General features: G+C 42.6%; 108 protein-coding genes, 1 tRNA gene and 1 pseudogene (2 of these 110 cut by a window edge). 45 read left to right on the top strand and 65 right to left on the bottom strand.

The window, feature by feature from the left end; genetic code table 11:
• The 3 genes from BLW16_RS11365 to BLW16_RS11355 all read right to left on the bottom strand — a co-directional run.
• On the bottom strand, window positions 1-606 hold the beginning of the coding sequence (locus BLW16_RS11365; protein ID WP_175470556.1) for a TonB-dependent receptor. The gene continues 1,794 nt to the left of window position 1, outside the view; the window shows 606 of its 2,400 coding nt (coding positions 1-606); it begins with the start codon at window positions 604-606; its stop codon lies beyond the left edge, outside the window.
• A 135-nt stretch (window positions 607-741) separates the two neighbouring features.
• A complete protein-coding gene (locus tag BLW16_RS11360) occupies window positions 742-2,004 on the bottom strand; it encodes a sensor histidine kinase (protein ID WP_090556701.1) in 1,263 nt (420 codons plus the stop codon).
• The gene (locus tag BLW16_RS11355) at window positions 2,004-2,687 is read right to left on the bottom strand and encodes a response regulator transcription factor (protein WP_090556700.1); all 684 of its coding nucleotides are present in this window, start codon (window positions 2,685-2,687) and stop codon (window positions 2,004-2,006) included. The genes BLW16_RS11360 and BLW16_RS11355 overlap by 1 nt, the downstream gene beginning before the upstream one ends.
• A gap of 189 nt (window positions 2,688-2,876) precedes the next feature.
• Here BLW16_RS11355 and BLW16_RS11350 point away from each other — a divergent pair, with 189 nt between their 5' ends.
• Together BLW16_RS11350 and BLW16_RS11345 are read left to right on the top strand one after the other, a co-directional pair.
• Window positions 2,877-4,883: a glycoside hydrolase family 97 protein gene (locus BLW16_RS11350; protein WP_090556865.1), complete on the top strand. Its 2,007-nt coding sequence runs from the start codon at window positions 2,877-2,879 to the stop codon at window positions 4,881-4,883.
• Window positions 4,884-5,077: 194 nt separating this feature from the next.
• Window positions 5,078-5,809, top strand: coding sequence for a DUF4397 domain-containing protein (locus tag BLW16_RS11345; RefSeq protein WP_175470555.1), 732 nt, complete (start codon window positions 5,078-5,080; stop codon window positions 5,807-5,809).
• A 34-nt stretch (window positions 5,810-5,843) separates the two neighbouring features.
• Here BLW16_RS11345 and BLW16_RS11340 read toward each other — a convergent pair whose 3' ends face one another.
• Window positions 5,844-6,221 (bottom strand): response regulator, encoded by a 378-nt coding sequence (locus BLW16_RS11340; protein WP_090556698.1) that lies wholly within the window; start codon window positions 6,219-6,221, stop codon window positions 5,844-5,846.
• A gap of 36 nt (window positions 6,222-6,257) precedes the next feature.
• The gene (locus tag BLW16_RS11335) at window positions 6,258-9,332 is read right to left on the bottom strand and encodes a ligand-binding sensor domain-containing protein (protein ID WP_090556697.1); all 3,075 of its coding nucleotides are present in this window, start codon (window positions 9,330-9,332) and stop codon (window positions 6,258-6,260) included.
• Window positions 9,333-9,670: 338 nt separating this feature from the next.
• Between BLW16_RS11335 and BLW16_RS11330 the strand changes: the two genes are divergently transcribed.
• Window positions 9,671-10,051 (top strand): MerC domain-containing protein, encoded by a 381-nt coding sequence (locus BLW16_RS11330; RefSeq protein WP_090556696.1) that lies wholly within the window; start codon window positions 9,671-9,673, stop codon window positions 10,049-10,051.
• Window positions 10,052-10,074: 23 nt separating this feature from the next.
• Here the strand turns inward: BLW16_RS11330 and BLW16_RS11325 are convergent, their stop codons facing one another.
• Window positions 10,075-10,902, bottom strand: coding sequence for a class I SAM-dependent methyltransferase (locus tag BLW16_RS11325; RefSeq protein WP_090556695.1), 828 nt, complete (start codon window positions 10,900-10,902; stop codon window positions 10,075-10,077).
• Window positions 10,903-11,212: 310 nt separating this feature from the next.
• Window positions 11,213-11,629 (bottom strand): hypothetical protein, encoded by a 417-nt coding sequence (locus BLW16_RS11320; RefSeq protein ID WP_139298310.1) that lies wholly within the window; start codon window positions 11,627-11,629, stop codon window positions 11,213-11,215.
• 169 nt (window positions 11,630-11,798) lie between these two features.
• Here BLW16_RS11320 and BLW16_RS11315 point away from each other — a divergent pair, with 169 nt between their 5' ends.
• The gene (locus tag BLW16_RS11315) at window positions 11,799-12,242 is read left to right on the top strand and encodes a GNAT family N-acetyltransferase (protein WP_090556693.1); all 444 of its coding nucleotides are present in this window, start codon (window positions 11,799-11,801) and stop codon (window positions 12,240-12,242) included.
• Between the two features lie 120 nt (window positions 12,243-12,362).
• Complete coding sequence (locus BLW16_RS11310) at window positions 12,363-13,208, top strand: glycoside hydrolase family 16 protein (protein WP_090556692.1); 846 nt, start codon at window positions 12,363-12,365, stop codon at window positions 13,206-13,208.
• Between the two features lie 45 nt (window positions 13,209-13,253).
• Here BLW16_RS11310 and BLW16_RS11305 read toward each other — a convergent pair whose 3' ends face one another.
• The 3 genes from BLW16_RS11305 to BLW16_RS11295 all read right to left on the bottom strand — a co-directional run bounded on the left by BLW16_RS11305 (window position 13,254) and on the right by BLW16_RS11295 (window position 15,985).
• Window positions 13,254-14,081 carry a glutaminyl-peptide cyclotransferase gene (locus BLW16_RS11305; protein WP_090556691.1) on the bottom strand — a complete coding sequence of 276 codons (828 nt, stop codon included), beginning with the start codon at window positions 14,079-14,081 and terminating at the stop codon, window positions 13,254-13,256.
• Window positions 14,082-14,128: 47 nt separating this feature from the next.
• Window positions 14,129-15,628 (bottom strand): sensor histidine kinase, encoded by a 1,500-nt coding sequence (locus BLW16_RS11300; protein ID WP_090556690.1) that lies wholly within the window; start codon window positions 15,626-15,628, stop codon window positions 14,129-14,131.
• 84 nt (window positions 15,629-15,712) lie between these two features.
• Window positions 15,713-15,985 (bottom strand): hypothetical protein, encoded by a 273-nt coding sequence (locus tag BLW16_RS11295; RefSeq protein WP_090556689.1) that lies wholly within the window; start codon window positions 15,983-15,985, stop codon window positions 15,713-15,715.
• Window positions 15,986-16,137: 152 nt separating this feature from the next.
• On the opposite strand from BLW16_RS11295, the gene BLW16_RS11290 reads away from it, so the two are divergent.
• Window positions 16,138-16,563 carry a VOC family protein gene (locus BLW16_RS11290; RefSeq protein WP_245735229.1) on the top strand — a complete coding sequence of 142 codons (426 nt, stop codon included), beginning with the start codon at window positions 16,138-16,140 and terminating at the stop codon, window positions 16,561-16,563.
• Between the two features lie 47 nt (window positions 16,564-16,610).
• On the opposite strand, the gene BLW16_RS11285 is transcribed toward BLW16_RS11290, so the two are convergent.
• From BLW16_RS11285 to BLW16_RS11275, 3 genes are all read right to left on the bottom strand, one after another.
• A complete protein-coding gene (locus tag BLW16_RS11285; RefSeq protein WP_090556687.1) occupies window positions 16,611-17,672 on the bottom strand; it encodes a phosphatidylinositol-specific phospholipase C1-like protein in 1,062 nt (353 codons plus the stop codon).
• Window positions 17,673-17,728: 56 nt separating this feature from the next.
• Entirely contained in the window at window positions 17,729-19,327 is a 1,599-nt protein-coding gene (locus BLW16_RS11280; protein ID WP_090556686.1) for a RagB/SusD family nutrient uptake outer membrane protein, read from the bottom strand.
• Between the two features lie 100 nt (window positions 19,328-19,427).
• A complete protein-coding gene (locus tag BLW16_RS11275) occupies window positions 19,428-22,430 on the bottom strand; it encodes a SusC/RagA family TonB-linked outer membrane protein (RefSeq protein ID WP_090556685.1) in 3,003 nt (1,000 codons plus the stop codon).
• A 194-nt stretch (window positions 22,431-22,624) separates the two neighbouring features.
• Between BLW16_RS11275 and BLW16_RS11270 the strand changes: the two genes are divergently transcribed.
• Window positions 22,625-24,895 (top strand): hypothetical protein, encoded by a 2,271-nt coding sequence (locus BLW16_RS11270; protein WP_090556684.1) that lies wholly within the window; start codon window positions 22,625-22,627, stop codon window positions 24,893-24,895.
• Window positions 24,896-24,971: 76 nt separating this feature from the next.
• On the opposite strand, the gene BLW16_RS11265 is transcribed toward BLW16_RS11270, so the two are convergent.
• The 3 genes from BLW16_RS11265 to BLW16_RS11255 all read right to left on the bottom strand — a co-directional run bounded on the left by BLW16_RS11265 (window position 24,972) and on the right by BLW16_RS11255 (window position 27,369).
• The gene (locus tag BLW16_RS11265) at window positions 24,972-25,751 is read right to left on the bottom strand and encodes a TerC family protein (protein WP_090556683.1); all 780 of its coding nucleotides are present in this window, start codon (window positions 25,749-25,751) and stop codon (window positions 24,972-24,974) included.
• A 90-nt stretch (window positions 25,752-25,841) separates the two neighbouring features.
• Entirely contained in the window at window positions 25,842-27,092 is a 1,251-nt protein-coding gene (locus tag BLW16_RS11260) for a cation:proton antiporter (RefSeq protein ID WP_175470554.1), read from the bottom strand.
• Between the two features lie 67 nt (window positions 27,093-27,159).
• A complete protein-coding gene (locus tag BLW16_RS11255) occupies window positions 27,160-27,369 on the bottom strand; it encodes a hypothetical protein (RefSeq protein ID WP_090556681.1) in 210 nt (69 codons plus the stop codon).
• Window positions 27,370-27,475: 106 nt separating this feature from the next.
• On the opposite strand from BLW16_RS11255, the gene BLW16_RS11250 reads away from it, so the two are divergent.
• The 3 genes from BLW16_RS11250 to BLW16_RS11240 all read left to right on the top strand — a co-directional run bounded on the left by BLW16_RS11250 (window position 27,476) and on the right by BLW16_RS11240 (window position 29,214).
• On the top strand, window positions 27,476-28,135 hold the full coding sequence (locus BLW16_RS11250) for a metal-dependent transcriptional regulator (RefSeq protein ID WP_090556680.1): 660 nt from the start codon (window positions 27,476-27,478) through the stop codon (window positions 28,133-28,135).
• A gap of 69 nt (window positions 28,136-28,204) precedes the next feature.
• Window positions 28,205-28,993: a hypothetical protein gene (locus BLW16_RS11245; protein ID WP_090556679.1), complete on the top strand. Its 789-nt coding sequence runs from the start codon at window positions 28,205-28,207 to the stop codon at window positions 28,991-28,993.
• Window positions 28,994-29,010: 17 nt separating this feature from the next.
• The gene (locus BLW16_RS11240) at window positions 29,011-29,214 is read left to right on the top strand and encodes a hypothetical protein (RefSeq protein ID WP_139298309.1); all 204 of its coding nucleotides are present in this window, start codon (window positions 29,011-29,013) and stop codon (window positions 29,212-29,214) included.
• A gap of 133 nt (window positions 29,215-29,347) precedes the next feature.
• Here BLW16_RS11240 and BLW16_RS11235 read toward each other — a convergent pair whose 3' ends face one another.
• From BLW16_RS11235 to BLW16_RS11195, 8 genes are all read right to left on the bottom strand, one after another.
• Complete coding sequence (locus BLW16_RS11235; protein WP_090556677.1) at window positions 29,348-31,006, bottom strand: M28 family metallopeptidase; 1,659 nt, start codon at window positions 31,004-31,006, stop codon at window positions 29,348-29,350.
• 35 nt (window positions 31,007-31,041) lie between these two features.
• A complete protein-coding gene (locus BLW16_RS11230) occupies window positions 31,042-32,052 on the bottom strand; it encodes a zinc-binding alcohol dehydrogenase family protein (RefSeq protein WP_090556676.1) in 1,011 nt (336 codons plus the stop codon).
• A 113-nt stretch (window positions 32,053-32,165) separates the two neighbouring features.
• Window positions 32,166-32,354: a hypothetical protein gene (locus BLW16_RS11225; protein WP_090556675.1), complete on the bottom strand. Its 189-nt coding sequence runs from the start codon at window positions 32,352-32,354 to the stop codon at window positions 32,166-32,168.
• An 8-nt stretch (window positions 32,355-32,362) separates the two neighbouring features.
• Window positions 32,363-33,193 (bottom strand): amidohydrolase family protein, encoded by an 831-nt coding sequence (locus tag BLW16_RS11220; RefSeq protein WP_090556674.1) that lies wholly within the window; start codon window positions 33,191-33,193, stop codon window positions 32,363-32,365.
• A 14-nt stretch (window positions 33,194-33,207) separates the two neighbouring features.
• Window positions 33,208-34,452: an L-fucose:H+ symporter permease gene (fucP, locus tag BLW16_RS11215; RefSeq protein WP_090556673.1), complete on the bottom strand. Its 1,245-nt coding sequence runs from the start codon at window positions 34,450-34,452 to the stop codon at window positions 33,208-33,210.
• Window positions 34,453-34,655: 203 nt separating this feature from the next.
• Complete coding sequence (locus tag BLW16_RS11205) at window positions 34,656-35,252, bottom strand: GNAT family N-acetyltransferase (RefSeq protein ID WP_245735227.1); 597 nt, start codon at window positions 35,250-35,252, stop codon at window positions 34,656-34,658.
• A gap of 205 nt (window positions 35,253-35,457) precedes the next feature.
• Complete coding sequence (locus BLW16_RS11200; protein ID WP_090556670.1) at window positions 35,458-36,828, bottom strand: hypothetical protein; 1,371 nt, start codon at window positions 36,826-36,828, stop codon at window positions 35,458-35,460.
• A 148-nt stretch (window positions 36,829-36,976) separates the two neighbouring features.
• Window positions 36,977-37,456, bottom strand: a complete 480-nt coding sequence (locus BLW16_RS11195; RefSeq protein WP_090556669.1) for an RNA polymerase sigma factor — start codon at window positions 37,454-37,456, stop codon at window positions 36,977-36,979.
• A 348-nt stretch (window positions 37,457-37,804) separates the two neighbouring features.
• Here BLW16_RS11195 and BLW16_RS11190 point away from each other — a divergent pair, with 348 nt between their 5' ends.
• The 3 genes from BLW16_RS11190 to BLW16_RS11180 are packed head-to-tail and all read left to right on the top strand — an operon-like array spanning window position 37,805 to window position 39,703.
• Window positions 37,805-38,161, top strand: coding sequence for a hypothetical protein (locus BLW16_RS11190; RefSeq protein WP_090556668.1), 357 nt, complete (start codon window positions 37,805-37,807; stop codon window positions 38,159-38,161).
• 19 nt (window positions 38,162-38,180) lie between these two features.
• Complete coding sequence (locus tag BLW16_RS11185) at window positions 38,181-38,723, top strand: YceI family protein (protein ID WP_090556863.1); 543 nt, start codon at window positions 38,181-38,183, stop codon at window positions 38,721-38,723.
• 2 nt (window positions 38,724-38,725) lie between these two features.
• Entirely contained in the window at window positions 38,726-39,703 is a 978-nt protein-coding gene (locus BLW16_RS11180; protein ID WP_090556667.1) for a DUF5777 family beta-barrel protein, read from the top strand.
• A gap of 8 nt (window positions 39,704-39,711) precedes the next feature.
• Here BLW16_RS11180 and BLW16_RS11175 read toward each other — a convergent pair whose 3' ends face one another.
• The 5 genes from BLW16_RS11175 to BLW16_RS23955 all read right to left on the bottom strand — a co-directional run bounded on the left by BLW16_RS11175 (window position 39,712) and on the right by BLW16_RS23955 (window position 44,437).
• Window positions 39,712-40,902 carry a DUF1015 family protein gene (locus BLW16_RS11175; RefSeq protein WP_090556666.1) on the bottom strand — a complete coding sequence of 397 codons (1,191 nt, stop codon included), beginning with the start codon at window positions 40,900-40,902 and terminating at the stop codon, window positions 39,712-39,714.
• Window positions 40,903-41,233: 331 nt separating this feature from the next.
• Window positions 41,234-41,821 (bottom strand): GNAT family N-acetyltransferase, encoded by a 588-nt coding sequence (locus BLW16_RS11170; RefSeq protein ID WP_090556665.1) that lies wholly within the window; start codon window positions 41,819-41,821, stop codon window positions 41,234-41,236.
• A 93-nt stretch (window positions 41,822-41,914) separates the two neighbouring features.
• A complete protein-coding gene (locus BLW16_RS11165; RefSeq protein ID WP_217631557.1) occupies window positions 41,915-43,015 on the bottom strand; it encodes a PepSY-associated TM helix domain-containing protein in 1,101 nt (366 codons plus the stop codon).
• A gap of 391 nt (window positions 43,016-43,406) precedes the next feature.
• A complete protein-coding gene (locus tag BLW16_RS11160; protein WP_090556664.1) occupies window positions 43,407-44,072 on the bottom strand; it encodes a GIY-YIG nuclease family protein in 666 nt (221 codons plus the stop codon).
• A gap of 239 nt (window positions 44,073-44,311) precedes the next feature.
• Complete coding sequence (locus BLW16_RS23955; protein WP_394332020.1) at window positions 44,312-44,437, bottom strand: DUF6717 family protein; 126 nt, start codon at window positions 44,435-44,437, stop codon at window positions 44,312-44,314.
• Window positions 44,438-44,702: 265 nt separating this feature from the next.
• On the opposite strand from BLW16_RS23955, the gene BLW16_RS11155 reads away from it, so the two are divergent.
• Window positions 44,703-45,200 (top strand): hypothetical protein, encoded by a 498-nt coding sequence (locus BLW16_RS11155; protein WP_090556663.1) that lies wholly within the window; start codon window positions 44,703-44,705, stop codon window positions 45,198-45,200.
• 12 nt (window positions 45,201-45,212) lie between these two features.
• Here the strand turns inward: BLW16_RS11155 and lepB are convergent, their stop codons facing one another.
• The gene (gene lepB, locus BLW16_RS11150) at window positions 45,213-46,322 is read right to left on the bottom strand and encodes a signal peptidase I (RefSeq protein WP_090556662.1); all 1,110 of its coding nucleotides are present in this window, start codon (window positions 46,320-46,322) and stop codon (window positions 45,213-45,215) included.
• Window positions 46,323-46,534: 212 nt separating this feature from the next.
• On the opposite strand from lepB, the gene BLW16_RS11145 reads away from it, so the two are divergent.
• The 3 genes from BLW16_RS11145 to BLW16_RS11135 all read left to right on the top strand — a co-directional run bounded on the left by BLW16_RS11145 (window position 46,535) and on the right by BLW16_RS11135 (window position 51,582).
• A complete protein-coding gene (locus BLW16_RS11145; RefSeq protein ID WP_090556661.1) occupies window positions 46,535-47,863 on the top strand; it encodes a glycosyltransferase in 1,329 nt (442 codons plus the stop codon).
• Window positions 47,864-47,926: 63 nt separating this feature from the next.
• Window positions 47,927-50,569 carry a TonB-dependent receptor gene (locus BLW16_RS11140; protein WP_090556660.1) on the top strand — a complete coding sequence of 881 codons (2,643 nt, stop codon included), beginning with the start codon at window positions 47,927-47,929 and terminating at the stop codon, window positions 50,567-50,569.
• A gap of 11 nt (window positions 50,570-50,580) precedes the next feature.
• Window positions 50,581-51,582, top strand: a complete 1,002-nt coding sequence (locus tag BLW16_RS11135) for an alpha/beta hydrolase (protein ID WP_090556659.1) — start codon at window positions 50,581-50,583, stop codon at window positions 51,580-51,582.
• A gap of 73 nt (window positions 51,583-51,655) precedes the next feature.
• Here the strand turns inward: BLW16_RS11135 and BLW16_RS11130 are convergent, their stop codons facing one another.
• The 18 genes and pseudogenes from BLW16_RS11130 to BLW16_RS11040 all read right to left on the bottom strand — a co-directional run bounded on the left by BLW16_RS11130 (window position 51,656) and on the right by BLW16_RS11040 (window position 73,843).
• The gene (locus BLW16_RS11130) at window positions 51,656-52,822 is read right to left on the bottom strand and encodes an ABC transporter permease (protein WP_090556658.1); all 1,167 of its coding nucleotides are present in this window, start codon (window positions 52,820-52,822) and stop codon (window positions 51,656-51,658) included.
• A 248-nt stretch (window positions 52,823-53,070) separates the two neighbouring features.
• Window positions 53,071-53,259: a hypothetical protein gene (locus BLW16_RS11125; RefSeq protein ID WP_090556657.1), complete on the bottom strand. Its 189-nt coding sequence runs from the start codon at window positions 53,257-53,259 to the stop codon at window positions 53,071-53,073.
• A 143-nt stretch (window positions 53,260-53,402) separates the two neighbouring features.
• Window positions 53,403-54,545, bottom strand: coding sequence for a glycerate kinase (locus tag BLW16_RS11120; RefSeq protein WP_090556656.1), 1,143 nt, complete (start codon window positions 54,543-54,545; stop codon window positions 53,403-53,405).
• Window positions 54,546-54,548: 3 nt separating this feature from the next.
• Window positions 54,549-55,436: an NAD(P)-dependent oxidoreductase gene (locus BLW16_RS11115; RefSeq protein WP_090556655.1), complete on the bottom strand. Its 888-nt coding sequence runs from the start codon at window positions 55,434-55,436 to the stop codon at window positions 54,549-54,551.
• Window positions 55,433-57,562 carry an alpha-amylase family protein gene (locus BLW16_RS11110; protein ID WP_175470553.1) on the bottom strand — a complete coding sequence of 710 codons (2,130 nt, stop codon included), beginning with the start codon at window positions 57,560-57,562 and terminating at the stop codon, window positions 55,433-55,435. The genes BLW16_RS11115 and BLW16_RS11110 overlap by 4 nt, the downstream gene beginning before the upstream one ends.
• Before the next feature lie 25 nt (window positions 57,563-57,587).
• Complete coding sequence (locus BLW16_RS11105) at window positions 57,588-58,622, bottom strand: TolB-like translocation protein (RefSeq protein ID WP_217631556.1); 1,035 nt, start codon at window positions 58,620-58,622, stop codon at window positions 57,588-57,590.
• 33 nt (window positions 58,623-58,655) lie between these two features.
• Window positions 58,656-59,615: a D-2-hydroxyacid dehydrogenase gene (locus BLW16_RS11100; protein WP_090556653.1), complete on the bottom strand. Its 960-nt coding sequence runs from the start codon at window positions 59,613-59,615 to the stop codon at window positions 58,656-58,658.
• 25 nt (window positions 59,616-59,640) lie between these two features.
• Window positions 59,641-60,552, bottom strand: a complete 912-nt coding sequence (locus BLW16_RS11095) for a sugar phosphate isomerase/epimerase family protein (RefSeq protein ID WP_090556652.1) — start codon at window positions 60,550-60,552, stop codon at window positions 59,641-59,643.
• 8 nt (window positions 60,553-60,560) lie between these two features.
• The gene (locus tag BLW16_RS11090) at window positions 60,561-62,345 is read right to left on the bottom strand and encodes an L-lactate permease (RefSeq protein WP_090556651.1); all 1,785 of its coding nucleotides are present in this window, start codon (window positions 62,343-62,345) and stop codon (window positions 60,561-60,563) included.
• A 28-nt stretch (window positions 62,346-62,373) separates the two neighbouring features.
• A complete protein-coding gene (locus tag BLW16_RS11085) occupies window positions 62,374-64,542 on the bottom strand; it encodes an alpha-amylase family protein (protein WP_090556650.1) in 2,169 nt (722 codons plus the stop codon).
• A gap of 37 nt (window positions 64,543-64,579) precedes the next feature.
• Window positions 64,580-66,037: a RagB/SusD family nutrient uptake outer membrane protein gene (locus BLW16_RS11080; protein ID WP_090556649.1), complete on the bottom strand. Its 1,458-nt coding sequence runs from the start codon at window positions 66,035-66,037 to the stop codon at window positions 64,580-64,582.
• A 38-nt stretch (window positions 66,038-66,075) separates the two neighbouring features.
• Complete coding sequence (locus BLW16_RS11075; RefSeq protein WP_090556648.1) at window positions 66,076-69,483, bottom strand: TonB-dependent receptor; 3,408 nt, start codon at window positions 69,481-69,483, stop codon at window positions 66,076-66,078.
• A 90-nt stretch (window positions 69,484-69,573) separates the two neighbouring features.
• Window positions 69,574-70,716, bottom strand: coding sequence for a FecR family protein (locus BLW16_RS11070; protein WP_090556647.1), 1,143 nt, complete (start codon window positions 70,714-70,716; stop codon window positions 69,574-69,576).
• Complete coding sequence (locus tag BLW16_RS11065) at window positions 70,716-71,255, bottom strand: sigma-70 family RNA polymerase sigma factor (protein ID WP_090556646.1); 540 nt, start codon at window positions 71,253-71,255, stop codon at window positions 70,716-70,718. The genes BLW16_RS11070 and BLW16_RS11065 overlap by 1 nt, the downstream gene beginning before the upstream one ends.
• A gap of 310 nt (window positions 71,256-71,565) precedes the next feature.
• Window positions 71,566-71,787: pseudogene (locus BLW16_RS24030) on the bottom strand (GNAT family N-acetyltransferase); the annotation flags it as partial.
• Between the two features lie 129 nt (window positions 71,788-71,916).
• Window positions 71,917-72,324 carry a hypothetical protein gene (locus tag BLW16_RS11055; RefSeq protein ID WP_090556644.1) on the bottom strand — a complete coding sequence of 136 codons (408 nt, stop codon included), beginning with the start codon at window positions 72,322-72,324 and terminating at the stop codon, window positions 71,917-71,919.
• A 479-nt stretch (window positions 72,325-72,803) separates the two neighbouring features.
• The gene (locus BLW16_RS11045) at window positions 72,804-73,343 is read right to left on the bottom strand and encodes a hypothetical protein (protein ID WP_090556642.1); all 540 of its coding nucleotides are present in this window, start codon (window positions 73,341-73,343) and stop codon (window positions 72,804-72,806) included.
• Window positions 73,344-73,489: 146 nt separating this feature from the next.
• On the bottom strand, window positions 73,490-73,843 hold the full coding sequence (locus BLW16_RS11040; RefSeq protein WP_090556641.1) for a winged helix-turn-helix transcriptional regulator: 354 nt from the start codon (window positions 73,841-73,843) through the stop codon (window positions 73,490-73,492).
• Between the two features lie 106 nt (window positions 73,844-73,949).
• Here BLW16_RS11040 and BLW16_RS11035 point away from each other — a divergent pair, with 106 nt between their 5' ends.
• Together BLW16_RS11035 and BLW16_RS11030 are read left to right on the top strand one after the other, a co-directional pair.
• Complete coding sequence (locus BLW16_RS11035; RefSeq protein WP_090556640.1) at window positions 73,950-74,924, top strand: aldo/keto reductase; 975 nt, start codon at window positions 73,950-73,952, stop codon at window positions 74,922-74,924.
• A gap of 76 nt (window positions 74,925-75,000) precedes the next feature.
• Window positions 75,001-75,588 (top strand): GNAT family N-acetyltransferase, encoded by a 588-nt coding sequence (locus tag BLW16_RS11030; protein WP_090556639.1) that lies wholly within the window; start codon window positions 75,001-75,003, stop codon window positions 75,586-75,588.
• 9 nt (window positions 75,589-75,597) lie between these two features.
• Here BLW16_RS11030 and BLW16_RS11025 read toward each other — a convergent pair whose 3' ends face one another.
• The 4 genes from BLW16_RS11025 to BLW16_RS11010 form a co-directional block, all read right to left on the bottom strand.
• Complete coding sequence (locus BLW16_RS11025) at window positions 75,598-76,446, bottom strand: alpha/beta fold hydrolase (protein WP_090556638.1); 849 nt, start codon at window positions 76,444-76,446, stop codon at window positions 75,598-75,600.
• Window positions 76,439-76,888 (bottom strand): EthD family reductase, encoded by a 450-nt coding sequence (locus BLW16_RS11020; protein ID WP_090556637.1) that lies wholly within the window; start codon window positions 76,886-76,888, stop codon window positions 76,439-76,441. The genes BLW16_RS11025 and BLW16_RS11020 overlap by 8 nt, the downstream gene beginning before the upstream one ends.
• 128 nt (window positions 76,889-77,016) lie before the next feature.
• On the bottom strand, window positions 77,017-77,178 hold the full coding sequence (locus tag BLW16_RS23250) for a hypothetical protein (RefSeq protein WP_175470552.1): 162 nt from the start codon (window positions 77,176-77,178) through the stop codon (window positions 77,017-77,019).
• Window positions 77,179-77,243: 65 nt separating this feature from the next.
• Window positions 77,244-77,317, bottom strand: a tRNA-Ala gene (locus BLW16_RS11010).
• 245 nt (window positions 77,318-77,562) lie between these two features.
• Here BLW16_RS11010 and BLW16_RS11005 point away from each other — a divergent pair.
• The 14 genes from BLW16_RS11005 (at window position 77,563) to BLW16_RS10935 (ending at window position 90,929) form a co-directional block, all read left to right on the top strand.
• Entirely contained in the window at window positions 77,563-78,774 is a 1,212-nt protein-coding gene (locus BLW16_RS11005; protein WP_090556635.1) for a site-specific integrase, read from the top strand.
• A 100-nt stretch (window positions 78,775-78,874) separates the two neighbouring features.
• The gene (locus BLW16_RS11000; RefSeq protein ID WP_175470551.1) at window positions 78,875-79,744 is read left to right on the top strand and encodes a hypothetical protein; all 870 of its coding nucleotides are present in this window, start codon (window positions 78,875-78,877) and stop codon (window positions 79,742-79,744) included.
• A 59-nt stretch (window positions 79,745-79,803) separates the two neighbouring features.
• Complete coding sequence (locus tag BLW16_RS10995; protein ID WP_090556633.1) at window positions 79,804-80,214, top strand: hypothetical protein; 411 nt, start codon at window positions 79,804-79,806, stop codon at window positions 80,212-80,214.
• Window positions 80,215-80,262: 48 nt separating this feature from the next.
• The gene (locus BLW16_RS10990; RefSeq protein WP_090556632.1) at window positions 80,263-82,134 is read left to right on the top strand and encodes a DEAD/DEAH box helicase family protein; all 1,872 of its coding nucleotides are present in this window, start codon (window positions 80,263-80,265) and stop codon (window positions 82,132-82,134) included.
• Window positions 82,135-82,585: 451 nt separating this feature from the next.
• On the top strand, window positions 82,586-83,074 hold the full coding sequence (locus BLW16_RS10985; protein WP_090556631.1) for a hypothetical protein: 489 nt from the start codon (window positions 82,586-82,588) through the stop codon (window positions 83,072-83,074).
• A gap of 322 nt (window positions 83,075-83,396) precedes the next feature.
• Window positions 83,397-83,783 (top strand): hypothetical protein, encoded by a 387-nt coding sequence (locus tag BLW16_RS10980; RefSeq protein ID WP_090556630.1) that lies wholly within the window; start codon window positions 83,397-83,399, stop codon window positions 83,781-83,783.
• Window positions 83,784-84,530: 747 nt separating this feature from the next.
• Entirely contained in the window at window positions 84,531-85,544 is a 1,014-nt protein-coding gene (locus BLW16_RS10970) for a hypothetical protein (RefSeq protein WP_139298308.1), read from the top strand.
• Window positions 85,545-85,704: 160 nt separating this feature from the next.
• Window positions 85,705-86,181 carry a P-loop NTPase family protein gene (locus tag BLW16_RS10965; protein ID WP_090556627.1) on the top strand — a complete coding sequence of 159 codons (477 nt, stop codon included), beginning with the start codon at window positions 85,705-85,707 and terminating at the stop codon, window positions 86,179-86,181.
• A 124-nt stretch (window positions 86,182-86,305) separates the two neighbouring features.
• The gene (locus BLW16_RS10960) at window positions 86,306-87,175 is read left to right on the top strand and encodes a hypothetical protein (protein ID WP_090556626.1); all 870 of its coding nucleotides are present in this window, start codon (window positions 86,306-86,308) and stop codon (window positions 87,173-87,175) included.
• A 1-nt stretch (window position 87,176) separates the two neighbouring features.
• Window positions 87,177-87,695 (top strand): hypothetical protein, encoded by a 519-nt coding sequence (locus tag BLW16_RS10955; protein ID WP_090556625.1) that lies wholly within the window; start codon window positions 87,177-87,179, stop codon window positions 87,693-87,695.
• A 61-nt stretch (window positions 87,696-87,756) separates the two neighbouring features.
• Window positions 87,757-88,245: a hypothetical protein gene (locus tag BLW16_RS10950; RefSeq protein WP_090556624.1), complete on the top strand. Its 489-nt coding sequence runs from the start codon at window positions 87,757-87,759 to the stop codon at window positions 88,243-88,245.
• Between the two features lie 75 nt (window positions 88,246-88,320).
• Window positions 88,321-89,346 carry a hypothetical protein gene (locus BLW16_RS10945; RefSeq protein WP_090556623.1) on the top strand — a complete coding sequence of 342 codons (1,026 nt, stop codon included), beginning with the start codon at window positions 88,321-88,323 and terminating at the stop codon, window positions 89,344-89,346.
• A 1-nt stretch (window position 89,347) separates the two neighbouring features.
• Window positions 89,348-90,259 (top strand): hypothetical protein, encoded by a 912-nt coding sequence (locus BLW16_RS10940; RefSeq protein ID WP_090556622.1) that lies wholly within the window; start codon window positions 89,348-89,350, stop codon window positions 90,257-90,259.
• A 214-nt stretch (window positions 90,260-90,473) separates the two neighbouring features.
• A complete protein-coding gene (locus tag BLW16_RS10935; protein WP_090556621.1) occupies window positions 90,474-90,929 on the top strand; it encodes a JAB domain-containing protein in 456 nt (151 codons plus the stop codon).
• Window positions 90,930-91,382: 453 nt separating this feature from the next.
• Here BLW16_RS10935 and BLW16_RS10930 read toward each other — a convergent pair whose 3' ends face one another.
• From BLW16_RS10930 to BLW16_RS10915, 4 genes are all read right to left on the bottom strand, one after another.
• Entirely contained in the window at window positions 91,383-91,574 is a 192-nt protein-coding gene (locus BLW16_RS10930; RefSeq protein WP_449415903.1) for a helix-turn-helix domain-containing protein, read from the bottom strand.
• Between the two features lie 29 nt (window positions 91,575-91,603).
• Window positions 91,604-92,221 (bottom strand): DUF2975 domain-containing protein, encoded by a 618-nt coding sequence (locus tag BLW16_RS10925; RefSeq protein ID WP_090556619.1) that lies wholly within the window; start codon window positions 92,219-92,221, stop codon window positions 91,604-91,606.
• A gap of 310 nt (window positions 92,222-92,531) precedes the next feature.
• The gene (locus BLW16_RS10920; protein ID WP_090556618.1) at window positions 92,532-93,404 is read right to left on the bottom strand and encodes a hypothetical protein; all 873 of its coding nucleotides are present in this window, start codon (window positions 93,402-93,404) and stop codon (window positions 92,532-92,534) included.
• Window positions 93,405-93,494: 90 nt separating this feature from the next.
• On the bottom strand, window positions 93,495-93,836 hold the full coding sequence (locus BLW16_RS10915) for a cupin domain-containing protein (RefSeq protein ID WP_090556617.1): 342 nt from the start codon (window positions 93,834-93,836) through the stop codon (window positions 93,495-93,497).
• Between the two features lie 169 nt (window positions 93,837-94,005).
• Between BLW16_RS10915 and BLW16_RS10910 the strand changes: the two genes are divergently transcribed.
• The 9 genes from BLW16_RS10910 to BLW16_RS10870 all read left to right on the top strand — a co-directional run bounded on the left by BLW16_RS10910 (window position 94,006) and on the right by BLW16_RS10870 (window position 103,160).
• Window positions 94,006-94,854, top strand: a complete 849-nt coding sequence (locus BLW16_RS10910) for a glycoside hydrolase family 16 protein (protein ID WP_090556616.1) — start codon at window positions 94,006-94,008, stop codon at window positions 94,852-94,854.
• A gap of 373 nt (window positions 94,855-95,227) precedes the next feature.
• A complete protein-coding gene (locus tag BLW16_RS10905; RefSeq protein WP_245735223.1) occupies window positions 95,228-95,815 on the top strand; it encodes a hypothetical protein in 588 nt (195 codons plus the stop codon).
• Complete coding sequence (locus BLW16_RS10900) at window positions 95,816-96,667, top strand: ABC transporter ATP-binding protein (RefSeq protein WP_090556615.1); 852 nt, start codon at window positions 95,816-95,818, stop codon at window positions 96,665-96,667.
• On the top strand, window positions 96,667-97,497 hold the full coding sequence (locus tag BLW16_RS10895; protein ID WP_090556614.1) for an ABC transporter permease: 831 nt from the start codon (window positions 96,667-96,669) through the stop codon (window positions 97,495-97,497). Before BLW16_RS10900 ends, BLW16_RS10895 begins: the two co-directional genes overlap by 1 nt.
• Complete coding sequence (locus BLW16_RS10890) at window positions 97,494-98,144, top strand: hypothetical protein (protein ID WP_090556613.1); 651 nt, start codon at window positions 97,494-97,496, stop codon at window positions 98,142-98,144. Before BLW16_RS10895 ends, BLW16_RS10890 begins: the two co-directional genes overlap by 4 nt.
• A gap of 142 nt (window positions 98,145-98,286) precedes the next feature.
• Complete coding sequence (locus BLW16_RS10885) at window positions 98,287-100,758, top strand: YfhO family protein (protein WP_090556612.1); 2,472 nt, start codon at window positions 98,287-98,289, stop codon at window positions 100,756-100,758.
• Between the two features lie 132 nt (window positions 100,759-100,890).
• Window positions 100,891-101,325, top strand: a complete 435-nt coding sequence (locus BLW16_RS10880; protein ID WP_090556611.1) for a hypothetical protein — start codon at window positions 100,891-100,893, stop codon at window positions 101,323-101,325.
• 88 nt (window positions 101,326-101,413) lie between these two features.
• Window positions 101,414-101,938: a DUF2911 domain-containing protein gene (locus BLW16_RS10875; RefSeq protein ID WP_090556610.1), complete on the top strand. Its 525-nt coding sequence runs from the start codon at window positions 101,414-101,416 to the stop codon at window positions 101,936-101,938.
• A 70-nt stretch (window positions 101,939-102,008) separates the two neighbouring features.
• Window positions 102,009-103,160 (top strand): DUF3095 domain-containing protein, encoded by a 1,152-nt coding sequence (locus BLW16_RS10870; RefSeq protein ID WP_090556609.1) that lies wholly within the window; start codon window positions 102,009-102,011, stop codon window positions 103,158-103,160.
• A gap of 3 nt (window positions 103,161-103,163) precedes the next feature.
• Here the strand turns inward: BLW16_RS10870 and BLW16_RS10865 are convergent, their stop codons facing one another.
• Together BLW16_RS10865 and BLW16_RS10860 are read right to left on the bottom strand one after the other, a co-directional pair.
• The gene (locus BLW16_RS10865; RefSeq protein ID WP_090556608.1) at window positions 103,164-103,844 is read right to left on the bottom strand and encodes a DUF6266 family protein; all 681 of its coding nucleotides are present in this window, start codon (window positions 103,842-103,844) and stop codon (window positions 103,164-103,166) included.
• A 5-nt stretch (window positions 103,845-103,849) separates the two neighbouring features.
• Window positions 103,850-104,497 (bottom strand): DUF6266 family protein, encoded by a 648-nt coding sequence (locus BLW16_RS10860; RefSeq protein WP_139298307.1) that lies wholly within the window; start codon window positions 104,495-104,497, stop codon window positions 103,850-103,852.
• A gap of 416 nt (window positions 104,498-104,913) precedes the next feature.
• Between BLW16_RS10860 and BLW16_RS10855 the strand changes: the two genes are divergently transcribed.
• Window positions 104,914-105,411, top strand: coding sequence for a GNAT family N-acetyltransferase (locus BLW16_RS10855; RefSeq protein WP_090556606.1), 498 nt, complete (start codon window positions 104,914-104,916; stop codon window positions 105,409-105,411).
• Between the two features lie 269 nt (window positions 105,412-105,680).
• On the opposite strand, the gene BLW16_RS10850 is transcribed toward BLW16_RS10855, so the two are convergent.
• The 5 genes from BLW16_RS10850 to BLW16_RS10830 form a co-directional block, all read right to left on the bottom strand.
• On the bottom strand, window positions 105,681-105,935 hold the full coding sequence (locus BLW16_RS10850; protein ID WP_090556605.1) for a Txe/YoeB family addiction module toxin: 255 nt from the start codon (window positions 105,933-105,935) through the stop codon (window positions 105,681-105,683).
• Window positions 105,932-106,204: a type II toxin-antitoxin system Phd/YefM family antitoxin gene (locus tag BLW16_RS10845; RefSeq protein WP_245735222.1), complete on the bottom strand. Its 273-nt coding sequence runs from the start codon at window positions 106,202-106,204 to the stop codon at window positions 105,932-105,934. The genes BLW16_RS10850 and BLW16_RS10845 overlap by 4 nt, the downstream gene beginning before the upstream one ends.
• Window positions 106,205-106,693: 489 nt before the next feature.
• Window positions 106,694-108,220, bottom strand: coding sequence for a RagB/SusD family nutrient uptake outer membrane protein (locus tag BLW16_RS10840; RefSeq protein ID WP_090556852.1), 1,527 nt, complete (start codon window positions 108,218-108,220; stop codon window positions 106,694-106,696).
• Between the two features lie 31 nt (window positions 108,221-108,251).
• Complete coding sequence (locus BLW16_RS10835) at window positions 108,252-111,803, bottom strand: SusC/RagA family TonB-linked outer membrane protein (RefSeq protein WP_217631555.1); 3,552 nt, start codon at window positions 111,801-111,803, stop codon at window positions 108,252-108,254.
• A 26-nt stretch (window positions 111,804-111,829) separates the two neighbouring features.
• The gene (locus BLW16_RS10830) at window positions 111,830-112,813 is read right to left on the bottom strand and encodes a FecR family protein (protein WP_090556604.1); all 984 of its coding nucleotides are present in this window, start codon (window positions 112,811-112,813) and stop codon (window positions 111,830-111,832) included.
• A gap of 190 nt (window positions 112,814-113,003) precedes the next feature.
• Between BLW16_RS10830 and BLW16_RS10825 the strand changes: the two genes are divergently transcribed.
• Both BLW16_RS10825 and BLW16_RS10820 read left to right on the top strand, forming a co-directional pair.
• Window positions 113,004-113,552 carry a DUF6934 family protein gene (locus BLW16_RS10825; RefSeq protein ID WP_394332016.1) on the top strand — a complete coding sequence of 183 codons (549 nt, stop codon included), beginning with the start codon at window positions 113,004-113,006 and terminating at the stop codon, window positions 113,550-113,552.
• A 40-nt stretch (window positions 113,553-113,592) separates the two neighbouring features.
• Window positions 113,593-113,784: a hypothetical protein gene (locus BLW16_RS10820; protein ID WP_090556602.1), complete on the top strand. Its 192-nt coding sequence runs from the start codon at window positions 113,593-113,595 to the stop codon at window positions 113,782-113,784.
• A 5-nt stretch (window positions 113,785-113,789) separates the two neighbouring features.
• On the opposite strand, the gene BLW16_RS10815 is transcribed toward BLW16_RS10820, so the two are convergent.
• Window positions 113,790-115,112 (bottom strand): DUF2264 domain-containing protein, encoded by a 1,323-nt coding sequence (locus BLW16_RS10815; protein ID WP_090556601.1) that lies wholly within the window; start codon window positions 115,110-115,112, stop codon window positions 113,790-113,792.
• Between the two features lie 68 nt (window positions 115,113-115,180).
• On the bottom strand, window positions 115,181-115,343 hold the end of the coding sequence (locus BLW16_RS10810) for a glycoside hydrolase family 28 protein (protein WP_090556600.1). Its footprint extends 1,361 nt past the window's final position; 163 of the gene's 1,524 nt are visible here — the last part of the coding sequence; its start codon lies beyond the right edge, outside the window; it ends in the stop codon at window positions 115,181-115,183.

Raw genomic sequence — 115,343 nt, 5'->3', positions numbered from 1 at the left:
ATACCTGGCTCCCGGATTAGAGATCACCTCTATGTTTTTGATCTGGCTCGCCGGAATAGAGGCCAGCGCATCGTTCAGGCTCGCACCAAAAATACTGGATGGTTTGCCGTTGATCAGGAAATTAATCCCCGGACTGCCCAGTAGCTCAATATTACCATCAATATCTACGGTGAGCGTGGGCACCTTCTTTAATACATCGATCGCCGTTCCTCCCTGGACACTCAGGTCATTTGCGGGATCATAAACCAGTTTATCCATCTTATTCTGAACAGCGGGTGTCTGGGCCGTAATGTTTACCATATTTAATACCTTCTCTGAGGACCTCAATAGCAGACCCTGCAGCGCCACCACCGGTTTTTGCCGGCTGATCATAATATGATCTGCACTATAGGCCCGGTATCCCATAAATCCAATGCTGATCCTGTACTCCCCATAGGGCAGCTTACCGATAGAAAAAGAACCTTTGGCATCAGAAGTTCCTGTCTTCATAATGGTCTGGCTCCCCTGCGGATAGACATATATAGTGGCATAATCTACAGGAAGCTTAGTATCAGCATCTATAACTTTCAAAAATATAGTTCCGGTAAGGGTTTGCTTTTGGGCCATAGCCCCGAAATAAAAACAGGTAATGAACAGGCAGGTAAATAAGTATCTCATTATGTAGGTCGTCTGCAGGCAAAAAAACCATATAAATCTGTAGAGTTTCTGTAGAGGCCAGTTATGGCTGGTAAACCCGTCGCTTTAAACAGCCCATTCAAATGTAAATACGTGCTTTTGATCTGCGAAGGCGTACCTTATGTTTAATCCGGAATGTTCACAGATTTGTTTAACGATGGACAGGCCAAGCCCGTTAGATTTACTGTATTGCGATTCTTTATAAAAACGGTCAAATAGTCTTTTTGTATCCAGGCTGTGCTGTTTTGCGGTATTTGCAATTTCAAGTTTTCCCGGTATCAGCGTAATCAATATCTTTCCATTTTCAGCATTATGCCTGCCGGAATTGCTCAAAAGGTTATTTAATAAAATATCGATCAGTTCAGGATTGGCCGTAATGCCGGCGTCCTGAAGATCGGTGATCACCGTAATGTGGTTACCATCCCAAAATTCGTTGAACTGCTGCAGTTTTTCATCAAGTTTGTCTTTCAGATTGATCTGTTCAACATAAGTAAATTGCTGGTTTTCTATTTTTGCAAGCAGGAGCAACGACTGGTTAAGCCTTGATAGCCGGCTAACTGCTGCGAAAGCACTTTTCAGGCTATCACTTTGCCCTTCTGACAAACCTTCATCCTGAATGACCAGGTCCAGCTTGGAGCGGATGATAGCCAGCGGAGTCTGGATTTCATGTGAAGCATTCTCCGTAAATTCTTTCAATATCCGGTAATCATTTTTCGCCCCGCTGATCGTGCCGGAAAGAATAGCGTTCATCATGGAAAACTCTTCAATATCAGTTTCAGGCAATACAGGCTCCTGCTGGCTGCCCAGTTTAAACCCCTTCATTTCATTCATCGACTTGTAAAAAGGCTGCCATAATTTTTTCAGAATTGAGCGGTTCAGCAAAACAGAAATACTGATCATTAATAAAAGGATCACCAATGTGCTGTACACTAAAGTTCTGGTCAGCAGTTTGGTGCCTTCCAGGGGTTTTGCCACCGTTATTTCATACCAGACACCATTCACCCGCTGTGAAAATACAATCAGGCGAAAAGTTTCAGATTTACGGTCGTCACGGTTGTAAATAAATGCCTGTCTGATTTTTTTTTCACGGTAACGGTCTGTCAACCGGTATTCTACCTGTACTTCCTCAAAATTCTTAAATATAGGTAGCGAATCATTTTTACTTACGTATTTATGTACCTGATTTTCGTATTTGCCCAGCGCTTCGTCTACCTCATGGACAAGCACTTGGCTCAACAACACATCATAAACCACACCCACTATCAAAAACAGGACTGCCATTGCGCCCATGCTAATGCGGTTATATTTCGTAAATAATTTCACTCCCATTACTCTGATGGTATCATAAATTTATAACCCATGCCATAAACCACTTTAATATAGTCAGGAGCACCGGCATTCATCATCTTTTTTCTCAGATTCTTGATATGGGAATAAATAAAATCATAATTATCAGCCATATCAACCTCTTCGCCCCAGAGATGCTCAACGATCGCTTCCTTGGTAACCACCCTGTTTTTGTTACTGATCAGGTACAAGAGCAATTCATATTCTTTGCGCGTAAGCGGAACTACATCCTGGCGGTGTTTTAGTGATTTATCCAAAATATCAAGAACAAGGTCACCAATTTTAATCTGGTTACGACCTCCAAATGATTTACGGCGGATGATGGCAGAAACACGGGCGCCCAGTTCCGGCAGATGGAAAGGCTTGGCCAGGTAATCATCAGCACCGGTATTTAACCCGATAATTTTATCATCCATGGAATTCTTTGCGCTGACGATCAGCACCCCGTCTGCCTTATCCATCTTCTTTAATTCAGTTAAAATATCAAGGCCACTTCCATTTGGCAGCGTGATATCCAGGATAATGCAGGAATATTCGTTCATATGGATTTTTTCAATCGCACTATGATATTCATACGCTGCCTCGCAGGTGAATTGTTCAGTAGTCAGGTATTTACTGATACTATCTGAAAGTTCTGCTTCATCCTCAATGATTAATATTTTCATCCTTATCTGTTTCTATGATCCACCGTCCGGCAGGCAGCGCCTAATTTTTTTTTGATGATACAAATAAAGAATGAAATACTGTATTAATTCTGAATTTCAACAGGCCAATATCCTGCAACAAGTAAAATACATACCGGAACCTATTGCCAATTTATAGTATTTTTGATTCAAATGACCAAAAATAAACTGATGAAGAAACTGTTAATCATACTGACAATTTGTTTTTCCACTACGGTAAAGGCAGAGACCAAAGCAAAACTGCGCAATACAGAAAATGTAACCAGGCATGCAAAAGCTGAAAAGTTAGCACTAAAGTCTCCAAACGGCCAGATCAGCATTTCATTCAAATTAACGGACAAATTCTATTATACGGTTGCTGCCGGGCATGAAACCCTGCTTGCCAATAATTACATCGCCTTAAAGCTGCGGAACGGGATACTGGCACAAAACCCGAAACTGATCAGCGCCAAAAGACGCACAGGCGATGAGCTGATCAGGCCCTATGTTTCACTGAAGTTTTCTACAGTAAGAAACAATTACAATTCACTGCTCCTTACGTTTAAAGGGAATTACGCTATTGAGTTCCGTGCGTTTGATGATGGTGTAGCCTACCGTTTCATCACTACAAAAAAGGGCGAAATTGAAGTGTTGAATGAAGATCTTGCACTTAATTTCCCTTCAGATTATTTACTCCGCGTGCAGCAGCCGGGCAGTTTTAAAACAGCCTATGAGGAAAAATATACTGCGGTGAGTTCTGCAGGCTGGAAACCGGAAGATAAAATGTCTACCCTCCCCTTGCTCATCGATACGCGGAAACAATACAAAATACTGGTCAGCGAGTCAGACCTGTCAGATTATCCCGGACTGTTTCTCCGCGGAACAGGCCAAAATGGGATGCATGCTGTTTTCCCAAAAACCCCTCTGGAATTTGGTGACGACGGAGACCGCAGCTTAAAGATCACCAAAGAGGCCGACTATATTGCCAAAACCAATGGTACGCGCAGCTTTCCATGGAGATATTTCGTGATCACCCACGATGACAAACAGCTGATCGAGAATACAATGACCCTGAAGCTGGCCTCGCAAAGCCTGATTAAAGATTCGTCCTGGATTAAACCCGGACAGGCAAGCTGGGAATGGTGGAACGATGCTGCCCCCTATGGGCCGGATGTGAACTTTGTTGCAGGTTACAACCTGGAAACATACAAGTATTATATTGACTTCGCCGCCAGATTCGGTATCAAATATATCATCATGGATGAAGGCTGGGCAAAGACCACCCGCGATCCTTATACCCCAAACCCAAAGGTTGACGTACATGAACTGATCCGCTATGGAAAAGAAAAAGGAGTTGGTGTGGTATTATGGCTCACCTGGTTAACTGTACATCAGCATATGGACCTGTTTAAAACCTTCCAGGAATGGGGAGTAAAAGGGCTTAAGATTGACTTTATGGACCGCAGCGATCAGTGGATGGTAAATTATTACGAAGACATTGCCAAAGAAGCAGCAAAACACCAGTTGCTGGTTGATTTTCACGGTGCATTTAAACCATCAGGCCTCGAATACAAATACCCGAATGTGATTTCCTATGAAGGCGTCAGGGGAATGGAGCAGATGGGCGGAACCCAACCCGACAACAGCCTGTTCCTGCCTTTTATGCGTAATGCCGTTGGCCCTATGGACTATACTCCGGGAGCCATGATCAGCATGCAGCCTGAAGTGTATAGCGCAGAAAGGCCCAATGCGGCAAGTGTTGGTACCCGCGCCTATCAGCTGGCACTATTTGTTGTATTTGAAAGCGGAATTCAAATGCTGGCCGATAACCCGACGCTTTATTACCGCAATCCGGATTGTACGGAGTTCATCACCAGTGTACCCACTACCTGGGATGAAACGAAAGCTTTGGAAGCCCGGGCAGGTGAAGTTGCAATAGTAGCCAAAAGGAAAAAAGACAAATGGTTCATCGGCGGAATTACCAATGGAAAGGAGACCGAAAGAATCGTTCAGATTAGCTTCGGCTTCCTGGAAAAAGGAAAATCTTATACCATGACATATTTTGAAGACGGCATCAACGCCGGACGCCAGGCAATGGACTACAGGAAGAAAACCGTGAAGGTAACCGCGGCTGACAAGTTCGAGATCAAAATGGTACGCAATGGAGGTTTTGCCGCAGTAATCTCTGCGGGTATATAAAAGCCTTTTTCAGCCTTACGGAAATTAAAAGTTTTTAAGAAAAGCCAATTTTAGGATGAAAATCCCTTTTTTTGGGGATTTTAAGTGCCGGTCAAAAATATCTTCTTTGTGTAAACAATATAAAATAGTGGTGCTGATCGCAGCACCACCAGATGTTTTATGTCCACATTTTAAAATCTAAATCAATCAAGCTTATGAAAATCTTAAAAAACAAATTTTCTATCTTTAATCTGGCAGGTATCGCTGCTTTATCTGCTGTTCTTTTTTTTAGTTCATGCAGCGATGATGATGACAATCCAACTACCCCGGATCAGCAGACTAACGTTAAAGTGATCAACGGTGTATACGATTCTCCTGACCTTGTAGTAAAGCTGAATGGTACCCAGGTAGGCCCAAAAGCATTGGCATTCAAGAACTCCACCGATTATACTGCAGTCGGCGCAGTAAAATCAGAAGTAACACTAACGGTAACAGATCAATCCGCAAATAAAGAGATACTTGCAAGCACACTGAGTGTAGCCCCAAAAACAAACTCTTCAGTGTACATTGTTCCGCAAACAGCAACATCGGCTGTCAGCACACTGCTGATTGCTGATGATTTTACGGCTCCTGCTGCCGGAAAGGCCAAGGTTCGTCTTGTTAACCTGAGTCCTGACGCAGGCAGTGTGGATTTATTTCTGAATGGAAAGGCAGTGCCTTCAGCTACAGGAATAGCATTTAAAACTGCTTCCCCTTTTGTTGAAGTTGATCCAACAGCAACAGCTAATTTTGAACTCAGACAAACCGGTACAGATAACGTATTGGTAGCGCTTCCGAATGCAGCTGTTCAGGATGGTGAATTCACCACCCTATGGGCCCAGGGACAACGTACTATAGCAAGTGCTACTCCACTGGGACTTGGCAAGATTGTCAATAAGACCAAGTAATAAATCGTATTATTATCAACAGGCCATCCATAAATTATGGATGGCCTGTTGCGTTTAGCCCGAGAATAGTATTGCGCAGGCTTTGGTTCAGGCCACTTTTCAGGATATATCCGGCAGCTCCTGCCCGTATCAATTCCAGTATCCGCTCTTCATCCTCAAATACTGTTTGTATCAGAACCTTGATGTGTGGTACTTCCTTTTTCAATTGTCTTACCGTATCAATTTCATTTATTCCCGGCATTTCAATGTCCATCAGGATCACGTCCGGTTTAGAGAGCAGAACTTTCTCCACGCAGTTTTGCGCACTGCCATAACTGCCCACCACCTCAAAGGCCGGATCTGTTCTCAGCAGCAAAATGATACTGTTGCGGATGTTTTTATTGTCATCAAAAATGGCTATTCGAGTGCTCATAATCTTGTCATTTTATTATACTACAGATTGAAAAATTTATTTTATCCTTACAGATAGCTGAATTACTGTTCCAGAGCCGGGGTTGCTATCAATAACCAGCTTCGCTTTTAATTCCTCAGCACGCAACCTGATATTGGTCATTCCATTTCCTCCCAGCGAGCCCGTTGCATCATAGCTGAAATCCGCATTGGAGACAAAGCCGATGCCATCGTCTTTTATCCGGGCATACAACATATCGTCCACCACCCTCACTTCCACATCCAGATTTGCACAATCTGCATGTTTGATAGCGTTGTTGATCGTCTCTTTCAGAATCAGATAGAGGTTTTTACGGATCCAGGTTGCAGCAATATTGGCCTGGCTTTTCGCCACATGCCTGAAGGTAAAATTGATATTTTTAACCTTACACAAGGGTCTGGCAAAGTTTTCAATTCTAACCATGATACTGTTCAGATTATCATTTTTAGGGTTGATTGCCCATACAATATCAGCCATATCGTTAATCATCTCATTGGCCGTATGACTGATCGTTTCCAGGATGTTGTTCAGCTGAGTTGCTTTATCCTGCCCCTGATAGATTTTGGCTACTTCGCTATAGACAGAAATACTGCTCAGCGTAGAACCGATCTGATCGTGCAAATCCTGCGCAATGCCGTTTCTGATGGCCTGCTGTTCCAGTAAAGTATTCACCCTGTAGCGGTAAAAGAAATAAGCAATGGTAGAAATAATGATAACAATTATCGAAGAAAACCACCAGCGCAGCCAGAAAGGAGGTGTAATAATGATAATAATAGATTTATAATTTGACACCTCAGTGTCATTCCAGTTGGTAGCCTTCACCTTAAAACGATATTTTCCCCCGGCCAGATTGGTGTAGTTTGCGGAATTGTGCTTTCCGGCCTGGATCCAGGACTTGTCAACACCTTCAAGCATATAGGAATAAGATACATTGTCCCCCGTATATTCAGGAGCAGAAAATTCTATGGAAAAAAAATTCTGGAAATAGTTCAGTACAATGGTTTTATGATCCAGCCAGTGACTGAAAGATTTATTAAAGATTTTAAAATCTGTAAGGAAAACTTCAGGGTTCGGCGGTATCTTGGCAATCTTTCCGGGGTTAAATGTGATGTAATAATTCACGCCAGCAGCATACAGGTTATTTTCATTGTCCTTATAAATATACCCCATCAAGCCTTCAGAACTCTGGAGAAAGGGCAGTTCATAACTTGAATAGAGTTTTGATTTTATCTCGTATTTATTTACATGTCCATTGCATAGCATCCATAAATCGTCTTCATCATCTGACGCTATCCCCTCGGTAAGATTACTGGAAGACCTGATGTGTGTAAACTTATCCGTGCCTTTATCAAAGTAGTTGAGTCCTCCGCCATAAGTACTTATCCAAAAATTCCCTTCTCTGTTCTGATAGATATCAAATATATTATCGCTGCTGATCGAATTTTTATCCATAATACCGCTGGAATAATATTTTATGGGAGAGATACCTCCCCGCTGCCAATCGCCAAGACCAAACTTATTTGTAGCGATCAGGATGTTGCCATTACGGTCAGCATAGAATTTGCGTATCAGGTTGTCCTTGATATCGTACCTTTTCAGGATCTGCTGAACTGAATCTGTCCTTGATACCCACTTGCTTTCCCTGAGGTCATAATAGGCCAGATAATGCCCGTAGGGCGAAACAAGCAATACGGGATGATTATTGATGGTATCCCGGACGATAGAAACAATCCTTGAACTGAACAGTTTCTTCATCACCGGATCCTCATCCGTATGGGGAAGCGGGATAACGGTATTTGTTGCAGGATCATACTTGAAAAGTGTATAATCCGTCCCGATATAAAAAGTCTTATCCTGGTCAATAAAAAATTTGGTAACCGCCAGTTTCTGGCCTTTATACATAACATTGCGGTAATCTAATACCTGGCTGTTGTTCTCTTTGGTAACGATCCCGTCAGACGTTCCGATCCATAATTTCTGTTGTTCATCTTTATAAAAATCATAAACGATCACATTATTATCATCCCTCTTCTTCAGTGGATACTGAACAAAGGGAGAGAAGAGCGGGTTGTATTTGTTTAAACCATTGTCGGTACCCACCCATACGATCCCGCTCCGGTCTATGTAAACCACATTGGCATGGTCATTTGTCAGCGTTCCCTCAACATACGGATTGTGCCTGAAGTGATAAACCTGTCGTGTAAGGCGGTTATATACAGTAATCCCTGTGTTTTTACCTGCCATCCATATCCTGTTGCTATTGTCTTCTGCAAAAGAAGCCATTTCATCGGCAGGGACACCTGCGGGGGCCTCCTCAGGACTAACACCAATATCCAGCCTGTCCGGTGAGTAACGATAGACTTTATTGTCCCATGAGCCGAGCCAGAAAGCGTTGGTCTTGTCCTTAAATATGGAAGTAACAGTGTTATGCGGTAAGTTGGCATATAAATTATGGTAACGTCTATCCTCCTTATAGGCCAGAGTCCTTGTGTTGATCTTCAGCAATCCACCTCCTATCCTTCCCACCCAGAGGATATCATTGCGGTCGCTTTCAAAGGAGAGGATACCTCTGGTGCCCATATCTTTCTCATTCAGTGCAGGGCCAAATTTCTCCGTTTTTTTATTGAAGCGGACTGCATAACTGCCGCTGGTAGCCAGCCACAGATTTCCCTGATTATCTTCAGTAATTTTGTTGATGCCATTTTCGGGAATGCCTTCAGGATTTTTCCGGTCGTGTTTAAATTGTCTGAATTGTTTTGAAGGAGGCTGACGGTAGTCATATTTTGTCATTCCGCCATCTGCAGTTGCTATCCAGAGCAGCCCCTGTTTGTCCTCATAGATATCTGAAACGATATTGCCTGAAAGGCAGGAAGTAACATTAGGTTCGCTCCTGAAGACGGTGAAATATCTGCCATCATACCGGTTCAGGCCATCCTCGGTACCAAACCACATGAACCCGCGCTTATCCTGTATAATACAGTTTATCTTTTTATGTGACAGTCCTTTCTCCGTCCCTATCTTTGTAAAATAGGGATTAAACCCTTGTGCCATAGCTGTGTTGCACAACAGAATGAAGATCAGAAATAATCTCATATGTTTGATGAATTGAGCTGTTTTTTCACAGGATGAATTGATTAACCCGTACCTGACCGTTGTATATACGACAGCAGCAGAATTATTTAGCGTAATAAAAGTTAACTATTTTAAGAATTTAAAAACCCTATACCTTTTACTGAGTACTAAGCATGGATTTTATAATTCCGAACGTTGCAAAGTAAATAATATTTCAGCCACAAAATATCCCCTTTAAGGGGGGTATTTAATAAAAGCCATGAATCACATTAATAATTTCCTGGTCATAAAAACCACTTTTTGCTCAAATATTTCTGCCCAGACTACAAAAGCAATCTAATTGCATTTAACTTTGCGGCATGAAATCGTTCCCAAAACATGAAAGATTAGATCACCTCGGTATGGCTGCTTCTATTGCATGTGCCATACACTGTGCCGCATTGCCTTTGGTGATCACTGCCTTGCCCCTGCTGGGACTGGAGTTCCTGGCCAACACCGGAGTGGAGATCTCCATGATCTGCCTTTCCCTGATAGTTGGTATTTACTCGCTGAGAATTTCGTATCCGAAACACAGGAAGGTATTGCCGGTCCTGGTGCTGGTCACAGGGTTCCTGCTGATCGCTGCGGGCCATTTTATCTTTGAATCCCTGGAAGCCCTCATTGTCCCGTTGGGAGGCTTTACAATTGCGGCCGCCCATTTGATCAACTGGAAATACGGCCGCCGCTGTAAGCATCAATAAGTTAAATCAGGATATGGTGTTCCTCAAGGCGCCATATGATCCACTTCTGCGGCCAGCATCATATGAGGGCTCAGACAAAGCAACTCCTGGTTGGCCTCCGTCAGTTTAAGCAGTTCCAGTAAACGTCTTTTTTTTGCCGGAGATGACCAGCTTTCAAAATACTGCTGATCCATCCAGGCCATACCCTCAACAGCTAAAACAGCCGTTGGATTAAAACCCGCAGCCTTGAATTCACTGATCAGTGCAGAAGGACTATGAAAAAAAGCCTGTGCAAGAATTCCCGGAAAGTCTGCCGGGGGATAATGCTCTCCACTTAGCAGTTCCTGCTTACACATGGCAAATACCTGATCATGATGAATCAACCCATTTTGAAGCGCCGCTAGCGTGGACGCTGCATGATTAATGCCAAATCCAAGTACTACTCCCCCGATTTTCAGGATGCGCCGTGCCTCTTTGAGCACGGCCAAACGCTCTTCCAGATCCTGAAGGTGGTACAGCGGTCCGTGCAGGATCACCACATCAGCTGAATTATTCTCCATCGGCAGCGCACGGGCTTCGCCAAGAACAGCCCGGAAACCATATTTTGATCTTTTCGACCGCCTTTCGGCCTGCTGAATGTGTTTGGGAACAGGATCTACCAGCAGTATGTTGTGCCCAAGCGCAGCAAGCCATTGTGCATAATGGCCCGGCCCCCCGCCAATGTCTGCAATCAGACCTTTCCGGTCGGGCAGGTAACGGGATATAAGGTCTTTATTTCTTTCAAATTCCAGCGGGCCGAGACCAAGCGTAAGCCTGGATTCTTCGGAACTGCGGGTATAAAAATTGGATATTTCTGAATCAATAAGGTTCATGATGTTCTATAAATAATACACGTAAGGATTACTTTGCCCAACCAGAGCGGCCAGACAGGAGGCGGATGCCCGTTAAAGGCATACGCAGAGGGGTGTAATATTTATAAATCGATTCTAATACCCCTAAAATAAATAATTATATCAACAAACACGAAACCGGCTCAGGCAATTTCAGGGATATTGTTATAGAACGTATAAAACATCGTCTAGCCTGCATCCTCGCGTCTTCATGCCCAGCCACCATGCTACAGGATATTTGGTGATGATACCGTCCACCCCCAGTTCTCCGAGGGCAACCATATCTTTTACCTCACCAACCGTCCAGGGTAAGATCAGCATTTTCATTGCATGAACCTGCCCACCATTTCCTTGACAACAGAGATAAAATAGGGGCTATAGATATCAGGAGTAAAACTAATTTCTTCAGGCCTTCCACTACACCACCTTTCCCATAAGCCAGTATTGCCTGTTTCACTTTTCTCCGCCCTGCAGAGTCAAGCCCCTGTTTGCTGAGTTTCGAGCTTAAATCCATATTGCCAAAAGTCAGCAGTGAAAGTTTGATCTTAGCTTCGGTCTTGTGCAGGATCTGTAGCGTCCTCACATCGAAAGACTGGATGGTTAACCTCTTGCTAATATTTTTGTATGCAGCAAATGAACTCCAGGCCGTCCTGTGCAATAGAAAGTACACTGCTCTGTGAAAGCCCGTTTTCAACAGTGTGGTGCACAAAATTTATCTTATGTGTTTGCGCGCCGGCCATTCCTGTGAAACAGAGCAGTATAAGTAATATAGCAGCTTTAATATACAGGAAGAACAAACTTCTGCTATTATATCCGGGGCTTTCTATTTGGTTAGGCATAGCAATTGAATATACTCTAAAGTTACCAGATTTTAGCCGATGTTCAAGAACTATACAATAGATAAACTGAGTACCCGACACCACCCCGAAATCCTAAACGTATGGGAATCTTCAGTAAGGGCAACCCATCATTTCCTGAATGAGGCCGACATACAAGCCTATAAATCAATGATCAGTGGAACTTACCTGGGGACACTCCGGTTGTTCGGTATAAAAAAGGGCGATAACCTGCTCGGCTTTATCGGGGTGGGCGACAAAGCCATCCGCCTCTTATTCGTTTCACCTGCCAGCAGGGCCATGGGGATAGGCCTTGCACTGGTTAATTTTGTTTATCAGCATTTCCATATCAGGGAAGTGGATGTGAATGAACAGAATACGCAGGCATATGATTTCTACAGACACCTTGGTTTTGTGGTAACGGAGCGGTCTGCTACTGATGCCATAGGGAAACCTTTTCCTGTCTTGTCTATGAAACTGGTGTAACGCATTTTTCGCCCGGCCGTCCCCAAATGTGGGGGTATTCATGTGACCACTTTAAATTGATAAAATAATTTCTATATTTTTATACTAACCAAGTATTAACCAAATAATAACAATTTACCTATGAACAAAATTTCCACATTTGCCCTACCATTAATAATAATTGCAGCGGCACTGGTTTCCTGTACCAAAAATGACGCGGGTTCTCAGAAAAAAAACACAGAAACAGATAATATTCCAAAGCTGAATGAAACCATTAAAACAGCATCAGGCTTCGTAGGCCCCTTAGTCTGGTCGGATGAATTTAATGGTAGTGCGGTAAATCTGACCAAGTGGACCTTTGAATCCGGAAAAGGACAAAACAATGAAAAACAATTCTACCAGGCTTCAAATACAACTGTGAGTAATGGCAACCTGGTTATTACTGCTAAAAAACAAAGTGTGGGCGGGATGTCCTATACTTCGTCAAGATTAAATACCAGTGGCAAATTCAGCATTCTGTACGGCAGATTAGAAGCACGTATAAAAGGTCCTCTGGGACAGGGCCTATGGCCGGCTTTCTGGGCGCTCGGACAAAATTTCAGTACCGTAGGATGGCCTAAATGCGGAGAAATTGACATTATGGAGCATGTAAATGCCAACAATACCTTTTACGGAACCATACACTGGGACAATAACGGGCATGCCCAGTATGGTAACCAGACAACAGCAACCGGAGGAGATTACCATGTATTTGCCATAGAATGGGATAGTGCAAGCATCAGATGGTATCTTGACGGTAACCTGTTCAATACCGCAAATATTAAAGATAATATTAACGGCACAGATGAATTTCATAAGCCATTCTTTATCATCCTGGATATGGCTGTAGGCGGCGATTTCCCCGGATCAACAATTGATGAAACCAAGCTACCTGCAAATATGCTTGTGGACTATGTAAGAGTTTATCAGGCAGCTGCTGCAAAATAACTGCAACTAATTGATACATAATCCCGGACAACTGGCTGCCTGATCTTAACCTAGCTTTAGCTTAAAGATCAGCGGCCAGTTTTTCCCTGTCACATATAATAACTGGTTGGTCTTATCCCAGGCAATCCCATTTAGCACACTGTCTTCTGATTTTGGCGTATAACCCGGGGCATACTGGGAAAGCAGCCCGAAACAGTCAATGGTACCTACTACATGGCCCGTTGCAGGATCTATCTTCAGAATTTTTGTGGTTTGCCATTTGTTCACGTAGATGAAACCGTTTACATATTCAAGCTCATTGAGATTGTCAACAGTGCCCAGATCATCAGTCACCTGGATCTGCCCCACTACGGCAAAGGATTTGGGGTCAAGTTTATAGAGGATGGAACTGCCTACACTGACATAGAGGTTTTTGCCGTCATTTGTCATTCCCCATCCTTCATAGGGCCATTTAAACGTGCCGATGATTTTACCCAGGTCGTTTAAATTGTATACATAGGCAATGTGGTTCTGGTAGGTCAGCTGAAAAAGCTGGCTATTCAGGATGGATATCCCCTCTCCGTAAATGGCTTTATCTTTGATGGGGAATTTCTTTTGAACCTGCCCGGTGGCTGGGTCTGCAACCGAAACGAATGAGTTTTCCAGGGTTCCTGTTCCCTCATAGAGCTTGTCACCGCTGAGTTCAAAACCCTCGGTATATGCGGCCGTATCATGAGGCAATGTACCTGCTACCTTATAGCTTAGTACTTTTGCTGCGGGAACAGCTGTACTGTCAGCCGCGGCACCTGCAGCTTGTGTTTTTACTTCTTTATTCCGGCAGGAGGCAAGGATGACCGCCGCTGCCCATAATAATACGCTATATTTTTTACACATTTCCGTCTTCTTTCAACAGGTTATAATACGCCGGAAATATATTAATATTATCTGATATTGTTAACCAGTGGTAAGGAGAAACAAAATGTAGATCCGGCATTCTCTTCACTTTCAGCCCATATTCTTCCACCTTCCTGCCTGATGATCTCTGCAGAGATGAACAATCCCAATCCCATACCCTGGTAGGAATATGATTCGGCTGTGCTTACGCGATAAAACTGGTCAAAAACCCGGCCTATGTTCTCTTTGCTGATCCCTATTCCAAAATCCTGCACACTAAACACTACATCTGTGCCCCGCTGGGCTGTGGTGATCAGGATGTTATCCCGTTCAGGCGAATATTTGACCGCATTCGAGATCAGGTTGCTGATCACCTGGCTGATCCGCATGCGGTCACAATAGATATTGCCCATAAAGCTCAGGTGCATTTCAAGGTGGTGCCCGCTTTCCTGGCAATCGGCATCCCTGATGTTATCGGTCACGATGTCGTTAAAGGAATGGTAATCGCGTTTAAAACTCAGCTTGTCATTACTGATCTTACTCACGTCCAGCAGGTCTTCAAGCAAAATGGTGAGCCTGTTTACCTGCCCGGTAAGCCGCGCCAGCATATCTGCTTTTTGTGTGTCGCCTTCCTTCTTAAACATCCTTTCCAGTAATTGCGCATAGGCTTTGATACTGGTAACGGGTGTTTTTAGCTCATGACTGGCGATACTCAAAAAATTATCTTTCTGATGCTGCAGCTTTTGCTGTTCTTCTATCCCGGCGATCTCTTTGGTGATATCCCTTACGATACCGGCAAACTGCTGAACCGTTTTAACGGGATGATACAAAGATTTGCCCGTGCAGTGCAGCCATCTGGCATTTTCATCCGGACAAACCACACGAAAGCGGATATCACAGGAGCTTTCACTTTCGCTCAGCAACGTATTCAGAAAGGCATTGTAAACCTCCCTCAGATCATCCGGATGGACGTTTCTCAGGGTATACTCAAATACCGGCGTTTCTTCTTCCTCCACACCAAAAAATTTTTTGCCCAATCCGTCTAAAACCATGTAGCTATTCTGCAGATCAAAATTCCAGGTTCCTATACTGGCCGACTGCAGAGAGAAATTCAACCTGTCATCAGCTTCTCCCAAACGCTGTTTGGCAAGCGCGAGTTCGGTCACATCTGTAGCTGAATGGATTACCCCTTCAATATTCCCATCAAGGTCCTTTAGGGCACGGTAGGTAAAATCGTAGTAAAATGTCCGCAATTCTCCGTTGACAAAGATTTTGGCTGCGGCCTCTTTGGCAGAATAGGTTTCGCCGCTATAAAAAACATTTTTCAGCAGGTCTATAAAAGGCTGCCCCTCCAGTTCGGGCACTGCTTCAGCCAATGTTTTACCAATTACAGAAGCGTCCTTTGCCCAAAAACCGATCATGGCTTCATTAGCCATAAAAATTTCCATATCAGCACCTCTGTAAATGGCCGTTGCCCCGGGAATATTATCGAATAGAACCTTATACCTCTCTTCTGCAATCTTAAGCTCCGTCCGTATCTTTTCCATACCGTTATAATCAATTCATCAGGAAATCATCTGATTTTTTCAAAACTCTTTAAAATGGCCTTTCACCAGCAGAAAGAACAATAGCTAGATATTTTTAGGGTTATAAGCACCATTCTCCCTGTCATTATCATAATTCAAGGCGTCATTTCCTTTGGCATTATCCTCGGTAGGTTTTTCTTCTTTTTTTTCAGGAAACTCTGTTTCTTCAGGAGATTCATAGGTTGTATCAAAACCCGGATCTATACTCGGATTTTCAAATTCTACCTCTTCTTCGTCTTTTTCACCTTCTTCAGCACCAGACTGATCATGATGTCCTTTCAATTCCTCATCTTTCGGATATTCTTTGTTATTTTCCATAGTTATCGTTATTGTCTTTACGGAATCAGCATTCCTGATCGTTATTGGGTAGATAACAATATTTTTTTACATTGGTTTGCGCGAAAATTTCTATAAATTACACTATGAAACAACTGGCTGCCTTAGTTACATTCGCTGTAATTTTTATGTCTATGAACAAGTCTATTGCACAAACGGCTTCAAAAACGGAAAGTGCCACACTCAATCATATTGCTGTGTACGTGTCTGACCTTGAAAAGAGCTCCTATTTTTATGAGAAACTTTTAAACCTGCAAAAAATAGAGGAACCGTTTAAGGACGGCAGACATGTTTGGTTTTCTCTGGGGGCTGCCGGGCAAATGCATCTGATCCAGGGTGCAAAGACCAATATTCCGCATGATAAGAACGAGCATCTTTGCTTCAGCGTTTCCTCCATTACAGATTTTATGGCTAAGCTGGACGAACAGAAGATCAGTTATATCAACTGGGAGGGCACAGCTAAAGCGCCGACCATTAGGGTTGATGGCGTGAAACAGATCTACTTCCAGGATCCGGACGGGCATTGGCTGGAAGTGAACGACCAGCGGAAATTTCAATAAGCAGCAATGCCTGCTGCAGACATCGCTGCTTATTGGAATTTCTGCTATCAATTCTTAAATAGGGGATTTAATCTATAATATGTTCCGTCTTTAAAGCTCACTTCATAGTCAGATTTAAAATGGGTACTTTTCTGGTAATAGTCGGTAGTGATGATCTGGGCACCAGATGCACAGGCTGCATCAAACGCAGAACGGTCGTTCCTTCTGGCTTCCTGGGTGTCAGCATCTGCACGGGTACGGATGATATATCCTTTTTTAACTAATTCCGGGATCTCAGGACTCCTGGCGTCGTTAATGATCATCATTGCTGCTTCCGGTCTTCCGGCAGCGGCATTTGCAAAAAGTGTTCTTCCTTTTAATGAGGGATGGCCTTTGATGTACAGTTCCATCTTATCGCCTCTCTGATCGAAGATAAAGATGAACTTACCCCGGGCAGCTTTCAGCGCAGGCCAGTTGTCATGTAAAACTGCATCTTCGAGCGTTTTGTATTTACCGCGGACCTGGTCTGGTGTAATTACTTTTCCCTTACCAAGGGTATTTAAAATTACTTCGTCCAGCTGGTCAAACGTGTCAGCAGTAAATTTCTCGGGAGCACTGAAACCCTCACCTTTCGCATCGTCTTTTGCTTCCAGTGTGATAAATACTGGTGTATGGTCAGGATTGGCTTCAGACCATTTTCTTAATTTCTCCAGTCCGCCTTTGAAAGTGAGGAAATCACTGCGGAAATCCAGGTCCTGGATATGGAACACCTTAAATCCGGGCGCATTCATTTCATGGTTTACGTCATAAGGTGCCTGATCTGCCGCCCAATCGAGCCCCCTCGGATGTGCATACTTTCCTCCTTTTGAATCAGCATATACGTCAATCTCCAGGTTTCTCAGCCCTTTGTCCAGCTGTTCAGTAACGGGGATATGTTCATAGTCGATTCTGCTTGCAGAAACCGAATCATCTTTACTGAAAGCTTTAAACAAATGAGGGTCAATTGCTTTTTTGTAGCTGTTATGTGAACCGATCACCTGTATCTTGTTGATAGGAAGATTATCACCATCACCTGGTGTAAATGCAGAAAGCGCAAAGAACAGACTTGCGCAGGATAGGGTTTTTAGCATAAGATTTGTTTAAAATAGAAACAGCCGGCCCAGTACCGGCTGTTAAAGTTAAGATATTAATAACCCGGATTTTGTTTCAGGTTGGTGTTTAGTCTCAATTCTGAGGTTGGAACAGGATAAATTCTTTTTGTTATGTTTTTATCCATGCTCAGCACATCATTTTGTAAAGGATATTCTGTTTCGAATTGTCCGTAACGGATCAGGTCATTTCTTCTCCATGCTTCCCACGAAAGCTCTCTCGCTCTTTCATCCAGGATACTTTGCAGGGTAACAGTAGTTGCCAGAGCGGCTCCTGCTCTTGCGCGGACTTTGTTTACAAGAACCAGAGAAGTTTGCAACTCACCATTTACTGTAGTTGCAGTAGCACCACGCAGGATTGCTTCAGCTTTCATCAGCATTACATCCGCAAGACGTAAAAATGGCATGTCATTACCATTCAGGCGGGTTGCCTGGATAGCGTTTACATCAGGCCAGTATTTTACAGACCGGATACCTTTAGCCTGGTCGGCCACGGTATTACCCACGTCCATTGGTTTACCTGGTTTCAGGATCAGATCTCTTGTCAGCTCAATCTGTGTAGTTGTTCCTGCATTATATACCGGTTTTGTTAAGTCTGGTTTCCTGTTTGCATCAGGAGCGTATTGTTTACCAATCAGCCAGGAAGAAGTACGGACATCATTGGCTAAATTAAACCTGTCATAAAATTCGGGAGTAGTACTCATAGAGATACTAAAACCAACACCCGGGATACCGTATGCAGGGGCCAGCGCAGGATAAAATCCAAACCTGGTGATCTGGTTACCCGGAATTTGCTGGTCATAAGGAATTGCAAAGATGGTCTCAGAGATCTGAGGACCGTTATTGACGTCAAAAATATCAGAATATTTAGCATCCAATGCATAAGCAGTGTTTTTCAATACACTGTCAGCCATGGCTACAGCCTCCGGATATCTTGATTTTCCGGTATACACCTCAGCGTTAAGGTACATTTTAGACAATAATGCGAAAGCCAGACCGCGTGTTGGTTTTCCATAATATAATGTATTATTGGAACTGGTTTTTTGTGGCAGATTTGGAATTGCTGCAAGTAATTCTTTCTCAATAAATTCGAAAACCTTATCTCTGCTTACCGTGGCCGGCAAGGCATCTGCAGGAACAGGGAAATTTTCTATAATAGGTATGTTACCATAAATATCCATCATCATGAAGTAATACAATGCACGCATCGTTTTCACCTCTGTAGTTCCTGAAAGCTTAATCGCATCAGAAGAAGGCGCTACAGCTGTTGCTCCAATTAGACGGTTACAAGTATTAATTCCACCGAATCCCCATTCCCATACGGTTTTCACATTGGCATGATCAAATGTCCAGGTATGGTAATGCAATTGCCTGTACTGTCCGCCATCATCAAAGTTACCGTCCCTTGCAGGCAGAATAGCTTCGTCGGTAGATAATTCCTGCATTCTCCAGTAAGGAACTCCAAATGATGAAGAAAGGTTAGAATACATGGTACCATAAAATGCTGCAAAATCTGCAGAAGTTATAGGAAAATTGTCTTTTACATATTGCGATTCCACTTTCACATCCAGTTTAGTGCAGGATGCAGCGAAAAGCATTGCAGCACATGCTGCGGATAATAAATATATTTTTTTCATCTGGTAAGTATTTGTTTTCAATTGATGAAGCTTGCATAAGATGAGTCTCAATTCTGTGATATGCCATCTTATGCAGGTTTATCTGTATAAGGCTAAATAGTTAAAATGATGCGTTAACACCGAAACTCAGCGTACGTGTTTTTGGGTAAAAGTTGTTGTTGTCAATACCTGGCGTTGCTCCACCCATATCAATCTCCGGATCAATTCCTGAATATTTCGTGATTACGAATACGTTATTTGCAGAGAAATAAAGACGGATAGCTTTAATGGTTGGTGATTTAGGTTTAATGGTATAACCTAAAGTAGCATTGTCCAGACGTAAGTAAGAACCGCTTTCCAGATATCTGTCTGAGATCAGGTAAGCATTTACGTCAGCGAAGGATTCGGTTAAGCTGGACCTTGGAATATTTTGCAGTTTAGCATCTGCTGGTGTATTCAGTCCTGCTGCTGTTGCGTTCAGGATCTTATTACCCAACACTCCGCGAACAAGGAAATTTAAATCCCATTTTTTATAGCTGAAACTGTTGTTCCATCCATAGATATATTTAGGTTGTGCATTACCGGCAATTTTCATGTCAGTTGTTAAAGGCTGACTGGCAATGGTTTGTCCGGCAGCATTGATATAAGTACTAACGCCTGCGGCATTTTTACCTGCATAGTTCCAAAGTTTGAAAGTACCTAATGCTTCTCCTGGCTGGATGATCTGGCTGTAATTTCCCGACTGTCCTTTACCACCCAATTGGGCAGTCTGGATATAGTCAATTTTATATATTGCATCAGACAGCGCCTCTACAACGTTTTTATTATGGGAGATATTGGGTGAGGTTGTCCAGCTGAAAGTTGGGGTTTTAACGGCTACTGCGCTCAGGGTTATTTCTATACCTGAGTTTTTGATCTTTCCAACGTTTGCAGTAATGGTGTTTGTAGGGAACTGTGTAGTAGAAACCGCATACTGGTCATAAATCAGATCAGATGTTTTCTTGATATAATAATCTACTGATCCCGTGATCCTGTTTTTAAACAATCCGAAATCTACACCAATATTGCTGGTTGCGGTACTTTCCCATTTCAGGTTCAGATTCTCATTCCTTACCGGTCCGATCGCGTTACTGATCAAACCATTGTTATAAAACTTGCTGCCGGCACCATAAACCAGTAAAGAAGAAAAGGCGTTAAAACCAAGACTGTTTCCTGATTTACCCCAGCCTGCTCTTAATTTCAGATCACTTACCACTGGCACACTTTTCATGAAATCTTCAGAGATAATTCTCCAACCGGCAGATACTGCAGGAAAGTATCCCCATCGGCTGTTTATTCCGAAAGCAGAAGATCCATCTCTTCTTAAGGAAGCGTTTAAAAGGTATTTTTCGTTAAAATTGTACTGTGCCCTTCCGTAGAAAGAGATTAATCTAAGAGTAGAACCAACTAGTGTCTGATCTAATATCAGCTGACTAAGTCCCGTAGGATTGGACAACGCCGGGTTATTTGCACCCAACTGATCATTTGAAAAACCTTGCGTTTGTAACCCAAAACCATCATTGGTTTTATCTTCCTGAAATGAATAACCTGCCAGTAATTTTATGCTGTGTTTACCAAACGTTTTATCATAGTTAAAATATCCCTCCGCAATTTTGGTGGTATTTAACACTTCAGATCTGATCGCTACTCCGTTTGCATTTCTGGCTAATCCGGATTGGCTGTTTAAGTAGGTATTATTGTTACTCTGATCTTTTTGTGTGGACAAACTTGCAGTAAATTTTAATCCATCCAGGATGTTCACCTGTGCAATACCATTAATCAGTGTTTTTTCATTCTTAATCTTCACTAAATTATTGTCAACTACAGAAAGCGGGTTACGGGTTCCGCTACCTGTTCTCAGATAATTTTCTTTGTAAGTACCGTCAGCATTAAAAGGGCCTACTGTTGGTAAAAAGAATAACATGTTTGAAAGTGCTGTAGTCTGAGAATAGATATCGTCACTATTTGAAGAGCTATTGGAAACCGTAACACCTAATTTTAATCTGTCATTAAAAAAACGCTGATTGATGTATCCTCTTACAATTGTTCTTTTCAACGAAGTATTTTTCAATATCCCCTGGTTGTCCAGGTAATTGACACTGGCACCATAATCAGAACTTTGTCCCGAACCGCCATAAGAAACATTGTGGTTTTGCGAATATCCTGTTCTTTCGATCAGTTTCTGCCAATCGGTATCAGAACCATCATCGTCAAGAGCCGAAAGGGGTGCCTGACCATTATCTGCAAGATACTTGCGCAGTTCAGGCCCGCTTAACACATCGTATGTTTTTGATACGTTTTCGACAGCTCCGTAACCACTGTAAGAAAGTCTCGCCTGTCCCGCTTTAGACTTTTTTGTGGTAACAATAATTACTCCATTTGATGCCCTTGAACCATAGATGGCCGTAGAAGATGCATCCTTCAGGATGTCAATTGTCTCGATATCTGCCGGAGCCAGTAAATCGATAGAGGCACCCGGAACACCGTCAATTACATAGAAAGGTTCCTGTGCAGCTCCGGTACGGAAAGTAGAAGGCCCCCTTAAAGTTGTAGAGGGCTGCTTGTTCGGGTCACCGCTTTTAGTTACGTTTAACCCGGCAACTTTACCCTGCAATAATTGCGCAGGACTTACCAATACACCCTGATTGAACTCATCAGAGCTTATAGACACTACTGCTCCGGTAAGGTCTTTTTTATTTGAACTACCGTAACCAATAACAACTACGTCGTTCAGTAATTTACTGTTTTCTTTTAATACCGGGCTTACATCTGTTCTGGTGCCCACAGGAATCTCCTGCGTTACCGATCCAAGCATTATAAATACAAGTACATCCTGCGGACCACTCACCCTGATCGAGTACTCACCATCCTGATTAGTAGATACCGCTGCAGAAGAACCCTTTACCCTAACGGTAACTCCGGGTAAGGACCTTTTGGCCTCGTCAATTACAGTTCCTTTTACAATTCGGCCTGTTTGCTGTGCAAAGGCACTCACCGATAATACCAATACTAAAATCAGTGAAAAGATACCTTTCCATTGAAGCTGATTGGTGAACCGGGAAATTAATGTGTAGTTTTTTATCATAAATCGTTTTACCTAAAACCTTATAAATTTTGCACAAAGGTGTTCCTTCTACTTTAACAGCACCACACATTGATATTATCAAATTGTTAACGAAAAGGGCCACGGGTACGATTTATATTAACAGATGTTACGCTCACATCGAGAATATATACCTTTGCTGTAGCTGTGCCCTATAATTGGAGCCCGATTTACATATGAGAAAACTGCCCTTCCGGATATTCTGTATCCTGCTGTTTACGTTAAATACACAAATTACTGATGCACAGCTAACTAAAGTAAAAACGGATCATCTTCGTATTGATGGCAAGGGAATTCTCCGCTGGCAGCGGAAAGGTAAAGAGGCTGCATTTTTTGGCGTAAACTACACGGTTCCCTTCGCCTACGGATACCGTTCACACAGGGCACTGGGAATAAGTCCGCAGCAGGCGATTGACAATGACGTGTACCATATGGCTAGGCTGGGTATCAATGCTTTCAGGGTACATGTATGGGATACAGAGATCAGTGATGTTGCAGGAAACCTGCTCAGCAATGAGCACCTGCGGCTGTTTGATTACCTGCTTGCCAAACTAGAGGAACGCGGCATTTATATCCTGATCACTCCAATTGCCTTCTGGGGAAATGGCTATCCCGAAAAAGATGAACAGACGGGCAGTTTTAGTAATGTATACGGGAAAGAACAGTCGGTAATAAACGAAAAAGCTATCCTGGCACAGGAGCGTTACCTATATCAGTTTTTTAAACATGTAAATCCATACACCGGGAAAACTTATGGTACTGATCCTTTTGTGGTAGCCACAGAACTAAACAACGAACCTAAGCACAGCGGCCCGCAGCAGCTCACTACTGCTTATATCAACCGGTTAAACAAAGCAGTCAGAAGCACGGGATGGAATAAACCGGTGTTCTATAATATCAGTGAATCCCCGGCTTATGCCGCCGCTGTAGCAGGATCAAAAGTGGATGGCTTCAGCTTCCAGTGGTATCCGACAGGGCTGGTGTCGGGACATGAGCAGCAAGGAAACTTCCTGCCGAATGTAGACCGTTATCATATTCCTTTTGACACCATCCCCGCCTTCCTTCACAAACCAAGGATCATCTATGAATTCGATGCGGCAGATATCCTCCAATCTTACCTGTACCCCGCAATGGCACGGAGCTTTCGCACTGCGGGATTCCAATGGGCTACACAGTTTGCCTATGACCCCATGGCTACTGCATACGGAAATACAGAATATCAGACCCATTATCTGAATCTTGCCTATACTCCCTCAAAGGCGATCAGCCTGCTCATTGCAGGAGAGATTTTCAGAAACACGCCATTGTTTAAATCCTATGGGCCTTATCCGGCAGATACGGCATTTGCAGATTTCAGGCTCAGCTACCGGGAGAACCTGAGTGAGATGAACACTAAAGAAGCGTTCTATTATTCAAATACTACTACTAGTATGCCCCTGGCTGCACAGGCGCTAAAACACATAGCCGGCGTTGGCAAATCACCGGTAGTCAGTTACGAAGGAACGGGCGCCTACTTCATGGATAAGCTGCCCGATGGTAACTGGAGGCTGGAGGTTATGCCGGATGTACAAAAGATAAGCGATCCTTTTGCCACAGCTTCGCCGGATAAAGAAGTAAATAAGATTGTCTGGAATGAACACCGGGTGACGATCAGCCTTCCCGGTCTGAATGCAGGGTTTCATGTACAAGGGTTAAACAAAGGCAATACGCTCCGGCTTAGCGCTGCGGGTCGTTCTTTCCGGCTTAAACCAGGGACGTATTTACTGAGCAATCAGCAAGCAACTGCAAACCCGGCAACCCGCATTGGCTGGATCAGGATGGATGAATTCATTGCCCCTCCGGCTGTAGTACTTAAAAACCCGGTGAAACAACAAACACCAGGCAGAATTACGGATTCCACAGGTTTTGCCGAAGCAGTAACTCTTTTCGACCCGGCGAAACCGCCTGTTAATCTTATATTTTACCTGGGCGACTGGAAAGCTGATAATTATGCTTTCATACCTGCCGGGAAGGATCAAAAGGCGGTGCTGAAGATCAACCATACCCCAGAGAAATTAAAAAGAAATGGTGGAATGGAGATCTATATTAAAGATATTCTTCATCATCAGGGCAACTTATCTGGCTATCGTTTCCTGGTGATCAACGCTGCTGCATCTGCGGAAATACATCTAAATGTGAACCTGATCAGCGGTTCGGCAGTCTCCTATGGCCAGCTGTTTAAACTGGGAAAACGAGACCGGGAGGTGCGCATTCCCTTAGCTGCCCTTATTCCCTCACCACTATTACTGCTGCCAAGGCCATATCCCGGTTTTCAACCACTGTATTTCCAGTCGGCCGCCAAAGAGAAGTTCAGTATTGCAGGAACAGAAAAATTTCAGCTCAGCTATCAGCTAAATGAAAATACGCGGGAAACGATCTCCATTGGGGAGATTAAACTGGAAAAATAATCCTGCAAAGCCATTGATATCTACCATTGACCCTGATCATCGCCGCTGAGCATTCTATTTATGATACATTTCGTCCCTATTCCGGAATACCCTCACTATGTTTCTTTGGGAAATTAAATAACAGGGAAGAGATCACAGGTATAAGGAATATGGAAACGGTAAGAACAGAAACAACAAGATCTGCTTTATCTCCTTCCAGGAATTTAGAGATAAAAGATCCCGGATAGAAATGAGTATAAACGGAAGAGCTTAACTTTATGCCCAGCAGCCCGATCACGATAAATGCTGCTGTTTCCAGGAATACAAATTTTTCCATCAGCCGTACAAAGGCCTGCGCAACAAAACGCATGGCCAGGATGCCAATGAAAACCCCGGTATAGATCAGCCAGATATGATCCGTAAATGCCACAGCCGCAAAAACATTGTCGATAGAGAAAGCCAGGTCCATCACTTCTACCAGTGCAACAGTGGCCCAAAAGGTTCCCAAAAGCCCCACAGTTGATCTGTACATCCAGTTCCTGTTTTTGTTTACCACTTCCTCCTGTTCGGGTTCGTCCTTCTTTTTAAAGAAATAACTGAAGGCAAGGTACAAAAGATAGATTCCTCCTATTGGTTTGAGCCACCATATTTTAACCAGCCAGGATGCAATTAACAGGCAGATTCCCCTGAAGATATAGGCGCCAATGATACCATACTTCAGCGCCTTCCCCCTTTGGTCTTTTGGCAGGTCCATCACCATGGTAGCCAACACCGCAGCATTGTCTACGGAAAGCAGGCTCTCTATCACAACAAGGTTTAAGATAATTAAAAGACCGGCCTTAATGTCTTCTCCAAGTACAGTATGCAAAAAATCCATTTTAATTCTTCATTTAATGATAGCTAAACCCGCATATCAGTTTATTTGTTCTTTATCAATTAAATCATGGCGATAGCAGGACAAACCACTCTATTTAGCCAGAATTTCCCGGTCCTCCGGTAATACCTCTTCAAGTTTCCTGAAGGTAAACCCTGCAGTTAGTCCGTGAATACCAATGGAGACCAGTATAATAAAAGCCACTACAGACCATAACTGGTCCTGATTTTTAAAAAATGTGGTGCTAAAAGCAAATGCCAGGTAATAGAGTGATCCCATTCCCCTGATGCCAAAAAAACTGATAACCAGCTTCTCCTGTATCTTCAGCCTGGTACCAATCAGCCCTGCCAGACCGGCTAATGGCCTGACGACAAATATAAACACAATGCCAAAAGCTGCCATAGGCCAGGTAAGGCTGTTCATAATTCCGCGGACCAGGCTTCCTCCAAATAAAATGAGCATAATGGCTACGAGGATACGCTCAATCTGATCAGAAAATGCGTGCAGCCGGTTGTGGTACCTGTCTCCTCTTTCATAGGCACGTAATGTTAATGCCGCGATAAATACGGCCACAAACCCATATCCATGGACCATTTCCGTCACTCCGTAGACAATTAACGTTGCAGCGATGGATACAAATCCATCCTGGGTCACAAAGGTCTCGTACTTCTTTGACAGCGTAAACAGCACGTAGGCGAGCAGCTTTCCCAGTAAAAATCCGGATAACAGCCCGGCAAGAATCTGGTAAACTACATGTTTCCATATCCATGTGATCATATAAGGCCCGCCACTAACAGACACCATTGCGATTGCTATCGCGAGCCAGACAAATGGAAAAGCCATTCCATCGTTGAAACCAGCTTCTGCCGTGAGGGAGAACTTTACATTATCCCTATCTTCTTCATTTGGATCACCTACCTGTACATCGGTCGCCAGGACGGGATCCGTGGGCGCCAAAACCGCAGCCAGCAACAATGCGGTGGCCAGCGGCATATGAAAATAAAAAATACCGATTGCGGTTACTGCCGCTATGCACAGCAACATCGTGACCGTTACCAGTCTGAACGGTATGCTCCAGGTGCGGAAAGAAAATTTCTGATCAATCTTTAAGCCTGTACACATCAGGGAAACGATCACGACCAGCTCTGTAAGGTGAAGCGTAAGTCCTCGATATTCCCTTGGGTTGGGTGCAGGCAGAAAATCGAAAATGCTGTACAGCAGCATTCCTAAAAGAAGATAAATGACAGAGTAGGAAATTCTTGTTTTTGCAGTCAGCGCAGGCATCCATGCCATTCCCAAAATCCCTACCCCAATAATTGTTACAATAACAAGGTAATGATCCATGGGCATTTATTCTATTCATTGCATAACAACGAACAGGAAATTTTGTTGGCAGAATATAAGAACTGGCTTACCCGGGGTCGCCTTTCGGGCGCTGTTCAGTCTGCTGGTTGAAATCTGCGTCCCAGGATTCATCTGCGACATTAAATTCAGCATTTCTTAACTGACGTCTTTTTCTGACAATATCATTCACGTTTACAAATCCATTAAAAGGAATATGCCGGTGCTCTTCCTGATTTTGTTGGGATTCTTCAGCTTCATTATGAGGATTGGTTTGCATTGGTATTCTGATTATCAGTACGTAGTGGTAAAGATAAAGTATATTTCAATTTAAACGGGTTACGATTAGATAAATATTTATTTACTTTTGATTGATTAGCTGAAAAATGAAGAAGACTTATTCCGAAGAAAATTATCTTAAAGCCATTTACCACATTGGTAAGAGTGAAAATAAAGTAAGCCCCAAGGCTATTTCTGATGCACTGGGGAATAACCCTGCCTCTGTTATTGATATGCTGAAAAAACTTCAGGATAAGGATCTGATCACCTATGATAAGGTACAGGGTGCCATTCTCAGTTCCGCTGGTGAAGCTGCCGCATTGGACATTATTCGCAAGCACAGACTCTGGGAGGTGTTTTTAGTAGAAAAACTGCATTACGACTGGGATGAGGTACATGATATCGCCGAACAGCTGGAACATATCCACGATGAACAGCTGGCAAAAAAACTGGATGACTTTTTGGGGAACCCTGCTTTTGACCCTCACGGAGATCCTATTCCGGCACAGAATGGCAAAATGCCCGTTTATGCCAATAAGAGGTTAAGTGAAGTGGATGTTAATCAATCCTGTAAAGTAGGCAGTGTGAGAGACACTTCTACCCCCTTCCTGAAATACCTGAAACAGCTGAATGTAAGTTTAGGATCAACAATCCGGGTAATCGAAAAGATGGAGTTCGACCAGTCGATGACCATTACTATCGACGGCGGAGAACCAAAAAGCGTTTCCAGTAAAATGACCGATAACATCCTGGTGATACTGGGATAGACAATTTTTTCTGATGATCAAACCTTGTCAGCTTACTGGTGTTTAAAGATAGATTACTAATCCCCAGGAATGAAAAGACTTCTCCAGATCTTAAACATCGTTACCTTATTCTTTGCCATTGCCATTAATTATTTATTTAATGGCCAGCAGGACAAACCATCTATCGGCGAGATCTCTGCAAAGTATGAAAACCTGCTTACACCTGCCGGATATGCCTTTGGGATCTGGGGGCTGATCTATATATCGCTCATCGTGTTTGCAGTATATCAGTCGGCAGACCTTTTCAGGAAAGACCTGAAGCGGGACTTTATATTTCAGATCGGCTGGTGGTTTATTATCGCCAACCTCGCTAATGCGGCATGGGTTTGGGCCTTTACCAATGACCAACCCGGTCTGTCCTTACTGATCATGGTGGTTATTTTCTTCTCGCTTTTAAAGATCGTACTCCATACCAATATGGAAAGATGGGATGCCCCCAATCCGGTAATATTTTATATCTGGTGGCCGTTCAGTCTTTATTTCGGATGGATCAACGTAGCGCTCATCATCAATATTTCAGCGTATTTAACTGCTATCGGATGGAACGGGAATCCTGTCAATGCCGAAACCTGGGCTATCCTGGTATTACTATTGGCCTCTCTTATATTTATTACCATGACCTGGAGACGCAATATGAGAGAATATGCCAATGTTGGCGTATGGGGAATTGTTGCTATCGCTGTAAAAAACTGGAACAACCATCCTGCAGTAGCATGGGTAGCTGTTGCCGTTGCCGTTGTAATATTTATTAATGCATCGGCACACGGCTATCTGAACCGTGCTACAGCTCCATTTGCAAAAAAAGTAAAACAAATTTAATTTAATTTAAAATGACTATGGAAGAGAATCAGAAAAACAACGCAGAAAAAGAGCAGGTGAAACCTAATCCGGACGGCATTGACCAATGGAACGACCGCCTGGATGAAAACCTGGAGAGCGAACAAACAGGCAATGAAATTGCAGATGAAAAGGCCAGGGAATATTCTGAAAAACATGGAAGCGGCAATCAGTCGGACGAGGAATATCCCGGACACGCGTAATTTTTGCAAAATGTTCAGTACTAGCAAAAACGTTAAAGCCAGGAACTTTATCCTGCTTTGCTAAAAATACTCTCCTGTTTGAGGCAGCCTATCGGGCCTCAAACAGGAGAGTATTTTTGATTTGACCAGTGGCTTAAAGTTTATACTTTGCTTTATCCCGCATTACTTTAAACTCTGAACCGGATTTCCATTTGGGGAAAGTGGTCTCATTGCTCAGGCGGTAGCCTACATCAAATAACAGGCGCACATCTTCTACCATACCGCTTACATCGGCTTTCGGATCAAAATTATCCTGGGGAGAATGGTACCTTGATTTGAAAAAATCATCGGCCTGCTGTTGCCCCCATTCCTTTCCATGGGTTACATTATCTACTCCGGATCCGGTAAATAAAGACGGAATACCTACTTTGGCCATGTTAAAGTGATCAGAGCGGTAATAAAGCCCGGTAGAGGGTTTTGGATCTTTAACAGTGACACGGCCCTGTTTCTTTGCAGATGCAGCAGCATAATCTTCGAGGTCAGACTGACCAAAGCCATAAATCACAATATCCTTAGTTTTGCCAGCCAGCCCCATCATATCCATATTGATGTCGGCAACCGTTTTCCTGACAGGGAATACCGGGTGTTTGGCATAATATTCAGAGCCTAAAAGGCCCTGTTCTTCTCCTGTAAAGGAAACAAAAACAATAGAACGTTCCGGCTTTTCAGTCGCCTTTTCAAATGCAGCGGCCAGGCCCAGCAGTGCGGCAACACCCGTAGCATTATCTACAGCACCATTGTAAATCGAATCACCATTAACAGGCTCTCCAACACCTAAATGATCCCAATGTGCAGAATAAATGATATTTTCATCCCGTCTTTTTGTTCCATGGATAACCGCAACTACGTTATTCGATACTGATTTTTTAATGGTATTAGTTACCTTTAATGAAGTGGTCATTTTTAGATCTACTGCTTTAAAACCGGACTTCATGGCCTGCGCAAAAAGGGCGTCAGACTGACCGCCGAGTTTGAACAATTGCCTGGCAATATCCAGCGTGATCCAGCCTTCGACTATGGCTCTCGACATGTTATTATCCTTTTCTTCAAGCTGCAGTTTTGATTTCGACCAGCCGCTGCGGACCACAGACCATGGATAGGCGGCCGGAGCAGTATCATGTATGATCAGGATCCCTGCGGCACCCTGACGGGCAGCCTCTTCAAACTTATAGGTCCAGCGTCCGTAATAGGTCATACTTTTTCCCTTAAACAGGGTAGAATCTGAAAATCCCGGATCGTTGATCATTACCACTACTGTTTTCCCCTTTACATTCAGTCCTGCGTAATCATTCCACTTATATTCAGGAGCTACAATCCCGTAGCCGGCAAAAACCAGCGGTGAATTCTGCAGGTTAACCTGGGGCCGCACCCTTCTGGTACCCGCCACAAATTCAGTCAGATAGCTGGCTGTAACGCTTCCAGACGCACCTTTAAATACCATTTTACTGTCGGGCGTAGACCTGATCTCCACCATCGGCACTTCCTGGAAATAACTGTCCCCATTCCCCGGCTTGAGACCCAGCGCGCTGAACTGCTCTTTCAGATAATTGATAGACCTCGTTTCTCCTGCTGTGAACGGTTTCCTCCCCTGAAATTTGTCCGAAGCCAAAACACCGAGATGTTTCACAAAACTGGAATCATTGATCATTTTAATGGCAGTAGAATCTGCAGCTTCGCCGGCGGCAGGACTTACTTTTTGCTTACAGGCGGTGAAACAGATAGCAGCAGCCAGGCAGAGAACGGTTTTCTTCATGCTGATAAATTTTCTTCAATGTATTATAAAAATAATCAAAAAACAACTACCGCTTTGATTACGCCGTTTGCAGGATCTGTGATCTCCGAAAACTGGTACTTTATTTCATCGAACTCTATCTTGTTGGTGATATAATTTTCAGGCCGGACAGAACCATCCCTGATACAGGATACTACCTGTGTAAAATCTTCGGGCAGCGCATTGCGGCTGCTCATTAATGTAGCTTCACGTTTATGAAATTCGGGATGGCTGATCACCAGCTCTTCCTTTTGCAGTCCTATCAGTACATATCTTCCACCATGTGCCAGGTATTGCACACCAGAATTGATCGCATTTAGATTTCCTGTACAGTCCATGACAACCGTCGGCATATCGCCATCAGTAATTTCCATTAATTTCTCCATGACGTTATCTGTAAGCGGGTTGATCTGGTAAGGAATGCCTAAGGTGTCCTTGCAGAATTCCAGCCGGTGCGGGTTTACGTCCATTGCAATGACCCTGCCTCCGGCTATTGCAGCAAAATCCATCGTGCCCAATCCTATCGGCCCGGCACCCATCACAAGTACAAATTCGCCCATCTCTACTCCCGCACGCCTTACCCCATGTGCGCCTATAGCCAAAGGCTCTACCAGCACCAATTCATCAGCAGACAATCCTTCACCATGTACCAGCGCATAGTCAGGCACAGAAATATATCCCCTCATCCCCCCGTCTATATGTACCCCAAACACCTCCATTTTTACACAGCAATTGGTTTTCCCATTTCTGCAGGCTACACACCTCCCACAGTAGAAATAGGGGCTTATGCTTACGATATTTCCAACGCTAAAGCCATTTCCCTCCGTACTTATGATCTCTGCAGCGAGTTCATGCCCCAGTATCCTGGGATATTGAAAAAACGGCTGTGTTCCTCCAAAAGCGTGTATATCGGTACCGCAGATACCCACACGCAAAACCTTTAATATACTATAGTTTTCCCGTTCTTCAGGCATTTTAGTTACTGTATACTCAAATTCTCCCGGGGTGTTACAAGTAAGTGTTTTCATCTATTTATAGCTGTTTATTAATCCTTCATCCTTCATTGCCTCCCAGAATCCCCCCGGCAGCTCCTGACTGGCCATCGCAATATTCGCTTTCACTTTTTCCGGGCGGGTGGTATTCATAGCAATACTTTCCACACCTGGAATGCCGCAGAATCAAACACCGGTTTGCCGGGAGCGTGCAGAATGCACTGACGAACGATCTCTTTTTTTTCTTCAAATGGAACAGCCTGGTAAAGATTGCCTAAACCGCTGGTATCAAAAATAACTTTGGGCAGCAACAAACTTTCCGAAAGCGTATTTTTCATGTGATCTGTTATAAATGATAGAAATCAATTGCATTTTTACCAAAAAAAAGCTGCTGTTCGTTTTCCGTACATGAACTGAAATAGGATTTTACGACATGCATCACCTGCGTGTAGCTACCAGCAGCCAGACATACCGGCCAATCGGATCCGTACATCGTTCTTCCGGCACTAAAAGCATTTAATATCACCTCAAGATACGGAATAATATCTTCAATCCGCCAATTTTGCAGATCAGCTTCAGTAACCATACCGGAAACTTTACAGTACACATTTTCATATTGTGCTACCTTTCTAATATCCCGTTTCCATTCTGTGATATCTCGCTGCCTGATGGCCGGTTTTGCCAGATGATCCAGTACAAAGCGCTGGTTTGGAAATCGGGAAACCAGGTCAGGAATGAACTGCAGCTGATCCCTGAGAATCAGGATATCATAGGAAAAGTTATATTTTTCGAGCAGTGATATGCCTCTTAAAAAAGAATCCTGCAGGCACAGGTCACGTTTTTTTTCGCCTTGCAGAATATGCCGGAAGCCCTTTAGAGCAGGGAATGCCGCATAAGCTTCCAGGGATCTTTCAATACCGGGCGACTGCAGGTCTGCCCAGCCTACTACTCCCCTGATAAAATCATGTTGATGGCTCAGGCCGAGCAGGAAATCCGTTTCTTCCAGGCTCTGCTCTGCCTGAACGGCAATACAGCCCTGAACATTATTTTCCTGCAAAACAGGAGCGAGATCTTCCGGCAGGAAATCGCGCCTGATGACAGCCATATCATCACCGATCCAGTTGTGCTGTACGCGGTCATATTTCCAGAAATGCTGATGTGAGTCGATCGTTACCATTACAGGTTATTTTCTTAATGTGCCACACTTAGTTTTATCTTCTTCACTTTCAGGTTCGTTAATGCGAAATAAAAGATCACGGCAAAACAAATTGCAGGCACCGAATAGGCCACCTGGATATCTGTCAGATCTGAAAGCCTGCCCATCAGTACCGGAAAAACGGCACCCCCAACAATTGCCATAATCACCATTGAAGCCCCCTCTTTCATCCTCGATCCGAGTCCGTGGATGCTCAAAGAAAATATAGTTGGGAACATGATGGACATAAAAAATTCCACTCCCATTAAAGCATACACAGAAGCTTTACCTTCCAGTAATACTGCTGCAGCAATCAGCACAATATTGATCAGGCTATAGATTGCCAGCAACTTTGACGGAGCAATATATTTCATTAAAAATGTACCTATAAACCTGCCTGCCATAAATCCAAGCAGTGCACCAGAGAGGAACAGCGCGGCCGACTTCTCTTCGATACCTGCCACATGTGACGAGAACCGGATAAAAAAGCTGCTTACGCAGGTCTGTGCACCTACATAAAAAAACTGAGCGGTAACTCCCAGCATCAGGTTCTTCTCTTTTAACAATGATCCTGTTGCCTCTTCATGACCGGTTTCGTTCTGAATTTCAGGCAGAGGTGTTCTGATCAGGAACAGGGCGATCAGTAAAACTACAGCCCCGATGATCAGAAAAGGGACTTGTACCGCTGACGCTTCTTTATCCAGATAGGCATTCAGCTGCTCAGGGCTCATGGCCGCCCCGGCTGCTGTACTAAGCTTTTGTCCCGAGAGGATAAACATCCCTCCCAGCAAAGGTGCAAGCGTAGCTGCAAGGCCATTAAAAGACTGGGCAAAGTTTAACCTTTGAGTTGCACCCTCGGCATCACCCAGAACAGTGATATAGGGATTTGCCGCCGTCTCCAGAAAGGTAAGGCCGCTGGCAATCACAAACAGCGCGGCAAGAAAGAATACATAGGAACGCGTCATTGCGGCAGGGTAAAATAAGAACGCTCCTATGGCAAACAGCGTAAGGCCGAATACAATACCACCTTTATATCCGAATTTTTTCATAAACCATCCGGCCGGCAGTGCAAGGAGAAAATAGGCGATGTAAGATGCCGAATCGATAAAGGCAGACTGGGTATCTGAAAGTTGGCATGCCTTTTTTAAATGCGGAATAAGAATGGGGTTTAAATTCAAGGCAAATCCCCAAAGGAAAAACAGGGAGATGATCAATACTACAGCAAAATGATTCTTTCTCATTTATAATCGTTTGTATACAGGTTTAAATGTCTATATTGGTGTAGATAAAGAAAGGTTGTTTTTGCTAAAAAAAGCAACGCAGGGTTATCCAGTTATTAAGCTATTTTGTCATGTTAACCGGATAAGCCCTTCTTATTACGCTAATATAAACGGAAAAACCCGTATCTACGATTCAAGTACCGATTTCAAACCGGATTGAAAAATTAGTTGGCTTCTGAGAGATATACAGGGAAATACGTCGCTTCACCCGCAAGAGCAGCTGGCTCTTCAAGTTTTTCCGGATCAAATAACATCGCGGTACATAAACAGTTACACTTTTTTTTACCTTCCAGGATATCGTAGTTCACGCAGCTTCTGCATCCTTCCCAAAAGAGTTCATCATGCGTAATATCCTGGAAAGTAACGGGTTCAAACCCCAGCCGGGTATTCATTTTCATGATCGCTGCACCAGAGGTGATGCTGAAGATCTTCGCATCCGGGTACATCCTTCTGGACATTTTAAAAATCCTGTCCTTAATCGCTTTGGCTACGCCTGATTTCCGGAATGCCGGTGAAACGATCAAACCTGAATTAGAAATATATTTACCTTTTTCCCAGGGCTGAATATAAGCGAAACCTACCCATTGCCCGTTTGCTGTAACGGCGACAACGGCTTTTCCATCGCGGATCTTCTGAGCAACGGAAGCGGGTGTGCGTTTTGTAATTCCAGAGCCTCTCGCTATAGCAGAGGCTTCAGTTTCACGGCAGATTTCTCCGGCATATTTGATATCATTTAATGTGGCAACTCGCACAAATATCATTTGATTTTCCATTTTTTTTATTTTAAAAACAATGTAGTTCAAATGAAGTGCCTGATCATAAAATTGCTATAAAAAAGGGCCTTAAACGCATATCAAAGAGGATTATTCTTTTTCCTGGAATTTGCCGGCACGAAATACCCTTTCAAAATGAAAGACCTCTTTCCATTTAAGCATATTTGCCTGTTCAGGGGATTGAAGTGACGGCTTACTGAAGAGAAGAATACCTGCTTGCTGCAAGTTTACCCGGTTTTTTAGCAGGGAACAGACCGATGTTCAGGGAGAAGGAAATACCTGTAGATTTTAAATTGACATCGTTATTACCTATTCCTGTCAATGGCAATTTGGCAAAGGGCTGTACGCCAACACTTAGCTTCTGACTGATTTGATGATCGAAACTCAGCGCTAAATTGGCAATACCAAAAATATGCTGGTTCTGATTCGAATATTCCGTTGTGGTTACCTGTTGTGGCTGACCCGGCTGGTCCACAATGTAATCATACTTTTCTTTCAGCATAAAATAACTTGAAAGCCCCGTATTTACAGTAACCGAGAGTTTCTTTTTATTTATCAGCTTGTAATTCACGTTCAAGGGTATATCAAGCACATTACAATCGGCTTTTACTTCCCAGGCCCCGGCTGCAGGTGCATAAGTGCTCCCTCCGGCAGCCGTACCGCCGGAGTTATAGAGTTTTCTCGCATATATGGCTCCCGATGTAAGACTGAACTTTGATCCAAGGGCATAAGTGGCCAGCACTCCGAGATTGGAACTGATCCTGGATGACTTATTATTCTGACCCGACGAAATATCCGGAGCCGCCATAGCACTCAGTATGAGGTCGGGCCGTGTGGATAAAGCATCATCCATTTTCTTTTGAACACTGCGTACAACATCTGTATGGTTGATCCTTTCAAGAGGATCTTTGCTCATTGCCAGTGCCATTGCTTTTTGTGCCAGAATTGCACTGTCACTCAACGGCGTATTTGACTCTTCCGGTATTTTAACAGGCAGAGGAAAAACGAGCTTCATGTTATTCTTTTCTAAACCGGCAGCAAGAGAATTTCGGGCGGGGGCATAACCTGGTAAAGGTATAAAGACAGGACGAAGCGGATTCGGAGGGTTTACCGGATTTACAGGGCTTACAGATGGTACATGAATTTGATCTGCAGGTGTATTGAACGGGCTTAAAGCAAATTTTTCAGTTGCAGGAGCAGGCTGTTTAATTTTTATACTGTCAGTTGACTGAATTCTGTTCAATTCAGCAGCCAGACTTGTATTGGCAGAATCAGCTCCCTGAAGAGGTGTTTCTTTTTTAATTCCCGGTTTTGCAACATGATCTGCCAATGAATCTTTACTGCTTTTTTCAGACACAGCAGGGCCGGACAAAACCCAGAACAGAAAAATCAGCACTGTGGCGGCTGCGCCGCTTGCTGCAAATACCCAGAGAGGTATAATTTTTCTTTTCTTTTTCTCATCCAATTTTCGCTCCATCTTAGCCCAATCCAATTCATTGAAAGGAATCTCAGGGTCATTCAGGCCGCGTTTAAACAACTCATCTATCTCATTCTCTTGTCCCATCAGTATTTTTTTTTCATACTATTTAATACCTGCATGGTTGTTTATACAAGATAAGCTTAAATTCATTTGTTTAACGGCTTCTCTATCTACGGTATTAAATCTGTTATTCACCATTTTCTATTTACATTTATATCATTAACAGGCAGATTCACTTTCTTATTAGATCTGAAGCAGTCAGCTTTTCCTGCAGCTTCTGTCTCGCCTTAAATAAGTTTGATTTCGAAGTACCCACAGATATTTTCAACAATTCGGCGATCTCATCATGTGAATAACCATCAATTGCATACAGGTTGAAAACAGTCCGGTAAGCAGGTGAAAGGCTCTGAACCAGGACAAGCAAATCCTGATAAGCCAGCTGGTCATATACTGCTGCAGCATTACCTTTATTCTCATAGATATCTATATCATCATGATCTGAAAACTTCAGGTTCATTCTGTAATGGTCTATTGCAGTATTGGTGATTATCCTTCCTATCCATGATTTGAAGGGCTTTGCCGGATCGTACTTCTCAATGTGTGTGAAAACTTTCAAAAATCCATCATTCAGTACATCTGCGGCATCATAATCATTCAGGGAATAACGTCTGCATATAGACATGCCGTAACTATAAAATTCTTTATAGAGCATGTACTGACTAGACCTGTCCTGCCGGATGCACCCGTTAATTATTGCCTGCAAATTGTTCTTCTGATTATACCCTGAGCCTCTCCTGCCACCAATACGGAGAAAATACTTATAAGGTTGCCAAACATAAAAAGAAATTTAATTACTCTACTTAAATCACTGTGATACAACAAATTATTTTCAGTAATCATTTTTTTTCGGCACAAAGGCAACCTTAACGATCTGCGTCCCGTAATCTATTTAATATTAAGACAAATATATTACCCGATTTAATTCAGGAAAGATGCGTATAAATTTCAGAAAAAATCTAATCCCTGCCCTGTATACTCCGTAAACTAATCTTCATATCATATGATCAAACAAAAAACACTTTTGGCAGGGATTACAATTGCCTACCTCCTCTTAGCAGCCTGCACAAAAAAACAGGCCGAAGAACTTAAACCTGCAGCGCCAGGTGCCCCCGTTACTGCGGTAAGTTACGCTACAGATATCGGCCCGCTGTTTCAAACCAAATGTAATGGTTGCCACGCCGCCGGAAGATCCGGAAGCAGTTCCTGGACCTTCAATGGATACAATTCGGTAGTATCCAATGCCAACAGAATTAACAATTCAGTACTTGTCACCAAATCTATGCCCTTAGGAGGCAGTCTGACTTCTGCTGAACTACAATCCGTAAAAGCCTGGTTTGACCAGGGCATGCCACAATAAATCCAGAAAAACCAAAACCATGAAAAGATCATTAGTAATTCTCTTTTGTGCACTGGCCAGCCTGTCTGCCCAAGCACAGAATATCTTCATCAGTAAAAGTGCCTCCATCTCCTTTTTCGCCAGCACTCCGGCAGAAGATGTAGAAGCAAAAAGCGATAAGGCAAACTCTGTTATTGATACCAAAACACGCAATCTAATTTTTAAAGTGAGCAATACCTCATTTGAATTTCCAAAGAAATTAATGCAGGAACATTTCAATGAGAACTATATGGAAAGCGATAAGTATCCGGTATCTACATTCAAAGGAAAAATCACTGATGCTGTTGACCTGACTAAAGACGGTACCTATAACGTAACTATAGACGGCAGTCTCGATATACATGGTGTGGTAAAAAACTATCAGACAAAGGCTACGCTGGTAGTGAGTAAAGGGACAATTAATGCTAAAACAGAGTTTAAAGTAAAGGTTGCCGATCACCAGATTAAGATACCTACCATCGTCTTTGCAAAAATTGCCCAAGTCGTAGATGTTCACATATCCGCTGTTTATCAACCTAAATAATTATGAAAAGACTACTACCCGCTGCAAAATATAAATGCCTGTCATTATTCATCCTGTTGCTGGCAGCATTACAAAGTTTCGGACAGGAAGACCTGGAGAAAGAACTCGGCAATACAGCGCCTAAACACGAAAAAGTACGTGCAACGTTTAAGTCTACCAAACTGATTAACGGGCATACCAATGAAACCATTTCCAGGAATGAGCTTGATTTCAGGATTGACCACCGCTTTGGCGATATTGGAGGTGATAATGGCGGCATCAGGCGCTTTTTTGGATTGGATAATGCAACAGATGTACGGATTGGATTCGAATACGGGCTAAGTGACCGGCTGAGTGTTGGTTTTGCGCGGGCAAAAGGAGCTACCGAGGTGCAGCAGCTATACGAAGGAAATTTAAAGTTCCGTTTACTGGAGCAAACTACTGATGATTATATTCCGGTTGCCATTACTTTATTTGGAAGCACTACAGTTACCGGCGTGAAAGCAGCTGAAGATCCTGCTTCTGCCATCGCCTATCGTAATTTCAGTGACAGGCTGAACTTTGTAACCCAGGTGATCTTCGCCAGAAAGTTTAATTCCAATTTCTCCTTTACACTCACTCCCAGTTATGTACACAGAAATTTCACCGCGTTCAGAGACCAGAATGACCTCCTTGCAGTGAGCGCCGGTGGCAGGGCAAAGATCACCAGGAGAATGGCTTTGATAGCCGATTATACAGTTCCGTTCCGAAATGGTGATGATAAGGATTACCTGAAACAGTTGAGCGGTGTTAAATACAGGAATACGCTTGGAGCGGGACTTGAAATAGAGACCGGGGGCCATGTTTTTAGCCTTAACTTTACAAACGCCACAGCAATAGAAGAAATGCAATATATTCCTCAAACTACAAGTGATTGGTTCAAGGGCCAGTTTCGATGGGGTTTCAGTATTTCGCGAAGGTTCTCATTCAATAAGAAAAATAAGGACACAGAAAAAAAGTAAGTTGCTGATCAGCAACTTACTTTTTTTAGTTTTCTCAACAGGAGTCCGAAAGGTATTTTCGGTTCTATCCAGGTTGATTTTGGAGGGAGCATTATTCCCTGCTGTGCAATTTCAATCAATTGTTCAGCATTCATTGCTGCCATAGTAAATGCGATGGCATGCGGGTTCTCCAGGAGGATCCGTTCGAGTTCCAGTACTGCCCCCGCCCCGCCTACTGGAATCAGGCGTTGGTCAGTACCGGGATTTTCGATATTAAAAAATGGCTTAAATACCATTTCCTGAAGTAAACATGCATCCGGCAGCTCGGTGGCATCTTTTAGCTTACAGGTCATGTTATACCATCTGCCGGCAATGAATAATCCAAACTCATGTTTTTTCATCGGAATCACCATCTCATTACGCTGTGACTTGGTCACCGAAAAGGATTTTTTCAGATCCCTGAAAACCTGATCGATGTAGATCTCATCAGAGGGAATGATCACACGGTGATATTCTTTGATCTTCAGCTGATCGCTCGCCAGATAAAACGAAGATATATAATTGAAATCGGTCGATTTGGAATCGAGCATTTGTTTTGTCTTCCTGTAATTTACAGCCGCTGCCAAACGGTGATGCCCATCTGCCAGGTACACGTGTTGTAATTCCGAAAAACAGGCGCTCAGTTGCTGAATCGTTTTCATATCATATACTGTCCAAATTCTATGAAATACTTTATTTGAATAATAAACGGAATTCGCTTCTGCCTGCTTAATTCTGAGAAGAATAGCCCGGATGGCGGCAGTAGGCCGGTGAGTAATGAGCAAAGGCCCTCCTTCCAATCCTACTTCGTCCCTGTAATTGATCAGACCTGAGGAATTGCTCTCCAGGGTCGATTCATGGGTCTTGATATGCCCGTTTTCAAAATCGTCCAGATCTGTTACCGCCCAGACTCCCGTCTGAATGGTACTTCCTTCCGTTATTTCATAGATAAATATACATGGGTGTTCTTCCTGGTAGAAATCGCCCGCACTGATCATTTTCGTAAGGTTGCCTATAATATGATCATTCGTTAATTCCTGGTTACCATCTTGTCCCTTGTCCAGTTTCTGTGCAAGGCTTCCATTGCATTTTCCAGATCCGGCAGAGGAACGGAGGGATAACATTCTATCAACGTAAACTTCCTGAGGCCGTAAGGCCATGAAGGGTCTGATTGTTGCCATAAATTGCTTAGCTTATCGTACAAGTTAATTACTGCATACACAGCCAATTGAGGCACTCATACAGGGATAATTTCCCTGTATCAAAATAGTGAGTTAATTGACTGGTCATTTGAAGGTTAGATTGGTTGTCTGCCTGCAAAGTTCAACAGAGATTATTTGATATTACTATACGCCTTCCACTAAAGAAAATTATACTGATTAACATCCGTCTCACAGAATAAACAACTGATTTTATAAACCCGAATTTTCCTTTGCAAAATAATGTTTCTTTAACACTGCAATAAAAAAGGTCAGGGCGTATTTAGTACACTAAGCGTTCATTATGTGCTGTTTACAGCTGCTGTTCCAGGCCCGATTTCAGGGAGCTAAACCACTCATCTCTCAATATGCTCAAAACAGCACTATTTCTTCTTCCAGCAAATCCGTCCGGCATATGGCTTCGCAATGTCCCTTCGACGGTACAGCCTATACTTTTCATTGCAGCCAGGCTTCTTTTGTTCTTGGCATCGGCTCTGAATTCAACCCTTTCCATTCCCAGTGTGCCAAAGGCATATTCCAGTAAAAGGTATTTACAATTCTTGTTCAGCCCTGTTCCCTGAAAACCGGTACCATACCAGGTATACCCCAGCTGCAGTGTTTTATAGGCGGCTTGTATATCGTAAAAGCGCGTTGAACCTGCATATGCTTCATTTAATTTATCATAAACAATAAATGGATAGGAAGTCCCTTTTGCTTTGTCATTCAGCACAGATGTGATATAGGATTTCAACTGCTCCGCACCAGCAGGCGAGACCAGTGAGTAACGCCATAGTTCTGGTTCATTTAAAGAAAAAGGTAATAAATAGCCAAAGTCTTCCTCAACCAGCGGCCGCAACAATACACGTTTATTTTCCAGGATAACCGGCGATTCAGTATTCATATGATAAAGATAATAAAGTTGGTGTTTCAACAAAGTATGAAACAGCGGAAACTACGCGAAGGAATATTTACAGATCAGGGCGATAAAGACAGATCAGGCAAATTGCTTCTTCTTTGTTTTTTTCTTCTTTTTCAGCCAGATGATCAGACCGGTGATGGGTAGGCTGGCAGAAATTAAACTGACTATACAGGCTACTATTTTTCCGAAAAGACCAAATAATTGTCCGGTATGAAGATCATAATTGGTAGATTCCAATTTATCTGACAGCTTAAAATCCTTAAACAGTTTATACCTCAACATTTGTCCTGTACCCGGATTAAAATAAAATACATTCTGATTTCTTGCCCATGGAGATGCATATATCATTCTTAAACGAAGATCTCCGGTCTTCCTGATGGATAATGCTGTTTCGCTGACACCCGGATATTGAAGCATAGCTTCTTTGTATAATTTATCATATCTCTGCGGAACACTGTCTGCTGAAAAGGATTTAGCAGCGGGTACTTTAACAGGCTTTGATAATTGATTGCCTGTTAAAAACGTAGCTCCGGTTTTAACACTGTCAAAAGCAAAATACAACCCTGAAAGGGCAATGACGATCAGGATTCCTGATGCATAAAAACCAAGAACGTTATGGAGATCGTAATTCACTCTCTTGAATGAGGCATTCCATTTTATGGTTAGTGATTGTCTCAGCAGGCGCATCTGGTCAGGAAACCATAAGATCCATCCGCTGATCAGCATAATCACAAAAATAACAACAGACCAGTTCATGATGAATTTTCCCGGTTCACCGAGCAGCAAGGTTCTGTGGAGGTCCTCTACGGTATCGAGCCAGTCGGTCTTTGATTTTTTTACCAGCGCTGCCGTGTAGGGGTTAAAGTAAAACACCTTGTTCTTACCGCTCAAAACTGCAACGGTGGCATCGGGGCGGTAATTATTTATTCTTATGCTGGTTATCTTCGCTTTATGACTAACCTTTTCAAAGTTTTTAATGATTGGAGCAAGCCCTACAAATGCTCTTTGCGCTAAAGGAACATAGAGCTTATCTTTTTCCGTTAAGTCCCTGATTTCTTTTTCGAAAACATACAAACAACCGGTAACACTAACAATAAAAACAACTAATCCTGTTGCCAGGCCAAGCCACAAATGGATTTGAAGGATTGCATTCTTAAATTTTCTGTTTTTTGCCATCAGGGTGTGCTAATCAGAGGCAAATATATACTTATTTAGATTTGATACAAATACTCATTGTAATAAGCGCAGGTTTCCATTAAGCATAATATTAAGAAAGTAGATTTTAATTGGGTAAAGGTTTCATCTCAGCGTATCAGATTAAACTAATTATAAATAGTCAGCAGTATTACACGTTTCTCTGTACACTCACCAATTATTTAACTTTTGAACACATAAACTTAATGTATCACACAAATAAATGGTATCAATAAATGTAGAAACTCATCATTTCAATATGGACGCTGCTAAACCGTGTAGAAATCCCGTTCTAAAATCATAGGAATTAAAACATACGGAGATAGACGGGCAAATACACCTGCCTGATAGGAAATTTAGAAGAATAGTAGATTTATACCGCTACCGTATCCGATTTAACTCTTAGATTTTTAAAAAGATATTCAGAGATCATATGTTTTTTCTCATTGATCTGGGTGAATTCAAATTGTTCTTCGCCTTCAGCGGCTGTCATTGCATCTTTGGCTTTATTATAAGAACATCTGTATAACTCGCCCCCATTCTGCAATTTTCCTTTTTCATACTGAGAAGACGATTTGTATTCACTAAGTTTTTGCTGGAACATCCGTTCAACCTTTCCCAAAGTTTCAGTTTTCGCCTGGAAGATCAATTCCCAATCATCAATATTTCCACTTTTAGTGGTGGCAATATTTAAGGTCTTAATCCTGTCTTTAACCTCATTTGAAGATCCCACTTTGATCAGGTGGTTCTTTTTAGATCCGGCTATATAAATATAACCTGTTTTATAAGTTCTTAATGCAAAAGGAATTCTGTCTGTATCTCCCTGCACAAAAATACCGTCAATATTTGTAAAATTATAATCACTATTATCCAAACATCCGCTAACATTATAAGCAATTACCTTTTCCGTCTCCAGCATTTTTTGCTTTAAATCTTCCGACCATCCTTCCCCATTGGCATCAATCAGCACTTCTTCCGAAATTTGGTGTTTTTTTATAAAATCTTTCTGCTCCTTAGTCAACGGCGTTTTAATAATCATGCTACAATATTACTCATATTAATTGGTATTCGAGGGATGAAAATATCAGAATGGCAAGGCCGGAAGCTGTGATTTTCAACTATTTTAGCAATAATTAACCTGAAATTACTATCGTTTTTCCAGAATCAGGACTGTTAATAAGGCAGGAGATACACTCAGGTTCATTTTATCCAGATTATTTTTTTTGATCGTCTCTTTTTTACTTACAGTATTTTCCTGTTTAAACGAATTAACAGAATTTAAAACTGAGGCTGTTCACTCATTTCCAAATAACACTCATCGCTGCTGCCCGCAACCTTATCCATCATGGTATCCGCACCTTTCACCATTTCCAGGTCTACGACCGGTTTAGTCCATTCAGGCAGATCTACATACCATTTTTGCGCTTTCGTCTTATAAATCTAAATGTTCTTTTCATGGAAGTGTGTAATACCACCGACGACTTCAGATTCCATGCCAACAATACCTTTGACCGTAAAATAGTTATTACCCAGAGCAAAAGCGCTGTAATCTTTCAAAATCTGAAATAATATGCCGCATTTAGGTGATAGGAGGCAATCTACATTATCTTGAAATTTACATTCTGATACCGGCATTGCCTGTTATTTATTAACCATTTAGCTATTACTTATGAACAAAACAGATAAAGAACGACTCAACGCGAGTAATATGTTTCATTATGAATCTCATTTTGAACCACTACCAGGATTCAGAACAAATTATAAATACACCATCAAAGTATGGTTAATCACAATTCTTCTCGGCACAACCCTTTTCTTTGCCATTAAATCCCTCACTGAAATGTTTAACTCAGAGGATTTCAGTGCATGGGGGGGCTCAACCATTTTTTATTATCTCATTGCTATTACACTTGCACTGATCCTTTCCATTCCCAGTGTATTATTATTTACCCTGGGCTACAATTTCATCTCAGGTTTTGTTTTCAGTTCCACCAAAATTAAGCTGGCGCTGTTTATTATCGGACAGGCACTTTGCTGGATATCTTTTCTCATTGCATTCGGACTAAACAATCAAGAAGCCATTATCAAAAACCTGGATGTGATTCTACCCTACACTATAGCAAATGCCTTCAGCATTTTTATTTGCAGGTTGAGTTCAGATTACTAAGAATCCTCCCGGTTATCTGATGGGCTTCAGAATTCTGTTCCACCTCACTTTGTTTAACAGGTTTTCTGCGGAGTCGATACTCAGCCAGGTGATCATCGCTTTACCGATCACATGATCCTCAGGAACATATCCCCAAAAGCGGGAATCCATGGAGTTATGACGATTATCTCCCATCATCCAGTAGTAGTTCATTTTAAAAGTGTAATGGTCTGCCCTTTTTCCATTGATCAGGATATCTGTACCTTTCATTTCCACCTGATTATGCTCATACAGTTCAATCGCCCTGCGGTATAATACCATTGTTGAGTCGTTCAGGAAAATAGTCATGCCTCTTTTGGGTAAGGTTAGCGGACCGAAATTATCCATGTTCCATTTAAACTTTTCGCTGTGCGGGAAGATCTCTGCATCATAATGCCCGGCAGGATCGATCACAGGAGTTACTTTTCTAATATAAGAATAACCTTTAAATTCTGCCAGGTGTGAAGCCGGGATAATCATCGTATAGGTACTCAGGTCACTCTGCCCGACGATCTCAATACCCAGGTCATGAAATATCTCCGGGTTAATAGTATTTCCGTCAGTTATCACTTCGTATGAAGTTTGCGCTTTCTCTGCATTAGGAGCTGCTTTTCCATTGATAAAGACCTGGGAGTTGACAATTGTCAGCACATCACCCGGCGTAGCCTGGCATCGCTTGATCAGGTTCGTCCTTACATCTACCGGCTTATCATATGACGGATCGGCCTCCTCTGGCTTGTTAAAAACAACGATATCACCCTTTTGTAGGGTTGAAAAGCCGGGCAGGCGGAAGTATGGCAGCTTTATCCCGTCCCAATAGGTTTTAACCTGATATTTGGTAATGGTGGATTCCAGAAATGGATTTTGAATAGGCGTAAAGGGCATTCTTGCACCATAACTGATTTTGCTCACAAACAAATAATCGCCCGTAAGCAATGTCCCTTCCATAGATCCTGAAGGGATGGCATAGGCCGAAAAAATCAGTCCCCTGATCAGGGCAGATGCAACCAACGCAAATATCAGGGCATTCAACCATTCACGTTTCTTCGATTTCTCAGGCTTGCTGCCGTCGGTTTTCTTGCTGAAAGGAAATTTTAATTTCATGTCAATAGTTTTAGTTATCCATTTGACTGTTAAGCAAAACAGATGTTACAAAATCCAGAGACAAAATGTCCACCCTGATAAAATGAGGGCGGGCACGATCTTTCATGCCGATATCGTACGGTATACCCTATTTCGGTGATAGGAGATCTTCTGTATTATTTCCAGATTTGAACTACAATCTATCGTGTCATTATTTAATTTAATATCTGGAGATGAATATCGTGAAGGAACAGTTAAAAGGAAAAAGAATCTTATTCGCTACCGTACCAACAGATGGTCATTTTAATCCGCTGACGGGCCTGGCAAAATATTTACAGCAGGTGGGCTGTGATATACGCTGGTATACCTCCGTTACGTTTGAAGACAAATTGAAAAGATTGGAAATTCCATTATATCCTTTTGAAAAAGCGCTGGAAATTAACCAGTCAAATTTTCTTAAACTATTTCCAGGCAGGGCCGGTATTACCGATGCTGCCGAAGTGATGGAGTTTGACCTGCATTATCTTTTAGGCAATATGGCAGGGGATCTATATACCGATATCCTTAAAATACATGAATCTTTCCCTTTTGATCTGATGATCGCTGACAGCTCATTTACGGCCATCCCCCTGGTAAAAATTAAAATGAATATCCCGGTCGTCTCTATTGGTGTTTATCCCTTACCGGAATCTGCAGCAAATCTGGCCCCCTACAGCATGGGACTGCCACCGGCAAAAAATGAAACTGAACTGCTGAACTATGCGGAATTACATAAGGAAGCTTTAAATAAAACATTCAAAGGATCAACAGACAGCTTTCATTCAATACTAGAGGAGCATGACATCCGGCTGGAGAGGTCCCTTCTTCTTGATCTGCTGGTAAAGCAGGCAAGTTTATACCTCCAGATCGGCGCGCCCAGTTTCGAATACAAACGTGTTGGTATGGGAGAAAATATCCGTTTTGTTGGTTCCCTGCTGCCTTATTCTTCCAATCACCAGAAAAAGCCCTGGTATGACGAGCGGCTAGAGCAATATGAAAAAGTCGTTCTGGTTACCCAGGGCACCGTGGAGAAGGATCCCGACAAGATCATAGTTCCCACGCTCGAAGCTTTTTACGGTACTGACACGCTGGTAATTGCAACCACAGCCGGCAATCAAACAGAAAAACTAAAGGAAAAATATGCAGCAAAGAACATTATTATAGAAGATTTTATTCCGTACGATGATGTCATGCCTTATGCAGGAGTTTATATCACCAATGGAGGATATGGAGGAGTGATGTTAAGCATCAGTCATAAATTGCCCATAGTCGCCGCAGGCCTGCTGGAAGCAAAGAATGAAATTTGTTCGCGTATTGGATATTTTAAATTAGGAATCGACCTGTCTACTGAAAGACCATCTCCGCAAGAACTGCGCAGCGCTGTTGAGGAAGTCATGGTAAACGGTCAATATAAAAATAATGCCACCCGTTTATCCATAGAATTGGACAGTTACCTTCCAACTGCATTATGTGCCAGTTACGTGGCTGAGCTGTTGCAGCAGCCAGGCCAATTAAAAATTTAATAGTGTCGAATTAACATTTATCCAAAAAATCAATATTATTTTAGTGGAAAATATTAAAATCTAATGACGCAATCCCGCTCCTCTGTATTATTTACTTTTATTTTTGTTTTCTGTTTCAGTTGTTTTGGGATTGCCCAATCACAAAAGGGAATTATTAAAGGAAAAATCAGTGGTTCCGACGGGAAAGCTCTTCCGGGGGCAATCGTTTCCCTGAGCGGCACCGCCTTAAATACCGCAACAGATGAATCCGGAAATTTTTTACTCCAAAATATTGTACCGGGCATTTATATGTTAAAAGTAAGCTATCAGGGCTACCGTCAGATCGTTTCGAAGGTAAATATAAAGCAGGGAACAACTGCCGTAAACCTAAGTCTTGAAGATGCCGGTCTTGCGCTCGGCGAGGTCATTGTCAGCACACAAAAAAGAAGGCAGACGAGCATCGAGGTCCCGATAGCCGTTTCCGCCCTAAGCGGAACCCAGCTTCAGCGGCTCAACATCACCGAATTTGATGCCCTATCACAATATATTCCAGGCCTCCAGATCCAGCTGCAGAGTCCCAATAACCCTGGTTTCGTTATTCGTGGTATTACATCAGATGATGGCGATTCCAGAATCCAGCCCAGGGTTTCCGTGTTTCAGGATGGGGTATCCATCTCAAAGTCACGCGGTTCAGCGGTAGAGCTCTTCGACATGGAGCGTATAGAGGTGATCAAAGGGCCTCAGGGCACACTCTTTGGCAGAAGTGCCCAGATTGGTGCGGTGCATCTTATTCAAAACAAACCGGCAGATTCTGTAAGCGGCGAGCTTAACCTCGGTTACGGAAATTACGCACAAAAGATTGCTAACGGATTTATCAATACTCCTATTGTTCCCGGAAAACTGCTGAACCGCCTGGCCGTAGCCTATAATGAAAGGGACGGCTTCATTTCCAATTTCTCGGGTGGCAGGCTAAACGGTAAGAACACCATTGCTTTGAGGGATATCATCCGTTATAAACCTGGTGCAAATACCACGGCCGACCTGATCCTGAACTACCAGTACGATAACTATCCAGGCACCGGCTTCAAAAGCAAATTGTATGCTCCTGCCGGAGGCGATACGGACCCAAATACGGCGGCAGACCTGGAACAGGGAGAAAACCTGTACATCAAACGCCATGTTTTCGGCCCTACTTTAATTGTGAACCATACCTTTTCACCGGCTTGGTCATTAACTTCAACCTCTGCATACCGCCATTTCAAGGCTGATGAATCTTTTGATGCGGATGGTACAGCGGCGCCGGTGTTATGGCTGTCAGAGATCTCAAAGGGGAATCAGCTGAGCCAGGAGTTCAGGTTCAACTACACTCAGGACAAGTTCTCCGGATTTATCGGAAGCAGCTATTTTTATGAAAATGGCTCGCAAAGAGTGCCTTTGCGTACCAATGAACAAAGCCTATATGTGGCTGCCGTACAGCCGCAGCTTTATCAGCAGTTCAGTACGCTGCTCGCAGGTTATCCCCAGTTGCCGGATGCATTTAAACAGGGGATCATCAATCTTTTCAGACCACAGCCCCTGCTGGTTAATGGCAAGCCGACATTGGTTCAGAAGCTTCCGGACCTGAGCGCACTTGCGGCCCTGCCCCTGCCTGCCCAGTATGCCCAGCTGGTACAGCTGCTTTCCAATGCCCCACTTCAGCTGATGCATGAAGAGGAAAGTACCAACTATGGAAAATCTACCGCAGCGGAAATATTTGCTGACGGAACATATAAAGTGACCAGCCAATTTTCGCTTACTGCGGGAATCAGGGGTACCTACGAAAACTTAAACGGTGCCTACCGGTCTGACGCCGCCTCCGGAAGCAGCGTACTTGGCTTACTGCTCAGCGGCTCACCAAACATCTTGTCTACGATTTCCAATGGAAAGATCTCGGCAAGCAAAGATTACTTTTCTTACGTCGGACGCATCGCAGCCAACTATATGTTTGACCGGAACAATATTTATGCAACCATCTCCAGGGGACGCCGGCCAGGGGTCATCGATATTACTCCGGAAGCAACCAATTTTTTAAAGCCTGAGATCGTGTGGAGTTACGAAGCAGGCGTAAAAGGAATTGTGGCTGGTACCAACATCAATTATGATTTTACAGCCTACTACTATGACTGGAATAACTTTCAGACAAGCAGCTTCCAGAATACCTCTGCAGGATTGAGATCGGTTCCTGATGATGCCGGTAAAGCCCGTAGTTTTGGCCTCGAGAGCAGCCTTCGCTACAACTTTTTTCAGCGCAGCAGCATATTTGCCAATTACGGATATATTGACGCTAAGTTTAGCGATAACAATGCTGACGGGAGTGCGCAGGAATATGCGGGGAATACCTTTCGCCTGACGCCAAAACATACTTTTTCTACGGGGCTTGATCTCAATTTCAATGCCGGAAAAACAAATACGATCTTTGTAAGACCAAGCTTCTCCTACAAATCAAAAGTGTATTTCGAGGATACCAACAGGGCTGACCTTAGCCAGAATGCCTTCGGCGTATTGAACGGGCAGATCGGCTACCGCATCGACAAAAAAAAATATTATGAAATTTCATTGTTTGGCAAGAATATCCTGGATAAAAAATACATTATTGATGCAGGAAATTCGGGTGATGCTATCGGCCTTCCAACCTTTATCGGCGGCCAACGCAACCTTTTTGGAATCATGTTAAAAGCCGGGTTTTAATTTAAAATATTTTGAAAATAATCTATAAGATCCTGGCAGCGGTCATTATAATACCGCCATTTATTTACTTCCTTGGTCCGAGTCCTAAAACACCTGTTTACGGCATAACACTTCCAAAAGTTCCGGAATTGAAGCACCTGGATAATTATGTGAAGATAAAGGAGAGTAAACTGCCCCTCAAGCCTGAGAACAATGCCAGGATCATCTGGGCAGACCAGGATAAAAAGCAAACGGAATATGCAGTGGTATATCTTCATGGTTTTAGCGCAAGCCATGAAGAAGGCAACCCTGCCCATGTAGATTTTGCAAAGAAATATCACTGCAATTTGTATTTATCACGACTGGCAGAACATGGCATGAGATCCAGAGAACCCATGCTCAACTTTACCGCAGAAAAACTCTGGAATTCTGCACTTGAAGCCTATGCCATCGGCCGCAAACTCGGAAAAAAGGTGATCATCATGAGTACCTCTACCGGAGGCACCCTATCGCTAAAGCTGGCTTCAGAATTTCCTGATATCAACAGCCTGATCCTCTATTCGCCAAATATAGAGATCAATAATAAAAACTCATGGCTTCTCAATAACCCATGGGGCCTGCAGCTGGCCCGCAAGTTACAGGGAAGCAACTATGTTACCTCTGAAGTAAAGATTCCGCAATATGTCAGATTCTGGTATCCCCGTTACCGGCTTGAAGCAGCAGTTCAGCTGGAGGAGTTAACGGAAACCACCATGGTTAAGGAGACCTTTGAAAAAATAAAACAACCCGTTCTCCTGCTCTATTATTACAAGGATGAACAGCATCAGGACAATGTAGTTAAAGTTGATGCGATGCTGAAGATGTTCGCTGAGCTGGGAACACCAGCAGGTTTAAAACGTAAAGCGGCCATTCCGAACGCAGGCAACCATGTTATAGGTTCAGCCATGCGCTCAGGTGATGTTCCCCTGGTAGAAAAAGAAACAGACAAATTCGCAAACGAGATCCTGAAGATCAGTCTAGTAACTCATAATTAGCCCAATTTTAACAGCTTTCGGTTAAACCGCAGGCCCAGGATCCTGCCGAAAGCTTCTTGTAAAAAGCAGGGCATTATTCGTACTTCAATGCATCAACAGGATTTGCCCGGGCTACCTTAAATGATTGCAGGCTGACGGTCAGTAGAGCGATCAGCAGCGATATCACCGCAGCGAGTATAAACGGCCACACGCCCATATCAATCCTGTAATCATACTTTTGCAGCCATTTACCCGCTAAAATATAGGCGACAGGAGATGCGATCAGGTTGGCGATCAGTACGAGTTTGATAAAATCCTTGTTCAGTAAGATCAGGATGCTCTTCAAGTCTGCCCCCAGAACTTTCCTGATGCTGATCTCCTTCTGCCGTTGCTCGGCCATGTAAAGTGCCAGTCCCAGCAAACCCAGACAGGATATAAAAATACAAAAGCCACCAAACAGATTCGACAGGGTGCTCAGTATCCGTTCGCTTTGCAGTTTTGCCTGCATCGCCTGATCGATATATTCAAACTCTGCGGGATAGGCCGGGTTTAAACGCTGGGTAACCTCTTTTACCAACTGAACGGACTTATTCAAAGGAAGCTCAGGATTCAGCCGTATCATCAGCTGGGCAACCAAATGCAGATTGTGGTAAAATACCGTAGGCAGGGATTTCGCTCCCGGGGAACCATTGGAATAATCCTGCATCACACCAACAATGGTAAGAGGAGGGTTGCCGGCCCAGCTGATCACTGTCCCCACCGGGTCTTTCAGTCCCATTCTCTTTACCGCAGCTTCATTCAATATCACGCTCGTAGAGGTATCTGCTATAAACCGGGCAGAGAAATCCCTCCCCGCTACAATTTTAGCCCCTACAGTTTTCGCGTAATCGTATCCGGTACTCCGGTATTCAAACAGCGCATTATCATTTACGTCCTTACCCGGCCAGCCGAAATCACTGGAATTGTTAGACATGTTGGTGAAACTTCCGGCGAATTCACTGGATGACACTACAGCGCCCGATTTCTTCAGTTCCTGTTTTAACAGCTCTACTTTGCCCTGGTCTTTAAAATTGCCCTCCAGTTCCAGCCCTACAAGGTTATTCTGGTCAAAACCCAGTGGTTTATTTTTAATGAACTGCATCTGCGTATAGATGATCAGGGCACAGATAATCATACATATAGAAAGGCTGAATTGTATAATTACCAATGCTTTGCGGATGGACAAAGCTCCTCCGGCAGCCCCTTTGAAGCCTTTTAACACTTTTATCGGAGTAAAGGACGATAAATAAATGGCCGCATAGCTGCCTGCCAGTATGCCCGTGATCAGGATCAGTGCAATCAGTACGCCCCAAAAAGTATAAGAACTATAATCAATCTTATAGCGGTATCCAGCAAAGTATTGAAATGCGGAAGGGTGATTTCAAGGAGGGCAAAGGAGATCAGCATAGAGATGGTAGATAACAGCAGTGACCGTTAACCATGCCCGGTTATCCCACTTTAAACTTTGCCCTACAGGGTTTTTATCGCCGAAGAATTTCTTTGCTGTCCTCGCCGTGAGTATGAATATTCGTAATTCACATACAACAATAACAGCAAACAGGAGGTCAGTCCAATGGCCAGGCCACCGATGTTGATGAATGAAAATCCTTTGTTCCTTTTCAGATTCCTGAGTGCTATTTTGAAGTTGATAAAAAACATACGTTACGATTTACCGGTACATTTACGAATTGCATGCCAGCTTACAATAGCACATTTAAACCATCAATATAGCTTTTTTTTCGTATCACTGTTCATTACCGGTCAATCCCTGTACGCAAATGCACAGTCCGCCAGATCGCTGATCAGGAGTTTTGCTGCATTAAGACCAGCAGATTGCCTGCATCTTCCGCCGTTCTGATCAGGTTGCTTTTTGTATTGGCCAGTGCAGCAGCAAGGTCGGAAGGCTGCTGACCAATAGCCATCAGCACATCGAAGTACTGCTGCAGTCCCGGGATTCGCCCCAAAGGAACTTTACCAGCGAAGGCGATTACCGGCAGGCCTTTCAGTTTCGCCTGGTAAGCCACACCAAAAGGCCCTTTCCCCTGCAGGGTCTGTTCATCAATACTTCCCTCGCCCGTGATCACCAGGTCTGCCTTTTCCACCGCAGCATCAAAGTTGGTAAGCCGCAGAAAATGATCAATTCCGTTTACCAGGCTGGCATTGAGAAAAGCATATAATCCAGCGGCAGCTCCTCCCGCAGTACCGCCATATTTTACCGCAGCCATGTCCCTTCCTGTTTGCCGCAGGGCGACAGCAGCAAGCCGGGCCAGTGCGGCATCCAGCTTTTTCACGGCATCGGCCGATGCGCCTTTCTGAGGCCCAAATATTGCGGCGGAGCCTTGTTCGCCCAGCAGCAGATTGTCCACGTCACACAATACCGTGACCTTGCATTTCAAGATCCTTTCATCCAGCCCCGAAAGATCAACGGTTTCCAGATCAGTAAGATCCTGTGGCAGCACGGCCAGTTCATCACCGGCAGCGTTTAAGAACCGTGCGCCCAGTGCTTTCAATATTCCCGTACCGCCATCTACGGTAGCCGATCCGCCCATGCCAATAACAATGCTGCTCACCCCTTTATCCAGTGCTGAGCCCATCAATTCTCCCGTTCCGGATGAGCTGGCACGTAAAGGATCAAGTTCTTCATGTTTGAGTGACCGTAAGCCCGAAGCATCGGCCATTTCTATCACCGCGGTCTCCCCGGCATTAATCAAACCAAACGACGCATTGATACTTCTGCCGAGTGCATCATGTACCACTGCATCCAGCACTATTCCCCTACACTTCTTAATGATCAGCGGTCCTGTACCATCACCGCCATCCCCTACAGGGAAACATTCGCTGGTATGTACAGCCTTACTTTGTCTTAAACCCGTCTGAATGGCTAAAGCAGCCTCTTCCGCATCAAGGCTATGTTTAAAAGCATTTGTAGCAATTAGAATATGCATATCTTATTGATCCATGTTTGAAAGTTTCTCCAGTGCAAGGTACAAGGCCTGATTACCCGACGCGCCTTTGCCCATTCCCTGGACGGTAATATACAATTGTTTAACGAGTGCCAGACCGGGCAGTGATAATTTCATGGCTTCCGCCTCTTCCAGTCCGATGCTCAGGTCTTTCACAAAATTATCTACAGAAAACCCTGCGGAGTAATCCCCCTTTACTATTTTTGGTGCAAGTACATCCAGGCTCCAGCATCCGGCGGCGCCTTTACTGATCGATTCCAGCATCGTGTCCAGGTTCAGGCCCGCTTTCAGTCCATAGATCAGCCCTTCGCAAACGCCGGTCAGCGTACCGGCAATAGTGATCTGGTTGCACATCTTTGCATGCTGACCTGCCCCTGCCGCACCCTGGTATACAATGTTTTTTCCGAATGCTTCAAACATCGGGTATACGGTATCAACCACCTCCCTGCTGCCGCCAATCATGATGGAAAGATTGCCGTTTATGGCTCCCAGCTGCCCGCCGGAAACAGGTGCATCAATAAACTCTGCCCCTTTGGCAACCGCTGCTCCGGCAATCTTTACCGCCAGGCTGGGTTTCGTAGTGGTCATATCCACCAGTATGCTCCCCGCCTTTAGCCCCGTAAATATCCCCTCAGCACCAAAATAGCACGCTTCAACATCTTTGGGGGCACCAATGATCGTTACGATCACATCTGTATTTGCCGCCAGGGCAGCTGGCGTATCAAACCATGTACAGCCCAGTTCAATGAGTTCCGCAGCTTTTTCTTTAGTCCTGTTGTGGACATGAACCGTGTAACCTGCATTGAGCAGGTGTTTTACCATGGGATTGCCCATCAGTCCTGTACCGATCCATCCTATAATTTTATCCTTCATATCTCTTTATATAAACAAAGTAACATTTCAAAATCGCTGATCTGTGGTACGGTACATTCTACCCATCCGCCGGATTGTTTAAAATCAAGCACTGTACCGGCTTTCATCAGCCTCATTTCCTTTACAGGTTTCACCGGCTTAAAGCGGATGAGCGTCTGCTGAACAGGAATGGGCTCCCTGAGTGAACCGCCTACCTGTCCTGACTGGTTGATCATCCCAAACCATTCAAAAGCACCGTTCCGGTTTACCAGATGGCTGATCTCAATCAGCGGGGAAGCATCGGTAAATACCGTTTGATCTACCTTTAACAAGTTGTATATCGCAGAGACAAACAATTTCCTGTGCATATAATGTCCTTTAGAATAATACTGTGCCCCGAGTTGCCAGGGAATGAACACCGAACTGCCTTTACCAAAATCATTCCTGATCAGGCCCGGAAAATCAGTAATATCCTCTTCGGTATAATAAGATTTTTCGGGAGGGCCAAACCTTGTTGCCGGAAGGAATTTCATGACAGGACGGGCATTTGCCAGAGGCTTGCAATACAAAAAGTTGGAATACATCATCATGATGCTGAAATCCTTAAATTCCTTTTCCCCAAGGGCAGCCTTATCCTGTGCAGATATTTTAAGATAGGTTGATTTGGCCCGGCGGAAGGTATTATAGGAAGGCTGGACACCCAGTGACTGCAGCCTGATTGCCGTAGAATCACCCTTTGCATTTTTAGTGGAAGTAAAGCCGGTGGCCAGTATCTTTCCTCCGTTCTTCACATACTGGTCAATGGCCGAAACCAGGGAATCATCCATATTTGCCACATCCCCAAGGATCAGCGCCTCATATTCCTGCAGCTGCCGCGGCATCCTGCCGGTACCAATAACCGAAGGTTCAATAATATCATAAGGGATATGTTCTTCAGAAAGCAGCTTGATCATCCCCTCATATTCATCCCGCGACCCTCTCACCAGAGCGATATTATTCATCGTCTTCAGGTTAGTGAACAACTTCTCATTTTTCTGATGAAAACCATAAAGCTGGTTCAGTGTCGGAATAAACACACGGTCTTCGTAATTGACCAGCGTCCCTACCACCACAAACCCGAGAGGGGCACCGTTGAGCATATTTTCAAGCATCCATACTTTCGCCAGATTGGGCGAAGTACCCACATGCCTGTAACCAATAGCCTGGAAATAGATCAGGAGGTTACCGGGCGACCTGTCTTTGTACGACCCCAGGACGCGCTTTACATTATCCGTGGCGGAATAATTCCATTCATATTCGGTATTGATCTCGGCACCTGATTCACTCGCAATCATATCTACCCCTGCATCGGCATAGGTATTGATCATGAGCTTAGGATTCAGGGTTTTAATATGCTTGCCGATCCTGTTAAAGAGTTCGTCGGCCGTAGTTTTCTTGAATTCATTGTACTCTCTGAATACCGGATCGCTCATATCAGCTTTCAGCGGAAGCTGATGCCCGGTTGCCTCATGAAATCTCCTTTTGCAGTTCCCGCACTGGCAGATGCCATAATAACGGCCACTGTAATCACTGGTGGTATAACCAATCATGTTAAAGAAAATACCGTCAAAAGGATAAGCTGTAATGGCTTCTTTCAGGATCTCCATTCCATACTCCTGCTGGTACCCGCCATTCGGACAGGTGTGCACCTGCCCGTTATAATTTACATTTTTTCCTTCCGGAGATACATACAGCCATTCGGGCTTCTTAGCGGCGAGCGACTGGTTGATCTTGCTGAAATCAAAACGTCCGATGACCTTGATGCCTTTGGCATGCAGCCCTTTAATGAGGTCACCCAGCAGGTCCCCCTTCATATAAGGGTTCTTAAACTGGTAAGGCAGTTTTGTCGGATAATTGGCTACAATTCCCCCGGCATTGATCAGCACGATCGTAGCCGATGCATCCACCATAGACTGCACATAGGCATTCACATCCATCGTGGCATCAATTTCACGCAGGTTGGTCTGTACCAGCCGGTACGGGGCCCTGTTCCACCAGCTATCGTCATACCGGCCGGGATCAATTGCAGCAAGCGACTGCCCCGCAGCACCGCCGGGCACCATAAAAATGGCAAAACAAGCCGTTAAAAACGTAAATATTTTTCTCATGATCATTAGATTTAAATAGAATAAATTATTGAGGCCGTTTCGTAAACCAGTACAGCAGCAGCCCATGTCCTACCCCCGGCGGGTCATCAGATCTGGCCACCTGGAAGGCCATGAACTTGCCATTGGTAGCAACTACGGGGTTCGCCGCCTTGCCGCCATCGTAATCATTAAAATGGGTAAGCCGCACAAAATCCTTTCCCGTCCCGTCCAGCTTCAGCTTCCAGATATCCAGATTGGAGGAGCCCCTTTTTCCGCCGAGCCAGTCGCACTGCCGGTCTGATTCCACCGCAGTATATCCATCGGGGAAAATCCCTTCCGGTTCGTTGAAAGAACCTTTGGCATTGGAAAAGTTAGTGACTGCAGCTGTCTGCAGGTCAATTCCTTTTACCTCGAAAGCACCATCCGGTACATAACAGAAAAACGTGAGCCGAGTATCCCCATCATAAAAATCCTGCGCCTCCAGTGAACAGTCCTTCCCGGCGTTTTTCATCACAACTTTCTGATTGATCAGTTTAGGCCGCTCCCCTTTCAGGTCAAGACCGGCAACTACCAGCTGAGTACCCTCTGCTGTCCATTCCGTATAGGCAATTTTAAAGCTTCGCTTAGAGACCGCAATCCCCTCATTTACCTTCAGCCCGATCTTCTGCGGTTTGGCACCGGGAGCTTTACTCAGATACCACAGGTCTGCATTCTTGCGGCTGGTTACAGGGTCTTCAAAACGGTCAGTCCCGGCCAGCAGGTAATCGCCATTGGGCAGGTGCATGACCCGCAAAAAAGCAGCACCCGGAATACTACAGGTCAGACAGCTGATCTGCCGGCTCTTCAGGTCGATGACCATGGCATCGCCAAAAACCTTCGCCATAAAAGCCACCCTGTCATTTCCCGGAGATATATCCGCGCGCTCACCAAACCGGGTCAGTACCTGTATATTTTCCGGCAGATTCGCCAGCGGGTCGCCCTGCATGCGCTGTTTCAGTAAGTGGCCTTTCAGCTGCTGACGCGCAAATCCAAAACCTGCACCAATCAGCAATACAATCATCAACCCTGCTTTAAGTTTCATTTTCAAAACGATTAATTTATGCCGCTGGCCTGCCTATGGATTGACCACATTTGCAGGCTTGCCATCCAGATAAGCCTGCAGGTTCCGGATGCTGATCTCCATGAGCCTGCCCCTCGCTTCTTTGGTTGCCCAGGCAATATGAGGGGTAATGATACAATTCTTTGCACTTAAGAGCGGATTATCCTTTGAAGGAGGCTCAACCGATAATACGTCGATCCCCGCCCCTGCAATCACACCATTGTTCAGTGCTTCCGCCAGGTCTTCTTCCACGATGATCGGCCCCCTGGAAGTGTTTAACAAAAAGGCAGTAGTTTTCATTCGCTGCAGGTTTTCTTTATTGATCAGCCCCTTTGTTTCCGGGAACAGGGGGCAATGGATACTCACAACATCAGCCTGTTCAAGGAGTTCCGGTATGGATGCCCATTTAAAATTTCTGCGCTGCGATTGGTCGCTTTGGCTCCTGCTGGCCCCGATCACCTGCATACCAAATGCAGCGGCCACATCTCCTACCTGCTGGCCGATATGCCCGAACCCAATGATGCCCATGGTTTTGCCCGAAAGCTCAGTCAGCGGATAATCCCAGAAACAAAAGTCGGCAGAAGAGGCCCAGCGGCCAGATGTTACGGCGTCGCTGTGGCGCTGCACACGCAGGCAGAGTTCCAGCAGCAGTGCAAAAGTATGCTGCACCACAGATGCGGTTCCGTAACCCGGTACATTGCATACCACTATCCCCTTTTGTGTGGCCGCTTCAGTATCTACAATGTTATAACCCGTAGCCAGCACACCTATGTATTTCAGCCCGGGAAGGCTGTTGATCGCTTCTGCATTTACGGGGGTTTTGTTGGTAAACACAATCTCTGCTCCCCGGCAGCGTTCCACAACCTGATCTGCCGGTGTACGGTCATGGATCTCTGCTTCGCCCAACTGTTGTAGTCCTTCCCAGCTCAGATCGCCGGGATTCAGGGTGTAACCATCTAATATGACAATCTTCATTGATTTTTTATTTAAGGGTGATGCATTAAACTTTTGCCCAGGCCAAATTTAAAGTTCGTTTAGCATTTGCAATCACAATATCCGGGTCCTCATCACCAAAAGGTTTGATCTCGAAGCTGACGATCGGCGGTTCCTGATCATTTAAGAATCCTATGGCCAGCAATACCCTCAGGTATTCAACCACCTGCTCCACGTCATTCTCCCCGTTTGGAAAACCAAAGCGCGGATGCACATCACCATAAGCAGGCATATCGGCACTTTTAACTACGCAATTGCCAATATGGGCATGTATGATATAATCTTTAACCGGAAGGATAGACTCCTCTATCGTCTCATGGATCAGGGGGATATGGCTCAGGTCAACCATTAGACCGAAGTTCTCGTACTCTGCCCTCAGTTCCTTTGCATAACGAAGGGCCATATCAGCAGGGCCGATCAGGCTTCTTTTGTCTACATTATAATCAAACACCTCCAGTGCAATCTTGATCTTTCCTTTGCTGTTGGCATAGGCACAGATCTCCCGCGTAGATTTTACGAGTGCCTGATAGGCTTCCTCTTTCCGGTCTTCTTCATATATGCCACTAAGGAAAGCAAATCCGGAGGCACCCATTTCAAAAGCTTCGTCAATACCCTCTTTCACATTAGCCAGAGCCTCCTGCCGGCGTTCCTCGTTCAGGTCATTAATGTTCTGACCCCTGGTCAGCAAGCGGGGCTGGGCACCATAGGCAATGGTCATGTGTGAGGTTTCCAGCATCTGTTTTACTTTTCTGCGCTCCTCCGGATCTTTTACCGTGGTGATCTCAATGGCGTTGAAATAGTCGTCCAGTGCGAGTTTCCTGATCGTCTCCAGTACCGGACCTTCTCCTTTAATGGTACTGGGATAAGCCATGAAATGGACAAGGCCTACTTTCATGTATTTATGTAATGATTCGTTCATGGTATGATTTATTTGATTTCGTTTAAAACAGGTTCATCCTGTACAATTCTTCTTTTCCTGTTGCTGATCAGGATAAATGCCGACAGCAATACCAGGATGGCCGCCAGCACAAAGAGATAGACATATCCATTTGACAGATCCGGGATAACAGTACCCGTGCTGGTGGTTTGCATCTGATAAACAGGGATCAGCCATTTGAACAGGTAGGCCTGTGCCAAAACGATAAAACAGATACAGACCAGCATAATAAAACTGTGTTTTACTGTAAACCTGAACAGTTCAGACTCCTTGCCCACCAGGTTCCCTGCCGCAGCGGCAACAGCAATCGACTGCGGCGAGATCATCTTTCCTACCACACCCCCGGAAACATTTGCACCAACAGTAATTACCGGATCTATCCCGATGGATGTTGCTGTAACGCCCTGAAGTTTGCCAAATAAGGCATTGGCCGAAGTATCAGAGCCGGTGATGAACACGCCCAACCAGCCCAGTACGGGTGCAAAAAACGGGAACAGGAAGCCGGTATTGGCCAGTGCATCGGCCATCGTGATCGTAATGCCTGAGTCGTTCACCAGATAGGCGAAGCCCAAAATAGAAGCGATTGTAACGATGGGAAAGGCCAGCTGTTTCAGTGTAGCGATAAAGATCTTCATCCCCCTGCTGAAGCCCATCCCGATCAGGGGCATGGAAATCAATGCAGAGCTGAGAATGGCCGAGCCGGATGCCGACAGGTAGTTGAACTTAAAGATGTGCGGGATGAGCTTTCCGCTGGCATCAGTGATTGCATTGTGGATGCCGGGAAATTCAAACTGCAGCTGCCCTGCCGAGTTCAGCACGTTTTTTATCGGCTGTAAGCCCCAGGCAATGATCATGATGGTCAGCAGGATAAAGGGCGACCAGGCCCTGATGATCTGTGCGTTGGAATACTGGCCTTTCAGCACCAGCGTAGGAGGTGCTTCATTGTCAAACCGCCAGATCTCCTTCGGTTTCCAGAACTTCAGGAAAATGATCAGGCAGATGATAGAGCCTATGCCGGCGATCACATCAGGAAGGTTGGGGCCGATAAAATTGGAGGAAAAGTATTGTAAAAATGCAAAGGATAGCCCCGATACCAGGATTGCCGGCAGCACCCTGTTGGCATTTTTAAACCCGCTCATGAGCACCACGAGATAAAAGGGCAGGCAGGCCGATAGGATGGGCAGCGTGCGCCCTACCATCTGAGAGATCGCCATTTCGGGTATCCCCGAAACCTGTGAGGCCACGGTAATCGGAATACCTATAGCGCCGAAAGCTACCGGGGCGGTATTGGCAATCAGGCAAATACCTGCAGCATACAGGGGGTTGAACCCCAGGCCTGCCAGCATTGCCGCCGTAATGGCTACGGGGGCGCCAAAACCTGCAGTACCTTCTAAAAAGGAACCAAAAGAAAAAGCGATCAGCAGCGCCTGCAGCCTTCTGTCAGACGTGATAGAGGCCATAAAATGTTTGATAACCTCAAACTGCCCGCTCTCTACAGTGATGTTGAAAAGAAACAGGGCCGTGATCACGATCCAGCAAATGGGAAAAAGCCCGTATAATGCGCCGTTGGCTGTGGAAAGCAATGCCAGGCTGACCGGCATACCATACACGCCGATGGCAATAATAATCGCGATGGCAGTTGCGATCAGGCTGGCCTTGTAGCCCTTCATTTTTTTGATGATCAGAGCCCAGAAGATAAACACAATGGGCAATACGGCAACCAATGCCGACAAAGCGATGTTGTTCAGGGGATTGATAATTTGTGTCCAGTTCATATATTTACGGATTTTGCGGGTGGGTGAATCAGGCCAGGTCTAACGCAACGATTTCATGATCAAGTATTTGAATTCCCTTCAGCGTAACCAGCCCGTCTTTGTTCTCAAAGGCCGGTTTGGTGCCGCTCATCAGCAGGCTGACGCCGGTTACCTTTTTATTTGCAGGAACCCTGATGCTGACCGCCGCCTCTACAGGCAGCAGGTCCCTGAAAGGGCCTTTCATCATCATAGGATTGGTTAAGTTCACCAGGTGCACGGTCATGGAATTTTTCTGGCGCCATACAGCAACATCCACAATGCCTGCGGTTTCCACATCTGCTACAGGTACTTCATTGAGTGCCCAGCGGATGGTATTGCGGAGCAGCGTGCTATGGTCGGTGCTCATCATCTGCCAGAAAGACCTGTCCATGTCGCCCGGCAGATAAGCTACCCGCCCTTTGCCTGTTTCCTTCAGGTACACTTCCCGGGTATCCGTTTCCTGGATCCTTGGATATACATCTTCCATCGGCAGGTCGGGATAGGTAGGGATCAGGGTAACCGGACTCGGAAAAATTCCCAGCGGTTTTACTTTCACCTGGTAAACAGTATTGATGATCTTATAAGAGTCCTCCAGACCTTTTACCACCGGGTGGTAACCGCCTTTTCCGGCATCGCCTTTTATCCTCAGGTAGCTGTTCATCATCGGGCCTTCCACCCCGTTATCGTAGGTAACGCCGAGCAGTTCTGATAAACCGAAATTGCTGCGGGGCTTGCCTTCCTCATTATATAAAGAAGTTTCAAAAGTGGCCACAATGCTGCCTCCGCCATCTACAAAAGCCTTCAGCTGTGCGCACTGGGCATCAGACAAAGCCGCAATATTGGGAAGTACCAGCAGCTTAAACGGTTTTAAATGCTCCGCGTCGAGCAGATTATCGTTCACCATTTCAAAAGGCATATGGTCTTCCACCAGGGCGTGGTACATTCCCAGCCCGTGCTCCCTGCTTTTCTGCTGCCAGGGCTTGCCTCCGTATTTACGGTTGGTCTGCTCAGAATACACCATCCCTACGCGGGCCATCGGTGCCGTATTGTTCAGATAACGTTCATTTTTATAGTAACCCTGGTACATTTTTTCCACTGCGCCCATCCAGCGCTTGTCTTCGATATAGGCGCCGAACTTCACGAAACAGGGCAGCATGCCATTGGCTACACCTTCAGCAACCCAGATACGGATCTCCGCATCGTTCTGCACCGAATCTTTCCAGCGGTACTCTTCCTCTATGCCCACGCTGAATATGCCTACCACGGGTTTCATTCCCAGTCCTGCCCTGAGTTCCTTTGCACCCATGGCATTGCCCCAGGGCGGCATCACACCCTGCCTGGCCTGCTGATCGGCGAAAAAGAAATCTGAATATTTTCCGGTCTCCTGCTTATCAGGAAAACCATTGGGAATAAACCTTGCCGAGGCGCGCTGTTTGCGGATCTCTTTGTCCCACAGGAACCACAGTTCTTTCAGGCGGCCGGTGCTCCAGGCATTCCATTTGATATAGGTAGGATCGAGCCGGTCACCCCCTTTCGGCAGTTCAAGCCCCGAAGCTTTTCTAAACATCTCTTTACAGTGTTCACAATAACATACCCCATGCCCGGCCCAGCGGTTCGAGAAGATCGCATCAGGCTGATACCTTTCCATGATCTCCTTGTTCACTTTTGTCATGAAATCAAAGTTGTAGGGGCCGTAAGCACAGGTCACCCACAATTCAGGGTTTGCCCAGTGCCGGCGTTTCTGCCCGTCAGCAGTTACAGAAATATAATCGGGATGTGCGTCATACATATCCTGCCTTGTGGCATGGGGGTCAGTTCTCAGGATAACCGACATATTCATCTTGCGGCAGCCTTTCATCATGTCTCCCAGCGGATCGGTATTTCCCAGCCATTTACTCCTGTGGTGAAAGGGCACATCCGTAGGATAAAAAGCTACAACTCCACCTGCACTGAGCAGTGCTCCGTCAGCATGTATGCGTTTAAAATAGCTCAGCCAGAAATCAGGGTCATAACGTCCCGGATCGTTTTCAACAAAGGCCAGTTGTGCCCATCGCTTTGATTTATCAAACCAGGGTTCTTCCAGAGGCGGGGTAAAAATATTAGCAAAAGCAGGTGATCCGCCCAATGCCAGGGCACTTCCAAGAATGGTAGTGCTTTGAATAAAGTTTTTTCTGTTCATCGTTTATAATTTATGCGCGTGAAATAGGAAGATCTGTTTAGTTGTATCCGGGGTTCTGAGGAAATATCGAAGGGTTATTAATGACTTTGATCTCGCTTAGAGGTACCGGGAAAACGGTCATATAAGGCTGCATACCCACGGCCGACAGTTCTGTTAATGCTTTGCCCGTTCTGACGAGGTCAAACCAGCGATGCCCTTCAAAGGCAAGCTCAAAGCGGCGTTCCAGGGCGATATTATCGCGGGCAACAGTTTGGGTCAGGTTAGCATAAACCGGGAGTCCGGCCCTTACCCGTACCTGATTTAATGGCCCCAGTGCCAGCTCGGTTTTACCATTTTCATTCAGTGCTTCGGCATACATCAGCAGCACGTCTGCATAACGCACTACTTTCCAGTTTGCTTTGCTATCGTTCAGGATAGCCACTGCGGTGATATATTTCTGGGTGAACGACTGGCTCGTGGTCGGGATAAAGTTTACCACAGCGCCGGTAGTTGGGTTTTTCCAGCTGCCGCAGCATTGAAAGGTTACCTCTTTCCGTTTGTCACCAGCCTGCCAGAGGGCAATGAACTTCTGGGTAGGTGATAAAGACTCACCAAAGCCGCCCCTGATACTGTAATAGTCAAGCAAAGCCGGTACGTTAGGCAGAAAAGCATTGGTAAAATTACTGCCGAGGTCGCCCCCGCCGGATTCATATTCAATATCAAAGATGTATTCCCTGTGGTGTTCATCTTTTGAGTAGTCGAACAGGTCATTGTAGTTAGCCAGCAGGGTGTAACTATATGGTGCGGCAGTCAGTTCCCGCAGGCTGGTCTCCGCGTTTGCAAAATCTTTAACTGTCAGGTAAGCTTTACCAAGTATTGCTTTGGCTGCTCCCCGGGTAGCCCTTCCCACATCAACGCCGCTCCAGGTCAGTGGCAGTTTTGTCACCGCTTCCTGCAGGTCTTTGATGATCAGGTCGTTGTATACTGTAGCCACGGGGCTTCTCGGTGTAGTGGCGATCTGTTCCACACTTGGTAAGCCGGTGATCAGCTGCACATCTCCGAAAATCCTGACCATATCAAAATAAGCCAGTGCACGCAGGAACTTTGCTTCGCCCATATAGATGTCCTTATTGGGAACCAGGCCGCCATCAGCTGTTTCGAGTTTTGTGATTACCATATTGGCGCGGTTGATAGCGATGTAGTAATTTGCCCAGGTATTTCTGAGCAGGATATCGCTGCTGTTGATAGAAAATACGTCTACCCCGGTTGAGCTCGGCTGATTGGAGATCTGGATAAACGCGTCGTCCCCGCGCAGGTCGCCAAACTGCCACATATTGGCGTACTGAACTTTAAAAGCCTGGTAGGTACCTACCACGGCATCTTTAAAATCCTTGTCCGTTTTATACACAGCGTCTGTGGTAGCCGCAGATACGGGGTCTTTTTCAATAAATGACTTTTTGCACGATGACATTGCTATGAGCAGGGTCATGACGATTATACTTAGTATATGTTTCATCTCGTTTCGCTTAATGATGATTGATTAGATTTTTCCGGTCAGAACGTTACGTTCAAACCCAGCACATAACTCTTTGGCAAGGGATAATTGTTGTTGTCAATTCCCGGGTTCAGTGAGTTTCCTGTATTGCTGACGTCCGGGTTGAACGACCTGTTATGCGTGATCACCAAGGGGTTAGTGGCACTGCCATAGATCCTCAGCGAGGAAAGCCTCATTGCTTTGGAGACCTTTTCCGGGAAGATGTACCCCAGGGTAACATTGTTCAGGCGGACATAAGTTCCTTTATCCATATAGCGGGTACTTGCCAGGCGTAGTCCTCCTGTAGGCTGATCCACTGGTCTTGGTGTCTGGCCATCCCCTGGATCGGCTTCAGACTTCCAAAAGTTTGCTTCGGTAGACAAGGTTCTGCTCCTTGAGCGGTTGAGCCTGTAGATCACCATCGAATTGCTGTAGATTTCACTGCCGAATGATCCTGCAAAATTGAAGCTCAGGCTAAAGTTCTGGTAGGAGAACCTGTTGGTCATGCCCATATAAAAATCCGGATACGGAGAGCCCATGATGGTCATATCATTGTTGTCAATCTTTCCGTCGGGCACCCCATTGGGGCCGCTGACATCCCTAAACTTTATATCCCCCACTCTTGTCGCATCAGATAATCCCTTGTTATATACCGGGCCTGCGGCAAGTTCCGCCGAATTCTTAAAGATCCCGTCTACAATAAATCCATAGAACATCCCTATCGGCTGGCCGATCCTGGTAATATTGTTCAGAGAGATAATATCATCCCCTGTTGGCCCCAGCCGCACCACTTTATTTTTATAGGCAGAGAAGTTCAGGTCGGTAGACCACTGCAGTTTTCCGTTGAGGTTTACTGTGCTCAGCACTACCTCCCAGCCGGTATTTTTCACTTCACCAATGTTCTTCAGTGCCGTGGCAAATCCTGTGGAGGTAGGCACATTCACATTGAGCAGCAGGTCTTTGTTTTTCGAGATGAAATGATCTACCGTGATATTCACCCTGTTTTTAAACAAGGCAAGGTCGATACCGGTATTGATCTGTTCCTGTGTTTCCCAGGTAAGGTCAGGATTGGCAATAGCGCTTGGGGCAGTTCCTCCCGTCGCTACGCCGCCAAGCGCGTATTTGAGATAGTTAAGCGTAGCCATCGACGCATAATTGCCGATGTTGTTATTCCCTGTTTTACCATAACTTGCCCGCAGTTTCAACTGGGAGATCAGGGGAATGTCCTTCATGAACTTTTCATCCGAGACCCTCCATGCAACTGCTGCAGAAGGAAAGACTCCGTATTTGTTATTTGCGCCAAACCTTGAAGACCCGTCCCTGCGGATAGATGCCGTTACCAGGTATTTTCCATCATAGTTATAGTTCAGCCTTGCCAGTTCGGAAAGGATGGACCACTCCGATCTGGAAGAAGTACCGGTAGAAATGATCCCGCTGACGGCGCTCAGCGATGGCACCAGGTTATTGGGAAAGTTATTGCTGGTGAGTGAGTTCAGTTCAATTACATCTTCCTGAACGGTATAACCGGCCAGTACGGCGAAATTATGTTTGCCGAAGGTTTTGTTGTAATTGGCGGTATACTCTGCCAGCCAGTTGTGTTCTGAAGAGGCGTAGTCCGTACCTGTAGCCGGTGTATTGAAAAACACAGGCAGGTTTGGTGTAAACGAAGCTCCTTTCAGATTAATCGTTGTAGCACCCAGCAATACATTAAACTTGAGGCCGTCGAGAATCTTATACTCGGCGATCACGTTCCCCAGGAAACGGTCTGTAGTCAGATCATCCTTTTTTTCCCTGGCCAGTGCCAGAGGGTTGTACAGATCTGTTGATGCGTCAATGGAGCGGTAAATAAAATAGCTTCCATCCGGATTCGTTAACGGATAATAAGGCTGTGCTGAAGTTGCGGAACCGATGATGCTGGTTGACACACCCGCCCCCGCCCCGCTCGCAATGACATTATTGTTTTTTGTGTAAGACGGATTTAAATTCACTTTTACCGATAACCTGTCGGTCAGCTGGGCATCAATGTTTGCCCGCAGGGAATACCGTTTGAAATTGCTGTTGATGATGATCCCGTCCTGATCGAAATATTCCCCGCTCAGGGCGTATTTAATCTTTTCACTCCCACCTGCAACTGCAATGTTATAACTTTGCTGCGGTGCCGTCCGCAACACCGCATCCAACGCGTCCGTGTTATAGGTGTTTTTACCAGACATCACGTCCAAAACCGTCTGAGGAACCCTTACGCCCCATGTTGCAGGGTCGCCGGTAATGTTGTTCCCAAGATCCAGATTCCTGTTCCTGATGGAATTGTAGTAATAGTTAGCCTGTTGTGAGGCAGTCAGGAACTCAGGCCGCCTGGTGATGCTCTGGGTACCATAGTAGGTATCAAATGATATCCTGGCTTTGCCCGATAAGCCTCTTTTTGTGTTGATGATCACCACTCCGTTTGATCCGCGGGAGCCATAAATGGCCGTAGCCGAAGCATCCTTCAGGACGTCCAGGCTTTCAATATCATTGGGGTTCAGTGTCTGGATGTTATCCGTAGGAAAACCATCCACTACATATAGAGGATCACCACCTGCAGAAATACTTCCGATACCCCTGACCCTGATCTGGGGAGAAGACCCGGGCTGCCCGTCAGCAAGTTTCACCTGTACGCCGGCCACCCTGCCCGAGAGCGCCTGTTCTACCCGCGTTACGGCCAGATCCTTGATCTCCTTGCTGTCTATAGATCCGACAGAACCCGTCAGGTCTTTTCGTTTTGCGGTTCCGTAACCCACTACCACTACCTCATCCAGGGCCTTGTTATCTTCGGCAAGCCTGATGGTTAACGGGGTTTGGCTGCTGACTGTCACTTCATGGCTTATATAACCTATGGAAGAGAAAACCAATGTGCCGCCGGAAGGAACACTGATTGAAAATTTTCCGGCGGTACTGGTGAGAACGGCAATCGTAGTTCCTTTAAGTTTTACGCTTACCCCTGGTATAGGAACTCCTTTGTCATCAGTAACCATACCAGTGATGTTCAGATCGGCCTTCCCCAGGCCGTTGCTGATGTTAGATTTGCTCCTGGCCGGCGTTTGGGGCGCAGCCTCAGCAGACTTTGTTTTTTTCTGTATCAGGATATACTGGTCATGGATGGCCCATGTCAGATTTCTTTGATTCAGAATGGTGTTGAGTACACTGGACAGCGGCGCATCTTTAAACGAGACGTCAATCTTATCCTGGTCGTCCAGGATCTCGTTACTGTAAAAAACAGTAAGGCCGACCTGTGTTTTGATGGTTTTGAAGATTTCTTCCAGGCTGATGTTCTTCCGCTGGATCGTGATCTTCTGATCGTTTGTGCTAAATGCTGAACTGGAGAAAGGTAATAGCGTTAGCACAAAAACCCAAAAAAACCTGGGTTTTTCAAGTAGTTCTATTTTCATACGTTACGGTTATATTTGGTGAATATGTTATATGACCGGAAACTGTATGAAAAGGGTGAAGTAAAAACGCTTTTTTTTAAATATTTTTATTCAGGGCCCGCTAAAGGTCATCTGCCCCTGTTCTACGACAGCATTGATGTCTGCCGTTGCTTTCAGATTATGCAAAAATACCTGCAGGGACTGCCCCTTATCAATGATGCCGGTAAACTTAAGGGCAGCCACGCTGCTGCTGGCAAAATGCACCTTCACATCAAACCACCGCTCAACAATCGGGGCAATATCCTGTAGTGGAGTAGCATGGAAGTTGTACACTCCTTTCATCCAGGAGACCACTTCTTCGGTTTGAAATGTATTTCTGCTGAAACCACGGCCGGACGAATACACCGCCTGCATACCCGGCTTAAGTTTAAATTCCTTTTTATTTTTGGCACTGGTACTTACAGATCCCTCGATCAGGGAGGTAGTCACAGCAGAAGGACCATAGGCGCTCACGTTGAAGGTAGTTCCCAGCACCTTAATATCAGTGAGCGGAGTATGTACAATAAATGGCCGCTTCGGATTTTTAGCCACTTCAAAATAGGCCTCTCCTTCCAGGTATACTTCCCGGTTTGGGCCGCCAAAATTTAAGGGGAACCGGAGTTTAGAGGATGAATTCAGCATAATGGCAGTACCATCGGCAAGAATCACACGGTATGTTACAGTTTTAGGGATCACCAGCAGGTTCAGTGCTGTACTTTTGGAAGCAGTGGATTTAAAGCTCAGCAGTTTGGTGCTGGCATTTAGTTTTACATTCCCTGCATAGATCACTTTGGCTGAGGAATCAATATTTACTTTCTCTCCTGATGCCAGCTGTAGCTGTATGCGGTTGGGATTGGCAGCCAGCAGCTGAGGCTCCTTTGCGGATTTCAGATGGAAGATATACAGGCCGGCACTTAAAGCAAGCAGGGCCACAGCCGCGTAGGATAACACTCTTTTCATCAGCGGGTACGTTCTATGTTCAGGGGGGCTGTCCAACTGAGTTTTCACCCTTTTCCAGGCAGATTCTTCATCAATATCCCTGACAAGGGCATCTATTTTCTGTGCCTGCAGCCCGGCAATGATCTGCTCATAGAGCTGCCTGTATTCCTCATTTGTTGCTAATGCCTGATCCAGGTAGGCATTGTCTTCTTCACTAATGGTACCAGTGAATCGCTCATACACTAACTGACTGATCTCTTCCTGGTTTAACTTCATCACTTGAACTGTATAAATTTTATCCTTAAATACCTGACCGCTAATTTTAAATGCGTTTTCACCGAATTGATGCTGATGCCCAGCTCAGTAGCCGCTTCCTGGTATTTTTTATTTTCCAAATATATCAAATTGAACGTTTGTAAACGCTGAAAGGGCAAACTGCTCATAATGCGGTCTATCTCTATCCTCAGCTCATCCTGTTCAATTTTATCCGGAAACATGGATTCGGGTAGCGTTAACTTATATTTATTACTATTTTTTTGTTCTGTATTTCTTTTTTCAATCACGTTCAGACACCTGTTTTTCACCGAACGGTGTAAATATGACCGCAGCGAGGTATGAATGTTCTCAAACATTTTTTTCTCCCAAAGATCGATAAACAATCCCTGTACCAGGTCCTCGGCCTCCATACTGTCACCCAACAGTACAAATGCCTGAACAACAAGTGGCTTATAGTGTTTCCTGAACAACAATTCAAAAGTGGAAATTTCCTGCCCGTCCATTAGCTTTTGAAAAATCAAATCATGTTCATCCATCATAAAGAATAAATTATCCGATCATACGATTATCAAACAAACCTGGAAAAATTGATAATATAAGGGAGAATGAGAGCTTGGTCTGATAAATAAAGAAACGGGATATATTTGGTTAGTCTAAAGTTAAGATATAATTTTCAGGCCGTGCAAATAAATTTTCATAAAAAACAATATTTTGATGGTTATAGGTGTTGCTACCTGTCTTTAAGCACATTAAGACCGGGAAATCGTATTACTTTTGTTACTAAAATTGGAGATCGAAGATCCGGAAGGATTAAGTTATTCCCCTGAAAGCTCATAAAAAGGTATATTATCATTGATTTTTCAGCAAATAATATCTGCCCGTAACATCGGTACCTGTCATTTCAAACTTCCAGCCCTGCGACTTATAAAATGCGGTTGCATTTTTATTTTTTATCAGGCATTTTAACCTTACCGGCTGTTCAAGAGTTTGAACTGCAGCATCAAGCAGCATTTTTCCGCCCCCCTTTTTCAGGTGATCAGGATCTATATATAAGTGATGGATAAAACTCCCTTCTCGTGTCCCTCCTGCTGCTCAGGTAGATCCGGCGAAGCGCCTGCTGGTCATTCTCAATAAATTCCCTGATCTTTATCACACAGTAATTCTTTTTTAGTTGAACCTCTTTTAAAGGTTTAACCCCAACTATTCGATCTCCGTCCAGCTGGGCAGGTATTCAATCTTATTATCCGTAATCCTGTAAGGCAAATAACAGAACATGCCCGGCTGCAGGCGGGAATTACTGAGCCTGACTGCAATTACCTGTACAGATTTTCTATATTGTTCATTCGTGATCTTCGCCTCATAGGTAATTGCAGCGCCTAAAATACTTCCGGCCGCCAGCTGATGATCAAAATCATATTTTATAATATTGATCAAACCCGTGCTCAGCGGAAAATCATCGCCATCATGAAACATGCGCTGCGTGATGACATTACCGGGATTCAGATACACTCCAAAAGGGTAGAACTCACCCTGTTCTTCTAACAGTAATTTGGCTAAAGAATGGCAGTAATGTAAAAGATCGGTTAGTTCATCCGGGATTGAATTCATGGTTCAAAGATCGTGCATTATCACCAGTTATTTATCAATAAAAATCCCGGCAGGCAAATGCCCGTCCTTACTTTTAAAATCAAGACCCATCACCGGTATCCTCATTCCCTGTTTAAGAATGTCTCCTCTCCCATATGTTATACAAAAGATCAATTGCCAGTGCTTCAACTATGAACTGATCTTTCAGATATCGCATACCCAGTTTGTATAACCTCGGGGCATACCGGTCAAAAATCACATTAAAAGCACGACAATCATCCCTACTGCACAATTGCAGTAAATCATCATCACTTAATTCGTGAAAAATCCTGGCCATTAGTTTGTCTGTATTGATCCGGACAAACTTACCGACCCAAGGTAAGCGATAAATTAAGTTGATGTTAACATATGGTTAACTAAACAGAAATGAAAAAAAGGGTATATCATAGCAAAGCCCTGCCGGAATGACCTGCAGGGCTTTGCTATGATATACAAATGCGTTAACTCAACAACCCTTTTCTGAGATCCGTCAGTTCCTTTACCAGTTCGGCTTTGATCTTTTCAAAATAATAATCCACTTCATTATGGGCAAACTCAAAAAATTTAGATTTATCGTTCTTCGATAAATCGCCCAGTTCAAAAGTTGCATCTATTATTGCTTTTTGCATTTCGAGGCTGCTACCGGATTCCTGAACATCAGCTATCAGCGTATCAAGGATCATCAGCCTGTCTTTTCTGTGGGCATCGGCATTAAAAATGAAGGAGAACAATGATTCTGCATAGGTACGTGTGGCGTCCAAAGCATTTTTATTACTGCGTAAAGCTTTTTTCACCGCCGCAGCAACCTTACTTTTAATTTCGTTTGGCTGCTCCTCATCCGCCGGTAAAAGGCTTTCATGATAGCTTTTTAATTCATCAATATCAGTAAACATCATGCTTATGCCGTCATCCGTAGCTTCGGTAAAAGGAGGCTTTATCAATTTGGTATTGAAATCAGTAATATATACACCCTCTATTTCTATAATTATGTCTTTTATCATTTCTTCTCTTTAGATGGTGTAAATGTATAAAAAATAAAAAAAGGGATTTTGCTTTCAGTAAAATCTGTGCGCAGGTTTCGCGGGAGCTGCTGAAATAAAGCGGGTTGCAGGAGGAGATGTTAACTGAACTAACACAGTTAAAGTCGTTACTCCCCTGCTGTTATCATTTTCTCCAGTGTTTCCCTATGATCTTCTCCCCATCGGGCAGTAAAAGCAATCACGGGTATGAGCGTTTTTCCCAAAGGAGTCAATTCGTATTCCACCTTTAAAGGAAGTTCACTGTAAGTGATTTTGAAGAGAATACCATGATCTGTCAGCTGTTTGAGCTGTGTATCTAAAACCCTCCTTGACGCTTTGGGCATTTTCCGCTGCAGTTCGCCAGGGCGTTTGATGCCCGAGTGAATACACCAGATCAGACTGATCTTCCATTTCCCGTTAATCACTTCCATGAACAGGTGTAAACCGCAATCCAGTGAAACCGGTATCTTTTTTTTGTACATCAGTATTTAATTTAACAATAAAATGTAAGTCATTCAAATATACTATTAGATATAGCTAAAATTAGCCGTACTTGTATGCCGCAGCCTGTATAAGTAATTTTGACTCATGAAGCATAAATTATTTGGAACAAACACGGGTTTATATGCCAGTGAAATTATTTTAGGTGGTGCTGGTTTTGGAACACGAACCCCTTCCGGTATAAATTCAGAGGATTCCACAAAGATATTAACCGCTTACGCAGATGCAGGAGGAAATATTATAGATACTTCCGACCGGTATCAGCTCGGGGAGTCTGAAGAGATTATTGGAAAATTCATTGAACATCAGCGGAGCAACTTTATCATTTCCACGAGATACACAAGAAGCGACGAAGTGAATCCGGCGATCAGCAATTACGGGAATCACCGTAAGGCAATGAGGCAAGGCGTGGAATCAAGCTTGAAGCGCTTAAAGACAGATTATATAGATATTTATATGCCGCATTTTGATGATGGTATAACCCCTCTGGATGAAATTTTAAGAGGCCTGGAAGATCTGGTGAATGCCGGTAAGGTGCTATATACAGGTTTAGCAAACTTTCCTGCCTGGAAGGTGGCCTCCATTGCAAGTCTGACAAAATTAACAGCCATTCAGATTGAGTATAACTTATTGCAGCGCAGTGCCGACCGTGAATTTCTCCCTATGGCTGCACAATTTGGCTTAGGCTCAATGGCATATTCACCATTAGCCGGTGGATTGCTAACCGGAAAATACCGTAAGGGTGAAACCGGACGTATAACCCAGAACCCGACTTCGGATTACCATGAAAATGAGACCACGAAAGCAGTGATTGACCAGCTGTTTGTCATTGCAGAAGAACTTGGTTTCACACCCGGTCAGATAGCTTTAGCATGGGTTTTGTCAAAAGGTGTTTTCCCAATAATCGGTGCACGCACAATTCATCATTTGAATGATGGTTTAAAAGCTGTTTCTGTCCAGTTAAGTCTGGATCATATCAGCCAGCTCGATCAGTTGAGCGCGGTTACTTTAGGCTATCCGCATGATTTACTGGCAACCGTACAAGCCAGCAGCAGAGCATAGCTGAAACTACTTCTCCCCAGGTTTGGGTATATAAGCCGTATAAATTTATTTACATTTTTACGAAAAGAAATTATGTATGATAAAAGCAACTAAAAATGATGACTGGCTGGTAATTGAAATTCTCAGCCAGTCCTTTGATAAGGATCCTATGTTCAATTTAATGATTAAACAAGATAAAAAAAGGAAACAAAGGATCTATGATTCTTTAATGTATTGTGTAAAATATACAAGAATTCTTGGAGAAATATATTTATCTGACGACCGTAAAGGTTGCGCGTTGATTACATATTCAGAAAAGCAGAAGTATAATCTAAGGTTACTTTGGCTGGATCTGAGGACAATTGCTAAGTCATTCGATATAAAGGGCACATTGAAATTCTTCGACTATGAAAAAACTATTCATGGAAAGTGGCCAAAAGAAAAATTTCTATACATCTGGTTTATTGGAGTATATCCTGATTATAATAATAATGGTACAGGATCATCTTTATTAAAACAGGTAATTGAGCTTGCAGATGAATCCAGCCTTGCTGTTTGTTTAGAAACATGCGGACAAAAAAATTTAACCTGGTACGAACGTTTCGGATTTGAAGTCTATGATCATGCTGATTTTGGCTTCCAAACATATTTCATGAAACTTCCGGAAGCCGGGGCCGGCTCTTAACCTTGTTGCTCATTCCTTATCAGCAATAAATTTTATAATTCGCTTTGCCAGCCATTCCGGGTTTTCTTCTGGTATATAATGACTGCAATTTGGCGCAATGGCTCCGATTAGCTGTTCAGCGGCTTCTTTCAATTGTCCATATACAGGGCCTTTCATCCGTGAATGTTCGCCTGCTATTGCCAATACAGGCATTTTCAGTTTTGGTAATATATTTTTATTGTCCTCTGCATCCTGATCAAATGCTCTGTAAAGTTCAAAACCTGCAACTAAAGTTGTTTCATTGGAATATGCTTCAATGAAAGGCTGGACTTCAGCATCGTTCATCGCCTGCTTATTGTAAGATAATCCTTTAAAAAAGTAATTCAGATAATCGGCCACGTTGTTCCGTACCAGTATTTCGGGAAGGTCTTTCTGCTGATGAAATGCAAAATGCCATCTTGGCCATTTTCCCCGTTCATGTTCCCAACCGGGCAAGCCGGGGATGGGCACATCAATGATGACAACAGCCTCCACCTCTTCAGGAAATTGCTTTGAATAGGCATAAGCAACCTGCCCACCAATGTCGTGGCCAACTACCGTAATTTTATTATGCCCTAATTTAACAAGGAGGTCGTGGATATACCGGGCAAGTTCCTTTTTGGAATACCCCTCTTTCGACGGGCCGGAACCATCTATTCCCGGCAGGCTAACTGTGATGACGGTATGATCATTAGTAAGTAAAGGAACAACATGACGCCATTCATCCTGTGTCTGTGGCCAACCGTGGATCAGTAAAACCGGGGAGCCACTACCCTGAATGGAGTAGGAAAGTTCTACATCCCTAACCGTTTGGTGCTGCTTCTGCAATTGCTTAGTCATTGTACTTAAATGTTTCGCCGATACTACGTGTTGGTACTATATCAGTGAAATTTTTAATATCTTCCATTACCTTTTGAGTCAGGGGAGCCTTAAATGCTGCGTCTAACGTAGCCCTGTCTTTAAAAATACCCGCCCAAATTAATATGCTGGCAGCCTCTTTATCAGCAGGCAGGTAGACACTGGAACGCTCTAAACCATAATCATCCCAAGCATCCTTTAACAAGGGGCAATGTACATTCATATAATAATCGAGGTCGAAACGCATAGTACTATCACCTTCATAACTCACATAGAATGTTATCTTACTTGTTTGGTCGCCAGTATTTTCCGCAGATGCGTCAACTCCTTCGCCGGGTTTCTCCGGCGAAAATTCCTGTGATTTATTTTGTTCAGGGGCAATATTTTTATCGTTCTTAAGATCGTCTGTTGTTCCGCTATTCATATCGATATGTGTAAAATTAAAAATGCTTAACACTTATGATCAAATATATTACTGTTTATAATTCTTTTTCATAGTCAAATCAAAGTTGTTGATATGAATATCAAATACCTTGTTCTATAAGAGTCAGTTTATATCGGAGAGACAATCTTAATGCCTTTTAAAGTAGACAAATCTTTTCCATCCTGAATGGCATCGATAATGCATCGCTTATCTGCCATCATTTTGACCAACGGGTTCACAGAAGATTTCTCTTTCCCTTTATTAACCGTATTTGATCTGTTGCGTGACATACTAGTAAAATTATTGTATCTAGCAAAAAAGCCCTTCAGCATGCACTGAAGGGCTTTAAAAAGAGTGGAGAATACCGGATTCGAACCGGTCACCTCTTGCCTGCCAGGCAAGCGCTCTAGCCAAATGAGCTAATCCCCCGTGGGTCGCAAAAGTAGTAATTAGTTTGTGGTTTGCAAATTTAAGTTGAAATAAGTGGCTTTTGCCACCATAAAAGCTATTTGAAGCACTTATGACACTTAGATAGCGCTTCAACTGAGATCTCTTTCTCTTTCCTGGTTTCAGGGATGGCATGAATAAATCACAGCATTATTCAGTACAACATGTGAAAATCCTGTGAAAAACATGTGAAAATTACAGGACATCTAACCATAACTAACAACGTTATGGTAACTATTACAGTCAACTTAGACAAAAGAAAAGTAAAGAAAGATGGTACTTACCCAATATGCTTCGGTATCTACCATTTAGGAAAATCAACTACCAGATCAAGTAAGCTCTATGTCAGCGAGAAGCAATGGGATGATAAGAAGAAAACGATAAAAAGTATTCACCCACAAGCCCAGATGTTGAATAGAATGCTGATCAAGCAGTTGGCAGATTTACAATCCAGTCTGCTATTTGCAGAAGATGCAAAAGTACAGCAGTATCTGAATCCTATACCTATTATCAAGGAATCAGTTAAACCGAAACTGACGGTATTTGGTTTCACAAATTCCCTTATTGACGAATTAAAGATAGACGGTAACATTGGCAATGCATGGGTATATACATCAGCTTTGAATGCTTTACAGAAGTTTCATCCTAATGAACAGCTTTACTTCGAGGACATAGATTTCCAGTTCTTAGATAAGTACAATAAACATCTGGTCAGAAGTGGTGTGAAGCACAACACAGCATTCTTTTATTTGCGAACACTACGAGCATTTTATAATAAAGCGATCAAGCATAAGATTGTTGACAGGAATCTATATCCTTTTAATGACATAACGTTGAAGGCCGAGAAGACAAAGAAGCGCGCCATTGATAAATTGCTTATAAAGGAGATTATTGCTTTAGATCTACCAGAGCGATCGTCAATATGGCATGTAAGGAATTGGTTCATGCTCTCTTTTTACTTGATGGGTATTTCCTTTGTTGATCAGGCATTATTGACCTCTAGCAATATTAAAAAGGGAAGAATCACATACAAACGTCAGAAGACCGGTAAACTTTATGATATCAAATTAGTACCACAAGCATTGACAATAATTGAACTATACAAGAAACAGCCGCAGGGATATATACTCCCCATAATAAATAGGACAACTAAGAATGATGAGGAACGTCTACGTCTAATTAAGGACCGCACTAGATTCGCAAATAAATATTTGAAACGCATGGCTGAGTTAATAGAAACTGAAGAGACTATTACAACTTATACCTCTCGGCACTCATGGGCGACCATATGCAAAAAGCTTGGATTTAGCATTGAAATTATAGCAGAGTGCCTTGGGCATGAATATGGAAATAAGACTACCGCTGTGTACCTAGATTCATTTGATCAAGACGTTATTGATAATGCCAATGAAAAGGTTGCAAATTCTGTAAACAGTTAGATACCTTTAGAGCGGAGTAGTAATTATTCCGCTTTAAATCCTTTTTATGGTTCATGACAAAGTACCTGTAAATATTAGTAAGCTCAAACACTTCTATCCTATGTTAGAGGATCTACATAATCAATATCCATCTGATGGTGAACCGCTTATAATAAATATGGAAATCCTCTTAGAGATAAACGAGGGTGAACAAAATGCATTTGAAAGCAGGTATCTTCTTCTAATTGAAAAATATGGCATTCCAGAGGATGCTGCCGGAGACATATTATACATTAATCAAAAGATTACTCATGATCTAACTAATCTGGACATTATTCGTAATGCTGATACGCAAACCCTAAATGCTCTGGATTTCTTAATTGGTTACCAAAAATTGGTTGATGACATTAATATAAAAAAAGCACAAAACAAAACAGGTTATACTACCAACGAAGAAGATCCTATTACAATACAGGTAAAGGATAGACATAGCAATGGAGCAGTGCCATTACTATATGAAGGATCTGGGAGGTTCATTGTTAAAATGATTTACCAAGCACTGAAAACATCTTTTAATAATACAGCTCTCAGCTATATATTAGATGATTATCCTGAAATTCCGCCATTAGAACAACTAATTTATTTAAGAGGAGAAGATATGGACAGCAGAAAACTGATAGCACGTGAAATGGTAGCCAAAACAGCTTCAATTCTATCAGCATATTTTGAAAAGTACATTCCAAAGCCAGTCTATTCCAAGAAAAAGAATTCAATCATCTATGAACTCTTTTATCTATTTGATACATTAAAATATGCAGGAAAGGTAATGGATGTTGATAGTAGTACCTTGATAAGAATGAATTTAAAAAAGGATTACACTTTGCCTTTAGATAAGTCTCGACATGCTGACTTTATCAAGGAAGTTATTAAGAATGACCATAGAAGAGATCACCCGCTATCGGGTGCATTTCTGACTTTTACAAAATCTTGATTCTCCCCTCATAGACTTCGTTCCTTTACTGTGCGCAATAAAACAAGCGCATTATAAATATGAACTTTAGATTTTTGGAAGCCAATTCGGCAGGAAAAAACAAAGGACGATTAATAGTTAACAAAGAAACATTCTTTGAAGGCACTGATAATGTCGGCTATTTTAATCGTACCACTTTTCAAAATATGATGGGACAAATGAGAGAAGCTGCTCCCAGACTTTTTAAACAGTACAACAACTTTTTTAATTGCTGTCAGGAAGGATTTGCAATACGCAATACGGTACTTAAGCAAACCCATCTTGTAAATCAACAGGAGTACTACTATGTAATCTTTACTAAAGGCAGAGTTAGAATTGAAACTACAATTTATGATGTAGAAAACATCGGTAAATTCATCAAGGACTATGCGGACGGCCTAATAAACACAGATTTCAATTTGTCAGATTTAATCGAAGAAGCTAGCAAATAGATTAACCTACCTAAAGCCCCTATCGTGGGCTTTTAAATTTCTTTTTAAATGTACAATAACTTATTCTTACCGGAAGGTAAATATCTAGGCGATATCATCACGAAGTTGCCAGCTAATAAAATTATATATAAATACTTAACCGGATGCGGAGCTACACATTTGGAGATTTTCTGTAATAGATGGAGCATCATCGTTGAACCATACATCCCAGTAATACTCGGTAAACAATGGAAAGAAGTTCAAACGAATGATGGACTTGAGATCATCAGAAACTTAGACGTGTTACCAATCTATGAGAAAACCAAGACCGATGATATTATTGATTTCTTGAGCAGTAAAAGAGATAAATATAAACTAGTGACAACTCCAGAAGGCATGAAAAAGATAATCGATGCCTGCGATGAACTTGGAATCGACGTTTATCAGAAGTTTTTCCTATTAGTTGATGAATGTGAGAAGCTAATTCAGGATGCTAACTTTCGAGAGGGGATTATTCAAGTAATGAACTACTTCTTTAAGTTCAAAAAGAGGTCATTTATTTCTGCAACACCATTGGCACCAAGTGATCCACGCTTTGCAGAGCATCAATTTGAAGATTTTATAATAACACCTGAGACTATGTCCAAGATGCCAATTGACCTTTATACAACAAATAATATTGCTTCAACTTTACGGAACTATTTAGCTAAAAACAAGAATGAACACTACCTCATTTTTATAAACTCAACCGAGCGAATTGCCGCAGTAATAACGTTTTTAAAGATTCAAGAAGAATCTCAGGTCTTCTGTTCGAAGGAGAGTGCTGATATTTTAATTGCAAATAACATAAGGGATGCGACTGAACATTGGGATAAGGGTAAATTTAAGAAATACAACTTCTTCACCAGTCGCTTCTTCACCGCTTTTGATTTAAAGGTCGATGGTAAACCAAACGTACTTATTATAAGTGATGTTGTAAATGTTGCCCATTCTGTTTTGGATGCACAAACTGATATTATACAAATTGCCGGGAGAGCACGAAATGGAATAAATCATTTAGCGCATATTACTAACTGGGATGCATCGCTTAAAAGTGTTTCTGCCCTGGAAGTTAAGGCTTACATCAATGGATTGAAGGACGGCTATTACATGATAAAGCAGTTAAGAGATCAATCCAATAACAATCACAACTCAGGAACCTACTTCGTTTTAGATGAAGCACTGAGAACTTGTTCATTTAATAAATTTCTTAATAAGACCACTATGGACATCTGTCATTTTATGATTGACAATGATATTCATGCCAACCGCATTCGAGGATATTATAAATCCAGAAATTATATAATTAATTCTTACGATGAAGCAGGACGTTTTCTAGTAAATCATATACCAGAAAACTACAACTTGGAAGATAAAGACTTAGACAGGTTAAAAAAAGGACTCTCACGTACATTAGCTATGGAACACATATGTGAATTGTTCAAAATGTACGCTGATGTTGAAGAGCAAACGCCATTTACTTTAAATATCAACTTTGCATTTATTGACCTAATCAAAACACATCAAACAAAGTACCGCTATTTTCATGAATTAGGAATCGAAAAGATCAGGGAACTGAAGTTCAATGAAAAGAAGATTGAAGAAGCTTATAAACTCAGCAAGATCAAAAATAGTGATAGTTACTATAAGCTGATGTTTTCCTTCTTGGCTATATTTAACGAGGGAAGAAAGCTAACAGGAAATCAGATAAGGAAGTACTTGAATATATACTATGAAAAACATGGTGTTAAATTGAGGGCAACAATCAAACAATTGGGAGAATGGTTTGAAATTTCCACCAGGACTACAATATATTATAAAGAGGACGGTACGGAAGTAAAGGGATATACCATTGGTAGACCAAAAAATGGAATCGAATTGCGCAAACCTTTCAGACATTAAGATTTAAAAGGTGCTATTATAACCTATTAGCTGTCGCTAATCAGGATTTCAGACAGTAGTTATTAGGTGGGCTTATATTAACTTATTAAGTGTCTGAACAATTGACAACAGAAATACCCTGGCTTATCAGCCAGGGTATTTTTGGTTTAAGCCAAATTTTTAATTTTTTTTATATTATATGTGCCCCGCTCGTCAAGCGTCTGAACGTTAATACCCCTGGCGCTATCATGAAGGGGAACAGATTTCTGCCCATTCATCTTTCAGACCTAGAGACCGATATTTAAAAATAACAGATTAATGAGCTGGCACCAACCAGTAAACATTAACAAAATCATAGGTCGCACAGGTAAATTAACTCATTTTTTAACCCTTAAATCTTAATCCGAGAACCGGATCAGCTACCACTATGTCCAAAAAATCACAATTATCCACCCTTAAAACCCCAAACAAAATGACTGTCATTAAAGAATCAGAAGAGATCCAGTTAGAACAGAATCTTCAGCAAAGAAATGAAAACGTAGAACAAGCGTACCATAATATCGTTAAGGATACAAAGGAGTTATTAACCGCCTTTGATAGTTTAAAATATAGAATGAGTGTAACTATTAATCATACAAAATCCGGGAAGGAAACTAATCTTATCAATGAATTTATATCGTACTTCCACAACTTTACTCTTACAAATAATCGTTTTGGATATTATATGATCTACATTTCATATGATGAAGTAGCTTTAGAGAAATTCGGAGATAAACTCTTTAACAGAATGCTCAGGATTGTTTTTAACAATACAAATGCTGTTGTAGGTGATATCAATATTGAAAATTGCATTCGGTTAGATCATTCAGCCACTGATATACAACCCTTCTTTATTAATAGATTATTGTCAGATCCACAGGATCATGTCACGATTAATACAGAAGAGAAAGTACCATCTTAAAATATTACCGGAATATATACTGGTTTCATTCTTCTTTATATCTTTACTGTAAAAAAAAGCGGAGGGTGAAACCAGCATATTAATCTACACATAGAAGTTACTTTATTTAAAATATAGCGTTAGCTATCAGTCTTTGCCTAAGAAATCTGGAAAATTTACAAGCACAAGGACAGATAAGCCTAATGCCTGCGCAATAATAGCGTGGGCTTAGCTTGTTTGTTGCATGGGCTTTTCCAGAGCCTCTTAGGGCAGACTTAGTTAAGTTCCACGCTATTTTGTTTTAAACATCGGAATGGGACTACCGATATAGATTTAAAATCATATGAAACGAAGTCTTATTCTGCTGCTCCTAGTTCTTGGAGCCATTACAGCAAAATCTCAAACTGGGGGAATAATGGAATACAAAGCATTACCCGTAGAAGGTGCTGAAGAAACACAAACTAACTCATCTTTAAAATCTGAAGGATCTTTGGTTGATGCCTATTATTTAAATAGTTATACTAAGAAGCCGATTAAAATCAGACTGAAAATTGTAGAGAATAGATACGGGGTCTTTATAATAGCATCAAAAAAACTTACAGATTCGTCATGGTCGGATCAAAGTGGAGAACCAGTTAAACCCTCCAAACTAATAGATTCCGATCCAATGGCTGAATATTTTGAATATAAAGCTTTCATCAGCAGGTTAGGACAAACCGTTTATTTCTAAATTATGGGAGTTCTACTCTTATTTCCATTGATTGTAATTGTTATTATAGTCATACGGAATCTTACATCCCAGAAAGATAAGATTACCTGCAATAGATGCTCCAATACTGGTACAACTTTCATTGGTTCAGGTTGGAAAAGTGACGGAAGTGGGAAGGTTTGGAGATATAAATGCAAGAACTGTGGTAACATCATTGAAAGAAGATAATTGCTATCTATTAGTCAAAACATCCTAAAGTCTTCCCATCCCTCCATTAGCGGCTTACACGGATGAATGGGAAGCTTTAGTCTTTATTCAGTGATTGTACGGAGTTGGTGCAGCTCACTTTAAACACTGCGAACCAGTCGTTCTCTCAGTAATCCTGTGGTGTTATCAAAGCAACACCCAGGAAGATCGGTATTCGTAACTACTAAGCTTTGCATAAAATAACGCCAGATTGGGAATCTGTCATTCTTTATGCTCAAAGCAAGCGGCGTTACTCATAAAAAGCTTCTTATCTTCATTAAAGGCTAACTGCGTCACACCTTTAATAAATCTAATGCTTTTTCCAGTGCAGCTCACCTGCGTAATCGCTCAGGCTTCACAACTGATACGATATTCGATGCAAATATCCCACCAGTTGCTTGTGTTAAAACAAAGTCAATTGACGCACTTTGTGCTTCTCCAATTGACACCTTCGCTCAGTTCGCAGGCGGTGAGCACTGATATTAATGTGAAAGAGCTATATTCGTAAAAATCTTAATAATCATGTTAGCGTCTATTACACTGTTAAACAATTACACAAGAGAGGAACATTTAAAAGCACTCTATTCTGATATAAAAAAAATCGACCATTCAATTACACCAATTTACAGCAATAATTGGATCAATGAGATATGGCTCTCAAATAATAGGGTTCCCGCTGTAGCCTTGTCAAGTTTAATCGATTCCTATTATTGTCTGCCAGACAGGCCAGATATGGCATTTACATATCTCTGGATGTCTATTAATAATACTTACAATTCCATAGCCACAAAACATAAGTTAACAGAAAGTCAAACTAATTTATTAAAGGAAAGTGAAGCGATTGACACTTTCATTAAGAAGATTAACCTGATAAAAAATGAACCATTAACAGGAAATCTAACATTACTAGATTTACTTAATGAATATGTGAAATTGATTCCAGTTAAAACTTTGAAGTTTGTAAGTAACCATATCCTAAAAGGTTCTGCTTCTGAAGGAGCTGGAATTCCTACATTTCTAATCAGCTCAAGTTTCAAAACGTTTAAAAAGAGTTTCCCAAATATCTATCAGTCCATTTTTTATACTTATGGAAGTTCTTACAGCAGAATCTCCGCCCCTACTGTAGTTAACAATTACGTGGATTTAGGAATTACGGACCTACAAAAATCTAAAAGTATTCCAGTAAGTCTTGCTAATAAACTTAAGGAGCTAATTGTTAATAAAACTACACAAATGTCAAATTCAGTAAGTAACCAATCTTATACTGCGATATTTAATTCCGATGAAGAATTCATTAATTTCATATTCAGGATTATACTTTATTCAATTCGAAATAATAGCGTTCATGGAAATGTGGTACAGAGATTAAATAGTGAATACAAAAACTTAGATTCGCTAAAAGCATCCAATTACATATATTATCTAGGTCACTTATTTCTATCTCTTGGATTATATATAAATGGTGATATTAATATTCAAGATTTGACGATTAATGTTGATAACCTAGATAAATTAAGAGACATCCTCACGGCATAAATAGATATAATCATAGGTTTCCAACATATCTAAAATTTACTAATAATTGAATTAATGTGTTAGCATTATAAATGATAGACTGAAGTAAGATGGTTGTTGGATCGTATATAATACTGTTGTTTATATTGAGAACTCGTTAGCAAACAACCATACTTGAAATATGATCAAAAATTTAGCAATAATTATTTTAGGTGATCAAAACGTTGGAAAAACAACCACGATAAGGCGATTTCTCGACATTTATCATACACATAAAAAAGTTACAGTACTTAAAAAAGGGATGAGATATGGATTAAGCCCCTTTACTCCGAATTTTGATATGGTAAAGATAGATGCATATATTCTTCCCAGTTCACCTACAGAATCGGGAATTGCATTAAGTGACTCCATAAAAGTGATAGGTTGGAATCCACATTTAATATTGATGGCTGAACAAGACAGAGGCAAGGAATATGCCAACTCTATTAATTTTCTAAGAAATGAAAATTACCATATCAAGGAGTTTCATGTTAAAAATATAGAAGAATTACAAATCTGGAGCAGATGGAAATATTCAGCTGAAATGAATACCAAACTACATTATAGAGTAGAAGAGATTGCAGAATATATTAGAGGATTTATTTTAAGTAAGATATAAAGCATGCAATTAAGCATTAAGACTGAATTCCGGATTTTCAGGTAAAAAACTATCAAAAAATTGCTAATCATGAGCATTATTTTATCTTTGGTTCTGAAGTAATATCCAATAAACACAATCAAATATGAGCTCAAAAAAAGTTTTATTCTATGACTTAACAAAAAGAAATTATGTAAATCAAGGAGGAGAGATAGAACCAGCCCTAAATTGCAAAGAAATTATGAATTATGCTGTAGGCTTGGAAATACTAGCTAGACAATATGATTTACCGAGTAACAAATTCTGTAGAATAGAATCAATGGAAGAGGATAACTCACTTTGTAAAGTTGTGTTTTATTCGGCAACAAATAAATACCGAGCACCTTTAATAGATAGAGAATCTGGTTCGGAAAGAGAAAATCCAAAACTGATCTCAGAAGGTGAAAGGGTTAAAACTCATGTCGTTTTCCGCATCAGTCATGATGAGGTTTTAATGATTGTGGAACAGGGCGTAGGCACACTAAAGATTCAACAGATAGTTAACTATTTAAACAAATTTGCCATATCTTATCACGCGACAAAAAATGAAGAGCGAAGCTACTCTCTAGGGTTTGATGTCATTGCCAAAGATGATTTTCTCCAAGAACTAAATAATTTAACAAGAGTAATTGAAGGAGAACTTTATGTTGATAAGCAAATATTAGGATCTGATGCTTTAAATTTTTCTTCGCGTATAGAACCTGTGAAGCATGACGTTAAGCTTACAATAAAAGCAGAAAGAGGAATGTCTATTAATAATGCGCTAACTGATGCTTTCAATAGGTTGAATGGAGGGAGATCAAAAATACATAAAATCCGTGTAAGAGGTAAAAACGATCAGGATAACGATGTAATCATTGACACAGAATTAATAGCAAAAACCGAGTTTGTAGAAGCAGAAATTAATAGACTGACTGGAGAGATTAGTTCTGAACAAATATTTGAGCAAATGAGAGATATTGCATTAGCACTTTAATATGAATATAGAATTCGTTTTACTAATTATTGATTATTTTAGAGCTATCAAAAGAAGAGACATTCTTTCAGATTGGGTGTTACCCTTAATATTATCTATTTTGTATTTCATATTAAACCGTACCAACAGCCAAATTAGTAGTACAATAAATTCGTTGGTTGATAACTCGATTAGTCTTTTAGGAGTTCTTGTAGGATTTTCAATTGCTGTAATAACATTGTTGATTACTGCAAGTACCGCAAATATTGATGAAATAAAAAAAATAACAGCGTGCCGTATTAGCCAATATCGAACAGTCAGTGTATTTGATGTAATGATTATAACATATACTTACTCTGTCATAATGGAGGTTTTTCTGATCATTTTTAATTTATTTTTGTCTTCTTTTAATTTTAACAATGAAATATACACACTAAAAGCAAATCTTATTGCTTCAATTGATGCGCTGTTAATCCTTCACGTCCTGTTTGTAACTATCAGAAATGTAACAAATTTTTATTTTATTCTTATTAAAAAGTGACACTGATATGCAGTGCAAGGTCATAAATCTTTTTTTAAAATAATCCTTCATAGTGCAATAAATGACACAGCGTACTCTAAACAAAATTGAAGGAATAGGATTGATTATAATTCTTTTAACTTCCTTCATTCAACAATCTGAAAATACCATCTTAAGTTCCAAGCAAGAATTTGACTATTATAAAATTCATAATAAATTAGATAACCTATGGACTATTACGTCTCATCAGTATGCTGAAAATCACCCAGGTGATAGCGTTAGATTCCTGATAAATTTTAAGGCCTATAGAGATCATTGGAAAATCTATTCAGAGGAGGAAAGGCACCCAGATGCGGTTTACTTGAATAAAGAGATTGCAAACTACGAATCATTGAGGATTTTAGCATTTTTCATTGGAAGCATAATGTTGATTGCTCCGAAGTTTGTTAGAAATACCGATGACACTGAATGTTCAACGCAATCCTCGAGTTTTGATAAAAGAAGGATTATTTATCGATCATTTCCACCAAGTTTAAAGAGAGGAGCAGCCATAATGAAGAAAGATAAATAATGCATGCCCTAAATACAACTAAGAGATATTAAAAGAATAAATAAATTTATTACATTACCTTAAAAACAGCTGATAATGAAATTAGATATACATTCTATTGACTTTGATAAAGTAATAAAAAGTCGATATGTTACTGCTTCTACTGATTATAAATTTGCAAATGAGAGTTTAGTACCGCTTATATCTAGATTAGAAATTCAAAGAAATATCCAAGATAGTAAGTTTTATAATAGGCTTGAAAAAGATATAGTAAAAGGATGCATTATGCCAGCCCTGACTCTAGCATTTATAGATCCAAAGGGACTTGACATCACGGAATCAGGTGAAATGAAAGCCTATTTACTAGATAATATTCAAGACGGATTTATTTTGGATGGTATACAAAGACTCAATACCTTAAGCAGAACTATAAAAAATCAGCCCAATTTAGATTTAACGGGAATATTGTTTCTAAATATAGTTATATGTTCATCTATGGACAATCTACTTTATAGAATGATCACTCTAAATAATGGCCAGAAGCCGATGTCGGCAAGACATCAAATTGAAATACTAACAACAAATGTATTTGAGTTTGAGAACTCAGACATTCCGGTCTTCACCGAGAAGAAGCTTAAAGAACATAAGATAAAAATCGCCTTTAATAAAGCTGACTTTGTTAAAGGGTATTTGGCTTTTTTAGCTAATTCCACAAATATTGAAAATCAGAAAATTATAGAGGACAAGTTGGATGAGCTAATAGCAGATAAAATCCTTGATTCGAATGTAACAGAGGACGGAGTGGAGTTTGTGAATGTTATTGATTTGATAAATAAATTTTCAGAACAAGCTGATATTTACAAATGGTTCAGAAATATCAATAACTTGATAGGTTTTTGCGTAGGAATCAAGAAAAATTATATAAATCTATCAGTGATTGATGTTGATTCGTTTTCTAAAGGCATTAAAATGTTTGAGGTGGCCTTTCAATCATTTAATTATTCAAAGATAAAGGTAGGTAGGATCAGAAGGAATTTAGTTAGCTATTATGTAAAGAATTGGGATGTTCTTCAAGATAGTGATGATCTAGAACTAATTGATACATTATCTCAAGTAGACTAGTGTGGCAAAATTCAAACAGTTTCAATATTCGGAATCTTTAACAGGCAGATCATTAAATGCACTTCCTGAATTTTTAAGGGTTAATAGTAGGAGTCTAGACGAAATTATTCTTTTTAGATTACTTTCAGGAACCTTGAAAGTGAAAAACAAGTTCAAAAGAACAAAATTTGAACAAAGGATAAACTATTTTAATTTAGATTATATTTACAATGGTAAAATTTCGGCGAAACTTATAAAGGATATTCTTAAATTAAATACTATTAGGCCAAGCAAATTGGAAGAATATTATAATAGCTCAATTAGATATGGTAATAAAGTATATTTTGAAAGCTTACTATTAGAGGTAACTAATTATTTTTACCAGAAAGAGAATAAATCTCATGCTACAGCCTTTTTACATCTTTATCGTGCAACTGAATTAATATCTTACTGCTTTCCGTTATATTATGCATCAAGATCTACTAGCTATGAAAAGACGTATACCAGTTTAAAAGATTTCTTCGCAAAGGCGGATGGAGAAGTGAGTTTTTTCAAGAACTTCGTAAATGTGCATTTATTTAAGGATGATCAGAGTCTATTAGATGTTAATTTGGAAATTAGCATTAATTCCACTTCTGTAGATTTGGATGCTCAATATTTCAAAGCCATCAAGAAATTATGTGACAAGAACAAGAATATTACACTTAATCACAGTACTCCAAATTCGAAGATAGTTATTTCAAGAAGAGGGTTGACTAGTTTGATATTTGATCTAAGAAACAGATATTTTCATCTATTAGCAGGGGATTATAATGATAATTTTAGTTCAATGGAATTAGCGGAAATAGATGAGTTTTATAAATGTGTCAATGAACATATTCTAAATTGGATTGCAGTAATTTATCTAGAGGTTTTGAGTCAAAAAGTCGATTGACAATTGTTTAAATTTTAAAGGAGGCAATTTATTATGTTCTTTAATTCACAAACGATTATTAATTATTCCACGAAGGTAAGCTTGTCAACTCAAAACGTTTAAAGGAATTTCCGGCATAAACGCACACGGCAATCACACCGCCCATTTATTCCGTTCCTCCTTTACTTATTTGAGTTCAAAGCTTGGTTGAAGTACCATAATTAAATAAATCATTATGGTGCAAAACACATTATTCAAAGTGTCTGAAGTTGAAATTTTCTACAGACCAAATTACAAAGTAGCTGATAGACCTAAAATCAGTGGTTCTAAGGATGCTTATAACATTCTAATGGATCACTGGGACGATGGTAAATTGGAGTTCCTAGAAGAGTTTAAAATACTGTTATTGAACAGGAGAAACAGGGTTTTAGGTGTTGTAAACATTTCTTCGGGTGGGATAAGTGGCACCGTCGCAGATCCCAAAGTCATTTTTGCGATAGCTTTAAAAGCATGTGCCAGTGGGATCATATTAGCACATAACCATCCAAGTGGCGAAACTGACCCAAGTCAGGAAGATATTGCTGTTACCAAAAAATTAAGAGAAGCAGGTAAATTACTGGATCTCCAAATACTTGATCATCTAATAATCTCTAAGCATGGATATTATAGCTTTTGTGATGAAGGGATTTAAACAGAGCAAATTACTATATTACAATAATTAACAAATAATATATACAAGGTTAGATGACCTGTGAATTTCCTGTGACAAGAATAGAGAAGGATAAAATAAGGCTTTAAACAACCTTTGAGACGGATTACCGAGTGCCTGCCAGGCAAGCGCTCTAGCCAAAAGAGCTAATCCCCCGTGAGTAGCAATTTGTTTGCGCTTTGCAAATTTAAGTTGAAATAATCGGGACTTATAATCTTAATCGGGTATTTGGATGAATTACTTTCAATAGTTGATCATACATTCACATCACAATGATTCTTCACTTTTAAAACTCACACGCTTTTTCACACGGTTACAGTGTGAAAACAGAACCGCGTGAAAATCTTATGGGTTAACAAAAATAACCAGAATCAAGCAGAATAGCCAAGGCAATAAACGTTATAATAATCGCGACCTATAATTTCCAGGGGAGTATCAGGCGATTATGTCGTCTGGTTCATATGCAATTATATCACCCGGCTGACATTCTAAGACTTTACATATTAATTCTAGTGTGCTCAAACGTATAGCTTTGGCCTTCCCCTGCTTCAATATTGATAAATTTGATAAAGTGATTCCTACTTGCTCGGATAATGTATTCAACGACATCTTTCTTTTTGCCATCATAACATCCAGGTTAATTACAATTCCCATTACTATATTGTTAGTTGCTTTTCTTCTTCAAGAGAAAGACCAATTTGAAATATACCTGCAACAATAATCAATATAACTCCCATTAGCGCATAATTCACGTTAAAGGAATAACTGAGCTCCATGTGCCGCCATTTAATTTGAGAGTTTAAAATCGTATTGACAAGAACTACATATAGCCACTGCACCACTGAATAGGCAATTAATACTATAGCTATATTTCTGATTCTATAAATATTTAAGGTGTTAAATGGTAAATGCTTCTTAAAATTGGAGAAAATCATTTTTAATTGATAAGTAATAATGCTAATCAAGGCAAATATAAACCCATAACCAATCGCTAACAGTACTACATTAATAATATTTGCTTGAACCTGTAAGGACAAAATCCCATTAGTTGTATTAATGTGCCCACCAGGGAAGGTCTTATTGATACTTTGAACTGTCCCTATGGTGATTTCAGAGAAAGTGACGGGGAGTGGTAAAACACATTCACCTCTAATGTGAATAGAAATCCACATCATTATTATAAAAACGGCAGCAAAGGCCCATTCAATCCACCATACAAAATTAAGAATTATTGAGATAACTGCAGATAACGATTTGTTTCCTAGTATTTTCATGACTTTTATGTTATATACAATAATAATAAATATTTATTGATTATCAATAAATATTTATTATTTAACAAGTCCTATTGAATTATAATACTGGAACGTCTTTGGTTTATAAGTAAACATAGTTCAGTGATAATTTAAAAAAATAGTGCGGCCTATTCATTCTATCAATAGGCCTGTGGTATTATCAAATCTGTACCTTAGATAGATGAAGATTAACCTGAAGAACAAATGGCACCAGCCGATCGTATCAATTGAAGTATTGTATTGGCTGGGTGCCATCGTTACCATTATATTTTTTAGTTAAGCCTGAAGTTTACCAGTCCAGCTTCATGAAATTAACGTTATTAACCCTTGACGATGTCACGGCAATACCTTCTTTGTCGTTTCCGGTAAAAGCAAAACCTTCCAGCTCATCAGCCCTGTCAATCTCAACCACTTTGATCACTTCCTGCCTGCCGCTCGCTACAGATTTTTTGAAATCCAGATAGGTAAAGCGCCATTTTTTGCCTTCAGCCTGATTTTGTATCAATACAAGGATGCCCTTATCAGCTATCCAATGCAGGTTCTGAACCCAGGGTGTACAGGTGAATTTCTTAAATACCACACCTTTATCACTGGTTTTTGATACTTTGCTTAACTGCTCAGGATCATAAAGACGGACTTCATTCTGTATATCACCATAATCAGCCGTAGCTACATACCATTTCCCGGCATATTTTACATACTCGGGCCGCGTTCCCTGTATACAGGCGTCATCCTCTATGGTGCTGATCACATTACCGTCAAGTGTACCCGTTTTTAACAGGCCTTCCCAGTTTACCTGGTAAATTACAGCTTTCCATTGTGTGCCTTCTTTATTCATCCTTATCGAATTGCCAATAAATGCAGGTTTTCCGGGAATATAGGCAATACCTGTAGGATGGCTGATCAGGTCTTTCCCGTTCAGGGTCAGGAGGTATTCTTTATGCAGATCTACCAGGCTGTCTTTTCTCAGCTGATATTCCCTGACCATTCCAACCTCTCTGTCGCCATATAGAAAAACACGCCCTTTCTGAAACGATATGCCCTGGCAGGCCCCCAGTGAATCGATCGTTACTGCCTTACTCAGGCTCATGTTTAACGAAGAAGGAATATAGGCTACCAGTGCAACCGATAAAACGGACAGGGCGGAGATTATTTTTTTCATGAAGAATTGGAATGTATAGAACCGCAAAACACGCTATCCAAGATGAAAAAAACATTAAATTAATATTATCCCATAGTACACACTGATAAATTAAGAAACTTCTGTTCTGTCACCGTGTGATTTCGGTTCAGAAATAACCAGGAACCCCAGCTCTGCTGAGCCATGGTTAGAAATAAAATGTTTCGCACCCTTTGGCACATGAATACTTTCCCCGGCGTTTAAAATAAAGACCTCCCCATCCATTTCAAAAGTTGCCGTACCTGATAAGATATAGAACAGTTGTTGTGCCTGCCCATGGAAATGACGCTTTTCAAAAGCGCCCAATGGCATCTTCTCCTGAATAACACTTAAATTGTCTGTTTTTAACAGATGCCAGCCGTCACAGTTATCGCCCCATTTATAGTGTTCTGCATTTTTAATAGATTTTATCATCGTAACTTAAGTTTTCAGCGTCAAATAAAGTTACAACAAACTATCTAACAAACAGATATCACCAATATAGGGGATTAAAAACATCCAAATAAAACGGTTACTTTATTAAGATTCACATATAGAAAAACACATACCAAAGGTATTCCATAGCAATTAATCAAAAACCAATATGAAAAAACAATTTTTTACCCTGAAGACAGCGATTGCCTTTTTAATGTTTGCTGTAATTGCAACCTCCTGCAAAAAAAAAGAGGATGACTCCAATAACCTGCCGGAATCAGGCAAGAATGCACAGTCACTGCTCAGAAGAACAACCGGGAGCAAAGCTGCATTTGAACTCGTATGGTCTGACGAATTCGATGGAACTCAGTTAGACAGTACAAAATGGACCATTGTAACCGGAAATCAGCACGTTAACAATGAACTTCAGGCTTACTCGGCTGATGCAGTTCATCTCCGTTCAAACGGACTGGTCCTTACAGCCAGTAAAATTCCCCTTGACGGACAGCAATACACTTCCGGAAAAATTACTACCGCCGGAAAATTTTCTATCCTGAGAGGTCGTATTGAAGCACAGATAAGCAATGCGAATGGCCGTGGTTTAACTTCAGAACTAACGATGCAGGGAATAAATTTCCCAACAGTTGGCCTGCCACAAAGTGGTGAAATTGATATCATGCAACACAAAAACAATGATACGGTGATAAATGGTGGAATTCAATGGGATAACGGAGGGTTTGCTGTTAGCCGGAAAACTGCCACCAGCTATCCCGCTCAATTTGATATTTATGCAGTGGAATGGGATGAAAATGAAATCAGGTATTATGTGAACGATGTATTATACAATACCATTAATATTGCCAACGGCGTAAACGGTACGGACGAATTCATGAAGCCTTTCTTTATCAACATTGATCTGACAGTTGGCGGTAACTTTGCAGGAAATGACATTGCCCCTGCTCTTCCAAATAGCATGCAGATTGACAATATTAAAGTATATAAATTAATAAAGCCTTAATATTCTTACCAGAAATTATTTATCCTGCCGCTTCCTAAAACAGATAATCAGCAGTTCAGGCAGGGTTGAAGGCACAATGAAGCCCAGTGGAATTTTCCATTGGGCTTCATTATTTTTACTGAAACTGCCAAACCATCAGGCGCAGTATTTATCAGCAAATCAAAATGTCATAAATATTAAAAATATTCGTTTTAGCGAGTATAAAGCTACATTTTCAACAACTTTCCCTGGTAATCACTGCCAAATAGTTTAGAATTCAGGTTTATTTATAATATTAGTTTTTACAAGCTGATATTTGGCATTTCCAGACCTGTTTATGGGATGAATAGTGTATCTTAATAGCAGTTTTTACGTTAAACATGAGAATTAGTTGATGTCGCAAAGAAGTTATATGGTTGCTGATAGAAGTAGTGTGGATCATGAGAAGATACCTAAACAACCCGGTATAGCGGTGTCTTATTGGAACGTGGGCATCTTATTACATTTTTCTGTAATCCTGTTTGTTATGGAGTCTTGGTTTTACTGGACCAAATTAAAGAATGCCTATCTGGATGAGGCTGCCTTTTTCATGGTGTTTTGGCTGGGCTGCCTGCTGTTTGCCTTTACCCATATTTTCCTGGTGATCATGGATGCCTGGTCACGCTTCCAGAATTATAAAAGGATAAAAGACAACCTGTATATTCATGGCTTCAGTCCTAAAATTGCCGCTCCCTATATGGGATCGAAATGTCAGCGTACAGCTTTCCTCGTAGCCGCGAAAGAACTGGGTATGGAAAATGAGGTAATCAGTTACTATCAAAGAATTGGTATCAGATGGTATCATTTCATACCGAAATTTATGATCCAGGACCCCTTGTTCCTGTTCAGGAAGTCTTTTGTTTCCCGTACCTTTCTCGAGAAATATTACAAACCCAGGTTCAACTTCCGTGACCAGGGTGTCAATTATAAAATAGCTGAATAAATGCTTGCAGGAAATAATTTAAGTAAAAGCTATTCTTCCGGAAAAGCATTAAATGACGTGTCCATTCATATTTCCCCTGGACAAATTTGCGGACTGCTGGGAAGAAATGGTGCAGGAAAAACTACCCTGTTTAAGATCTTATGCGGACTGGTCAAACCCGATCATGGTGAGGTGACCATCAATTCAAAGCGGTCCAAACCGGTTGGAGGTATCATCGAAAGGCCCGGACTATATAATTTCCTGAATGCGTATGACAACATCAAAATCTTCGCAGGCATACAGGGAGCACCGGCAGATAAACTTTCAATCGAACAAACCCTCCTGAAGGTAGGCCTGCCCCTTGACCGTAAAGACCCCGTAAGCAACTTTTCCCTCGGGATGAAACAGCGGCTGGGAATAGCCATCGCACTGATCAATGATCCTGAATGCCTGGTACTGGATGAACCGTTCTCCGGGCTCGACCCGATAGGCGTGGCCTCTTTAATCACCTTAATCAGGAAGCTGGCGGAGGAAGAAAATATAGCCATTTTATTGTCCTCGCATATGATGGGCGAGATCAGCAAATGCTGCCATTTCCTCTATGTCATTGAAAAGGGAGAAATTGTGAATTCGGGCCCCACCAATGCGCTCATCAATGCCCACATTACCAGTTTCAGCATCACGGCATCAAACCTGACTGCTTCTGCAATTTTAAAAAATTATGAGGTAGAAATGGGCACCAATGATGCGAGAGTGACTTGTGAGGCCAGGGATATTCCCTCCTTACTAACCGAACTGCTCAAAGAAGGCATCCAGGTTACCGCCTGCACACCTGTGTTAACATTGGAACAACTAATCAAAAAGGCAATTTAATGAGATTACTGCTGTCAGCTGAACTTTTAAAGCTTGTAAAACAAAGCAAAACATACTACGCACTGGGGTCAATCATGGTGATTGAAACGTTAATTCTGATCACTGCCTATTTCCAGGGAAGTACCATTCTTGACCTCTTACTGGATAACCTCAAACAGTCGTTTTACTTCGAAGGAACACTGTTAAACGGCAACCTGATCATGTACATCGTACTAAACTCTTTGTGGTTCAATGTGCCTCTGATCCTGATGATCGTCACCTCGGGAATAGTAACGGATGAATATAAAGACGGCACCATGCAGACTGTCATGCTGCAGGCCGTTAAAAAGTGGAAATTTATCACGGCAAAATACATCATTGCTGTGTTGTTCACCATCCTCGTTATCGGCTTCATGATGTTAACCACCTTCATTTTAGCCTACGCTATCTTTGGAGGCGGTGACCTGGTAGTTTACCTCAATACACTAAACTTTTTTGAGGCTAAGGACGCTTTTCACCGGATATGCTGGGCCTTTGCTTCAGGCGCGGTAGCTATGGTCTTTTATTGTGTAGTTAGCCTTACGCTGGCCATTTTCATCAAGGAGGCAGCCAAAACCTGGATTGCCGCAGCGCTGTTCCTGATCATCACCACGCTGCTGTTAAAAGTAGACTTCGTTATCCCCGCGATCAACAGCTTCTTTTTTCCGAAGCTTATCGATACCTGGCAGCAGCTTTTCTATTACGAGCTGGACTGGACACAAATTCTGATCAATAACGCTTTACTTCTACTTTACACCCTTGCATTTGGAGCCGCAGGTACATATGTATTTCATAAAAAAGATATCGGATGATTAAGACCCTGTTTATATTTCTTTTATTTGCCACACAGCTTGCCAGCGCACAACAAGTCGACCAGGACCTGATGCGTATCAAAAAGCGAATGGACTCAGTGAAACAGTTCTCGGCATCCCTGATACTGGAGCTCGATGTTCCCTTTATAAAAATGCCCACAAAAACGGCCAAAATCAATTATGCCGTAGGGAAGAAAATGGTATTCTCATCAAAAGACTTTGTGATGCTGCCAAAACGGGGGCTCGATTTTTCATTATCTGAGATCTTCAGGTATCCGTTCATCACGGTAGACAGGGGAACGGAGAAACGCAACGGCAGATCATTAAAAGTGATCAACATTATTCCCACTACCAATCAGTCAGACCTGGCTTTGGCTACACTCTATATGGATACCAAAGCAGTCCGCATCGTACAGTCGGAAATTAACACCCGCAAGGAAGGTTCCTATACCCTGCTGATGAACTATGCGCAGCTAAAAGATATCCTGCCAAATAATGTGGAAGCCACCTTCGCCATCGAAAAACTAAAAATACCACTCAATTTCATGGGCAAGGGCACTACTATCGACCGGAAGAAAATGCGCAGTATGGAAACCAAAACGGGTAAGATCAAAATGCAGATCAATGACTATCTCATTAAGTATTAGTTGCTGTCATTGTAACAAATCGATAAAAAATCTGCGGGAAAAAAGATATTTTTTTTTAAAATAAGGATGGACCATGCCTGTAGTCCGGTCACTGAGCGTAAGGAGATATTTTACTATATTTATCAGAAATCATCTGCATTAAATGAACAATTGGTTAAAGCATAACAGCATTCACTTCCTTGTCGCAGCCCTTTTCCTGGCGATCTGTTTCTTTTATTTCAGTCCCGCCTTCAGCGGAAAAACCATAGGCCAGAATGATGTGACCCGGGCGCAGTCTACACAAACCGAAATTAATGCCTACAAAGAAAAAGGCAAAACCGTATTATGGACCAACCAGATCCATGGCGGAATGCCCGCTTTCCAGATCTGGGCACCCTACCCCAATAACCTGACTACCTGGATAGTAAAAGGGATCAGTGCAGTTTTCCCCAGCCCTGTTGGCACAGCATTCATTTTACTGATCGGGGCATACCTCCTGTTTTGCGTGCTCCATCTCCATCCATGGCTGGCAGCGGCAGGCGCTATCGCCTTTACTTTTTCCTGTTATAATATCATCTTACTCGCCGCCGGACATGCCAATCAGGCATTCGCGATCTCTTTTTTCGCTCCGGTAATCGCCGGCATCCTGCTGGTTTTACGGGGAAGGTACCTCATTGGTGCTACGTTAACGGCATTATTCCTGGCATTGGAGATCAGGGCGAACCACATACAGATGACCTACTATCTGCTGCTCATCATCCTGATCCTGGTAGGGATTGAACTGTATCATGCCAAAAAAACGGGTACCATCAAAATCTTTATCAGGTCAGCGTTATACCTGGCCGCAGCTACCGCGCTGGCTATAGCAGTAAATGCATCCAGCTTATGGAGCACCTACGAATATGGCAAAGAGACCATCAGGGGAAAATCTAACCTTACACAACAGGCAACAGAACCCGGTAACGGATTGCCAAGGGACTACGCCTACGAATGGAGCCAGGGAGTTGGTGAATGTATTACCTTTTTAATCCCGAACGCTTATGGCGGCAGCTCCAGGGGCTCAGTGGACAAAAACTCCAATGTAATCAAAGCGCTGACGGGAATGGGGGCCGATCCCAGCCAGTCAGCATATATATCACAAAGCGGATTGCCACTTTACTGGGGAGAAAAACCTTTTACTGAAGGGTCGTTCTACTTTGGAGCCAGCATCTGTTTCTTATTTATTTTCGGGCTTTTCATTATTAAAAGCCGGATAAAATGGTGGCTGCTGGCATCGGTGCTGCTCAGCATGTTTCTCTCCTTCGGGAAAAACTGGCCATACCTGTCAGATCTATTCTTTGATTATTTCCCGCTGTATAATAAATTCAGAGCCGTTGAATCTATCCTTGCCCTGGCAGGCTTGTGTTTTCCTATCCTCGCTTTACTGGCCATAAAAGAGACCATAACGAACAATGACAAGGCAGAACTCTTAAAAAAACTGAAATTATCTTTTTATATTACTGCCGGGATGTGCCTAGTTGTAGCTGTACTGCCCGGGCTATTTTTATCATTTAAGACGAATGAACATGAAGCATTTGTAGCACAGCTCACACAAGCCCTGAAGGTGGACCCGGCTACGACCAATTCCCTGGTCAACGCACTCATTGAAGACCGGACGGATCTGGCTAAATCAGATGCGCTGCGCTCTCTTATTTTCGTCACACTGGCATTTGTACTGATCTGGGCATCCCTCAAAAAGAAGATAAATACGCTGGCCCTTTCCCTCGGCTTCCTTGCACTGGTACTGACCGACCTGTGGGGTGTAGATAAACGTTACCTGAACAATACAAATTTCGTATCCAGACAGGAGGTTCAACCGCCTGCACTGCGCGATGTTGATGCATTTATTTTACGTGATAAAGATCCGGACTACCGCGTGATAGACCTGACAAAAAGCATTAAAAGCGATCAGGTGACGCCTTATTTTCACAAATCAATCGGGGGTTATTCTGCAGTAAGGCTAAAACGTTTTGAAGAGCTGATGGACAACCAGCTGATTAAAAGTGTGAACCCGGAAGTGCTGAACATGCTGAATACGAAGTATATTATTACCAGCGACACCAGCGAACAGCACCTCACAGTAAAAATAAATCCATACGCCTGCGGGCATGCCTGGTTTGTAAAAGACCTTAAATATGTAAAGGGTGCCGATGATGAAATGTTATCTCTAAATGATTTTAAAGCGGCAGCTACAGCAGTCATAGATCAGCGATATCAAAGTCTGATGAATCAATCACAACAAGGCGCGGCCGACCCTTCAGGTAAAATTAATTTGCTGAGCTATGCTCCTGACCGGCTCGTTTATGAAAGCCATTCAGAAAAAGATGCAGTAGCGGTTTTCTCGGAGATTTACTACGACAAAGGCTGGACAATGACAATAGACGGAACCGAAAAGCCCTATTTCAGGGCAGACTATCTCCTGCGCGCTGCACAAATTCCAGCCGGCCGGCATAAAATTGAGTTTAATTTTCACCCTGCCTCTTATTATACCGGTGAAAGTATTTCACTGGCTGGATCTGTGCTGCTCATCCTTGCCTTAGGTGGAACGGTTTATGCCCAGGTCCGTAAGAAGCGCAGCAGCCAGCCTACCCTTTAAACATTGTTAACATTTACAAAAATCTACACTGTGTAATCTGAAATTTTTACCAAATTTGCGGGACATTATACATCCTGTTAAATTACCCTGTTAGCAAGCTACTTATCAATTATTTAAATTAGATACCTTCAAATGAATTTCAATTCTACTACCATCATCACAGCGGTGGTGATCATTCTTGCTGTCCCTTACCTGATTATCGTACTGAGAAGAACATCCGGCTTTCCCTTTTTAAAAGCACTAAATCCTTTTTATACAAAGGAAATGCAGGAAGCCAATGAACTCAAAAAAAGCATCAGCCCTATTGTGGATGAAATTGAAACGCAGCGTGTTGCCAGATTCATTAAACACTGGTCGGACAAATTCGAAAATAACAGACTAACCGTTCAGGATGTTGAAAGCTTAAATGCAAAAATCGCTGAAGGGTCCGCTGATCAGGTGAATGGTATCCTGGCCGTACATCCCGAAGGCAGAAAGATGTTCAACCTCATCAATGAAGAGCTCAGGTTAAAAGCAGAAGCTTTGGTTTTAGCAGCAGAAACTGAGGAAACTACTGCCCTGGTTTAATATCACTCCATAACTTAGTATTGAAGTAAAATTTGAAATACTTGTGTTTTAACTTACTTTTATGCCAACTAAATAAAAACAACACGATATGGTCATCAAAAAATTAAACACAGGATTGCTGCTGGCATTCCTTTTAGTCTCTAATGTAATGTGTGCCCAGGGCAGCAAACCAAGCCCGGCTGCAACTGCAGAGGGTACAGTAAACGGCGCCAAAATTACGATCAAATATAGCAGCCCTGCTGTTAAAGGACGTAAAATCTGGGGCGGACTTGTTCCTTATGATGCGGTTTGGAGAGCCGGAGCAAACGAAGCCACTACATTCACAACTGACAAAAAGATCATGGTGGAGGGAAAAGCCCTGGCTGCCGGTTCTTACAGTATTTATGCTATTCCAGGCGCAAAAAGCTGGAAGATCATCTTCAATTCTGAAACAGGCCAGTGGGGTACCAGTCATGAGGGGGTAACTACACGTGTACCTGAGAAAGATGTGTTAGCTGTAACCGTTAGCCCTGTCAAAAGTAAGACAGCGGAAGAACACCTGAAATACACAGTAACACCGAAAGGTTTCGAACTGGTTTGGGAAAACCTGGCAGTTCCTGTTGCTATAAAATAATATGCATAAATACTGCCTGTGATCTTTACAGGCAGTATTTAATTCCAACCATTCAAGGTTTGCTCTGCCAATGTCAAATCCCAATGCCAGGTTTTATTCCGATTTACGTGAGAATCAGATTCCACTGCAGGAACTGCTTTCCAGGGACAGCCTTTTTCATAAGGTCCCTGACAACTGGCATGTGATCATTACCGATATCAGGAACTCAACATCTGCCGTTCAAAACGGGCTCCATCAAACAGTGAACCTGATTGCGACCGGAAGTATAGTAACCGTACTGAATATCACGTTCAGGGCAAACATCGTTATCCCCTTTTTCTTTGGCGGTGATGGCGCGACTTTTATTGTGCCCCCTACAATTATAGACAGCGCCATGAGTGCTTTATTGTTGTTCAGGGCAAATACATTGGAGAACTTTAACCTCGACCTTCGTGTAGGAACCATGCTTGTAAGCAGGATATACGAACAGGGACACGAGCTTAAGATCAGTAAGTTCAAAAGCTCTAAAACACTTTATATCCCCGTTGTACTGGGTACAGGATTGGGCTACGCCGAAAAGGTGATCAAAGGCGATGACTACCTGTTTCCGGACCGTGCATTGCAGCAGTCGGAACTTGACCTTACGGGAATGTCCTGCCGCTGGGATAAGATTGCCCCGCCGGAAAATCATAATGAGGTAGTAACGCTGCTGGCCGTAGCAGGCACCGGTACAAAACAATCCGATGCTTTCAGAAAAGTGATCATGCTGCTTGATCAGATCTACGGAACGCCCGAAAAAAGACAGCCCATTTCAATCTCAAAGCTGAAACTGAAAACTACATTCAACAGGATTGAACTGGAAATGCGCGCTACTTTAAACAATGGCAATTTCTTTAAGAAATTTTATGAATGGTTCACGCATATGTTAGGCCACCTCTACTTTAAAACGAGAAAGGGAAAGGATTACCTCAGCCGTTTGGTAAACATGTCCGATACACTCGTTATCGATGGCAGAATAAATACGGTCATCTCCGGAACGGATAAACAGCGGCTGCGCCTGCAGGAAAGTCTGGATGAACTGGAACAGCAGGGACTGATCAAATTCGGGCTGTATGTGAGTCCGGATTCTATCATGTCGTGTTACGTAAAGGATCTGCAGGACGAACATATCCATTTTGTAGACGGCTCTGAAGGCGGATATACCAACGCAGCCGGTGTATTAAAACAAAAGTTACGCGGGTAAAACCTATTGGCTTTCGGCATGAACCTGTTCCTTCTCTGGTATCTCAATGGAGCCGATATACCTGGTATTGGAAACAGCCCCGTTATCCGGGCTGCTAAAGAAAATCCAGGCCTGCAGTGTTTCTCCATAATAATTCATTGAAAAAACGCTGCTGAATTGAAGATCTTTGCGTGTAACGTATAACTTCCCGAGATCAACTAATCCGTGTCTTTTATTACTGTATAGCATGACATGGCATCCGTCGTTGCCGGTAACCTTAATTTTAGATGTTTCTGGTACTTCCCAGGTAACAAGAATTTCATGGTCTCCCCTCAGCACGATCTTCGCTGCCCATGCCATATCAAGGGCGCCCTGACTAAATACCGCCTTCCGGTAGTCTATTTCAAAATCCGGATATACTCCGGCAACAGCATGTTTCAGGTTATACTCAACAGCGGTTTGAAATCCCGGATTTTTACTTGTTTTTTTATCAAAGCCAATTTTGATGTGCTGCTTAAACGGAGATAAAAATTTCGTCACCAGTTTCAGCCTCAGGTTTTGCTCCAGGGGCTGCCGATCTTTTTTCTTCCTTCGCTTTCCGGGCGTACTTTTACCTACATCTGTGCCTCTCCATCTGGTCACAACAACGCCGCCTATCTGACCGGACATGGCTCCCGCAGGCCCTTTTTTTGTGATAATTGCCATAATCTTTAATCTTTATTCCAAATCAACTGCCCCAGGTAAACACTATTTGAAACCCGTCTTCTGTCCTCCGAAACATAACAGATATAGGTCTCAATCCGCATTTCTTCCGTAAATGAAGGCAGCGTGATATCCTGCTTCTCTTCGCCCCTTTTTGCTCCGCTCAGCTGATTGAAAGCCTGAAACGTTTCAGGAAAATAAGCTACACACATCACCTGGTCGTTTTGATCGGCCCCGTCAGCCTGCTGATCGGCATCCCAGGTAAACCTGATACGGCCATCACTCAACTGAACCTGCGGGTTTAAAGGAACCGGAATATCCCCAATCGCCAGAACTACTTTTTCAAAATCGATTTCAAGATCCGGATAAATACCTTTGATAGCTTGTTTTTTATTGATAGACGTAGCCTGCGTATACGCAGACCAGCTTCTCTTAGGCTTCGGACTGTATTTAAGTCCTATATTTATAAGCGCTTTGACGGGCTTCAGCAAAGCTGTAGTTAAGCCTGTCCGCATCTGATTTGCGTACTGGGCATCTGACCAGTGGTCAATAACACCTATACTCCTGGTGACCAGCTCACCATGCAGGAAATAGGAGACATAACCGCCTAACTTCCCAATATTCGTGCCCATGGGGCCATTTATTAGCTTTCCCATAATTTAATTATTGTTTTAATACTAAGCAACCCTATACAAGGTAATAATTAATTATTAAAGAAACAATACTAAAACTATAAAAGAACTATATTGAAATTATAGGTAGTAAGTAATTAATAAACAGATACTAAGCGCTTGAAAAGGCTATTTCTCTTAACGATATCTTATCAAAGCCTTAGCAACCCCTTATCAATGACTTATCACTTATAGTTCTAATATAGCTTTATACCAGGTTTAATATGCTTTCATCCATACGCAGGTAACACTATACTGACAACCAGCTATTGCACACCTAAAATCCTCCGGCAACAACGCCGGGGCCAAGGCCGGTCCGGCATCTTTATCTTCAAATAATTTTCATTTTTGGTTTTGATTTTAATACCCTAAACAATAGCTTTGAAGCCTCACTACAAAACATGCTTCAATACAGAGACGCAACACGATCAGACTTAAATAAAATAGTTGAAATTTATAATTCCACAGTGGCATCAAGAATGGTCACTGCTGACACCGATCCGGTAACTACTGAAAGCCGGATCAAATGGTTTGATGATCACTCCGCTGAAAGGTATCCCCTTTGGATCATTGAGGACAAAGACCATCAGGTAGCAGGCTGGCTAAGCTTCCAGGCATTCTATGGCAGGCCCGCCTATGCAGCAACTGCAGAAATCAGCATCTATCTCGATGAAAAATACAGAGGCAAGGGATACGGAAAAGCAGTCCTGGCTTATGCAATAGCTCAGGCTCCCGCGCTCGGCATCAAAACACTGCTGGGCTTCATCTTTGCACACAATGATGCCAGTATCAAACTGTTCAGATATTTTGGTTTTGAAGACTGGGCCACACTGCCTGATATTGCCGTATTGGACGAACAGGAAAGAAGCCTCAAGATACTCGGCAAACGCGTCGCATAACTTCCTTGTAATAAAGCATAAAAAATACCTGACTTTAACTATTTTAGGGCGTACAAATATAAGTCTGATGGAACGCCTCTCTCAATCATTCGCTGATAAACTTCCTGTCGCCTCCGCCATTCACCGGGCAGCTACGCACAGGATTCATAAAAAATGTCTCTTGTTCATATTTCCCGTATCACCAAGAGCTATCAATAAATGACTAAAGTTATAAATGCATACTGCTGCGGGCAATGCATAACATTTGCAGTTGTTTTTGTTTTTCCGTTTTAGTAATGATACCGGCTTTGTAATACCACAACTGAATCCCTGTCAATTGTATATACAAGACGGTGTTCAAGATTTATCCTTCGCGACCAGCAATCATCCAGGTTGTATTTCAACGGTTCAGGTTTGCCTGCGCCTTCGAATGGAGTTCTTTCAATTTCCTTCAGCAAAGAATTGATTTTCTTCAGAATTGATTTATCCATTTTCTGCCAGTACAAATAGTCTTCCCATGCCTGATCAGAAAAGATGAACTTCATTCCTCTATCAATGTTCTTTCTCCGCCTTTCCCTTTTTGATGATTCTCAATCGCATCCAGCAATCTCGCAGCATTTTTAGGGCTTTTCAGTAAATAAAAAGTCTCTTGCATACTGTCATAATCAGCTTTTGAAATCACCACTACATCTTCGCCGTTTGAACGGGTAACAAATAATGGTGAGCGGCTTGCTAAAACTTTATCCAGAAATGACTTTAAGTGCTGCCTGAAAGCAGTGTACGTAGTAATTTCCATGTTTAATACATTTCTCATAAAGATAAAATTAAGGTTTGACATGTACAAGTTTCTGTACACTAAAATCTATTAATTCACCAAATATAATCAACATTAATTAATTAGCAAGTATTTATTTCTTTAAATAACATTAAAACTCATTTGAGTTACAATCTGGTTAAAGTTGATGCGGCAGGGTTTTCAGCAAGATAAGGTTTGATCAGGATGTTTCCGCCGCTTCCCTGACAGCCTACGCCTTCAAACCTGTTGTGTGTAAACCCAGGGAACAGCTTTGCTCCATACGCATATCCTGCATGCAGCTGGGGATAGGTTTGCGGCCCCGATACTCAGCATGCTGAATGGGTAGGCTGACCGGCAGGGCTTTGTGCGGCTAAAGTAAGGGGCAACAGGAACAGGATTAGAAAGAGATACTTCATGATGTGGGAAATAATGGGAATATTGGGCGAATATTATAAAATAAAAGGAGAAGAACACATGTTTCTTCTCCTTTTAAACCGGCTGGTGGGATTAATAACCAGGGTTTTGGTACATTCTAACAGGATCCAGTTTAGTTTCATCTAGTGGAATAGGATAATACCTGTCTTTTGTACTGAAGTTAGCCAGTTTGGCAATGCCAAATGTTGCCTGTGATTTGGCTTTAAAATAAGCCACCAGTTCAGTCGTAGTGAAAGTTCTGATCAGGTCAAACCAGCGGATGTGCTCAAATGCCAGCTCTACCCTGCGCTCGTGCAGTATCGCTAGTTTCAGTGTAGGGAATTTAGCGCTATAAGCAGGATCTGCACTTGCCACTGCGTATAAAGGAACACCAGCCCTTGCACGTACCATATCCAGGTACTGGATAGCAGCAGCTGTATTTCCCTGGTTTAAGTTACACTCTGCCAGTAATAAGATGATATCGGCGTAACGCATCAGCGGTGTATTGTTTCCACCGTAACCGTTTGTAGTTGCCTCAGCACTTGCATCCCGGTATTTGGTTACAAAATAGTCCAGAACAGATGGTGCCGCAGCGTATTTCACAGAGAAAGTTTTACGCGGATCGGCAGCTTCATACTCATCTACCAGGTCTCTTGTTACGTTTCCACCTGAACTTAAACCAGCTTTACGGGAGTTGATAGTTTCACCCAAAGCCTGATTGTTAGCGGCAATACTTGAGCTATAGGTTAAATTACCCTGAATATTTACAACTTCGAAAATTACTTCATTATTTACCGCTGTTTTCCTGGCCACATCAAATACATCTGGATATGGAATAGTTGACAGGGTAGTGAAAGGACGCATGTTGTAGCAGGCTGTCAGGTAGGTATTGGCATTGGCAAGGTTCTCAGCTTTGCCATCTGTTAAAGTAGAAGCCATGGTTAAATAAACCTGTCCGAGTAAACCGTTAATCGCAGCTTTACCCACGCGGCCGGCATTACCACCGGTTTGCAGGTTCGGAAGGTCACCGGTCAGTCCGTCTTTCAGATCGGCCACAATCTGTGCATACACAGCTGCTTCCGGTTGTCTGTACGTATTTGCTGTCACTTCTTCAGTAGTAGTTAAAGGAACGGTCACCACTGGCACCGGCCCCCATTTTCTAACCAGCTGAAAGTACATCAGGGCCCTGATGAATTTAGCCTGTGCCAGGTATTGCCCTTTGGTAGAGGCACTGGCGAAGGTAACTTTATCAATATAAGCAGTAACAGTATTACATCTGGTAATTGCCTGGTACAAGTTCAGCCAGTGCGTTTTCAGAAACGTATTTCCCGGCAGGATACTGAAGTCTCCAAACTGGAAGGGCTCACCCGCATTGGACTGGGAATCGTTTCTGCCGGTATCATCAGAACGTTCATCTGTGTATAATCCGCTGGTTTCGCCGATATTATCGCCCGATCTCAAAGCCTGGTATGCACCGTTTACCGCCAGCAGTACGTCGGTTTCAGTTTTAAAGGATTCCGGCAGGGGAATCGCATTAGGGTCAGTCTGCTCAATAAAGCTTTTCTTGCAGGATGTGAATGACATCAATGCTACAAGAAATAGGATTGTATATTTTTTCATTTTCATTATAATATATTTTTTAGATAGATGATTAAAAAGTTACTTTAATACCTAAACTGAAAGTTCTTGCCAAAGGATAATTTCCATAATCAACACCCGGTGCCAGATTTGCTGTACTGGTACCTGTTGCAGTATTGGTTGCATTGATGTTGTAATCTACATCAGGATTGTACCCTTTATATTTGGTCAGTGTGAATGCATTATCTACTGAACCGTAAACCCTGATATTCTGAACTTTTAAACGCTCAGTCAGGCTTTTGGGGATGTTATAACCCAATGTTGCATTGGTCAGTCTCAGGTAAGACCCATCCTGCAGATAGAAAGAAGAAAGCCTGGTACTGTTACTTTGCGTTCCGCCACGTGACGGACGGTAGTTTAAGCCACTTCCGGGCTGTGCTTCAGAAATATATCTGTCAGCAACCTCTGCATACTGGTTACCTGAACCTTCAAAGTTATACAGGTAATAATCCTGTCCGTCCAGCACTTTGTTACCATAAGAACCATTGAATGAAGTACGTAAGTCGAATGCCTTGTAGGTAAATGACAGCGCAAATCCATAAGTGAATTTCGCATAAGGACTGCCGATCACCTGTTTATCCTGTTCGTTTACGATACCGTCTTTGTTTAAATCTTCAAAATAAAGGTCGCCTATTTTTGCAGGGTTGGTTGAAGCAGATGATTGTGCTTCTTTACCTACGTTATCAGCTGTTAAACGTCCCAGTACTTTATAACCATAAAACATCCCGATTGACTGTCCTTCCGCAGTGATGTGTGTTAAGTAAGAACGTTCGGCACCTGTAGTATAAATGGTACTGGCACCACCTAAGTCGAGCACTTTATTTTTATTGAAGGAGATATTACCGCTTGCACCAAAGGTGAAATCCCTGCCTCTGATCACAGTTCCGTCGATCTGGAAATCAAGGCCTTTGTTCTGAACCTTACTGTCGCTTAGGTTAGTCAGGATACTCGGGTAACCTGAAACTGCAGAAATTGGCTGAAGGAACAACAGGTTATAAGAACGGCTCAGGTAATAGTTAACCGAGAACGACAAACGGTTTTTCAATACGGAGATATCCGTTCCAAGGTTATACTGCGAGGTAGATTCCCATCCGATATTCGCATCTTTGATCACATTTGGAGAAACTCCTGAAGAAACGGTTCCTGAACCAAACACCACACCCGTTGCCGGACCCTGTGTTTGTATAGAGTTGTAGTTACCGATGTTGTTATTCCCGCTTAATCCCCATGAGGCACGGAGTTTAACAGATGACTGCTGACCAAGGAAATCATTGTACCAGTCTTCCTGCGATAATGTCCAGCCGGCAGCTACCGAAGGGAAGGTTCCGTATTTGTTTAAAGATCCAAACCTCGATGAACCATCTTTACGCAGTGATCCTGTCAGGAAATACTTGCTGTTGTAGTTATAACTGAAACGTCCGAAGTAAGAAAGCAAAGTATATTTTTGCTTGTAAGCCTGGGTCAAAGTTAAAAACGCAGGATCGGCACCTTTACCTGTGATCTCGGTAACGTTATCATTTGTAAAACCTTTCGCAGTTAAATAGGTGAAGTCGTTGCTGTTTTCCTGTGCAGAATAACCACCCAGTACATCAAAATGATGTTTACCGATGGTTTTATCATAATTCAGCGTAAACTCAGCCAGTTTATCTGTTTGGGTAAGGTTTTGCGCCCTGGCATTTGCATTTGCAATAGATTGTGGAGAATATGGCGGATTGCTTCCTCCGGCACTTAAGCTGGTTGGCAGGTAATAATCATATTTCTCAGTATATACTTGTGTACCCAGATTGGCTTTAAAGGTCAGGCCTTCTAAAATATCATAAGTGGCATAAGCATTATAAGTATTTCTATAACCCAGTCTGGTGATCTTGGTTTGTTCTGCCTGTGCAATCGGGTTTTCGATACCCTGGTAACCAAACTGGTTAGCCAATGCATTCTGCGCATATTGGATAGGTACACCATTGGCGTCCCGGGCAGCAAAATATGGAATATAAAGCAAGGCAGACATCATCGGACTGAAACGGCCTTCTTCTACTTCACGTCCGTTGGTTTGTGTATAAGAGATATTTGCACCAACTTTCATGCGTTTGTTCACATTCGCTTCGATATTAGACCTGAAATTCACCGTCTTTATGGAAGTTGCAGTAACAATACCATCCTGGTCCTGGTAACCGCCGCTCACAAAATATTTGATGTCTTTGGCACCGCCTGAAAAGGAAAGGTTATGGCGCTGGAAGAATGCATTTCTGTACAGTTCATCCTGCCAGTCTGTATTCGTAGTTGGCGTGATCAGCGATTGTGTTCCGAAATTATAAATAGCGGGGTCAATACTTACCGAACCACTGTTACCCACAAGGGCAACCCTGGTTGCATTGGGATCAGAATACATGGCATCTGTCCATGGTTTACCCGAGTTCACTACCAGATCCTTGTACGCGTTATTGTGTGAATTGATAGATAGTTCTGCAAACTGGGTAGCATTTAACAGTTTGATCTTTTTGGCAAGCTGGGAAACGCCCACCTGAACATCATATTCAAATCTGCCCCTGCCATCTTTTCCTTTTTTTGTAGTGATCAGCACCACACCGCCCGCAGCTCTTGAACCGTAGATCGCAGCTGATGCCGCATCTTTAAGGATGTCGATCGTTTCAATATCTTCAGGATTAACAAAGATGTTATTTCCTGCAGGGTATCCGTCGATCACGTATAAAGGGTCTGAACTCGCATTCAGCGATCCGATACCACGTACACGTATTTTTGTACTTGCATACGGGGCGCCGCTGGTTTGGGAAACCTGTACACCGGCTACTTTACCTACCAGTGCCTGGCCAATGGTTGGAGCTGATAAATTCAGTTCCGAAGCTTTTACGCTGCTGATCGCTCCTGTAACATCAGATCTTCTGACCTTCTGGTAACCGATAGCCACCACTTCCTGAAGAGAGTTACTTGATTCCTTCATCCGTATGGTCAGTACCTTTTGGTTATCGATCTGCACATCCTGCCTGTCATAACCTACGTAGTTAAAACTCAGCTTGGCACCTGAAGTAGCATTGATTGCAAATTTACCATTCAAATCAGTACCCACTTTTCTGCCTGAAGCAAGGTCAACAACTGTTACACCAGGAAGCGGGAGACCGTTCATGTCAGTTACCGTACCGCTTACAGGAACATCCACTGCCGGTTGAGTACTTTTGACAGGAGCAACGGGGGACTGAACCTGTTTCTCTACCCTGATCAGCACATGATGATCATCTACCTGGGTAACATTGCCTTTATAATCTTTCAGAAGGTCCCTGAGTATGGAATATACCGACTTGTTCTCAACCGTTAAAGAAACTCTTTTTCTGGCATCAATTACATTGTCATACCCGATAAGGAAATTTGATTTTTTCTCGATCAGCTTGAAGACCTCTTTTAAAGTCAGGTTTTTTGCCCTGAAGGAGACATTGGTATTGTTCATCGTCTGGGCTTCTGCGGCAGCTGCCGGCAGGCTGAACTGGATGAAGAGGATGACGGCTAAAAATAGTTTAGCACACCGGGAAAAAGGGATTAGATAAAATTTTCGCATTTTTTTGATTTGAGGGTACAATGTGTTTAATACTGATTTTTGGGGTTAATGATTACTTTTCTTCCATTCATAGTATAGGTCGTACCGGTCAGTGCTGACAGGACATTCAGTACTTTATCGGGACGTTCGTTAAAAAAGCTTAGGGTATATCGTTTTGGGTCGTGTATTTTTGTATTCAGCGTAACATCAAGGTTGTACCAGCGGCTGAGTGTCCTGGCGATCTCCTGATAAGATGCATTGTCAAAATTCAGGTGATTCGTGCGCCATGCACTGATGGAATCTACGTTTACACTGGTTACCAGATGGCTGTCATTCAACTTATCATAAACCAGCGCCTGGTTATGCGTAAGTGCTTTTGCATACAAGGCAGGCTCGTCACTGCTGCGGCTTTCAACTTTTACCTTACCTGTAGACACACTTACCCTGACATGTTCGTCTTCAGGATAGGCCTTGATGTCAAAGGATGTTCCCAGTACGGTGGTTTGCAGTTTTCCGGAATGGATGATGAAGGGCTTGCGGACATCGTGGTGTACATCGAAAAATGCTTCACCGCTTAATTTAACTTCTCTTGTTTTGTCGCCAAACCTGGAAGAAACAAATACACTGGAGCCTGAGTTTAAGAATACGGTAGTGCCATCTTTTAGGGTGACTTCCTTTTTTACGCCATTGACTGACCTGATCTCCGTGAAGGTTTCTGCAGGGAGTACCTTTTTTGCAAACTTATTCCTGAAGAACAATCCCGATCCCAGCAGCGCAAGGAACATTGCAGCGATCTGCATCCAGCGGTAGTTCAGTTTGCGTGCTTCCGGTTGCACAGGCTGGTCTGCTGCCAGCATAGCTGCTATCCTTGCATCCAGGTCTTCAAATACCGATGCTTCTTCGTTGCGGCTAAGCGCTCTGCCTTTCTGCCCGTAGTGGCTTTCAAACCAGGTCTCCACAAGCTTACGTTCTTCGGCCCTGGCAGTTCCTTCCTGATAGCGCTTAAATAATGATTTGATGTTTTCGTCCAAAACTGTGCTTTATTAGAGCTCGCGCTCAAACACAGAATGTCCTTTAAGGAATTGTTAAATTTAGATTAGGTTTTGGTACGCAATCCTATTAACTAAAATCAACTTAAATTATTCCATTAAATAATTATTTAATTTTAAGTGTGTATTATTACTTTAAGTGTTATATTTGTTGGAAAATAGATTTAAAATAATGTCATTAAAAATAAATATAAACTTTAAAGACACTTATACTCCAATATATATTGAAGAAGATCTTTCCGGGATGTCGTTCAACTCTCCTCAAAAAAATGGCTCGAGTTGCGAATTGTTGGCGATGATAAATCCCTACCCTGGCTCTGAATTGCCTGGCGTATATAACATCGGATTCGGTCCGCCAGACGGAAAAGGTCGTTTCATTGATTACGTTGATCTGAAGCATACAGATAGTAATAAAGTGTTTTTAACCGTATTATTATTTGGAATAACTTTTCTTCAGCGAAATCCTGAACTCACCCATGGCCTGGACGGTTCGACAGATACAAGAGCGGCATTGTACCATCTTATGTATAAATACAACAAGACGTACTTAACCGAATTCTTTGATGCTATTGGTGTAGACTGGTATATCCGGGTATTCCGGAATAACACCTATGATGCGGATTCACATGGAAATTTTATTGCAAGGCCCAGACCAGAACCATTTAATTACAAACGTGACAGACATGACCTTTACCGCTATTACATGTTTCGTTTGAAATAATATTTTTATTACATTTGACTAACTAATTAAAATTTGACTTATGAACAAGTTTATTCAAGAAAAACTGGAAGAATACATGAGAATAGCAAAGGCTAGTACTCCCCGCCCTATCACCACAACCGAATTACCGGCTATGTTTCGGAATGACAGCCTCTCTTCAGTGATCAGATCAAAAGAAGATGCTGAAAGATTTATGGCCGAATTGGATATGATATCCAAACTATCCAAATAATTATTTTAAAGCACCGAATGGTCTGCCATAAAGTTCTCCCCTCCCCATACCTTCCTTGCGGTCCAGTCGGCCGCAGGATCTGTCCAGAAGGGGTCACTTGAAGGCAGGCCTAAGGCCAGCATGCCTGTGGTACACAGGTACAGGCTGCCGGTGGAGATGTAATACTCCCCCACATCAATCTGGTGACCGCAAAAGCCGATGGTCAGCCAGCCCTTTTTATCAAAGGTTCCGGGTGCTTCAATCATTCTTCTGATCAGCAGGGTCAGTGCTTCCCTTACCTGCGCAGGTTTAATGGATTCGGGGAGCCTCTTCAACAAGGCGGTCTGGCTCAGGCCCTGCATTGCGCCAAAGCGATAGGCCAGCGACCTTCCGATTACCGGGAAAGTACCTTCAGGAGAGATCAGCCGCTCCTGGATCACGGCGTACCTTACTGCCCTGTTGAGTATAGTAGTATAGTTCTCTTTGTTGATCTTCCCCTTCTCAGCCATTACAGTACTGATGTCAACCAGCATAGGCTGGATCACATAACTGTTGTAATAGTCCCAGTGAAATGTTGGCCCGTCACCATACATCCCGTCCCCTTTATACCATTCATCATGTTTTTTCAGCGCATAGTCCAGCCGTACAACATCATATTCCGCATCAAATTTCAGAAAGAACGCTTCTATCATTCCCATGAACAGCAGCCAGTTGTTATAACCCGGTTTGATTACCCGTGTCGATTGCAGCGCTTTGATCACCTTTGCCTTCACTTCAGGCAGCAGCGGTTCCCACAACTGTTTCGGTGCCCTGATCAATGCCTGCGCCAGGAAGGCCCCGTCCACCAGTGCCTGTTCATATTCCTGACCGGTGAACTGCATAAAATCAGGTGATGAAGGGTCGACGGCCTGTGCAATACTTTGCTGCGCCAGCAGAATATACTTTGCCCTGAGCTTTCCTTCCTCAGTCTGATCAGGACCGAGTTCCAGCCATGGAGACATCCCTGCCATTAGGCGGCCGAGGGCTTCGAGGTAAGTTACCTTCGTACGGTCAAGCTTGCCGGAAGGATTTACCTCCACAGGCATCGTTGCTTTCAGCCGCCCTTTACTTAAGTTGAGCAGTACAGGATCGGCAATTTTGATTAAGGTATTTACCCAGTATTTACGCGCATTAGCCGCAGCAGCGCCATTCAAACTGTTTATCTCCGCAGCATCTGTTGCCTTAGCAGACGCTTTGGCGTTTTCCGCCTGAGTAGTATTTTCGGGTGCAGCTGCCAGGGCAGATCCAGGAGCGAGCACACTTAATGAAGCTGCTGCAGGCAACAGGGAAACAAAAAAACGTCTGTTCATATATCTAAAGATGATCGGGTCAAAAAAAACAGGTCATATCAAAGGATCTCCTGTCTAATTTAATATTATTATTTGAGAACCAGTATTTTGCCGTTACTGCCAGCAGAGGTGACCAGCTTTTGAATTGACTGCTGCGTCACACCGCGTAAAATAACAGCCGGTGTTCCATTGCCGGAAGCGAGGTTTAAATTGTTAATGGTCAGCTTTTTTACATCATCAAATACCAAAGGA

The sequence above is a fragment of the Pedobacter hartonius genome, from assembly GCF_900107535.1.
GTDB lineage: Bacteria > Bacteroidota > Bacteroidia > Sphingobacteriales > Sphingobacteriaceae > Pedobacter > Pedobacter hartonius.
Note: the sequence above shows the minus strand (reverse complement) of the source record. Positions and strands in the feature narration are given on the sequence as shown.

Coding starts and splice junctions, on each gene's coding strand:
- BLW16_RS11360 (WP_090556701.1), bottom strand. CDS start 2,004: ATGGGAGTGAAATTATTTACGAAATATAACCGCATTAGCATGGGCGCA.
- BLW16_RS11355 (WP_090556700.1), bottom strand. CDS start 2,687: ATGAAAATATTAATCATTGAGGATGAAGCAGAACTTTCAGATAGTATC.
- BLW16_RS11350 (WP_090556865.1), top strand. CDS start 2,877: ATGAAGAAACTGTTAATCATACTGACAATTTGTTTTTCCACTACGGTA.
- BLW16_RS11345 (WP_175470555.1), top strand. CDS start 5,078: ATGAAAATCTTAAAAAACAAATTTTCTATCTTTAATCTGGCAGGTATC.
- BLW16_RS11340 (WP_090556698.1), bottom strand. CDS start 6,221: ATGAGCACTCGAATAGCCATTTTTGATGACAATAAAAACATCCGCAAC.
- BLW16_RS11335 (WP_090556697.1), bottom strand. CDS start 9,332: ATGAGATTATTTCTGATCTTCATTCTGTTGTGCAACACAGCTATGGCA.
- BLW16_RS11330 (WP_090556696.1), top strand. CDS start 9,671: ATGAAATCGTTCCCAAAACATGAAAGATTAGATCACCTCGGTATGGCT.
- BLW16_RS11325 (WP_090556695.1), bottom strand. CDS start 10,902: ATGAACCTTATTGATTCAGAAATATCCAATTTTTATACCCGCAGTTCC.
- BLW16_RS11315 (WP_090556693.1), top strand. CDS start 11,799: ATGTTCAAGAACTATACAATAGATAAACTGAGTACCCGACACCACCCC.
- BLW16_RS11310 (WP_090556692.1), top strand. CDS start 12,363: ATGAACAAAATTTCCACATTTGCCCTACCATTAATAATAATTGCAGCG.
- BLW16_RS11305 (WP_090556691.1), bottom strand. CDS start 14,081: ATGTGTAAAAAATATAGCGTATTATTATGGGCAGCGGCGGTCATCCTT.
- BLW16_RS11300 (WP_090556690.1), bottom strand. CDS start 15,628: ATGGAAAAGATACGGACGGAGCTTAAGATTGCAGAAGAGAGGTATAAG.
- BLW16_RS11295 (WP_090556689.1), bottom strand. CDS start 15,985: ATGGAAAATAACAAAGAATATCCGAAAGATGAGGAATTGAAAGGACAT.
- BLW16_RS11290 (WP_245735229.1), top strand. CDS start 16,138: ATGAACAAGTCTATTGCACAAACGGCTTCAAAAACGGAAAGTGCCACA.
- BLW16_RS11285 (WP_090556687.1), bottom strand. CDS start 17,672: ATGCTAAAAACCCTATCCTGCGCAAGTCTGTTCTTTGCGCTTTCTGCA.
- BLW16_RS11280 (WP_090556686.1), bottom strand. CDS start 19,327: ATGAAAAAAATATATTTATTATCCGCAGCATGTGCTGCAATGCTTTTC.
- BLW16_RS11275 (WP_090556685.1), bottom strand. CDS start 22,430: ATGATAAAAAACTACACATTAATTTCCCGGTTCACCAATCAGCTTCAA.
- BLW16_RS11270 (WP_090556684.1), top strand. CDS start 22,625: ATGAGAAAACTGCCCTTCCGGATATTCTGTATCCTGCTGTTTACGTTA.
- BLW16_RS11265 (WP_090556683.1), bottom strand. CDS start 25,751: ATGGATTTTTTGCATACTGTACTTGGAGAAGACATTAAGGCCGGTCTT.
- BLW16_RS11260 (WP_175470554.1), bottom strand. CDS start 27,092: ATGGATCATTACCTTGTTATTGTAACAATTATTGGGGTAGGGATTTTG.
- BLW16_RS11255 (WP_090556681.1), bottom strand. CDS start 27,369: ATGCAAACCAATCCTCATAATGAAGCTGAAGAATCCCAACAAAATCAG.
- BLW16_RS11250 (WP_090556680.1), top strand. CDS start 27,476: ATGAAGAAGACTTATTCCGAAGAAAATTATCTTAAAGCCATTTACCAC.
- BLW16_RS11245 (WP_090556679.1), top strand. CDS start 28,205: ATGAAAAGACTTCTCCAGATCTTAAACATCGTTACCTTATTCTTTGCC.
- BLW16_RS11240 (WP_139298309.1), top strand. CDS start 29,011: ATGGAAGAGAATCAGAAAAACAACGCAGAAAAAGAGCAGGTGAAACCT.
- BLW16_RS11235 (WP_090556677.1), bottom strand. CDS start 31,006: ATGAAGAAAACCGTTCTCTGCCTGGCTGCTGCTATCTGTTTCACCGCC.
- BLW16_RS11230 (WP_090556676.1), bottom strand. CDS start 32,052: ATGAAAACACTTACTTGTAACACCCCGGGAGAATTTGAGTATACAGTA.
- BLW16_RS11225 (WP_090556675.1), bottom strand. CDS start 32,354: ATGAAAAATACGCTTTCGGAAAGTTTGTTGCTGCCCAAAGTTATTTTT.
- BLW16_RS11220 (WP_090556674.1), bottom strand. CDS start 33,193: ATGGTAACGATCGACTCACATCAGCATTTCTGGAAATATGACCGCGTA.
- fucP (WP_090556673.1), bottom strand. CDS start 34,452: ATGAGAAAGAATCATTTTGCTGTAGTATTGATCATCTCCCTGTTTTTC.
- BLW16_RS11205 (WP_245735227.1), bottom strand. CDS start 35,252: ATGATATTTGTGCGAGTTGCCACATTAAATGATATCAAATATGCCGGA.
- BLW16_RS11200 (WP_090556670.1), bottom strand. CDS start 36,828: ATGGGACAAGAGAATGAGATAGATGAGTTGTTTAAACGCGGCCTGAAT.
- BLW16_RS11195 (WP_090556669.1), bottom strand. CDS start 37,456: ATGCTCTATAAAGAATTTTATAGTTACGGCATGTCTATATGCAGACGT.
- BLW16_RS11190 (WP_090556668.1), top strand. CDS start 37,805: ATGATCAAACAAAAAACACTTTTGGCAGGGATTACAATTGCCTACCTC.
- BLW16_RS11185 (WP_090556863.1), top strand. CDS start 38,181: ATGAAAAGATCATTAGTAATTCTCTTTTGTGCACTGGCCAGCCTGTCT.
- BLW16_RS11180 (WP_090556667.1), top strand. CDS start 38,726: ATGAAAAGACTACTACCCGCTGCAAAATATAAATGCCTGTCATTATTC.
- BLW16_RS11175 (WP_090556666.1), bottom strand. CDS start 40,902: ATGGCAACAATCAGACCCTTCATGGCCTTACGGCCTCAGGAAGTTTAC.
- BLW16_RS11170 (WP_090556665.1), bottom strand. CDS start 41,821: ATGAATACTGAATCGCCGGTTATCCTGGAAAATAAACGTGTATTGTTG.
- BLW16_RS11165 (WP_217631557.1), bottom strand. CDS start 43,015: ATGGCAAAAAACAGAAAATTTAAGAATGCAATCCTTCAAATCCATTTG.
- BLW16_RS11160 (WP_090556664.1), bottom strand. CDS start 44,072: ATGATTATTAAAACGCCGTTGACTAAGGAGCAGAAAGATTTTATAAAA.
- BLW16_RS11155 (WP_090556663.1), top strand. CDS start 44,703: ATGAACAAAACAGATAAAGAACGACTCAACGCGAGTAATATGTTTCAT.
- lepB (WP_090556662.1), bottom strand. CDS start 46,322: ATGAAATTAAAATTTCCTTTCAGCAAGAAAACCGACGGCAGCAAGCCT.
- BLW16_RS11145 (WP_090556661.1), top strand. CDS start 46,535: ATGAATATCGTGAAGGAACAGTTAAAAGGAAAAAGAATCTTATTCGCT.
- BLW16_RS11140 (WP_090556660.1), top strand. CDS start 47,927: ATGACGCAATCCCGCTCCTCTGTATTATTTACTTTTATTTTTGTTTTC.
- BLW16_RS11125 (WP_090556657.1), bottom strand. CDS start 53,259: ATGTTTTTTATCAACTTCAAAATAGCACTCAGGAATCTGAAAAGGAAC.
- BLW16_RS11120 (WP_090556656.1), bottom strand. CDS start 54,545: ATGCATATTCTAATTGCTACAAATGCTTTTAAACATAGCCTTGATGCG.
- BLW16_RS11115 (WP_090556655.1), bottom strand. CDS start 55,436: ATGAAGGATAAAATTATAGGATGGATCGGTACAGGACTGATGGGCAAT.
- BLW16_RS11110 (WP_175470553.1), bottom strand. CDS start 57,562: ATGAGAAAAATATTTACGTTTTTAACGGCTTGTTTTGCCATTTTTATG.
- BLW16_RS11105 (WP_217631556.1), bottom strand. CDS start 58,622: ATGAAACTTAAAGCAGGGTTGATGATTGTATTGCTGATTGGTGCAGGT.
- BLW16_RS11100 (WP_090556653.1), bottom strand. CDS start 59,615: ATGAAGATTGTCATATTAGATGGTTACACCCTGAATCCCGGCGATCTG.
- BLW16_RS11095 (WP_090556652.1), bottom strand. CDS start 60,552: ATGAACGAATCATTACATAAATACATGAAAGTAGGCCTTGTCCATTTC.
- BLW16_RS11090 (WP_090556651.1), bottom strand. CDS start 62,345: ATGAACTGGACACAAATTATCAATCCCCTGAACAACATCGCTTTGTCG.
- BLW16_RS11085 (WP_090556650.1), bottom strand. CDS start 64,542: ATGAACAGAAAAAACTTTATTCAAAGCACTACCATTCTTGGAAGTGCC.
- BLW16_RS11080 (WP_090556649.1), bottom strand. CDS start 66,037: ATGAAACATATACTAAGTATAATCGTCATGACCCTGCTCATAGCAATG.
- BLW16_RS11075 (WP_090556648.1), bottom strand. CDS start 69,483: ATGAAAATAGAACTACTTGAAAAACCCAGGTTTTTTTGGGTTTTTGTG.
- BLW16_RS11070 (WP_090556647.1), bottom strand. CDS start 70,716: ATGAAGTTAAACCAGGAAGAGATCAGTCAGTTAGTGTATGAGCGATTC.
- BLW16_RS11065 (WP_090556646.1), bottom strand. CDS start 71,255: ATGATGGATGAACATGATTTGATTTTTCAAAAGCTAATGGACGGGCAG.
- BLW16_RS11055 (WP_090556644.1), bottom strand. CDS start 72,324: ATGAATTCAATCCCGGATGAACTAACCGATCTTTTACATTACTGCCAT.
- BLW16_RS11045 (WP_090556642.1), bottom strand. CDS start 73,343: ATGATAAAAGACATAATTATAGAAATAGAGGGTGTATATATTACTGAT.
- BLW16_RS11040 (WP_090556641.1), bottom strand. CDS start 73,843: ATGTACAAAAAAAAGATACCGGTTTCACTGGATTGCGGTTTACACCTG.
- BLW16_RS11035 (WP_090556640.1), top strand. CDS start 73,950: ATGAAGCATAAATTATTTGGAACAAACACGGGTTTATATGCCAGTGAA.
- BLW16_RS11030 (WP_090556639.1), top strand. CDS start 75,001: ATGATAAAAGCAACTAAAAATGATGACTGGCTGGTAATTGAAATTCTC.
- BLW16_RS11025 (WP_090556638.1), bottom strand. CDS start 76,446: ATGACTAAGCAATTGCAGAAGCAGCACCAAACGGTTAGGGATGTAGAA.
- BLW16_RS11020 (WP_090556637.1), bottom strand. CDS start 76,888: ATGAATAGCGGAACAACAGACGATCTTAAGAACGATAAAAATATTGCC.
- BLW16_RS23250 (WP_175470552.1), bottom strand. CDS start 77,178: ATGTCACGCAACAGATCAAATACGGTTAATAAAGGGAAAGAGAAATCT.
- BLW16_RS11005 (WP_090556635.1), top strand. CDS start 77,563: ATGGTAACTATTACAGTCAACTTAGACAAAAGAAAAGTAAAGAAAGAT.
- BLW16_RS11000 (WP_175470551.1), top strand. CDS start 78,875: ATGTTAGAGGATCTACATAATCAATATCCATCTGATGGTGAACCGCTT.
- BLW16_RS10995 (WP_090556633.1), top strand. CDS start 79,804: ATGAACTTTAGATTTTTGGAAGCCAATTCGGCAGGAAAAAACAAAGGA.
- BLW16_RS10990 (WP_090556632.1), top strand. CDS start 80,263: ATGTACAATAACTTATTCTTACCGGAAGGTAAATATCTAGGCGATATC.
- BLW16_RS10985 (WP_090556631.1), top strand. CDS start 82,586: ATGACTGTCATTAAAGAATCAGAAGAGATCCAGTTAGAACAGAATCTT.
- BLW16_RS10980 (WP_090556630.1), top strand. CDS start 83,397: ATGAAACGAAGTCTTATTCTGCTGCTCCTAGTTCTTGGAGCCATTACA.
- BLW16_RS10970 (WP_139298308.1), top strand. CDS start 84,531: ATGTTAGCGTCTATTACACTGTTAAACAATTACACAAGAGAGGAACAT.
- BLW16_RS10965 (WP_090556627.1), top strand. CDS start 85,705: ATGATCAAAAATTTAGCAATAATTATTTTAGGTGATCAAAACGTTGGA.
- BLW16_RS10960 (WP_090556626.1), top strand. CDS start 86,306: ATGAGCTCAAAAAAAGTTTTATTCTATGACTTAACAAAAAGAAATTAT.
- BLW16_RS10955 (WP_090556625.1), top strand. CDS start 87,177: ATGAATATAGAATTCGTTTTACTAATTATTGATTATTTTAGAGCTATC.
- BLW16_RS10950 (WP_090556624.1), top strand. CDS start 87,757: ATGACACAGCGTACTCTAAACAAAATTGAAGGAATAGGATTGATTATA.
- BLW16_RS10945 (WP_090556623.1), top strand. CDS start 88,321: ATGAAATTAGATATACATTCTATTGACTTTGATAAAGTAATAAAAAGT.
- BLW16_RS10935 (WP_090556621.1), top strand. CDS start 90,474: ATGGTGCAAAACACATTATTCAAAGTGTCTGAAGTTGAAATTTTCTAC.
- BLW16_RS10930 (WP_449415903.1), bottom strand. CDS start 91,574: ATGATGGCAAAAAGAAAGATGTCGTTGAATACATTATCCGAGCAAGTA.
- BLW16_RS10925 (WP_090556619.1), bottom strand. CDS start 92,221: ATGAAAATACTAGGAAACAAATCGTTATCTGCAGTTATCTCAATAATT.
- BLW16_RS10920 (WP_090556618.1), bottom strand. CDS start 93,404: ATGAAAAAAATAATCTCCGCCCTGTCCGTTTTATCGGTTGCACTGGTA.
- BLW16_RS10915 (WP_090556617.1), bottom strand. CDS start 93,836: ATGATAAAATCTATTAAAAATGCAGAACACTATAAATGGGGCGATAAC.
- BLW16_RS10910 (WP_090556616.1), top strand. CDS start 94,006: ATGAAAAAACAATTTTTTACCCTGAAGACAGCGATTGCCTTTTTAATG.
- BLW16_RS10905 (WP_245735223.1), top strand. CDS start 95,228: ATGTCGCAAAGAAGTTATATGGTTGCTGATAGAAGTAGTGTGGATCAT.
- BLW16_RS10900 (WP_090556615.1), top strand. CDS start 95,816: ATGCTTGCAGGAAATAATTTAAGTAAAAGCTATTCTTCCGGAAAAGCA.
- BLW16_RS10895 (WP_090556614.1), top strand. CDS start 96,667: ATGAGATTACTGCTGTCAGCTGAACTTTTAAAGCTTGTAAAACAAAGC.
- BLW16_RS10890 (WP_090556613.1), top strand. CDS start 97,494: ATGATTAAGACCCTGTTTATATTTCTTTTATTTGCCACACAGCTTGCC.
- BLW16_RS10885 (WP_090556612.1), top strand. CDS start 98,287: ATGAACAATTGGTTAAAGCATAACAGCATTCACTTCCTTGTCGCAGCC.
- BLW16_RS10880 (WP_090556611.1), top strand. CDS start 100,891: ATGAATTTCAATTCTACTACCATCATCACAGCGGTGGTGATCATTCTT.
- BLW16_RS10875 (WP_090556610.1), top strand. CDS start 101,414: ATGGTCATCAAAAAATTAAACACAGGATTGCTGCTGGCATTCCTTTTA.
- BLW16_RS10870 (WP_090556609.1), top strand. CDS start 102,009: ATGTCAAATCCCAATGCCAGGTTTTATTCCGATTTACGTGAGAATCAG.
- BLW16_RS10865 (WP_090556608.1), bottom strand. CDS start 103,844: ATGGCAATTATCACAAAAAAAGGGCCTGCGGGAGCCATGTCCGGTCAG.
- BLW16_RS10860 (WP_139298307.1), bottom strand. CDS start 104,497: ATGGGAAAGCTAATAAATGGCCCCATGGGCACGAATATTGGGAAGTTA.
- BLW16_RS10855 (WP_090556606.1), top strand. CDS start 104,914: ATGCTTCAATACAGAGACGCAACACGATCAGACTTAAATAAAATAGTT.
- BLW16_RS10850 (WP_090556605.1), bottom strand. CDS start 105,935: ATGAAGTTCATCTTTTCTGATCAGGCATGGGAAGACTATTTGTACTGG.
- BLW16_RS10845 (WP_245735222.1), bottom strand. CDS start 106,204: ATGAGAAATGTATTAAACATGGAAATTACTACGTACACTGCTTTCAGG.
- BLW16_RS10840 (WP_090556852.1), bottom strand. CDS start 108,220: ATGAAAAAATATACAATCCTATTTCTTGTAGCATTGATGTCATTCACA.
- BLW16_RS10835 (WP_217631555.1), bottom strand. CDS start 111,803: ATGCGAAAATTTTATCTAATCCCTTTTTCCCGGTGTGCTAAACTATTT.
- BLW16_RS10825 (WP_394332016.1), top strand. CDS start 113,004: ATGTCATTAAAAATAAATATAAACTTTAAAGACACTTATACTCCAATA.
- BLW16_RS10820 (WP_090556602.1), top strand. CDS start 113,593: ATGAACAAGTTTATTCAAGAAAAACTGGAAGAATACATGAGAATAGCA.
- BLW16_RS10815 (WP_090556601.1), bottom strand. CDS start 115,112: ATGAACAGACGTTTTTTTGTTTCCCTGTTGCCTGCAGCAGCTTCATTA.